Annotated in this window: 128 protein-coding genes (2 of these 128 cut by a window edge); 49 read left to right on the top strand and 79 right to left on the bottom strand. The window is 34.6% G+C overall.

The window, feature by feature from the left end:
* Nucleotides 1–314, bottom strand: the 5' portion of a protein-coding gene (locus PHV22_RS00950) for a molybdopterin oxidoreductase family protein (RefSeq protein WP_295021515.1). 1675 nt of this gene lie to the left of the window's left edge; the window shows 314 of its 1989 coding nt (coding positions 1–314); its start codon is at nt 312–314; its stop codon lies beyond the left edge, outside the window.
* Between the two features lie 172 nt (nt 315–486).
* Between PHV22_RS00950 and PHV22_RS00945 the strand changes: the two genes are divergently transcribed.
* From PHV22_RS00945 to PHV22_RS00925, 5 genes are all read left to right on the top strand, one after another.
* Nucleotides 487–1767, top strand: coding sequence for a nitrate/nitrite transporter (locus PHV22_RS00945; protein ID WP_295021517.1), 1281 nt, complete (start codon nt 487–489; stop codon nt 1765–1767).
* Nucleotides 1767–3386 carry a bifunctional protein-serine/threonine kinase/phosphatase gene (locus tag PHV22_RS00940; protein ID WP_295021518.1) on the top strand — a complete coding sequence of 540 codons (1620 nt, stop codon included), beginning with the start codon at nt 1767–1769 and terminating at the stop codon, nt 3384–3386. The genes PHV22_RS00945 and PHV22_RS00940 overlap by 1 nt, the downstream gene beginning before the upstream one ends.
* A 179-nt stretch (nt 3387–3565) precedes the next feature.
* Nucleotides 3566–4159: a cytochrome C oxidase subunit II gene (locus PHV22_RS00935; protein ID WP_299945164.1), complete on the top strand. Its 594-nt coding sequence runs from the start codon at nt 3566–3568 to the stop codon at nt 4157–4159.
* Entirely contained in the window at nt 4156–5793 is a 1638-nt protein-coding gene (locus PHV22_RS00930) for a cbb3-type cytochrome c oxidase subunit I (protein ID WP_295021522.1), read from the top strand. The genes PHV22_RS00935 and PHV22_RS00930 overlap by 4 nt, the downstream gene beginning before the upstream one ends.
* Nucleotides 5794–5915: 122 nt before the next feature.
* Nucleotides 5916–6512, top strand: coding sequence for a hypothetical protein (locus tag PHV22_RS00925; RefSeq protein ID WP_295021523.1), 597 nt, complete (start codon nt 5916–5918; stop codon nt 6510–6512).
* 42 nt (nt 6513–6554) lie between these two features.
* Here the strand turns inward: PHV22_RS00925 and PHV22_RS00920 are convergent, their stop codons facing one another.
* Genes PHV22_RS00920 through PHV22_RS00900 form a run of 5 tightly spaced genes read right to left on the bottom strand, consistent with a single transcriptional unit; the run spans nt 6555 to nt 13797 of the window.
* Complete coding sequence (locus PHV22_RS00920; protein ID WP_299945160.1) at nt 6555–7874, bottom strand: TolC family protein; 1320 nt, start codon at nt 7872–7874, stop codon at nt 6555–6557.
* Nucleotides 7875–7882: 8 nt separating this feature from the next.
* The gene (locus tag PHV22_RS00915) at nt 7883–8962 is read right to left on the bottom strand and encodes an efflux RND transporter periplasmic adaptor subunit (protein ID WP_295021526.1); all 1080 of its coding nucleotides are present in this window, start codon (nt 8960–8962) and stop codon (nt 7883–7885) included.
* Between the two features lies 1 nt (nt 8963).
* Nucleotides 8964–12074 (bottom strand): efflux RND transporter permease subunit, encoded by a 3111-nt coding sequence (locus PHV22_RS00910; RefSeq protein ID WP_295021528.1) that lies wholly within the window; start codon nt 12072–12074, stop codon nt 8964–8966.
* A 57-nt stretch (nt 12075–12131) separates the two neighbouring features.
* Complete coding sequence (locus tag PHV22_RS00905; RefSeq protein ID WP_295021529.1) at nt 12132–13175, bottom strand: HAMP domain-containing sensor histidine kinase; 1044 nt, start codon at nt 13173–13175, stop codon at nt 12132–12134.
* Nucleotides 13162–13797: a response regulator transcription factor gene (locus tag PHV22_RS00900; protein WP_295021530.1), complete on the bottom strand. Its 636-nt coding sequence runs from the start codon at nt 13795–13797 to the stop codon at nt 13162–13164. Before PHV22_RS00900 ends, PHV22_RS00905 begins: the two co-directional genes overlap by 14 nt.
* A gap of 117 nt (nt 13798–13914) precedes the next feature.
* Here PHV22_RS00900 and PHV22_RS00895 point away from each other — a divergent pair, with 117 nt between their 5' ends.
* Entirely contained in the window at nt 13915–14376 is a 462-nt protein-coding gene (locus PHV22_RS00895) for a hypothetical protein (RefSeq protein ID WP_295021531.1), read from the top strand.
* Between the two features lie 114 nt (nt 14377–14490).
* Here the strand turns inward: PHV22_RS00895 and PHV22_RS00890 are convergent, their stop codons facing one another.
* Nucleotides 14491–15774 (bottom strand): malic enzyme-like NAD(P)-binding protein, encoded by a 1284-nt coding sequence (locus PHV22_RS00890; protein ID WP_295021533.1) that lies wholly within the window; start codon nt 15772–15774, stop codon nt 14491–14493.
* 187 nt (nt 15775–15961) lie between these two features.
* On the opposite strand from PHV22_RS00890, the gene PHV22_RS00885 reads away from it, so the two are divergent.
* Nucleotides 15962–17623 carry a DNA polymerase III subunit gamma/tau gene (locus tag PHV22_RS00885; RefSeq protein ID WP_295021534.1) on the top strand — a complete coding sequence of 554 codons (1662 nt, stop codon included), beginning with the start codon at nt 15962–15964 and terminating at the stop codon, nt 17621–17623.
* On the opposite strand, the gene murI is transcribed toward PHV22_RS00885, so the two are convergent.
* The 15 genes from murI to PHV22_RS00810 form a co-directional block, all read right to left on the bottom strand.
* Nucleotides 17620–18363 carry a glutamate racemase gene (murI, locus tag PHV22_RS00880; RefSeq protein ID WP_295021535.1) on the bottom strand — a complete coding sequence of 248 codons (744 nt, stop codon included), beginning with the start codon at nt 18361–18363 and terminating at the stop codon, nt 17620–17622. The genes PHV22_RS00885 and murI overlap by 4 nt on opposite strands.
* 2 nt (nt 18364–18365) lie before the next feature.
* The gene (gene rho, locus PHV22_RS00875) at nt 18366–19703 is read right to left on the bottom strand and encodes a transcription termination factor Rho (RefSeq protein WP_295021537.1); all 1338 of its coding nucleotides are present in this window, start codon (nt 19701–19703) and stop codon (nt 18366–18368) included.
* Nucleotides 19704–19850: 147 nt separating this feature from the next.
* Nucleotides 19851–20195, bottom strand: a complete 345-nt coding sequence (locus tag PHV22_RS00870) for a translation initiation factor (protein ID WP_299945151.1) — start codon at nt 20193–20195, stop codon at nt 19851–19853.
* Nucleotides 20195–21031, bottom strand: a complete 837-nt coding sequence (locus tag PHV22_RS00865) for a DUF5718 family protein (RefSeq protein ID WP_299945148.1) — start codon at nt 21029–21031, stop codon at nt 20195–20197. The genes PHV22_RS00870 and PHV22_RS00865 overlap by 1 nt, the downstream gene beginning before the upstream one ends.
* Entirely contained in the window at nt 21018–22622 is a 1605-nt protein-coding gene (locus tag PHV22_RS00860) for an ABC-F family ATP-binding cassette domain-containing protein (RefSeq protein WP_295021542.1), read from the bottom strand. Before PHV22_RS00860 ends, PHV22_RS00865 begins: the two co-directional genes overlap by 14 nt.
* 107 nt (nt 22623–22729) lie before the next feature.
* Entirely contained in the window at nt 22730–23359 is a 630-nt protein-coding gene (locus PHV22_RS00855) for a Crp/Fnr family transcriptional regulator (RefSeq protein ID WP_295021544.1), read from the bottom strand.
* 141 nt (nt 23360–23500) lie between these two features.
* Nucleotides 23501–24448 (bottom strand): hypothetical protein, encoded by a 948-nt coding sequence (locus tag PHV22_RS00850; protein ID WP_295021545.1) that lies wholly within the window; start codon nt 24446–24448, stop codon nt 23501–23503.
* The gene (locus PHV22_RS00845) at nt 24448–25116 is read right to left on the bottom strand and encodes an ABC transporter ATP-binding protein (protein ID WP_295021546.1); all 669 of its coding nucleotides are present in this window, start codon (nt 25114–25116) and stop codon (nt 24448–24450) included. The genes PHV22_RS00850 and PHV22_RS00845 overlap by 1 nt, the downstream gene beginning before the upstream one ends.
* Nucleotides 25116–26279 carry an FtsX-like permease family protein gene (locus PHV22_RS00840; RefSeq protein WP_295021547.1) on the bottom strand — a complete coding sequence of 388 codons (1164 nt, stop codon included), beginning with the start codon at nt 26277–26279 and terminating at the stop codon, nt 25116–25118. The genes PHV22_RS00845 and PHV22_RS00840 overlap by 1 nt, the downstream gene beginning before the upstream one ends.
* A 1-nt stretch (nt 26280) precedes the next feature.
* Complete coding sequence (locus tag PHV22_RS00835; protein WP_295021549.1) at nt 26281–26574, bottom strand: hypothetical protein; 294 nt, start codon at nt 26572–26574, stop codon at nt 26281–26283.
* Nucleotides 26564–27661: a nitrous oxide reductase accessory protein NosL gene (locus PHV22_RS00830; protein ID WP_299945137.1), complete on the bottom strand. Its 1098-nt coding sequence runs from the start codon at nt 27659–27661 to the stop codon at nt 26564–26566. The genes PHV22_RS00835 and PHV22_RS00830 overlap by 11 nt, the downstream gene beginning before the upstream one ends.
* Before the next feature lie 21 nt (nt 27662–27682).
* Nucleotides 27683–28162, bottom strand: a complete 480-nt coding sequence (locus tag PHV22_RS00825; RefSeq protein WP_295021551.1) for a DUF4149 domain-containing protein — start codon at nt 28160–28162, stop codon at nt 27683–27685.
* A gap of 2 nt (nt 28163–28164) precedes the next feature.
* Nucleotides 28165–28995, bottom strand: a complete 831-nt coding sequence (gene prmC / locus PHV22_RS00820) for a peptide chain release factor N(5)-glutamine methyltransferase (RefSeq protein ID WP_295021552.1) — start codon at nt 28993–28995, stop codon at nt 28165–28167.
* A complete protein-coding gene (locus tag PHV22_RS00815; protein ID WP_295021553.1) occupies nt 28977–30233 on the bottom strand; it encodes a M48 family metallopeptidase in 1257 nt (418 codons plus the stop codon). The genes prmC and PHV22_RS00815 overlap by 19 nt, the downstream gene beginning before the upstream one ends.
* A gap of 66 nt (nt 30234–30299) precedes the next feature.
* Complete coding sequence (locus PHV22_RS00810) at nt 30300–31418, bottom strand: multiheme c-type cytochrome (RefSeq protein ID WP_295021555.1); 1119 nt, start codon at nt 31416–31418, stop codon at nt 30300–30302.
* Nucleotides 31419–31779: 361 nt separating this feature from the next.
* Here PHV22_RS00810 and PHV22_RS00805 point away from each other — a divergent pair, with 361 nt between their 5' ends.
* On the top strand, nt 31780–32154 hold the full coding sequence (locus PHV22_RS00805; RefSeq protein ID WP_299945132.1) for a cytochrome c: 375 nt from the start codon (nt 31780–31782) through the stop codon (nt 32152–32154).
* Nucleotides 32155–32228: 74 nt separating this feature from the next.
* Here PHV22_RS00805 and gatB read toward each other — a convergent pair whose 3' ends face one another.
* The 18 genes from gatB to PHV22_RS00715 form a co-directional block, all read right to left on the bottom strand.
* A complete protein-coding gene (gene gatB, locus PHV22_RS00800; protein WP_295021559.1) occupies nt 32229–33653 on the bottom strand; it encodes an Asp-tRNA(Asn)/Glu-tRNA(Gln) amidotransferase subunit GatB in 1425 nt (474 codons plus the stop codon).
* Between the two features lie 109 nt (nt 33654–33762).
* A complete protein-coding gene (locus PHV22_RS00795; protein ID WP_299945129.1) occupies nt 33763–35523 on the bottom strand; it encodes a GGDEF domain-containing protein in 1761 nt (586 codons plus the stop codon).
* Between the two features lie 54 nt (nt 35524–35577).
* Complete coding sequence (locus PHV22_RS00790; protein WP_295020920.1) at nt 35578–35970, bottom strand: hypothetical protein; 393 nt, start codon at nt 35968–35970, stop codon at nt 35578–35580.
* A gap of 9 nt (nt 35971–35979) precedes the next feature.
* Nucleotides 35980–36234 carry a hypothetical protein gene (locus tag PHV22_RS00785; protein WP_295020919.1) on the bottom strand — a complete coding sequence of 85 codons (255 nt, stop codon included), beginning with the start codon at nt 36232–36234 and terminating at the stop codon, nt 35980–35982.
* Nucleotides 36235–36246: 12 nt separating this feature from the next.
* Nucleotides 36247–36951, bottom strand: coding sequence for a F0F1 ATP synthase subunit A (locus PHV22_RS00780; protein ID WP_295020918.1), 705 nt, complete (start codon nt 36949–36951; stop codon nt 36247–36249).
* Nucleotides 36952–37032: 81 nt separating this feature from the next.
* Entirely contained in the window at nt 37033–38064 is a 1032-nt protein-coding gene (locus PHV22_RS00775) for a tRNA pseudouridine(13) synthase TruD (protein ID WP_299945124.1), read from the bottom strand.
* Nucleotides 38061–38882, bottom strand: a complete 822-nt coding sequence (locus tag PHV22_RS00770; RefSeq protein WP_295021569.1) for a bifunctional riboflavin kinase/FAD synthetase — start codon at nt 38880–38882, stop codon at nt 38061–38063. The genes PHV22_RS00775 and PHV22_RS00770 overlap by 4 nt, the downstream gene beginning before the upstream one ends.
* Before the next feature lie 33 nt (nt 38883–38915).
* On the bottom strand, nt 38916–39185 hold the full coding sequence (locus PHV22_RS00765; RefSeq protein ID WP_295020914.1) for a Txe/YoeB family addiction module toxin: 270 nt from the start codon (nt 39183–39185) through the stop codon (nt 38916–38918).
* Nucleotides 39179–39424 (bottom strand): type II toxin-antitoxin system Phd/YefM family antitoxin, encoded by a 246-nt coding sequence (locus PHV22_RS00760; protein ID WP_295020912.1) that lies wholly within the window; start codon nt 39422–39424, stop codon nt 39179–39181. The genes PHV22_RS00765 and PHV22_RS00760 overlap by 7 nt, the downstream gene beginning before the upstream one ends.
* An 80-nt stretch (nt 39425–39504) precedes the next feature.
* On the bottom strand, nt 39505–39762 hold the full coding sequence (locus PHV22_RS00755; protein ID WP_295020911.1) for a hypothetical protein: 258 nt from the start codon (nt 39760–39762) through the stop codon (nt 39505–39507).
* A gap of 75 nt (nt 39763–39837) precedes the next feature.
* On the bottom strand, nt 39838–40152 hold the full coding sequence (locus tag PHV22_RS00750) for an HNH endonuclease (protein ID WP_295020909.1): 315 nt from the start codon (nt 40150–40152) through the stop codon (nt 39838–39840).
* Between the two features lie 69 nt (nt 40153–40221).
* Nucleotides 40222–40791: a class I SAM-dependent methyltransferase gene (locus PHV22_RS00745; protein WP_295020908.1), complete on the bottom strand. Its 570-nt coding sequence runs from the start codon at nt 40789–40791 to the stop codon at nt 40222–40224.
* A gap of 23 nt (nt 40792–40814) precedes the next feature.
* On the bottom strand, nt 40815–41525 hold the full coding sequence (locus PHV22_RS00740; protein ID WP_295020906.1) for a TlyA family RNA methyltransferase: 711 nt from the start codon (nt 41523–41525) through the stop codon (nt 40815–40817).
* Nucleotides 41512–43470, bottom strand: coding sequence for an NAD-dependent DNA ligase LigA (ligA, locus tag PHV22_RS00735; protein ID WP_299945117.1), 1959 nt, complete (start codon nt 43468–43470; stop codon nt 41512–41514). Before ligA ends, PHV22_RS00740 begins: the two co-directional genes overlap by 14 nt.
* A gap of 113 nt (nt 43471–43583) precedes the next feature.
* Nucleotides 43584–44861 (bottom strand): MATE family efflux transporter, encoded by a 1278-nt coding sequence (locus PHV22_RS00730; RefSeq protein ID WP_299945882.1) that lies wholly within the window; start codon nt 44859–44861, stop codon nt 43584–43586.
* Nucleotides 44862–44896: 35 nt separating this feature from the next.
* A complete protein-coding gene (locus PHV22_RS00725; protein ID WP_295020903.1) occupies nt 44897–45163 on the bottom strand; it encodes a hypothetical protein in 267 nt (88 codons plus the stop codon).
* The gene (locus tag PHV22_RS00720; RefSeq protein WP_295020902.1) at nt 45153–45407 is read right to left on the bottom strand and encodes a hypothetical protein; all 255 of its coding nucleotides are present in this window, start codon (nt 45405–45407) and stop codon (nt 45153–45155) included. Before PHV22_RS00720 ends, PHV22_RS00725 begins: the two co-directional genes overlap by 11 nt.
* The gene (locus tag PHV22_RS00715; protein WP_295020901.1) at nt 45404–46609 is read right to left on the bottom strand and encodes an MFS transporter; all 1206 of its coding nucleotides are present in this window, start codon (nt 46607–46609) and stop codon (nt 45404–45406) included. Before PHV22_RS00715 ends, PHV22_RS00720 begins: the two co-directional genes overlap by 4 nt.
* Before the next feature lie 117 nt (nt 46610–46726).
* On the opposite strand from PHV22_RS00715, the gene PHV22_RS00710 reads away from it, so the two are divergent.
* The 16 genes from PHV22_RS00710 to PHV22_RS00635 all read left to right on the top strand — a co-directional run bounded on the left by PHV22_RS00710 (nt 46727) and on the right by PHV22_RS00635 (nt 62335).
* Nucleotides 46727–47104: a flagellar protein FlaG gene (locus PHV22_RS00710; protein ID WP_295020900.1), complete on the top strand. Its 378-nt coding sequence runs from the start codon at nt 46727–46729 to the stop codon at nt 47102–47104.
* A gap of 156 nt (nt 47105–47260) precedes the next feature.
* Entirely contained in the window at nt 47261–48481 is a 1221-nt protein-coding gene (locus PHV22_RS00705; RefSeq protein WP_299945112.1) for an argininosuccinate synthase, read from the top strand.
* A gap of 17 nt (nt 48482–48498) precedes the next feature.
* Nucleotides 48499–49236, top strand: a complete 738-nt coding sequence (locus tag PHV22_RS00700; RefSeq protein WP_295020898.1) for a ferredoxin-thioredoxin reductase catalytic domain-containing protein — start codon at nt 48499–48501, stop codon at nt 49234–49236.
* An 8-nt stretch (nt 49237–49244) separates the two neighbouring features.
* Nucleotides 49245–49691 carry a 50S ribosomal protein L9 gene (gene rplI, locus PHV22_RS00695; protein WP_295020897.1) on the top strand — a complete coding sequence of 149 codons (447 nt, stop codon included), beginning with the start codon at nt 49245–49247 and terminating at the stop codon, nt 49689–49691.
* Nucleotides 49692–49693: 2 nt separating this feature from the next.
* Complete coding sequence (gene era / locus PHV22_RS00690; protein WP_295020894.1) at nt 49694–50611, top strand: GTPase Era; 918 nt, start codon at nt 49694–49696, stop codon at nt 50609–50611.
* Nucleotides 50608–51576, top strand: a complete 969-nt coding sequence (locus tag PHV22_RS00685; protein WP_295020893.1) for a L,D-transpeptidase family protein — start codon at nt 50608–50610, stop codon at nt 51574–51576. The genes era and PHV22_RS00685 overlap by 4 nt, the downstream gene beginning before the upstream one ends.
* 6 nt (nt 51577–51582) lie before the next feature.
* Nucleotides 51583–52893 (top strand): M99 family carboxypeptidase catalytic domain-containing protein, encoded by a 1311-nt coding sequence (locus tag PHV22_RS00680; protein ID WP_295020891.1) that lies wholly within the window; start codon nt 51583–51585, stop codon nt 52891–52893.
* Nucleotides 52893–54446 carry a hypothetical protein gene (locus PHV22_RS00675; protein ID WP_295020889.1) on the top strand — a complete coding sequence of 518 codons (1554 nt, stop codon included), beginning with the start codon at nt 52893–52895 and terminating at the stop codon, nt 54444–54446. Before PHV22_RS00680 ends, PHV22_RS00675 begins: the two co-directional genes overlap by 1 nt.
* Nucleotides 54443–55078, top strand: coding sequence for a hypothetical protein (locus PHV22_RS00670; RefSeq protein ID WP_295020887.1), 636 nt, complete (start codon nt 54443–54445; stop codon nt 55076–55078). The genes PHV22_RS00675 and PHV22_RS00670 overlap by 4 nt, the downstream gene beginning before the upstream one ends.
* On the top strand, nt 55078–55548 hold the full coding sequence (locus tag PHV22_RS00665) for a hypothetical protein (RefSeq protein ID WP_295020884.1): 471 nt from the start codon (nt 55078–55080) through the stop codon (nt 55546–55548). The genes PHV22_RS00670 and PHV22_RS00665 overlap by 1 nt, the downstream gene beginning before the upstream one ends.
* 9 nt (nt 55549–55557) lie before the next feature.
* On the top strand, nt 55558–57162 hold the full coding sequence (mshL, locus tag PHV22_RS00660) for a pilus (MSHA type) biogenesis protein MshL (protein WP_299945105.1): 1605 nt from the start codon (nt 55558–55560) through the stop codon (nt 57160–57162).
* Nucleotides 57163–57164: 2 nt separating this feature from the next.
* On the top strand, nt 57165–57980 hold the full coding sequence (locus PHV22_RS00655; RefSeq protein ID WP_299945102.1) for an ATP-binding protein: 816 nt from the start codon (nt 57165–57167) through the stop codon (nt 57978–57980).
* Nucleotides 57973–58809, top strand: coding sequence for a hypothetical protein (locus PHV22_RS00650; RefSeq protein WP_299945099.1), 837 nt, complete (start codon nt 57973–57975; stop codon nt 58807–58809). Before PHV22_RS00655 ends, PHV22_RS00650 begins: the two co-directional genes overlap by 8 nt.
* Entirely contained in the window at nt 58806–59348 is a 543-nt protein-coding gene (locus tag PHV22_RS00645) for a hypothetical protein (RefSeq protein ID WP_299945096.1), read from the top strand. Before PHV22_RS00650 ends, PHV22_RS00645 begins: the two co-directional genes overlap by 4 nt.
* 6 nt (nt 59349–59354) lie before the next feature.
* Nucleotides 59355–61088, top strand: a complete 1734-nt coding sequence (locus PHV22_RS00640; RefSeq protein ID WP_299945093.1) for a GspE/PulE family protein — start codon at nt 59355–59357, stop codon at nt 61086–61088.
* On the top strand, nt 61088–62335 hold the full coding sequence (locus PHV22_RS00635; RefSeq protein WP_299945090.1) for a type II secretion system F family protein: 1248 nt from the start codon (nt 61088–61090) through the stop codon (nt 62333–62335). Before PHV22_RS00640 ends, PHV22_RS00635 begins: the two co-directional genes overlap by 1 nt.
* 52 nt (nt 62336–62387) lie before the next feature.
* Here PHV22_RS00635 and PHV22_RS00630 read toward each other — a convergent pair whose 3' ends face one another.
* The 32 genes from PHV22_RS00630 to PHV22_RS00475 all read right to left on the bottom strand — a co-directional run bounded on the left by PHV22_RS00630 (nt 62388) and on the right by PHV22_RS00475 (nt 89557).
* Complete coding sequence (locus PHV22_RS00630; protein ID WP_295020872.1) at nt 62388–63098, bottom strand: YebC/PmpR family DNA-binding transcriptional regulator; 711 nt, start codon at nt 63096–63098, stop codon at nt 62388–62390.
* Between the two features lie 74 nt (nt 63099–63172).
* Nucleotides 63173–63928 carry an ATP-binding protein gene (locus tag PHV22_RS00625; protein WP_295020871.1) on the bottom strand — a complete coding sequence of 252 codons (756 nt, stop codon included), beginning with the start codon at nt 63926–63928 and terminating at the stop codon, nt 63173–63175.
* Nucleotides 63921–64613: a 5'-methylthioadenosine/adenosylhomocysteine nucleosidase gene (locus PHV22_RS00620; protein ID WP_295020870.1), complete on the bottom strand. Its 693-nt coding sequence runs from the start codon at nt 64611–64613 to the stop codon at nt 63921–63923. Before PHV22_RS00620 ends, PHV22_RS00625 begins: the two co-directional genes overlap by 8 nt.
* Before the next feature lie 9 nt (nt 64614–64622).
* Nucleotides 64623–65342 (bottom strand): nitrilase-related carbon-nitrogen hydrolase, encoded by a 720-nt coding sequence (locus PHV22_RS00615; protein ID WP_295020867.1) that lies wholly within the window; start codon nt 65340–65342, stop codon nt 64623–64625.
* Nucleotides 65343–66281, bottom strand: coding sequence for an ACP S-malonyltransferase (gene fabD / locus PHV22_RS00610; RefSeq protein WP_295020865.1), 939 nt, complete (start codon nt 66279–66281; stop codon nt 65343–65345).
* Nucleotides 66282–66294: 13 nt separating this feature from the next.
* The gene (locus tag PHV22_RS00605; RefSeq protein WP_295020863.1) at nt 66295–67080 is read right to left on the bottom strand and encodes a Fis family transcriptional regulator; all 786 of its coding nucleotides are present in this window, start codon (nt 67078–67080) and stop codon (nt 66295–66297) included.
* A complete protein-coding gene (locus tag PHV22_RS00600) occupies nt 67034–67546 on the bottom strand; it encodes a peptidylprolyl isomerase (protein ID WP_295020861.1) in 513 nt (170 codons plus the stop codon). Before PHV22_RS00600 ends, PHV22_RS00605 begins: the two co-directional genes overlap by 47 nt.
* Nucleotides 67547–67617: 71 nt before the next feature.
* Nucleotides 67618–68559 carry a tetratricopeptide repeat protein gene (locus tag PHV22_RS00595; RefSeq protein ID WP_295020859.1) on the bottom strand — a complete coding sequence of 314 codons (942 nt, stop codon included), beginning with the start codon at nt 68557–68559 and terminating at the stop codon, nt 67618–67620.
* 3 nt (nt 68560–68562) lie between these two features.
* Complete coding sequence (locus tag PHV22_RS00590) at nt 68563–69156, bottom strand: OmpA family protein (RefSeq protein WP_295020858.1); 594 nt, start codon at nt 69154–69156, stop codon at nt 68563–68565.
* Nucleotides 69157–69236: 80 nt separating this feature from the next.
* On the bottom strand, nt 69237–70487 hold the full coding sequence (gene tolB, locus PHV22_RS00585; RefSeq protein ID WP_295020856.1) for a Tol-Pal system protein TolB: 1251 nt from the start codon (nt 70485–70487) through the stop codon (nt 69237–69239).
* Nucleotides 70488–70495: 8 nt separating this feature from the next.
* Nucleotides 70496–71263 (bottom strand): TonB C-terminal domain-containing protein, encoded by a 768-nt coding sequence (locus PHV22_RS00580; protein ID WP_295020854.1) that lies wholly within the window; start codon nt 71261–71263, stop codon nt 70496–70498.
* On the bottom strand, nt 71256–71648 hold the full coding sequence (locus tag PHV22_RS00575; protein ID WP_295020852.1) for a biopolymer transporter ExbD: 393 nt from the start codon (nt 71646–71648) through the stop codon (nt 71256–71258). Before PHV22_RS00575 ends, PHV22_RS00580 begins: the two co-directional genes overlap by 8 nt.
* Nucleotides 71649–71650: 2 nt before the next feature.
* Nucleotides 71651–72217, bottom strand: coding sequence for a MotA/TolQ/ExbB proton channel family protein (locus PHV22_RS00570; protein WP_295020850.1), 567 nt, complete (start codon nt 72215–72217; stop codon nt 71651–71653).
* Between the two features lie 3 nt (nt 72218–72220).
* Entirely contained in the window at nt 72221–72613 is a 393-nt protein-coding gene (gene atpC, locus PHV22_RS00565; protein WP_295020848.1) for an ATP synthase F1 subunit epsilon, read from the bottom strand.
* Nucleotides 72614–72629: 16 nt separating this feature from the next.
* The gene (gene atpD, locus PHV22_RS00560; protein ID WP_295020846.1) at nt 72630–74024 is read right to left on the bottom strand and encodes a F0F1 ATP synthase subunit beta; all 1395 of its coding nucleotides are present in this window, start codon (nt 74022–74024) and stop codon (nt 72630–72632) included.
* A gap of 11 nt (nt 74025–74035) precedes the next feature.
* On the bottom strand, nt 74036–74923 hold the full coding sequence (gene atpG, locus PHV22_RS00555) for an ATP synthase F1 subunit gamma (RefSeq protein WP_295020845.1): 888 nt from the start codon (nt 74921–74923) through the stop codon (nt 74036–74038).
* A gap of 10 nt (nt 74924–74933) precedes the next feature.
* Nucleotides 74934–76451: a F0F1 ATP synthase subunit alpha gene (gene atpA, locus PHV22_RS00550; protein WP_295020843.1), complete on the bottom strand. Its 1518-nt coding sequence runs from the start codon at nt 76449–76451 to the stop codon at nt 74934–74936.
* A gap of 23 nt (nt 76452–76474) precedes the next feature.
* Nucleotides 76475–77008 (bottom strand): F0F1 ATP synthase subunit delta, encoded by a 534-nt coding sequence (locus PHV22_RS00545; RefSeq protein ID WP_295020842.1) that lies wholly within the window; start codon nt 77006–77008, stop codon nt 76475–76477.
* Nucleotides 77009–77527: a F0F1 ATP synthase subunit B gene (locus PHV22_RS00540; protein ID WP_295020840.1), complete on the bottom strand. Its 519-nt coding sequence runs from the start codon at nt 77525–77527 to the stop codon at nt 77009–77011.
* Nucleotides 77528–77536: 9 nt separating this feature from the next.
* Complete coding sequence (locus tag PHV22_RS00535) at nt 77537–77959, bottom strand: FoF1 ATP synthase subunit B' (RefSeq protein WP_295020838.1); 423 nt, start codon at nt 77957–77959, stop codon at nt 77537–77539.
* Between the two features lie 114 nt (nt 77960–78073).
* Entirely contained in the window at nt 78074–78925 is an 852-nt protein-coding gene (locus PHV22_RS00530) for a ParB/RepB/Spo0J family partition protein (RefSeq protein WP_295020836.1), read from the bottom strand.
* Entirely contained in the window at nt 78922–79707 is a 786-nt protein-coding gene (locus PHV22_RS00525; protein WP_299945074.1) for an AAA family ATPase, read from the bottom strand. Before PHV22_RS00525 ends, PHV22_RS00530 begins: the two co-directional genes overlap by 4 nt.
* A complete protein-coding gene (locus PHV22_RS00520; protein WP_295020832.1) occupies nt 79704–80339 on the bottom strand; it encodes a biotin--[acetyl-CoA-carboxylase] ligase in 636 nt (211 codons plus the stop codon). The genes PHV22_RS00525 and PHV22_RS00520 overlap by 4 nt, the downstream gene beginning before the upstream one ends.
* Nucleotides 80320–81228 (bottom strand): methionyl-tRNA formyltransferase, encoded by a 909-nt coding sequence (fmt, locus tag PHV22_RS00515; protein WP_295020829.1) that lies wholly within the window; start codon nt 81226–81228, stop codon nt 80320–80322. Before fmt ends, PHV22_RS00520 begins: the two co-directional genes overlap by 20 nt.
* 3 nt (nt 81229–81231) lie before the next feature.
* The gene (gene proB / locus PHV22_RS00510) at nt 81232–81996 is read right to left on the bottom strand and encodes a glutamate 5-kinase (protein WP_295020827.1); all 765 of its coding nucleotides are present in this window, start codon (nt 81994–81996) and stop codon (nt 81232–81234) included.
* Nucleotides 81997–82011: 15 nt separating this feature from the next.
* Nucleotides 82012–83124 (bottom strand): GTPase ObgE, encoded by a 1113-nt coding sequence (obgE, locus tag PHV22_RS00505; RefSeq protein ID WP_295020825.1) that lies wholly within the window; start codon nt 83122–83124, stop codon nt 82012–82014.
* A 146-nt stretch (nt 83125–83270) separates the two neighbouring features.
* Entirely contained in the window at nt 83271–83528 is a 258-nt protein-coding gene (gene rpmA, locus PHV22_RS00500; RefSeq protein WP_295020823.1) for a 50S ribosomal protein L27, read from the bottom strand.
* 25 nt (nt 83529–83553) lie between these two features.
* Nucleotides 83554–83862, bottom strand: coding sequence for a 50S ribosomal protein L21 (gene rplU, locus PHV22_RS00495; protein WP_295020821.1), 309 nt, complete (start codon nt 83860–83862; stop codon nt 83554–83556).
* A gap of 206 nt (nt 83863–84068) precedes the next feature.
* Complete coding sequence (locus PHV22_RS00490; protein ID WP_295020818.1) at nt 84069–85076, bottom strand: endonuclease/exonuclease/phosphatase family protein; 1008 nt, start codon at nt 85074–85076, stop codon at nt 84069–84071.
* Nucleotides 85073–87025, bottom strand: a complete 1953-nt coding sequence (locus PHV22_RS00485) for a M3 family metallopeptidase (RefSeq protein ID WP_295020816.1) — start codon at nt 87023–87025, stop codon at nt 85073–85075. The genes PHV22_RS00490 and PHV22_RS00485 overlap by 4 nt, the downstream gene beginning before the upstream one ends.
* A gap of 4 nt (nt 87026–87029) precedes the next feature.
* On the bottom strand, nt 87030–88115 hold the full coding sequence (locus tag PHV22_RS00480; protein WP_295020814.1) for a trypsin-like peptidase domain-containing protein: 1086 nt from the start codon (nt 88113–88115) through the stop codon (nt 87030–87032).
* 2 nt (nt 88116–88117) lie between these two features.
* A complete protein-coding gene (locus tag PHV22_RS00475) occupies nt 88118–89557 on the bottom strand; it encodes a hypothetical protein (protein WP_295020812.1) in 1440 nt (479 codons plus the stop codon).
* A gap of 70 nt (nt 89558–89627) precedes the next feature.
* On the opposite strand from PHV22_RS00475, the gene PHV22_RS00470 reads away from it, so the two are divergent.
* From PHV22_RS00470 to PHV22_RS00420, 11 genes are all read left to right on the top strand, one after another.
* On the top strand, nt 89628–90710 hold the full coding sequence (locus tag PHV22_RS00470; RefSeq protein WP_299945065.1) for a peptidase M42: 1083 nt from the start codon (nt 89628–89630) through the stop codon (nt 90708–90710).
* Between the two features lie 6 nt (nt 90711–90716).
* Nucleotides 90717–91286 carry a hypothetical protein gene (locus PHV22_RS00465; RefSeq protein WP_295020808.1) on the top strand — a complete coding sequence of 190 codons (570 nt, stop codon included), beginning with the start codon at nt 90717–90719 and terminating at the stop codon, nt 91284–91286.
* A 344-nt stretch (nt 91287–91630) separates the two neighbouring features.
* Nucleotides 91631–92017, top strand: coding sequence for a response regulator (locus tag PHV22_RS00460; protein WP_295020806.1), 387 nt, complete (start codon nt 91631–91633; stop codon nt 92015–92017).
* 4 nt (nt 92018–92021) lie between these two features.
* Nucleotides 92022–92519 carry a chemotaxis protein CheW gene (locus PHV22_RS00455; RefSeq protein ID WP_299945062.1) on the top strand — a complete coding sequence of 166 codons (498 nt, stop codon included), beginning with the start codon at nt 92022–92024 and terminating at the stop codon, nt 92517–92519.
* 1 nt (nt 92520) lies between these two features.
* Nucleotides 92521–94167, top strand: a complete 1647-nt coding sequence (locus PHV22_RS00450) for a methyl-accepting chemotaxis protein (protein WP_299945059.1) — start codon at nt 92521–92523, stop codon at nt 94165–94167.
* 1 nt (nt 94168) lies between these two features.
* On the top strand, nt 94169–94432 hold the full coding sequence (locus PHV22_RS00445) for a hypothetical protein (RefSeq protein ID WP_299945056.1): 264 nt from the start codon (nt 94169–94171) through the stop codon (nt 94430–94432).
* The gene (locus PHV22_RS00440; protein WP_295020800.1) at nt 94401–96557 is read left to right on the top strand and encodes a chemotaxis protein CheA; all 2157 of its coding nucleotides are present in this window, start codon (nt 94401–94403) and stop codon (nt 96555–96557) included. The genes PHV22_RS00445 and PHV22_RS00440 overlap by 32 nt, the downstream gene beginning before the upstream one ends.
* Nucleotide 96558: 1 nt before the next feature.
* Nucleotides 96559–97383 (top strand): protein-glutamate O-methyltransferase CheR, encoded by an 825-nt coding sequence (locus PHV22_RS00435; protein ID WP_295020798.1) that lies wholly within the window; start codon nt 96559–96561, stop codon nt 97381–97383.
* A 17-nt stretch (nt 97384–97400) separates the two neighbouring features.
* Entirely contained in the window at nt 97401–98243 is an 843-nt protein-coding gene (locus tag PHV22_RS00430) for a HAMP domain-containing sensor histidine kinase (RefSeq protein ID WP_299945051.1), read from the top strand.
* A complete protein-coding gene (locus tag PHV22_RS00425; RefSeq protein ID WP_299945048.1) occupies nt 98243–98716 on the top strand; it encodes a chemotaxis protein CheD in 474 nt (157 codons plus the stop codon). The genes PHV22_RS00430 and PHV22_RS00425 overlap by 1 nt, the downstream gene beginning before the upstream one ends.
* A 10-nt stretch (nt 98717–98726) precedes the next feature.
* Nucleotides 98727–99749 carry a chemotaxis response regulator protein-glutamate methylesterase gene (locus tag PHV22_RS00420; RefSeq protein ID WP_295020793.1) on the top strand — a complete coding sequence of 341 codons (1023 nt, stop codon included), beginning with the start codon at nt 98727–98729 and terminating at the stop codon, nt 99747–99749.
* Between the two features lie 86 nt (nt 99750–99835).
* On the opposite strand, the gene PHV22_RS00415 is transcribed toward PHV22_RS00420, so the two are convergent.
* On the bottom strand, nt 99836–100009 hold the full coding sequence (locus tag PHV22_RS00415) for a hypothetical protein (protein WP_295020791.1): 174 nt from the start codon (nt 100007–100009) through the stop codon (nt 99836–99838).
* Nucleotides 100010–100096: 87 nt separating this feature from the next.
* Between PHV22_RS00415 and pta the strand changes: the two genes are divergently transcribed.
* Nucleotides 100097–102181 carry a phosphate acetyltransferase gene (gene pta / locus PHV22_RS00410; protein ID WP_295020789.1) on the top strand — a complete coding sequence of 695 codons (2085 nt, stop codon included), beginning with the start codon at nt 100097–100099 and terminating at the stop codon, nt 102179–102181.
* The gene (locus PHV22_RS00405) at nt 102178–103344 is read left to right on the top strand and encodes an acetate/propionate family kinase (protein ID WP_295020787.1); all 1167 of its coding nucleotides are present in this window, start codon (nt 102178–102180) and stop codon (nt 103342–103344) included. Before pta ends, PHV22_RS00405 begins: the two co-directional genes overlap by 4 nt.
* 52 nt (nt 103345–103396) lie before the next feature.
* Here the strand turns inward: PHV22_RS00405 and PHV22_RS00400 are convergent, their stop codons facing one another.
* Entirely contained in the window at nt 103397–103615 is a 219-nt protein-coding gene (locus tag PHV22_RS00400) for a cold-shock protein (RefSeq protein WP_295020785.1), read from the bottom strand.
* Between the two features lie 214 nt (nt 103616–103829).
* Between PHV22_RS00400 and PHV22_RS00395 the strand changes: the two genes are divergently transcribed.
* The 3 genes from PHV22_RS00395 (at nt 103830) to PHV22_RS00385 (ending at nt 104933) form a co-directional block, all read left to right on the top strand.
* A complete protein-coding gene (locus tag PHV22_RS00395) occupies nt 103830–104372 on the top strand; it encodes a hypothetical protein (protein ID WP_295020783.1) in 543 nt (180 codons plus the stop codon).
* Entirely contained in the window at nt 104372–104587 is a 216-nt protein-coding gene (locus PHV22_RS00390; protein ID WP_295020781.1) for an RNA-binding S4 domain-containing protein, read from the top strand. Before PHV22_RS00395 ends, PHV22_RS00390 begins: the two co-directional genes overlap by 1 nt.
* 103 nt (nt 104588–104690) lie before the next feature.
* Nucleotides 104691–104933 (top strand): hypothetical protein, encoded by a 243-nt coding sequence (locus PHV22_RS00385; protein ID WP_295020779.1) that lies wholly within the window; start codon nt 104691–104693, stop codon nt 104931–104933.
* Nucleotides 104934–104981: 48 nt separating this feature from the next.
* On the opposite strand, the gene PHV22_RS00380 is transcribed toward PHV22_RS00385, so the two are convergent.
* Nucleotides 104982–105692, bottom strand: coding sequence for a DUF445 domain-containing protein (locus PHV22_RS00380; RefSeq protein ID WP_295020778.1), 711 nt, complete (start codon nt 105690–105692; stop codon nt 104982–104984).
* A gap of 78 nt (nt 105693–105770) precedes the next feature.
* On the opposite strand from PHV22_RS00380, the gene PHV22_RS00375 reads away from it, so the two are divergent.
* Nucleotides 105771–106244: a hypothetical protein gene (locus PHV22_RS00375; protein ID WP_299945039.1), complete on the top strand. Its 474-nt coding sequence runs from the start codon at nt 105771–105773 to the stop codon at nt 106242–106244.
* A 19-nt stretch (nt 106245–106263) separates the two neighbouring features.
* On the opposite strand, the gene PHV22_RS00370 is transcribed toward PHV22_RS00375, so the two are convergent.
* Nucleotides 106264–106659 (bottom strand): rhodanese-like domain-containing protein, encoded by a 396-nt coding sequence (locus tag PHV22_RS00370; RefSeq protein ID WP_295020775.1) that lies wholly within the window; start codon nt 106657–106659, stop codon nt 106264–106266.
* 107 nt (nt 106660–106766) lie between these two features.
* Between PHV22_RS00370 and PHV22_RS00365 the strand changes: the two genes are divergently transcribed.
* On the top strand, nt 106767–107135 hold the full coding sequence (locus PHV22_RS00365) for a hypothetical protein (RefSeq protein WP_295020773.1): 369 nt from the start codon (nt 106767–106769) through the stop codon (nt 107133–107135).
* Nucleotides 107136–107151: 16 nt separating this feature from the next.
* On the opposite strand, the gene PHV22_RS00360 is transcribed toward PHV22_RS00365, so the two are convergent.
* Both PHV22_RS00360 and PHV22_RS00355 read right to left on the bottom strand, forming a co-directional pair.
* On the bottom strand, nt 107152–109053 hold the full coding sequence (locus PHV22_RS00360) for a methyl-accepting chemotaxis protein (protein WP_295020771.1): 1902 nt from the start codon (nt 109051–109053) through the stop codon (nt 107152–107154).
* A 125-nt stretch (nt 109054–109178) separates the two neighbouring features.
* Nucleotides 109179–109508 (bottom strand): hypothetical protein, encoded by a 330-nt coding sequence (locus tag PHV22_RS00355; protein ID WP_295020769.1) that lies wholly within the window; start codon nt 109506–109508, stop codon nt 109179–109181.
* Between the two features lie 226 nt (nt 109509–109734).
* Here PHV22_RS00355 and PHV22_RS00350 point away from each other — a divergent pair, with 226 nt between their 5' ends.
* Genes PHV22_RS00350 through PHV22_RS00335 form a run of 4 tightly spaced genes read left to right on the top strand, consistent with a single transcriptional unit; the run spans nt 109735 to nt 112774 of the window.
* Nucleotides 109735–110352: a molecular chaperone TorD family protein gene (locus PHV22_RS00350; protein WP_295020768.1), complete on the top strand. Its 618-nt coding sequence runs from the start codon at nt 109735–109737 to the stop codon at nt 110350–110352.
* A complete protein-coding gene (locus PHV22_RS00345) occupies nt 110353–111456 on the top strand; it encodes a 4Fe-4S dicluster domain-containing protein (RefSeq protein ID WP_299945033.1) in 1104 nt (367 codons plus the stop codon).
* 4 nt (nt 111457–111460) lie between these two features.
* The gene (locus PHV22_RS00340) at nt 111461–112258 is read left to right on the top strand and encodes a hypothetical protein (RefSeq protein WP_299945029.1); all 798 of its coding nucleotides are present in this window, start codon (nt 111461–111463) and stop codon (nt 112256–112258) included.
* 9 nt (nt 112259–112267) lie between these two features.
* Nucleotides 112268–112774: a hypothetical protein gene (locus PHV22_RS00335; protein ID WP_299945026.1), complete on the top strand. Its 507-nt coding sequence runs from the start codon at nt 112268–112270 to the stop codon at nt 112772–112774.
* Nucleotides 112775–112813: 39 nt separating this feature from the next.
* Here the strand turns inward: PHV22_RS00335 and PHV22_RS00330 are convergent, their stop codons facing one another.
* Nucleotides 112814–113320 carry a phosphatidylglycerophosphatase A gene (locus tag PHV22_RS00330; protein WP_295020763.1) on the bottom strand — a complete coding sequence of 169 codons (507 nt, stop codon included), beginning with the start codon at nt 113318–113320 and terminating at the stop codon, nt 112814–112816.
* 186 nt (nt 113321–113506) lie between these two features.
* On the opposite strand from PHV22_RS00330, the gene dapE reads away from it, so the two are divergent.
* The 3 genes in view from dapE to PHV22_RS00315 are tightly spaced (at most 12 nt apart) and all read left to right on the top strand, a layout consistent with a single transcriptional unit that may run on beyond the window.
* Nucleotides 113507–114604 carry a succinyl-diaminopimelate desuccinylase gene (gene dapE, locus PHV22_RS00325; RefSeq protein WP_295020762.1) on the top strand — a complete coding sequence of 366 codons (1098 nt, stop codon included), beginning with the start codon at nt 113507–113509 and terminating at the stop codon, nt 114602–114604.
* A gap of 4 nt (nt 114605–114608) precedes the next feature.
* On the top strand, nt 114609–114998 hold the full coding sequence (locus PHV22_RS00320) for a thioredoxin family protein (protein ID WP_295020761.1): 390 nt from the start codon (nt 114609–114611) through the stop codon (nt 114996–114998).
* A 12-nt stretch (nt 114999–115010) separates the two neighbouring features.
* Nucleotides 115011–115343 carry the 5' portion of a RidA family protein gene (locus PHV22_RS00315; protein WP_295020760.1) on the top strand. The gene runs 42 nt beyond the window's last position, so the window shows 333 of its 375 coding nt (coding positions 1–333); its start codon is at nt 115011–115013; its stop codon lies off the right edge, out of view.

The following is a 115343-nucleotide window of genomic DNA, read 5'->3' as shown; positions in this document are numbered from 1 at the left end:
GCTATGTAATAATCCTCTGTGAGCAACTGCCCAGAAAGATAGAATGCGACCCTCTCTTTTGGAGTACTTTTAATCTTCGCTGCAATAGTAGATATGCACTCTTCATATGAAGAGACTCTAAACTCATCATCGATACTTTTACGAATCAGTGGGGATGTAAATCTCGAATCAAGTCCCATGCTACTCAGTTGTGATGCACCCTTTAGGCAAAGAGTGCCTTTGTTGATTGGATGAGATGAGTTTCCGCTGAGTTTGTCGCTCTCATATTCGACACCGCAACCGACACCGCAGTAACCACACACAGACTTAATCATAATAGTTCCTCTTATATTTTTATTAAAAAAATTATAGGATAAATCATTTTAAATATATAAAGATTACTGATTAATATTTATGCAATTCATCTGATTAATTTTTAATCAATAATTTTAAATATTGGCACTATTTTGTCACTATAATTTTCTCATCAAAAAACAGGAGGTTACTATGGCAGGGTTTAGCGCATTAAGAGGACAAGGGCATTGGCCCACACTTTTAGCAGCATTTTTATATTTTGATTTTAGTTTTATGGTCTGGACAATGCTTGGACCATTATCTAGTGAGATAGCGGAATCTTTGGCGGTTGGCGGATTTTTAATCAGTGAGACGCAAAAAGCCACACTGCTTTCTATTCCTGTATTAGCAGGGGCTATTCTTCGTATAGTTTTAGGTTTTGGAGTTGATAAATTTGGTGCTAAAAAAACTGCTTTATCTTCTCAGCTTATAGTTATCTTGGTTCTATTTTACGCTTATTTTAAAGGTAGTAACATTACTTATGAGGAGCTTTTAGCGGTTGCTCTTGGTCTTGGTTTTGCAGGTGCATCTTTTGCGGTGGCTCTTCCTCAGGCTGGACAGTGGTATCCCCCAAAACTTCAAGGAGTTGTTTTAGGAATCGCTGGAGCTGGAAACATCGGAGTTGTTATAGACTTTTTGTTTGCACCTAAAATTGCTCAAATTTGGGGATGGGAAAGCGTATTTTTAGTGGGCGCTGTTTTATCTAGTATTATCTTTGTAACATATCTTTTTATAGCAAAAGACGCTCCGGCAGAAGTTTATACACCGCGTCCAAAAAAATTGCGTGATTATGGTAAACTCCTTAAAGATAGAGACACATGGTGGTTCAACCTATTTTATGCAGTAAGTTTTGGCGGTTTTGTGGGATTTGCCGGATATATGAAAGTCTATCTGATGAACACTTATCAAGCCGATATGAGCGCTTTTGGATTAGATATGTTAAATGAGGAAAATGTCAAAGTAACTGCTGGTTATTTTGGAGCTTTATGTATCTTTGCAGGGGCAGTGCTTCGCCCAGTTGGTGGTGCAATTGCAGACAAGTTTGGTGGAGTAAAATCACTATATATATTTTTTGGTTTAGTTCTTGCTTTTGCACTCTTAAATGCTTTTTTGGTTTTACCTTTTGGATTTGCGATCTTGATTTTGTTTCTTATTATGGCAAATCTTGGAATGGCAAACGGTGCTGTTTTTCAGCTTGTACCTCAAAGATTCGGTAAAGACATAGGTATTATGACTGGGCTAGTTGGTGCTGCTGGCGGGTTTGGAGGAACTTTTCTTATAAATGCTTTTGGATGGAGCAAAGAGATTTTTGGCGGATACAAAGAGGGTTTTATGATATTTGCAATCATAGTTTTTATAGCAATTCTTGGTATTAGTTTAGTAAAAACAAGATGGAGAACAACATGGGGCGTAAATGCAGGTGGTAGAATCTAATGCAAGAGATTAAACACTCTGCATTTGGTCTTGCTAAAGGCAGAGATTTAACTAGTGATGATTTTTACGCCATTAACTCAAATGCACAAACAACTATCGCCATCATCTGCGATGGCGTTGGAAGCGCTGAAGCTGGTGGCAGAGCAGCACAAAGAGTATCGAGCTACTTATCCAATAACTTTAAAATACGCCCTAAAACTTGGAGTATAGAAAAATCTGTACGAACTTTCATAGCTTCAATAAATACAATTTTATATCAAGAGAGTATTGAAAATTATGAGAGAAGCGAACTGCTAACCACTCTTGCATTGGTTGTAATAGAGGGAGATAGACTTTATGGTGCAAATGTTGGCGACAGCAGAGTTTATCTTCACAGAGGCGGTGTTTTAAAGCAGTTATCTTATGACCACATAGAGCAAGAAAAAAGCCACATTCTAACTCAAGCCATTGGTGCACAAGATAGTATTGAGCCATTTTACTTTGAAAATATCTTAGAGCAAAACGATAAGATACTTCTTTGCAGTGATGGACTCTACAATACTCTCTCGTATGAGTACATACAGAAAAACTTGCATCTTGGAGCTCACTATTTAGTAAAAGAGGCAAGTTATTTAACAAGCGACAATTTAGCAGATGACACGACAGCCCTTGTTATTGAGATAGTAAAAAAGAGTGAATTTAACACTCTAAAGATGCAAAAAGTTAGTATCGCACAAAATCTTCAAGCTAAAAATATCATAGATGGATACACGCTTGAGGTCTCACTAAATGAGAACACTTGGGAAGCTTACAAAAAAACAAAAAAATATATACTAAAATTTGCGCCTGAAGTTGCACTTGAAGATGAGAAAATACTAGATCTCTTCATAAAAGAGGCTTGGAATGCAAAAAGATTAAAAGCTCCATTTTTCCCAAAAACAGTTATTCCAAAAAAGAGAACTCATAGATACTATGTCATGCAAAAGATTGAGGGGCAAAATCTTCACGAAATACTACATGAGCAACCTCTTAGAATAGATGATGCGCTAAAACTTTGTGATGTATTACTGAAAATGTCCACTTACCTTTTAAAATACGATCTTGTTCACGGCGATATAAAACCTCACAACATCATGCTTGTAGCAAATGGGCAAAATGTGGAATTTAAGATAGTGGATTTTGGTTTAACAACTGAGATTTTTTCTACAAACTCTAAAGCAGGAACACCCAGTTTTTTATCTCCTGAGAGATTTTTAAATGAGGCAATAAGTGAATCAAGCGAGATTTTCTCTATCGGCATTACACTCTACTATGCTCTTACTAAAAAGTATCCTTATGGAGAGATAGAGCCCTTTCAAACACCTTCATTTAAAGAGGCAAAAAAGCCAAGTTTCTACAATCAAAACATACCGCACTGGTTAGATAGCATCATCTTGCGCTCAATCGCACTTGACAAAGAGCAGAGATATGCACACTACTCTGAGATGGCTTATGAATTAAAAAATCCTCAAAAAGTGGTACCCTATTTTTCAAAAAATATCTCTCTTATCAAACAGCATGAAGTTTTCTTCTACAAACTCTCTTTCATAACCATGACAATCATAAATATAGCCCTGCTTATCTGGATAAATTCAAAATAAAATAACTCAGTTTTATATAAATTTATCTATTTTCTTAAAAAAATATTATTATCTGCATTTTATATTCAAATTAATGATTAAATTATATACAACTAGTTGGTACTAAAAATAATATTTTTTGATAAAGTTTTGCTGTTAATTTTTTAATTAAGAAAACTTTAAATACAAAAGGAGAAAAAATGACAGATTCAGTTGATGTGTTAAACATGCTAAAGCTTGTTTATACCCTATATACTTTAGCCGTTATTTCGCTTATTGGTTGGTTTTCACTTGGAGTTGTAAATCCAGAAGGAAAACCCAACATAGTAAAATCATCCATATTTTATGGTTATGTAGGAGCATTAATTACCGTCGGTGTGGCTATTCACATCTTAACATTTAACAAAATTCCATGGGTTGAGATTGACTTTAAAAGAAGCTCAATCACTCCCGCGCAAGTTGTTAATGTAACAATCGAGGATCATAAATTTATATTACCTAGCCCAAAAATAGATATAAAATGTAATGAATTTGTACTTTTTAATGTTGTCTCAAACGACCTAACCTACGGCTTTGGTATCTTTAGACAAAACAGCTCAATGGTAACACAGATGCAAGTTGTTCCAGGAAGCAAAAACGACCTTATGTGGAAATTTGGTAAAAACGGCGTTTATGACCTAAGATCTACTGAATACTCCGGACCAAAAGGTGCACATATGTTTGTCAAAGATGTTTTTGAAGTATCAGGATGCAGCGAAGATGACAAACATTCACAAAAAGGGGAAGTTAAATGAGCTTTTTAAAAACTTTAATACATGGACACGAAGGCGGACTCAAAACTGATGGCTTAACACCGACCCAAAAAGTAACTCTTAGAGCTGTAATTATTGGAGTTTTATACTACGGTTTATCTGCACTGGAGGGGATGATGATGAGAGCTCATGCAATCTCACCTCTTCCTATGCTAGACGATGCGCATTATTTTTCCGTACTAACGGTTCATCCGATTGTTGGAATATTTGGCTCAACATATTTGATTGTTTTTGGAGCATTTACGTTTCTTGTGCCTTATTTAATGAAAAAACCACTCTATAGCATCAAGCTTGCAAATGCTACTTGGATACTAATTGCTGTTGGTACACTTTCATCTTGGCTTGGTGGATTCTTGTTTCACTATGCTCCGCTATATACGCTTTATTGGCCATTGCCTGTGGACTTTAAACAGTTTGATGCAGTTGGCGGACTTGTTTTTATAAGTGGTATTGCACTTATTATGCTTGGAACTTTAGGTTTTATCTACAACATATTTGCAACAGTTTTTTATACTGAAGATGGACATGAAAAAAGAGCAATTAAACCTCTGCTTATTTCGGCACTCGGTATTGACGGTATGCTAAACATTCTTTACAAATTAACAGGCAGAGAGCCATACGCAAAAGAGCCGGCAGTTGCACTTCCTGTTGTTGCTATCTTTCGAGGAACGATTGATACTTTCTTAGATGCGCTTGTTATTTTGACTTGTGGAATTTTGATTTTAGTTTACATCGTTGGTGATTTATCTGGTGTTTCTATGAGCTATTCAGCAGTAAATGCTCTTTTATACAAAAACTTTTTCTGGTGGGGACTTGACCTTATTGCTGATGGTTTAGTGCTTATTTATATAGCAGGTTCTTGGTATCTTTTAGCAATGCTCATCACTGGCAAAAAGCTTTTTATGCAAAATATCGCAAGAGCTGCGCTTTTGCTTGAGCTGATTGTTTCATGGGCTGTTTGGTCACATCACCTATTGGCTGATCAAGGTCAATACAACATGATGAAACTTGTAAGTGGAGAAATGGTAACTGCATTTGAACTTGTAACTCAAGGGATTGCAATTTTTATCACTTTAGTTACTCTTTGGAGCGCTAGACCTCTTAAGATGACAAACGAGTTAAAGTTCCTCTTAGCTGGTATTTTAGGCTTTATGCTGGCTGTTCCTGCTGGAATTATTCAAGCAGATATGGGACTTAACAGAATATTACACAACACTCAATGGGTAGCAGGTCCTCACTTTCATGTGGCGATTTTGGTTGGACTTACTATGACGCTATATAGTGCCATCTATATACTATGGCCAACACTTACAAACGAGGTAAAACTTTATAGTCAAAAACTAGCAAATTACCACTTCTGGGCACATCTAATCGGTGGAATCGGAATGGGTGCATTTATGGGAATGGCTGCAATGGACGGCGCTCTTAGACGAACACTCTATATGAATGGAGAGTTTCAAACTTATATGATATTGGCGGGCATTTGTGGGCTTCTTCTGCTATCTGCTTGGGTTGTATTTCTAGTAAATGTTTTGATGAGCATCGGACTGCAAGGTCTTCTTGGCATATTTAGCAAATCAAAACTACAAACAAAAGATTTGATTCCAGAAGCTTAAAACTGCTTCTGAAATCACATAAAGGAGTCAAAATGACTCCTCTCGCCAAAGGCGAAGCTTTAGTGACTGAATATAATTTGGACGAGTTCAAATTATATGAGATTTATTAGTAGGAGTTTAAAATGGTAAATATTAAAAAAACATCAGAACAGATTTTATATGATGGACTCTACAACACTCTACTTTTTGAGATGAGAGAGAGACTCTCAACTAAAAATATCAGCATTGATATGATTATGGCTCTACTAAAAGAAGATCCATCGTTTATTCAAGAGTACAAAGAGATCAACAGACACAGTGAGCTATCAAGCGTTCAAGTAAAAAAACTAATCATCAAAAACGAAGACAGCAGCGAGACAAAAGAGTTTAAAAAAGATATAAATGAAAAAGTACAGATACTAAGAAATCTTGAAAATTTTGAAGTTGACTCAAAAAACAGTGCCTACTCCATCTGGATCGGAAGTCTTGGAGTAATGGTTCTCTTCACTGCTCACAATCTTATAGCGCTTTTTACGGAACTATACACAACTCACACTTTTTTGGTTTACTCTCTTTATGCTCTTATACTTGCTGTTACATACTATGGATACGCTAAAATGAAAAAGAATCATGACAATCAACATGAGCTGTATAAAAAAGTATATTCATCTGCGAAGGAGATGATTGAGAGAGGATTGCACGACTCATATTTTTCTTATGATGAAATCTATGAGAAATGATTTGCTTTAAATATCTAAAAAATCGCTATTAAATGATAACTTTTATAGCGTCTCCCCTTTTGCAACTCTTAGAGCAAACTGTGCTTTGTTGTAATTATTGATAGTTTTAAAATAATCAATTTTGGCTTGCATATAAATTTGCTGTACCTGAAAAACTTCAAAAGGTTTAACAGTGCCGAGCTTCTGGCGTTCTATACTCTGATTCAGTGCTTCTGCCGTCAATTCAAGTGCCTCTTTGGCAAGAATAATCTGCTCTCTACCGACTAAAAGCTGCTGTTTTGCATCATCAATCTCTTGCTTAATCTCTCGTTTTAGCTGTTTGGATTTGAGCATCTGCGACTTAATCTCAACATCACATAACTGAACCTCTCCGCTGGAAACCAATCTCTCTAAAGGAATTTTCCACATCAATGAAGCACTTAATCCAGTCGTAGGATATAGCTGTTTTGCACCATGATTTGGGCTTGCGTTGACAATATCACCACTCAAACCTCCAAAATATGATGTGTACATATCAACTGAGAGTTCTGGCAACCAAAGCCCATTGGTTATATTTTTTTTCTGCTCTTTAGTAGCACTGATAGTAGACTCAATGGCTTTAATCTCAAATCTATTTTCATAAGCAGACTCTTCGCCAAAAGGTGTTATTGCCTCAAACTCAAGCGGTATAGAAAATTTCTCGCTACTCATTAAAACTATATCTAAATCCAAATCAAGAAGTTTAGCTAGTTCGTTTGATTTTAGCTTGTAAGCATTTTGGCTATTTAGTACCTCTAGTTTAAAGTAAGTGTGATTACTTTTGGCAAGTAGCAGTTCAGATTGATATCGCAAGCCAACCTGTACTTGAATATCAATTTGTTGCATAATTTCTTTAGATTGAGCAACTAAATCAGCATAAGCCTGCATCTTAAGCTGTTCACCCAGCATATCATAGTAGGCATTTATGCACTTAAGTAAAGTTTTGTTTCTCTGTGCTTGTGTGTCATAAGAGCTTGCTTTTGCCCTAAGTTGTGCCGCTTTTGTTTTATACTTTGCATCGGCGAAGTTTAACGCAACATTGGCTCCAACGCCTCCCCAAAGATTTTCATTGGAAACATCAGTAAAAAAAGCTCCATTTGCGCCCATACTTGCACCCCAAACCTGCTGAGTTTTTACCCCTGTATAGAGTTTGGGGTACCACCACTCCCCAGCACGAGTAAAATTAGCATTAGCTGCCTCCTGTTTTTGCTGAAACTCTTTAATAGTTAAATTATTTGCACCTGCTAGTTCTAAAACATTTTGCAAATTAATTGGCATTGCCTCTTGCGCTTGAAGAACTCCCGCCAAAAGTGTTACTATGATGCTATTTTTTATCTTTTTCATATGACTATCTACTTATCTTGAATCAGTTTTGTTTTAACACTCGTGCCATCTGAACACAACTCTTTTCCCTGAACAACAATCTCATCACCAACACTCACTGCTCCATTTAAAATTTCAGTATATTTCTCATCATGAACCCCTGTTTTTACCGGGATCTTATGTACAATGCCTTTGGTTACAACAAAAACATAGGACTCTCCTTTTAAATTCCCGATTGCTTCGTTTACAAGTGAGAGGGTATCTTTAAACCCACCTCGTTCAAAGCTTGCTTTTGCGTACATTCCTGGACGAATTTTACGATTTGGATTAGGAATGTCAAACTGTATCTCCATGGTTCTTGTGGCAGGGTTGAGACTAAAACCTGTTCGCAAAACCAGAGCTTTTAGTTTTTGATCCGGAAGTTCAGGAAACTCAACTGTAGCTCTGCTACCTTTTGTAAGCAAAGCAACATCTGTTTCTGGAACCTCTACACTTAAGCGAACCGGGTTGACATCTTGAATCTCAAATATCGGTGTGGCACTTGCACTGCTTAGACCGCTTTGCAAAATTGCACCTTTATCTACAAAACGGTTAGTTATAACTCCAGAAAATGGGGCTCGTACCGTCAGATAACCAAGTTGTACTTCGACACTTTTAAGCTGTGCCTTTAGGCTCTCGTACTCCACCTCGGCATTTTCTACATCAATTACAGTAGTGAGCTGTGGTGTTTTTGCATAAATACTTTTAAGTCTCTCGTAAAGTGCCTGTTTCCCCTTTAGTTCAGCTTGGAGTTTAGATTTTTGGCTTAAAAGTTCAGGATTATCAAGCAGAGCTACAATTTGACCGTTTGATACTGCGTCCCCTATATCGGCACGAATCTCTTTGAGATAACCGTTACTCATAGCAAATATCTTAACCTGCTGATTTGGTTTTGTGACGCCAGAAATGGCAAGAAGAGTATTAAATTGGTGATTTTGTGGATGAGCTACTAAAACTGTCGCCATTTTTTCTTGGGTGCTTTGTATACTTTTTTGTCTCTCCTCACTTTTGCATCCGCCAAAAATGAGAAGTGCAAGAGATGGAATCAGAAAATATTTAAACGCTGTCATATTAATTTCCTTGGGTATGCGATTTTTTATGAAAAAGATAAAATAAAATTGGAACAACAAAGAGTGAAAGTACGGTAGCTGCACCGACTCCTCCGATAATAGCACGAGCAAGCGGGATATTTGCTTCTGCCCCCGTTTCGTATCCTATCGCCATCGGCAACAGTGCTAAAATAGCAACGATTGCTGTCATTGTGATAGGACGGAAACGGTTGGCTACTCCCTCCAAAATTGCATCTTTGAGCGGTTTGCCATCTTTATAAAGATTGTTTATTTTATCAACTAGCAGATTGCTATATGCGACATTAATTCCCACCATCATAATGATTCCCATCATAGACTGGATATTAAGATAAGTGGAAGTGAAATATAACATCGCAACAACACCGATTAACCCCAAAGGAATAACAGAGATGATAATTAGAGGCAATTTAAATGATCTTAGCAGTGGCACAATTACTAAATAAACCATAATAGTTGCCAACACCAAACCAAGCCCTAGATCTCTAAAACTCTCTTGCATACTCTGGATTTCGCCTTTAAACTCAATCTTGTATCCTTCAGGCAGATCTTTACGAAGCACTTTTAGTTTCTCTTCAATCTCTGCCGTTACAGAGGCAATATCTCTCTTCTCCACATTAGCATACACATCTGTTACTCTTTGGATATTGAGATGACTAATATCGTTTGGTGCCGATGTAATCGATGTTTTAGCAATATTTTTTAACTGTATAGCACTGTTTTTTCCGCTTGCAACAGCAATATTTTCAACCGCTATAGGGTCATTTAACTCCATCTCTGGATATGTAACACCAACAAAATAGTGGTTTCCGTTTTTTTGGTCAATCCAAAAAGATGGTTTAAAATTTACTGATGAGTTTAAAGCCGAGACGGTATTTTTAACAACGCTCTCTGCATCTACTCCAAGCATAGCCGATTTGGTTCTATCTATATCAACTTTTATCTCTGGATGATCATATCGCTGATGAATTCGGACATCTTGTGTTCCTTCTACATTTTGAACGATATTTCGTACCTTTACTGCAAACTCATGAGCTTTATAGAGGTCTTTACCTGAAATCTTAATATCAATTGGTGATGGCAACCCATAATTCAGAGCATTAGTGATAAGTCCTCCTGTATTAAAGATGAACTGCACACCAGGAAACGCCTCTTTTAGTTTTATGCGCAAACTTTTGACATAATCGGCGGTTTTGGTTGTACGGTTCTCATTCAATTGGATTGAGATAGTAGAATCTTGTGTTCCGGAATTAGTAGTATAAGCTGCTGGCCAATCATTTAAGACACCGATATTTGTTATGACAACCTTACTATCTTCCCCTATCTCTTTTTTGAGAAATTGCTCAATCTTTGTGATAGTCTGTTCCGTTTTCTCAATTCGTGTCCCCGTCTCCATTCGTACATCTATGGAGATTTGCCCCACATCCATATGTGGAAACAGCTCTTTGCCTATATTTTGGATACCCATCACAGAGATTAAAAACAGAAGTATGGCTCCGCTTAAAATAATCCAATGATGCCTCAATGCCCTCTCTACACCATGAACATAGCGGTGAGTTAACGAATAAATGGCTCTATCAAATTTTCCTAAAAATCCTCTAGGTCTCTCTTGTCCATTGTGATCGCTAAAGAGTGCCGCCGCCATAATAGGAATAAGTGTCATAGAGAAAAATCTTGAACCAATCATTGCGAGCGAGACGGCAATAGCCAAAGGAGTAAAGAGAAACTTTGATATACCTGTCAAAAATACAATTGGAAAAAAAACGATGATAATGCTCAAAGTAGTAACCAGTACCGGCAAAGATACCTCTTTGGCAGCGTCAAATGCCGCTTGAGCAGAATTTTTACCAAGTCGCAAATGTTTGTCAAAGTTCTCTAAAACAACAATACTATCATCAACAAGCAATCCAATTGCCAAAGCAATTCCGCCTAGCGTCATAGCATTGATAGTGTTGCCTGTAAAATACAATCCAATCAAAGCAACCATAATTGAGAGTGGGATACTAAGTGCCACAATAAAAGTTGAGCGAAAATTTCCAAGAAATAGAAGCAGCGCCACAGAAACTAAAGCCAATCCAATCAATCCCTCTTTCACCAATCCATCAATTGAGTGTCGAACATAGCTTGACTGATCCATCAACACTTCCATTTTTATGGAGTGGTCGAGCTTCTCTTTCATTTCAGGAAGTTTTGCTTTGACTGCTTCAACTGCTGCTATCGTATTGGCTCCAGGGCGTTTAAAAATAGGGAGATAAACTTGTCGTTTTCCATCTATATGTACGATGTTGGTCTGAATGGCTCCACTATCTTTAGCGTAACCGATATCTTTAAGAAAAATTGGAGAGTTGTTTGAACCCATCTTAATAACAATATTGTTAAAATCCTCAACTTTTGGAAGAATTCCATTTGCATTAACGCTGTAGTTCATCCCACCGATATTAATATCTCCAGTGGGAATCATGACATTATTTTTCTGAAGTGCTTCAAGAACATCAGTTTGTGAGAGGTTGTAGGCGCGAAGTTTATCAGGAAGAACATACAAAAAGATACGACGCAACTGTCCGCCATAAACTGCTGGGGCAATAATTCCCTTAACGGAACCAAGCTGTGCACGCAGATCAAAATAAGCAGTGTCGTATAGCTCTTTTTCACTTAGCTTATCACTGCTCACCGCTAAAAATGCCAAAGGAGTAGAAGCAGTTGGATCATAAGGCATAATCATAGAAGGAAGTGTTCCGGGTGGCAAAAAATACAAATCCGACATAGCTAAAGCCGAAATTTGCGCAAGTGCGGCACTAGGATCTGTATCTTCAGTAAAGTGGGTTCGAACAATACTAACACCGCCCATTGTTTTGCTCTCTTGTTTAGCAATACCATTAGCTTGACTTGTCCATCGCTCTAGTCGCATTGTAATATCTTTTTCCATCACCTCAGCTGGCATCCCCGGATAGAGAGTAAGTAGCTGTACAGCAGGTGTTTTGTAGCTCGGCAAGATATCAACAGGTATCCGTCCAATAATAACAGCAGTAACAACTGCAATCAACAGCGACAATACAATAATAAAATGTTTGTTTTTGAAGGCAAAACTTAACACATCGCACTCTTTTTGTAAGATTTTTGGGAACTTTACCTAAAGAGTATTAATGTAGTATTAGCGTGAAAAAAGAAGTTCTACCGTTACACCCGCTTCTGTATTATTGAAAATTTCCACCTCTGCTCCCACCTTATCAGCGAGTGTTTTAACAATATAGAGTCCCATTCCCAATCCTCGTTCACTCTCTTTATAAAAACGCTCAAACACTCTATCTATGTGCTTAATACCAACTCCAGTATCAACAATATATAAAGAATTCTCACTATAACGAATTGTCACTTTTCCGCTTGAAACATTGTATCTGCAGGCATTAGAGAGGAGATTATCAACAATTCGCATTAAAATATCACGATTAATTGTAATAACAACTTTTTTGTTACCTTCTATCTTAAAAGTCAGCAAAGGGAAAAGTGTCTGAAAATATCTCATGCGTTCATACAAAAAAGTGTCCAAACTAACATGCTCCTGCTCAATAGGAAGTTCCCGATATAGCACTTCAAGATTTTTATATAAACCGGTAATTGTTTGAGTACTGATGTAAATACGATTAATCTCTTCATCTGGGTACTTTCGTTTCAGAAGCTGTGCATTGAGCAGAATTGAGGAGACTGGGGTATTGAGATCATGAATAATATCTCTTAGAAAATCTTCCATCAATATCAGAGAGCGGCGCATCGGCAAAAGAGTATAACGGGCAAAAAATACCGACAACAGCGCTGTTATTAATCCTAGTATGGCAAACAACATCCACATCTTATGCGACTCGGCATCCATGTATTTTAGATATTTCTCATACGAATAAGAGATTTTTACCATCTCATAATCGGGATTTTTAACCCATGGAAAAAGAGCATACACCTCATTATCAGTAACAATGAGTTCATGCATCGGCTGCTGTTTATCTATCTTTAAAATCTTGTGAGAAAATTCCTTACTCTGCAACGCATAGCTAAATGCATCCATCTCGGTTAGAAGCTGAAGATGGTAAAATCGCTGTTGCTCCTCATGATAAAGCCAAAGTGCTACACTCCCCATACTAAACAATGCTACAAAAAATATAGTAAACGATTTTAAAAATGACTCTCTTTCACGACGATTCAAGGCGATACCCCACACTTCTAATATTCGTAATCGAAATCCCTAGTTTTTGCTTCAAACGATTCACATGGACACGCAATGCTGCATCAGAGGATTTTTCCATAATTTCATAAAATGAATCTTTGGAAACCGTACGACCCAATTGATGTATCAAGAGTGAAAAAATCATCCTCTCAACCGGCGAGAGATCACACTCTAAACCATTGATAAGGACTTGTTTAGTAGCCGATTCAAACACTATATCCCTATAAACAACAACTTTCTCTTTACGCTTCAATACAGCTCGCACACGAATCAAAAACTCATCCAAATCAAAAGGTTTTTTGATGTAATCATTTGCCCCTGCCTTAAAACCCCGTGCTATTGAATCAATATCATTGAGTGCTGTAATAAAAAATGCAGGTGTAGTATCTCCAGCATTTCTCAGTTCGCGTAACACTTCAAAGCCGTTAAATATCGGGATATTGACATCAAACAGATATAGATCATAATGAGTTGAAAATGTCAGCTCATACGCTTCACGACCATTAATTGCTCTATAAACTTCATGACCTTCCGCCCTCAATATACCAAGGATGGTCTGAGACAGCATCTCATCATCTTCAAGAAGTAAAATTCGTCCCATTTATAACTCACCTATCACAAAATGTTTCTTCAATTGTACCATTTAACGCACTTATACTCCGTTAACGGTCTTAAGATACAGTTTCTTATTTTATTGCCAAATCCCAAAGGAACTCTTATGAAACCATTTATTGCTATCACTTTAATAACACTCATTCTCCATGGAGCAAACGATTTACCTACTCCCTATCCTATAGCTAAAAACACAAATTATGTGCCGGGCTTAGGAGACATAATGGGAACTATTCAAATACGACATGCCAAACTCTGGTTTGCAGGAAAAATGAAAAACTGGGAACTCGCAGCTTATGAACTTGATGAAATTAAAGAAGCTTTGGATGACACAGTCAAGTATCATCCAAATTTTAAAGACAAGCCGATTGCAAAAATGATTGACTCAAACACACTACAGCCGACAAGCCAGATAGAGCAGGCAATTAAAAACAAGAATTACAAGGAGTTTGTAAAATCATTTGATAAACTCTCGGATGCTTGTACATCCTGTCATCAAAGCAGTGGGTATGGGTTTATTTCCATAAAACGCCCAACACACTCCCTAATTAGTAACCAAAAATTCTAATATAAAAATTTAAGCTTACATAGCATTAAAAAATCATAACGATAAAAGTGGATTTGGACTTTAAAAAAAAAGAGGAATATTCAAGAGCGCTAGGCTCTTGAGGGAAAGTGGAGATTACTTTGAGTTGTCTGCCATTCTTTGTAGTTTTGCTTTATAAGCTTCAAGATTGAAATCTTTTACTCCGGCAACACCGTCTTCTACAGCAGCTTGCGCTACCGCTGATGATACAAACACAAGAAGTCTTTTATCAAAAGGTGATGGAATGATATACTCTGGTCCAAAAACCATATTATCTCTTTTGTGAGCTAGTTTAACATTTTCAGGTACCGGCTCTTTTGCAAGTGCAGCAAGTGCTCTTGAAGCAGCCATTTTCATATTTTCAGTGATTTTAGTTGCTCTTACATCTAATGCACCACGGAATATGAAAGGGAAACCAAGAACATTGTTTACTTGATTTGCAAAGTCACTTCTTCCAGTTCCAATGATAAGGTCATCTCTTACTGCTTTAGCAAGGTCTGGCATAATTTCTGGAGTTGGGTTTGCGCAAGCAAAGATGATTGGGTTAGCTGCCATTGAACGAACCATATCTTGTGTGATTTGCTCTGGGCCTGAGAGACCAAGAATCATATCAGCACCTCTTGCTGCATCTTCTGGAGTACGATCTTCAGTATCGATTGCATAAGCTAATTTTTGTTTGTTAAGGTCTGTTCTTCCAGTGTGGATAACACCTTTAGAGTCAAGCATAGTGATGTTTTTTACGCCTAATGCTTTGTACATATTTGCACAAGCGATTCCACTTGCTCCGGCACCGATTACAACTACTTTCAGTTCATCAACTTTTTTACCGCTCATCTCTAAAACATTGATAAGTCCAGCAGTCGTAATAACTGCTGTTCCGTGTTGATCGTCATGAAAAACAGGAACATTACAAATCTCTTTTAGTCTCTCTTCGATCTCAAAACACTTTGGTGCTCCAATATCTTCAAGATTGATTCCGCCAAAAGTGTCCGCAATAGCAGCAACTGTTGCGATTATCGCTTCAGTATCTTTTGTGTTGATTTCAATATCAACAGCATCAACATGAGCAAATGCTTTAAAAAGAACACATTTACCCTCCATAACTGGCTTACCGGCTAAGTGTCCAATATCCCCTAATCCAAGAACAGCAGTACCATCTGAAATAACTGCAACTAAATTGCCTTTATTTGTGTAATCGTAAGCAGTGCTGATATCTTTTTCTATTTCAAGACAAGGGTAAGCAACACCTGGGCTATATGCCATTGCAAGTTCCGCAACAGTATCACACGGTTTTGTGATTAGCGTTCCTATTTTTCCATTACCTTCAAACTCATTACGAGCCTTGTGATAATCTAGTGAATCTTGTTCGAAAGAAGCCATTGTTTCTCCTGGGTTTTTATTTTTGTGTGGCGATTTTATCCATTACTCAATTAGAGTTTGATAAATCCAAATATATAACCAAAGAACCACAGCAAAAAGCTTACAATTTGAAACATATCAATAACTTCTTGTAAAATTTAACACTCAAAATGGTAAAATCATGCCACATAAAAAATGGAGAATTAGTTTGAAAAGAAGCTCAGAAGTATTAGCCAGAAAATATAGACCTATTAATTTTGATGAGCTAATAGGCCAAGAGACAATCTCTCAAACCCTATCTTTAGCACTAGATGCAAACAGACTCTCTCATGCTTATCTATTTTCAGGACTTCGTGGAAGTGGAAAAACCTCAACTGCTCGCATCTTTGCAAAAGCGCTTGTTTGTGAGCAGGGCATCACTCATAAACCTTGTGGAGTTTGTCAAAACTGTATCATGGCACTTGAAAATCGTCATATTGATGTAATTGAGATGGATGCTGCTTCAAATCGAGGAATCGATGACATCAGAGTATTAATAGAGCAGACAAAATATCGTCCTGCAGCTGCTAGATTTAAGATATTTATAATAGATGAAGTCCATATGTTAACTCCACAAGCTTTTAATGCACTCCTAAAAACGCTTGAAGAGCCACCAGAATATGTTAAGTTTATACTAGCAACAACAGACCCGCTTAAACTCCCAGCAACTATTCTTAGTCGAACGCAACACTTTAGATTTAAGTCAATTGCACAAAATAAGGTAATTGATCATCTAGCACATATTTTAAATATTGAAGAGATAAAATACGAAAAAGATGCACTAGAGATTCTAGCTAGAAGTGGCAATGGAAGTTTACGAGATACGCTGACATTACTAGATCAGGCGATAATCTACTCTAAAAATTTTGTAGATGTAGCAACTGTTACGGATATGTTAGGACTTGTTGACCCTAAATTTATATCAGAACTATTCAATGCTGTTTTTACCAAAGATTACACAAAGCTTATTGAACAAACAAAAATTTTACAAGATTATGAACCAGATATGGTTGTAGATGAACTCATTGCTTACCTAAAAGACAGAATGTACGCTTCAGATGCGCTATATTCTACTCTTGTGCTAGATAGATTTTTTAGAATTTTAAGCGACTCAAAATACCTTTTAAGCATAAATGCGGATGGCTCTTTTGTTCTCTCACTTATATTTTTCAAAATGATAGAAGCTCTTCGCATAAAAGAGATTGACCAGATGATAGAGTCTCTGCAAAAAGAGATTTACAGCATACCACTGTCACACTCATCTCCAGAATTTAGTTCATATAAAACAGAATCCAAACAAATAAGTGAACCCAAAAAAGTTACCCAAACTTCAAAAAAAGAGAGTGTTGGCGAAAAAAACTTTAATGAGCTTATAGCAAAAATAGAAGATAGAAATTTTGAGTTAGGCGAGTGTTTTAAAAAGAGTATCTCATTTATCTCATACGAAAACGACACGCTAGTTTGGGAAAGCTGTACTAATGAAGAGTGTAAAAAATCACTGACTCATGGCTACTCTGTCATAAAGCAATTAGTAAGAGAAGTTTTTGGATTTGGTACAAGCATAAAACACCAAGCTTGCACAAAAACAGAAGAAGAACCTACTTTGGAACCAGAAACAGAGCCAACCAACCAACCCACAATGCCGTTTGAGCAGTCAACATCTATGATAGAAGATGCAGAGATTGGCACGAGTGCGAGCTGTGTTGCATCATGTGAACAAAATGATTTCGCAAAAGAGATAAATGGAGCGGATATTTTGGATGAGCCAATGGTTCAAAAAGCAACTGAGCTATTTGAAGCAACAAAAAGAACTGTTCAACTAAAGATTTAAAGCTCTAGCCACTTCTTAGCAATCTTTCTAAGTGCCTCTGGATTTTCTGAAGCGAAAAACTTTAATTCTGGTTTTTCGTACTTCTGTGTAAATACAAACTCTCTCTCAAGTTGTTCAACTATCGCATCGCCCGAATGAATAAGAATTGTATTTTTACCAAAATAGTTTTGGAGCGCATCTGAGATTAATGGGAAGTGAGTGCATCCTAAGATAACAGCATCTGGGGATTTTATATCATGAAAATAGTGTTTAAAAGTTGCTTGAATTATCTCGCCATCATAAATCTCATCCTCAACAAGTGGAACAAAAAGTCCAGTAGCTTTGGCACTAAGATTATTATAGCCAATAGCATTTAGCCCTAACTCATAAGCTTTTGAGTTAATTGTTGCTTTTGTTCCAATTATAAGAATGGTTGAGTTTTTATTCTTAAGTGCATTAGCCGTAGCTAAAACACCAGCCTCCACAACCCCAATAACAGGACAAGTTGAGTTTTCTCTCATCTCAGCAAGAGCATAAGCTGAGACAGTGTTGCAAGCCACTATAATGAGATCTAATTCAAAATTTTTGAAAAATTCAACAGCCTCAATCGCATAACGAATGATTGTGTTTTTATCTTTTATACCATAAGGAACTCTAGCTGTATCTCCAAAATAGACAATTTCTTTAAAAAGCTTGTGAGACAGAAGCGATTTTACAACACTAAGTCCGCCAATTCCGCTATCAAAAACACCTACTCTCATAGCTATTGGTTTGTGTTCATGCTTTCTAAAAATTCTTCATTTGTAGCTTTCTTGCCCATCGTTGTGTAGATGAATTTAAGTGCTTCTGTCTCATTATCCTGCTTATGAATCATTTGGCGAAGAATATAAACTTTTTGAAGAACCTCTGAACCAACAAGAAGTTCATCTTTTCTAGTTCCTGATTTAAGAATATCAATAGCTGGGAATACGCGTCTTTCTGCAATTTTTCTATCCAATATAACCTCAGAGTTTCCAGTACCTTTAAACTCTTCAAAGATTACTTCATCCATTTTGCTTCCAGTATCAATAAGCGCAGTTGCGATGATGGTTAAGCTTCCGCCGTTTTCGATATTTCTAGCAGCTCCAAAGAAGCGTTTTGGCTTGTGAAGAGCATTTGCATCAACTCCACCTGACAAAACTTTACCGCTTGATGGAGTAACTGTGTTATAAGCACGAGCCAGACGAGTGATAGAGTCAAGAAGAATCACAACATTTCGCCCAAGCTCTACGCGTCTTTTTGCTTTTTCTATTACCATCTCGGCAACTTTAACATGGTTTTTCGCAGGCATATCAAAAGTTGAGCTATAAACTTCACCCTTAACACTTCTCTCCATATCTGTTACTTCCTCAGGTCTCTCATCAACAAGTAAAACCATCAAATCTATCTCTGGATGATTGTTCGTTATACCATGAGCAATCTCTTTTAAAAGTTCTGTTTTACCGCTTCTTGGAGGTGCCACAATAAGTCCGCGCTGCCCTTTGCCTATTGGTGCAAAAAGGTCCATCATACGACCCGTTAAGCCCTTTTCTCTATACTCTAGTTTAATCTGTTCTTGTGGGTATAACGGGGTTAGATTTTCAAAAAGAGGTCTTTTTTTACTCTCTTCTGGAGGCAAGCCGTTAACGGCTTCTATTTTTATAAGTGCGTAGTATCTCTCTTGGTCTTTTGGAGGGCGAACTTGACCTGTTACAACATCTCCATTGCGAAGTGCAAAGCGTTTAATTTGAGTATTTGAAACATAAGCATCATTTATGCTCTCATCAAAACTTTTATCGATTGAGCGCATAAAGCCGTAGCCATCTTGCATAATCTCTAAAATACCGTTAAAAAGGATAAATCCACCCTGCTCTGTCTGAGCCTTAAGTATCTCAAAAATCAAATCTTGTCGTTTGAGTTCATACGGTTGTTCAATATTTAACTCAACAGCCATAGCTGTTAAATCTTCTATGCTCTTTAGACGAAGATCTTCTACACCAACACCTTTTACTGGGTTATGTGTTCTTGTTTTTGCGACGGGCTTAGTGGTTTTGCGAGGTTGTTGTGAATTGTTTTCACTCATAAAATGGCTACCTTAATTTTTTTGGATTTGTTACCCTGCTTATATGTCTGTATGAAGGATAATGCGAGAAGCTGTATTGTTGTTTACTAAATCAGTGATGGAATTTTACAACAATCAAAGCGTTGATGTCAAGTTTAGAGACTGTTTTTAGTGACCATTTTTAAATCTAAAGCTTTTTTCTAATAAAACTGCTCTAATTTTATCTTTAAGTTCGCCCTGAAATTCCATCCATCCATCCCTGTAAACTCCGCCACAACCAAGACTCTTTTTTATGCTCTTGAGTAAAATTTCTGCATCATCTTTTGATATAAGAAATTCTCCAACTATTGTGATAGTTTTTCCATTTCTTTTCTCTTTTTTAAAAACTAAAAAGTGTTTAGATGGTTCTATCTTTTGGTTAGAAGTGGTTTGGGTAGTAGTGGTTTCCACTTTAGCCCAACCATCATCTATCTTGGCACCAATAAAAAAATCTAACTTATTGCCTCTGCTCATTATAGAACTTGTTGTTTTAGTACGCTCATATTAGCATTATCATAGCTGCCACTATCAAGTTTTTTTAAAATATCACAAGAATCTATCTTGCTTCTATTATATAAAACTACAAAAACTTCATCATTTGATTTCAGAAATGTTTTCTCGCCATAAGGCGTATATCTTGTTGCACCGATGCTTATAACTGCTTTTTTTGGATAATCACACTCTTTTATGTACTCGCTCAGATGCTCAAGTGGTCCAAAATCTACCTGCGTATTTATCTGATTTACAATCCAATCGGTTAGTTTTTCATAAAAATAGCTATACCCGTTTAGTTCAACATCTTCACCATAAGCATGAAACTCTCCATCACGACGCAAAAAACTGCATATTGAGTAACTATCCATAACTCCGCCATCGCTAAACTTGTCAATAGTTATGAGGTTTTCACTTATCCCTTTTGAGTTTGCACCCCAATTTTTTTTATCACTAATTTTTGAAGCACCTGCCACTCTGATGGAGCAGTCATTATATGCACCAAAGTGAGTTGGAGTTACTTTTATAAGCTGATTATTTGCGTACTCAAGCTCACAAACAACCCCAACTTCTGGCTCTGCTTGAACATTTGTTGTGTTATCTGGAAGCTCTATAGTAGAACTAGAAATTGGATAGGTGTTTAAAATCTCTTTGGCACCTGAGACTATTTTTGGCAGATAAAATGGAAACATCCCTTTTGGGGCTGCTTCATCTTCCGTTATTATGTTTTTAAAATCTTCTAGCTCACCAGCTTGGGCAAGATGCAGAGCAAAATTGCCAGCGATTCCTAACCCTAAAAAATCTCTATATTTGTCCATTTGCTTTCGCCTCAGCAAACTCTTCGTACGAGCCCTTGAAATCAACATAGGTTCCATCCGCTCTTAATTCGATTATACGATTTGCAAACGCATCTAGGAGTTCACGGTCATGAGATACACAGATAACATTGCCTTTAAACTCATAAAGAGCCTCACCAAGGGCTACAATTGCCTCTAAGTCAAGGTGATTTGAAGGCTCATCCAAAACTAAAAAGTTTCCACCCTCCAACATCATTTTACTGAGCATCATTCTATGTTTTTCACCACCAGAGATGCTTACAACAGATTTTTCTTGTTGCTCACCACTAAAAAGCATTCGCCCTAAACAGTTTCTTATTTCAGACATATCTCTTTTTGGGTCAAATCCTCTTAACCAATCATAGAGAGTTCCATCTCCGCTTATAATGTCAGCAGTATCTTGAGGAAAATAACTATTTTCTATAGTAGCGCCCCATTGAATCTCTCCAGAAATCGGCTTTATCTCTTCCATTATTATTTTCAAAAGAGTTGTTTTACCAACACCATTTGGTCCTATAAGTGCGACTTTTTCATCTGGAATAAACTTTAGATTTATATTTTTTAATACTTCATTATCACCATAAGAGTGATTGATATTCACAAGATTTAGTGCCTCATCGCCCATAGTTCTCTTCGCTTTAAATACGATACTCGGGTCTCTGCGAGAAGATGGTTTTATATCCTCAATTACAAGTTTTTCAAGTTGTTTTTGTCTTGAAGTCGCTTGCTTTGCTTTTGAAGCATTTGCTGAAAACCTTCGAACGAAAGCTTCTAGCTGGTCTTTTTCTTTCTCTTTTTTAGCATTGTTTAGCTCATTTTGCTTTGCTATAACATTTGCAGCAATATACCAATCATCAAAATTACCTGTAAATTCACGGATTTTTTGATAGTCAACATCTAGTATATTTGTTACAACTGAATTTAAAAAGTGTCTATCGTGCGAGATTACCACCATAGTTCCCTCATGGCGTTGAAGCTCATTCTCTAACCATGTAATAGTTTGAATATCGAGATTGTTTGTCGGCTCATCTAAAAATAGTATGTCAGGTTTTGGGTATAAAACTTGTGCCAAAAGAACTTTAAACTTATCAGCACTATCTAGCGTACTCATCAAATCGTTATGTTTACTTGCTGGTATGCCAACATTTTCTAAGACTTTAGCGATATTTATATCATACTCGTATGTTGGATCTTCTTCAACACAGATAACTTCTAAATCAGCAAGACGGTTATTTACTGCATCATCCTCGAAATCTCCGGTTGCATAAATTACATCTTTTTCTTTGATGGCATCATAGAGTCTTTTGTTGCCATAAAGAACAGCGTCCATGATTGTGTAATTTTCAAAAGCAAATTGATTTTGTCCTAAAACACCAACTTTTAAACCACTCCCGATTCTGATTTCACCTTCAAACTCATGTATTTGACCACAAAGAATTTTTAAAAATGTTGTTTTTCCAGCACCATTTGCACCAATAAGACCATATCTTTTATGACGGTCAAGTTTTAAGTTTATATCTTGAAATAGAACCCTATTTCCATAACGCATGACTAGATTTTGTACAGTTACCATGATGTTTTCTTTCACTTAGGAAGAGCAAAAATGCCTCCCTGTTATTTTTTCGCGATTATATCTAAGAGTTGTTTAAGAGTGGTTTATATGCTATTTAAAAGTGATTATTAAAAAAATTCTACTAGTGCGTCTCTATCTATAAACTTCTTTTTTGTATCTATAATATCTTCATCTTTAAAAAACTTCAAAATTCTAGAAAGTGTCTCAGGTGATACCCCTAAAATTTCTGCGATCTCAATATTTTTTGTTTCAAAAAAATCTTTTGAGTGATCATATATATATTTTGCCACCCTCTCTCTTGAGTCTAAAACCAAGTTAGTTGATATAATGTTTTCAAGATTTTTAATCTTTTTAATAAGGGAAGTTTGGATATTAAATGCTAAGTTTGGATTTAAAAATATAATCTCTTTCAACTTTTCAAAATCTATTTTCATAATCTCTACATCGCTGTATGCCTTCGCTGTAGCTGGATATGGTATGCCTTCAAAGTTTGCAACTTCACCGATAAGCTCATTCTCATGAAAATATTTAAGCACTACCTCTTTATGGTTGGAAGATGTTTTGTAGAGTTTTATTACCCCACTTACTAAGAGATATAGATATTTTGATTCATCGCCCTCATAAAAAACAATATGATCTTTTGAAATTTTATGCTCTTGTGTAAAACTCTCAATCTTTTTTATGATATCCTCATCTACATTTTGGAAAAGCACTATATTTTTAAGCTGTATTTTCATTTTACACTTCTTATGATTTTGTTATATATTAAAACACGATTGTCATTTTTCATAGACTTTTTAAATTTATATGCACTATACTCAAAAGACCCTAAAATAGAGCAATGCACAATAATTTAATTTTAAACACTCTTTTTCTCTTTATAATAAAACGCCATTTGTAAAATAATAAATGATGGCAAAGAGCGACACCAATATAACATAAAGAGAGTTAAATAGAAGTGACATCTTGTAGTTTTTTGCTAGTTGTTTAGTGAAGCCAACGCTCAAACCGTAAAATGTGCCGACAAATAAAAGTGAGTATATTGGGTAACCAACAAAATAGTAATCACTCTGTAAAAAACAAAATGGACAGTGATGAGATGGGAGTTCGTAGATATATGTACCAAAAAATAGTATCAAAGAGATTAGAGATGTCGCTATAAAAACGAGATTTACAACAGCAAACATATACCTGTTTTTAAAAAAATATAGAATTGGCATCAGTAGATAATTGCCATAAAAAATAGCCAACAGAGCTGATTTATCTAATAAAAAAATAGATGAAATTGCAGAGTTTGCCGTGCTTGAATATATGCTTCCGCAACAGCTCACAATCTTGTCAACTTTTATTCCGCTAAACATAAGTGTTTCCAAAACTATTTCAGCAATTAAAAACAGAAAAAGTATGCAAAAAAGAAGGAACTTCTGTTTCGTGTATGGTTGGTTTTTCTCTCTTAAATCCTCTTTGTTTATTTTCAGCCAAAAAGCAAAAAAGTATAGATTTAAAATCTTTAGTATTATCAGATAAGTTCCATATTTTGTGGCATCCACAACTCCTGCTGCACACATGGCACCCATGATTACATTTGAGATTTTATCAAGCGTAAAGATAAAAAACAGAAAAAGTGGGATTTTTATACTAAAGATAAATTTTATAATTGTGGAGGCTAAAAAACTCTGTTTTTCGAGTTGGTATTGGAGCTGCGTGGTTGCATTTATATTCCAGTTTAGATAAATTCTAAGGCTAAACACAAAGGCGACCAAGCCAAAAAGCGCGAATATAAGATTTAGAATAATCATAGTAAGCACTTCTGGCATCAAAAGCATTAGATTATCTCTCCTTGATGTATCTCAAACACTCTATCTACAAAATCAAGGTTAAAAAATAGCGGGTCATGTGTGGCGATAATTATGGTTTTTCCTTGCAATTTTAGCTCTCTTAACATCTCTATAAAGTGCAGCGATAGCTTCTCGTCCAGATTTGCTGTTGGCTCATCAGCTAATATTATCTTAGGGTTATTTATATTTGCTCTTGCGATTGCCACTCTTTGCTGCTCTCCGCCAGATAAATTTTTTACAAGTTGTTCTTTTTTATGCTCAATATGAAACATTTTCAGAACTCTAAAGAGTCTATCTTCTAGCTCTTTTGCATCTAGATTTATCGGGATAAGTGGCAAGATAATATTCTCTTTTACACTAAGTGTTGGAATAAGATTATATCTTTGAAATACAAATCCTATAGTTTCTCTTCTGTATTCTGACGCGAAATTATCTTGAAGTTTAGAGACTCTCTCACCATCAACAACAACCTCTCCAGTAGTTGGTTTGCTCAAAGCCGCGATAAGTGATAAAATGGTGCTCTTCCCGCTTCCGCTAGCACCCCTTAAAACAACCAACTCACCTTCTTTTACAGATAGGTTTATACCCTTAAGAGCTCTAACTATATGGGCACCATTTGAGCTGTACTCTTTTGTAATATCTTTTAACTCTATCACTATCTCATTACCTCATCTGCTTCTATAGTTGCACTTCTCCATGATGGTATTATGGTTGCAGCTATATAAATTGGCACACTTAGAAAAAATATAAGTGCAAGCGTTTGGATATCAAACACAAAAGGAAGTTCAAATGTAGTTTTTAATTTCGAGTATCCCAAAAAGATACTCTGCATAAGAGGCGCATTAAAGATGTAAACGAACGCGAATGCCAAAATTATGCCCACTATATATGAGAAAAGAGAGATTATCAAGCCCTCATAAAACTTCTCCCTTAGCACATCATCAACCCTCCAGCCAATAGCCTTTAATATCCCTATCTCTCTCTTTTGCTCACTGCTAAGTCCGCTTATCTTGTCATAAATAATGATAAAAAATGTAAAAAGTGAGATAGTAAAAAACGATAGAAAAACGCCGCTTTTATAATCAAAAATATTTTGATAGCTTATCTTTAGATTATCTTTTGTTATCACTCTGCTATCTGGATGAAGTCGTTTTATCTTAGATGCCACAGTTGCTATTTCGTTCACATTTGCAACTCTAACAACAATATCTGTAGCTTTTGACTCATCAATATCAAAAATCTCTCTTGCATCATCTTTACTCATAAGCATCACATCGTTTGATTCCAGCTCCGTATCAGCGCTAAATTCACCGCCAATATTCATTTTTTTCAGTTTTCCATCTGGTTTTATAAAGTTAAAATACTCTTTGTAGTAGTTGTTTCTCATAATCTTTTTAACACCAATACCAACCAGCATGGAAGATGTTTTGAAGTTCAGTTTTTGCACAGCACTTTTAAAACTGTTTTTATATTGCTCCTCATACTCATCAATTCCAACTAAAGTAAAATTTACGCCAGCATTTTCAAAATAGTAATAACCCCAAACTCTAGCGGATACGCTCTCAACCCCTGCGATGTCCAAAATCTCATCAACAGCGCTAACATCAATATCATAATGCCGCCCTGCTTTGGTTTTTTGAACAATTATTTCAGGAAGAGAATTAACAGTTGCGCTTAGTTCATATTTTATAGAGTTTGTTATAAAAAAAAGTGAAGCGAGCAAAAAAACCAAGGTGCTCAAAACTAATACGACAAAAAAAGTTTTATATTTTTGACGAATAAGAGAGTTTATGGCGTACTCTACGATGTAAAAATTCACCCTACTTCTCATTTTTATCCCTAGAAAAAACAAAGGTTGATGCAAAATACTCCCTCAAAGTTCCATCATCTCTATATGCCGAGAAAAAATCACTTAGAGCTCTGTGTCTTATAAAAAAAGCTTCTGTTGATATAGCCAAATCAGGCAGTTGAATGACTCCAACGAACTCTCTTTTAGAGCTTAGTCCTTCTCTGCTCATACTTTTTGTGCCGTAAATATAGGCAACTTCAACAAATAAAAAAACAACTAACCCTAAAAAAGAGTAGATTACAAAACGGCTTTTTTTATTTATCAAGCTTTAAAACCTCAGCGTTTTTTATCTCACTAAAACCTAAAATCTTAAACCCTTTATGATCCACGCTAAAACTCTTTGCGCTATTTCTAGAATCAAAAGGTATCAGCTCATCGCCCATCGGTCCATAAATATCACTACCAACGACAAAATAAGCTTTTCTGACATCTAGAGTTTTTTGAGAGTAGTAGTCCGTTACTAAAATTTTTATTACACCATTCTTGTGCGAAAAATAGTACTTCATCATATCTTTTACGCCATCAAAAGATATGCGTTTATCTTTGTAAAATATCTGCGCTACCCATTTTGGATATTTATATACAAACATCCCACAGATTGGGCATTTCTCATCTTTAGTAACTTTAATCACCCCATCAACACTCTTCAAATTGGCAAATCTTTTTACTTCCCAAAGATATAAAGAGAGTGGTTGAAGTTCACTCTCTTTTAGCTCACCACACAGTTTTTTATCTTTTATGGCTGATTTTAGTTCATTTATTTGAAAATATTTATCTATCTCTATCTCTTTTTTGCAGTTTTTGTTAAATATTTTCTCACCCATCGGATAAATTTGTATGCTTTTTTTGCTCTCCAACATCTCCACATCGGATGTTAATGACTCTTTTGCTATATCAATCGCAGTATTGAAATCAACAATTTTTCCACCGTGCTCCATGTTGAAATCTTCTGCTACTTCTCTACTTGCAAAAGCTAATTTGCTAACTTTTGACATAGTTCCAGCTACATCTGAACCAACAACATAAAAAGCTTTTTTTGCATCTATGAGCTTTTGCGTTGAGGCATCTACAACTTTTATGTCATCTATTTTTATATCTTGTTCTTTCATATCAACAACCAAGCATCTCATTGAGCAGTATTGTCTATTTTTATGATTATGCGTTACTGAAGTGTGAGAAGTTTTATAAAAATCCTCTATTTTCATACCACATACTGGGCACCACTCTTTTTGCGAGCCTTCTTGAAGAAGCGTCGGAGCAACTGTTGCAGTTTTTGTAAAACTACTCCCAAGGAGATTTAAAGACAGTAAAAATAGTGTGACAAACAGGAGGGAGATAGGTTTTATTGGCATTGGTAAAGCCTTGTTTTTGAGCTATTTTATCCTAAGAAGCATTAATCTTTTGATAAAAAGCACAAGAATGGCAATAGCTAAAATCTTAAAATCAAGTTCACTTGCTATGTGAATATTTGCAAAAGTATCACTTTGTGTAGCTTCCACGCCGAGCGCTTGCATAGATAGAATTCTTGGAGCATAAACAGCACTAAACATAAGAGATGAAAAAACTACAGTTACGGAACTTCCAAAAACTATACTATCTCGTTGTCCACTTTTATATGCCATAAGCTCATAAACAACGACATAAGCTGCTAGTAGATAGATCCAGTAACTAAAACGGTGAAAAATCTCCCCCATAATAATTCCTGCATTGTAGTTGTCTATGGTCATTCCAATAACAATTCTGTCAGCATGAAAAATAACAGGAGCCACAAATGCGCCTAAAACTATAACGGCTCCCAACGAAGTCGCCAGAACAATCAAATAACCAAAATCTAAATAAATTCGTCTTTTCAAAATTATAACCTCAGTGTAAAGCCTCTATCAAAACCACTGAAATCTTTATAAAAATCTAAATTTTTCAGTGTCTTATCGCTTAAATAATTCTGTATTTTATCTTTTTGGTCATAACCCATCTCACATGTAAAGAGGTTAATATTTCTGCTTAAGAGTTCATCAAGAAGTTTCTTTATAATTTCATCACCAATCTCCCCACCAAAGAGTGCATTTTGTGGCTCATAAGAGAGATTTGACTCTAGTTTTTCATCATCTGCAATGTAGGGCGGGTTTGAAATCAAATAGTCTATATGCTCATGTATCGGCTCCAAAAGAGAACCTAACCTAAGCTCTATTCTATTCTCAAAACCAAATTTCTCTATGTTTATTTTGGCAATATTTAGTGCATCTTGTGAAATATCAACTGCTATAATTTTGGCTCGTGGAAAAAACTTTGCGAGCATTATGGATATAATTCCACTTCCAACACCAACCTCTACAAATCTTATCTCAGAATCTCTATTTGGTGCATTTTTTAGAACTTCATCTATTAAAAGCTCTGTTTCTGGGCGTGGAATGAGTGCGCCTTTAGCTATATAAAACTCTTCGCTATAAAAACTAACCCTCTTGGTTATATACTCCAAAGGCTCATTTTTAGTGCGTCTTTTAACCCACTCAAAAAGCTTTTCAATATTTTCTACACTACTGTTTTGATTTGTCAAAAGCCAAAGTTCATCTACACTCAAATGATACATAAGAAGCAGTTGAGCCTCCCTGGAAGCTCTCTCTATAAAAGGCTCAAGCGCTGTAGTTATCTCTTTTAAAACATCTTTAACTAAATATCCGCTTGACACTGTTCAGCCATTGCATTTTTATCCATCTCTTTTATATCCATACCAAGCTCTTTTAGTCTCTCTAAAACAGGAGGGTGTGTGTAGTGAAAAAATATATAAAGTGGATGCGAGAGTGGGAAACTTCTGTTTTCATTTACAAGTTTTTTAAGTGCGTTTGCAAGCTCAACTGCTCCGCCAATTCCAGCTAGTTCACTTCCCATTTTATCCGCTGCGTACTCATTGCTTCTACTAACAATTCCCATGATTGGCATCATAAAAAAGCCTAAAACTGGCATAAAAAGCATTAGTAAAATCATCATAACGGCTGGAGATTTTGCAACTCCAAGCTCCAAATAAAGTGAATCTGGAAGATTTCCAAATATACCAAACATAGCAAACAGCATGGCGCCCATCAAAGCGATATTTTTATAGATATCCCCATGAGCAAAGTGACCCAATTCATGTCCTAAGACCGCGAGAAGCTCTTTTGTTGTTAGTTTTTCTATCAGAGTATCAAACAGAACAACTCTTTTAGATTTACCGATTCCGCCAAAATAGGCATTAAGTCTTGCATCTCTCTTGCTTGCATCGCTTATAAAAACGCCAGAACTTACAAATCCAGTTCTATCCATCAAGCTTTTTATCTCTTTATCTAACTCCTCATTTTGAAGCGGAGTCAGTTTGTCAAAAAAAAGAGCTCTAAAGGTTGGATAGAGCATATTTATAAAAACTATCACTACAAAAATAAAAATGAAGCTCCATAACCACCATAGAGCTGAGCTTATTATGATGAGATAAACGCCAAAGACAACCAAAGAGCCAAAAATAAGAGTTGTGATAAAGGAGACAAAAGTATCTCTTATCCATTGAGCAAGAGTTGATTTGTTAAAACCAAATTTTTCATCTAGTACAAATTTTTCATAGTAAGAAAATGGGAGTGAAATGATGGAACCGATGATTAAAAATCCAAGAACCAAAGCGATGTTTAAAACTGCTTCATTCTCGAACAAAATAGTACTTTGTAAAAATTTTATACCAACACCCAACCACAAAACAAATATTATGTAGTCAACAAAAGCAGAGACAACGCTCATCTTCTCTTTTGCTACACTATAATTTCCGGCCTTAAGAAAATCATTTTGAGACAAAAGAACAGCGTTACCTCTTTTTGCTCTGTTTACAAAACCTATCTGCATAACACTTGTGTAAATCGTGATTAGTACAAATAGGGTATAGATACCAACTAGAGTCATTAACATTTAAATTGCCTTATTTTTTGCGCAATTCTAACATCATGGTGCCTCTAGCAATCTTAAGAATGACTCTTAAAAATTAAATTTCTCTGCCTTTAACAATCTAAACTTCGTAAACTCTTTACTATCTTTTAATCCTAATTTGTTTGCACCATCTTTGGAGATTATCTGTACGCCAAGCTCCACTTTTACCTCATCACCTTTTTTGATTGTGTAGTTAAAAGGTACAACTTTTTTAGCATAAACCAGTGTATCTTTAAGTGATTTATCTGCATCCCAAGGCATAGTAACTTTGCCATCCTTACCAACAACTCTCTCGAATATAAATGGCTCTAGCTCAATATTTTTGCCTTCTCTGCTAATGGTTATTTTTAAAACTCCCTGTCTAAGAGCCTGACCAAAAAGAGCATGATTTGACTTGTTTGTAACCATAACACTAAAGCTACCGTTAGTTTTAGTTAGATTAAAATCTATATGCTCTCCCATGCTTGTGCTTTTATGATATATCCCAGCAATTCCATGGTATGCGTGAGTTTTAGTCTCGTTGATAGTCACTTTTGTGCCTAAAACTTGAGGCATATGACAAGTTACACAACTATTTTTATCCTCTTTTCCTATTACTGCATCCAACAGTGATATATCAAAACTATGCTCATTGTTTACATGGGAGTGACAACCCATACATATATTTCCATTATAGAAATTCTCATTCGAGTAATCTATTTTATGATAAGGTGAACTCTCTGGCTCTTTTACTAGGCCAAACCATGATTTTTTGGTCTCATATTTTGCTTTACCATGTTTGCCTTTTTCAGCTGTATAGAACTCTCTTTTTTTATTACTGCTTATATTTGTGTTTGTCTCTTCTTGAACATCTTTAATTGTATGACAATATATACATGAGATTGGCTCTTCCGTTTGAATCTCATTTTTAACTAATTTACCACTTTTTAAAACTTCCAAATCATTAGGAGAATGGCATTTTGCACAAGTGTAGCCCTTCTCATCTTTTGGATGTTTATCCCACATGGCTTTATGAATTGGATTATTCTCTGCTGAAGCTTTTCTATGTGAAGATTCATAATACTCTGAGTATATTATTGGATGACATTTTTGACAAACTTTCCCCTCGTTTGCCTCCAGTGAGTTTACTATTAAAATAGCCGATACAATTAGAAATATTTTACGCATCTTTTTTTCCTATATTTTAAAATTTACGAATTCTAACTCATAAAATAAGAAAAAATATTGATAAATATCAGTTTACATTATTATAATCAACAATTTTTGATTCAATAGTTACAGATTTTATCAATTCAATAACTTTTAAACGCTCTGGGCGTGTTGCGTAGGTATCTAATTTTTTCACTTCTACTCTATTTTCTTCTTTAAACCTAAATACTATGATATAAATTATTACACTAAACTCATATAAAAGATGTTTTATAAACTATAATCCAAAAAGTACAAAATCATCAAATAAAAATAAATTTACATATTCTTATAAATTGGTGTTATAATTATGATTAGATTAAATAATTAAGGAAAAATTATGAAAATATTTTTAGGTTTGCTTGCCATACTATCAGTATCAACAGTGGTACTTGCTTCTGAGAGCGCAGAAGATTTAGCAGTGAGAAAGTGTGGAAATTGCCATCTTATGGGAACTATAACAAAAGAAAAAGTGGATAACATGAAAGCTCCACCATATTGGGCAATAGCTAGAAAACTAAGAGAAGCTGAGCTCACGAGAGAAAACAAGATTAAGTTTATGGTTGAGTTTGCCTTCAATCCAAAAAGAGAGAAGATGATGTTTCCGATAGAGACTTTTAATAGATTTGGACTGATGCCATCGATGAGCGGGAAAGTTACAAAAGAGGAGATTGAGAAAATTTCTACTTATATTTTGGGTGAAACTAGAGAGTAGTCTCTCTAGTTAATGCTACCCAACTAAAGCTATAAAAAAATGATTTTTCGAAGGCTGTACGGCGTTTTTGCAATCTATCCTAATTTTGTTTTTAGCATCTCATTTACCGACTGAGGATTTGCGCTTCCCTTTGATTCTTTCATAACCTGACCAACAAAAAATGCAAAAAGCTTATCTTTTCCGCCTTTATACTCCGAAACTTTATCTGGATTTAAAGCGATAACAGTGTCGCAAATAGCCTCAATTGCACCACTATCACTAACCTGCTTTAATCCAAGAGTATCAATTACACTATCAACATCTGTTTCATTTTCCATCAGATAATCGAGTACATCTTTGGCGGCTTTTCCGCTGATTGTGCCATCCTCAATCCTCCTAACTAGAAGTCCAAGTTTTTTTGCATCAACTGGCGAGTTTGAAATATTTAACTCTCCCTTTAGACGACCTAAAAGTTCCGTAGTTAGCCATGTGAGAGCATTTTTAGCAGTTATGTTCTCGCTCATCATAGCTTCAAAAAAGTGTGCCATCTCAACGCTTGAAGTAAGTACACTAGCGTTGTACTCATTCATGCCATAATCTTTTACAAACCTAGCCATTTTTTCATCTGGCAACTCTGGAATGACGCTATATCTCTCAAGCATCTCGTCAGTTACTACAGCTTTTAGTAGATCTGGTTCTGGAAAATAACGATAATCAGCAGCTTCTTCTTTTCCGCGCATAGAGCGAGTCTCTTGTTTTGTCTGGTCAAAAAGTCTAGTCTCTTGAACTATCTCTTTGTCGTAAACTCCATCTTCCCACGCTTCACTTTGGCGAGAGACTTCAAGCTCAATTGCTTTTTGGATAAATTTAAAAGAGTTTATATTTTTTATCTCAACACGAGTATATAGTTTTTTATCACCCTTAGGTCGGATGGAGACATTTACATCTACACGGAACGAGCCCTCTTGCATATTTGCATCACCAATATCTAGATAACGAATGATTGAGTGGAGCTTCTTAAGATACAAAATCGCTTCATCCGCACTTCTCATATCAGGCTCTGATACTATCTCAAGAAGCGGGGTTCCTGCACGGTTCAAATCAACCTTTGAGATATCACCATCATGAACATTTTTCCCAGCATCCGCTTCAATGTGAGCACGATTTATACGGATAGTTTTATGTGAACCATCTTCAAAATCGATTTGAAGTTTTCCATGCTCAACCACCGGAGTGTATAGTTGAGTGATCTGATACGCTGATGGACTATCTGGATAAAAGTAGCTTTTTCTATCAAAATATGAAGTTTTATTTACTGTCGCATCAATTGCTGTGCCCAGCATTATTGCCTTATGAAGTACCTCTTTGTTTAAAACCGGAAGAGCACCTGGAAGAGCCAGACAGGTAGGACAAGTATTGGTATTTTGTTTGTGATTAAAACTTGTTGGGCAAGAGCAAAAAAGTTTAGTTTTTGTGTTTAGTTGAACATGGACTTCAAGTCCGATAACTGTTTCAAACATAAGATTCCTTGGATAATAATTATGCGGATTTTACCTAACTTATGCTTTTAAGATTCATAAGAACATATTCAATTATATTTTGCATCTATCATGCAAACTCTATAAAGAGCTATTGCCACTTGCTCAAATAGATATGGGAGCTCTCTTGTTTTGCAGCTTTTTTTCCAGAAGAGAGAGCTTGATTTATGCTCTGTTTATCTCTTTTTTTTGAGCTAACATCAACTAGCAGTATTGACGCACTAGCAGTGAGTAGAGTAAACTCTTTTTTGTTGCCCTCTCTGTCAGTCGATACAATATAGCCTGCTATTTTGTCCTCTTTTGAGTATAGCCCTCTTGCATCATCGGCAAATTTTCTTATTATCTCTGAGATATCGCTTATGTATTGCTCTTGAGTATCCTCTTTGCACTCTATAGCAACAAAAAAATCATCTCCCCCAATATGTGCTTTAAAAAACTCTTGAGATAAATTTTTTCTCAAAATATCAGCAAAGAGCTGTATTGCTCTATCACCATTTCTAAATCCATAAACATCATTAAATGCCTTAAAATTGTCCAAGTCAAAGTAGCACAAAATATAGGGGTCACTGCTTGTATTAACTTCGGATATATACTTCTCTATCATGCTGTTTCCAGGAAGTTTAGTGAGTGGATTTTGCTCCACAGCATAAATTAGGTTTTGCTCATTCATAATAGTAATTATTGCCCTAGCAGACAAAAAACCAAAATATTTTGAGTTTTTTGTAAGTACGATTCCAACAGATTCAGGATTATTTGAAAAAAGTTCTATAATAGTTGATATATTGCAGTTTATCTCAGTGATGCCACAAGGCTGGATTATATTTTTTAATTTTGACTTTTTTATACTACTATTTAGCATAAGTGATCTGCCGTATGGCGAGTATACAAGCTCTTTTATCTTACTTTCTTGTAAAATTCCAATAGGTTCATTATTGGAATTTACAACAGGAACAACCACTATCTCTGGATTTTTTTGAAAATACTCCACTATAATATTTAAATCTGTATCAATAAAAAATGGTTCTTTTTTATCCAGATTTGCTTCTATCTTGCAATCGCTATTTGTAGATCTTCGCTCACTTTTCAAAATTTTAGAAATATGTGGATACTCTACAAAAATACTTTCTGCATTAACAGTTGGTTTTTGTACTAGATAACCCTGCACAAAATGGCAACCTATATCTCGGCAGGCTAGAAGTTCCTCTTTTGTCTCTATTCCCTCAGCTATAACTTTTATACCTAACTGAATGGCAAGATGCGTAATACTTCGTGCCATTAATTTTTTCTTAACATCCTTGTTGATATCTGCAAGAAAAAATCTATCTATTTTTATGATATCTGGTTTACTGTCATAAAGAAGCTTATATCCAGAATAACCAACTCCAAAATCATCTATTGCTATGCAGTATTTTTCACTTCTGTAATGAGCCAATATAGCTTCCATATTTGAGCTGTTTGGTATCTCATGTCTCTCTGAAATTTCAAAGCATATACTATGCTTGTCTATGCCATAAAGATTTAACAGCTTACTTGTGTTTCCTTGCCCAAAATTTGGCATCTCAAGAAGTCTGTTATCCAGATTATAAAAAAGTTTTATACCCTCATAATCACTGATTTCTGTAAATTTTCTTAATGCTTTCTTTCTCAGTCTAATATCAAAAGAGTAAAGCATACCATCCTTATATGCTCTATCAAATAGAGAAAATATCGATTTGAATCCAGCCTCTTCATGATTTCTAAGAAGTGCTTCAACTGCAAATAATTTTCCAGTATGTATATTCAGAATAGGTTGAAAAGCAATATCTAAAACCTCTAGATTATTTATCCATTTTTTTGATAGGTCATTTTTCATATTGAAAGTTTAGAGCTAATTTATTTCAAAGAGGTTACAACATAAATAGAAACATCACCTGTCTAAAATCATAACCTTTATACCGTGAGTTTTTGCAACTCTTTTCACTCTCTCAATATATCTCTCATCATCTTTGCCAACTATAAGCGCAACCACTGGCTCTTTGTTTGTTACATCCGCATAGTAAAGTGCTTGACCAATACTCTCTGCCCACTTTTTTGCAAAGTCTACCTCTATGGCATATTTATCGGTTAGGCAATCAACCCTTGTTCTATCAAACAAGACATACTCCATAGTTCCTTTAAGCTCATTACACATTTTGGTTTGATAATATTTTTCATCGTGTGTTTGTGTATTTTGATTTTCAAAATAGGTGCTACAACCACCCAAAATACAGATAATAATTGCAACAATAGCAGAAATAAATGAGAACTGTTTTTTTGTCAAAATTGTTTTTTACTTAGAGCAAATATCTTCAAGTAGTTTTGTCTGCTTTTTTGCCTCTTCTAGTCTTTGTCTATTTATTGAAAAAGCATCAAGCGCTAGAATCAGAAAGAGAGAAATCACAATAAATAAAATAGTTATAAAAAGGGTAATTGGGGTTTCGAGATAAGAGAAAAATTTAAAAGTTATAATGGCACCAAAGAGCAAAACTGCCCATGATGCTCCAAGCAAAAAACCTATAATTCTATCGAATATATCTTTTTGCATTTTTTTGTAGTTTTAGTGGTTATCTTCAACAGTTATTGCACTACCTAAATAAACATAAGTTAGCATCATGAAAATAAATGCTTGAAGAAACGCCATAAAAGTAAGAAGTGCGTATGGAATCATCGGAAGAACCCAAGGGGCAAGCATCAAAATAACCATCAAGAACATATCATCACCCTTAACATTTCCAAATAGACGGAAACTAAGAGAAACTAAACGAGAAAAGTGAGAAACTATCTCAATTGGGAACATTAACCAATACAACCACCAAACTGGACCTAAAAAGTGTTTGAAATATTTCACAACACCTTGATGACGGATACCCTCAAAGTTATAGTAGATAAACACAGAGATAGCAAGAGTTAAAGCAAACTCTAAAAATGCTGTTGGAGCTTCAAAACCAGGAACAACCCCGATAAGATTTGCAATACCAACAAAAAGACCAATTGTAGCAACAAGGGGAAGATAACGACGAGCAGCTTCTGCTCCCATTACATCCGTTCCCATTTTAAGAACACCAGAAATGTATGCTTCCATAACATTTTGAGCTCCTCTTGGAACCATCTGAAGATTTGACATAGCCATTCTAACAATTACTAAGGCAATACCTGCAGAAAGGAACATGTGCGTTAAATAAATAACTGTTTTATATGTTTGTGGATCAATGTGGTGAGATACTCCAAAAATAGTACCTACAAAAGTAAACAACTCAGGCATATAAGCGCTCCCTGTCTTAAATAAATTGCGCAATTATATTGAAAATTGGATTAAACTTTTATAATAGATATAAAAAATTATCTATTTTCTTTTCTTTTCCTTCATCTTAACATCTTTTGCGCTGTAGTTTCTTCCCGCTATGCTCTCTAAAAACACAGTTGCGTATGAACCTTTAGGCAGAGTAAAAGAGAGATTTAACATAGTCTCTTTTCTGATGTATTTACAATCAATATCACTCGGATAGATTAAGGCCTCTCTTCTTTGTCCTTTTTCTTGTAAAAATTCATCATCATACTTTACTTCTATCTCTCTTGCTGCACCTTTTGCACGAATAGTATCTCTTCCACATAAAAGCCCAGTAACAACAGCTCCCTTCATTGGAAAATCTTTGTTTGGAACTAAATTTGGAATTGTTAATTTTTTATCACTTAGCTGATAAACATCCCCACTTAAGAGAATAAACTCAGAACTAGCTTGCTCTTTTGATAAAAGAACTCTCTCTCTTAACCATTCATTAAAATGATAGCTTTGATAAATTGAAATTAGAAAATTTTTAAGCTTTGCATCCTCTACAAAAAGCTCCCCTTTTATCATCTCATTTGCTTGGTTTATACTATCTGCATCTCGTCCAAATCTCTGATAACCAAAGTAGTTTGGAAGCCCTGTTTTAGCTATCTTTCTAGCAATTTTTTCTATTTTTCCAGCATCTATATTATCAACCTCATGAAGATTTATGCTAAATCTATTTCCAGCCAAATCTCCCATTCTAATAGAGTGAGAGTGTCTTATTGTGCTAAGTATTTTTATCTGTTTATGTTGAAATTTTTTAAGTAAATTCTCGTATTTTGTCTCAACTGAAAGATACTGTGAAGTTGTGGCATGTTTATCTTTTAGTCCTGCATAACCTATTTTTTCCGCTGGAATCGCTAAAAATTCTGCGAATATTGCTATCATGTCCCAAGTAGTTAGCTCAACCTTTGATACATGCAAAATCAGATAGTTTCCTCTACCTAAAAACCCAGCAAGCGGTATCTCATCTACTACGAAATCTCTCTCATTTTGATAAAATTTAAAGTTAATATCTTGCGTACTTTGCAAATACTCTCTGTTCATAATTGTAAAAATTTTAGCTCCTTTGAAGCAATCGATATATCTTTTTTAATTGCTACTTTTAACTCATCCATTGAGTTAAATTTTTTATTATCTCTTATAAAAGAGACAAAACTAATCGCCGCTTTATCTTTACATAAAACTTCACCGTCAAGAATATGGCTCTCTATAGCAAAACTCCCATCCGTAGTTACTCTATGTCCGACAAATGAGACAGATGGATGCAAATGCTCTTCATCATCAATACGAGTAAGCGTTGCATAAACGCCTTCTTTTGGCACAAGGTACTCTTTTGCTTCTATATTTATAGTTGCGACTAGCTCTTTTTTGCCTATGCCCTGACCAGAGACAACACCGCCTTTTAGAGTGTAATTATGCCCTAAAAAAGCGTTAGCACCTTTTATGTCGCCAATCTGAAGTTTTGCTCTTATCTTGTGTGAGTGAACAGAGTCTCCATGAAAAGCTACTTCTTTGATAACCTCAACCTCACCATCAAAAATATTTTTTAAATCTTCAGATGAGTATTTTCTATTTTTCCCAAAGTGAAAATCATATCCGACCACTATTTTTTTGAGTCTAGGAAACTTCTCTTTTAAGAAAATCACAAACTCCTCTCCGCCTAAGTGACGAATCTCATCAAGTTCAAGATAGAGTATTGGGTATTGCGAAAAATGCTCTCTTTCTCTCTTTGGAGTAAGATTTGCATAGCCTGTTTCAATAACCACAATTGTACCATCTTTGTCCAGCGCCTTAAAAAGCTGTTGGTGCCCTATGTGCATCCCATCAAACCCGCCAATTGCAATAGAGGTGCTATTTTTTATATCTTTCAAACCAATACTCCTTTATTTGAGCAACTACTCTCCATAATGCGACCACATCCTAAGCACTCTCACGACTTTATCGCTCTCTCTTACTTCATAAACTATTCTATGTTGGATATTTATTCTTCTTGAGTATGTGCCATTTAAATTTCCAGCTAACTTCTCGTAAGACGGCGGATTTTGAAATGGATCTTTTTTAATAATCTCAATTAGTTCTTTTGCTTTTTTATCTAAACTGGCACTAGATAACTTTTTAGCATCTTTTAATGCCAATTTGCTATAAAGTATTTTATTAATTACCACTCTATATCTTCACTAAATTCGCTATCATCCGACTTCATCGAATCTTGTATGGAAGATGCTAAATTTGGTATAGAATTTAAATATAGCGTCTCTTCTATCGCATTCCAATCCTCAAGGGAGAGCATCACGACATTATTTCTTTTTCCTGTTATAAGCACAGGCTCATGACTTTGCGCAGTTTCATCCATAACATTGTAAATATTTGCTCTAACTTCGCTTGCCGACATTACTCTTATCATAGAGGTGCCTTTTCGATTAATTTTGTAAATTGTACTTAATATCGTACGCTATGTCAAGTTGCTAGTGCCATGGCGCAACTTCATGCGTTTTGATTTTTGTTTCTATACCATCTACGAAGCCCATACAAGCTTATCAAAATCCAGATAAATTCTATGATAAAATAGGCGAGATTCCAGTTATACAAAAGTGAATACAAAATAAGCAGTGAACCCACAGCATTAAAAAACGAATACAAAAACCCTTTTGGGTCTATTTTTTCGCTTTGGAGTAAAAAATATACTACCACGACTATAGCTACTCCTAAGATACCGATGATATCTATTGTTAAAGTATCCATTTTTTTATCTCCGTTTTCTAGATATTAAATCAATCAGCAGGCTTTTGATTGGCCTGCTTTTGGTTGTTACGTGGTTTACAACCCATTTTGTATTGCCTGCTTAATTATCGGTGCCACTGTGTTAGGGGTAATATTTCGTTCTTGGCAATACTTCGTTTGAAGCCAAATCGAAAGTTGTTTTCGCCCTTTACTTGCGTTGCAGCCGCAACAGCACAGAGCAATATTTTCTCTTGTAATGATCTTGACATTGTTGATAATATGTTCCCAGCTTGCAGCTGTTTTTTTGGAGATTTTTGAAAGTGTAAACTCAACACCACAATAAACGCATTTTTTGTCTCGCTCTCTTACCTCTTGCTCCAACCATAATGGAATATTCCAGTTATTTGCCATAAGTTCATTCTCTTTCTATACACATAACTATCTACTAAACAGCTATTATATACAAAATAAGTTGATTTGCTAGAGAGAAGCACTCACGGTATACCGCCATCCGTGTTTCTTTATACTTACGCTAAAGCCGTAACTCTCTAGCACCTCTTTTAATACGGCAGGTTCATAAAAATTGGCAGGTTCCCCAAATACTCTTTCCATAAAGCAAACGCTCTTGCCCAAAAAAGTGCCTCTGTCAAAATCATAGATGAAAAGCCTTCCGCCATCTTTTAGTACTCGCACTACTTCGCTAAGCGCGGCATCTATGTCATTGAAATGATGCAGCGACTCCCCCATAAAAACGGCATCAAAACTGCTATCTTTAAACGGTAGTGCTTCTGCTGTGCCTATGTGAGTCTCCAGATATTCAGGGGCGTACTTTAGCATACCCTCTGCTGGGTCAACGGCGACATATTTGAGGGTGTTGTTGCATCTGTAAGCGAACTCGCTCATCACTCCCGTGCCTGCGCCTATGTCTAAGACACTCTCTTTATCGGTAAAGCCATGCAAAAATATACACAAATCCTCTAAGATTGGTTTAGAATATATAATAGAGCCGAAATGTTTAAAGACGAATCCAAGGTTATTAAAAGGCATCATAAAGTATTGCGATTTATCATATTTTACTTCTCAAAAAAGTAACAATACTCCAGATTTCCCTCTTTTCCTGTTAGTTTTGAAGGAGATTTTTTAACAAGTTTCCATCCTTTTAGTTTACACGCATCTTCAAACTTAATCATCGCTTGAAGTATCGCTTTTTCATCTGTCACGACACCGTTTTTGTCTCTTTTTGCTTCTCGTCCCACTTCAAATTGTGGTTTAAAAAGCAAGATAATTTTATCGTTTGAGAGTCTGTCAACATCATCTAAAATGTGAAGCAGGGAAATAAAAGCGACATCGCTGACTACCATATCAAATAGTTTATCGCTCTTGAACTCTCTTATGTCGCACTCTTCGTATGAGAGGACTCTTTTATCGCTTTTTAGAGTTGCATGTAGTTGCTCTCGCCCAACATCAACTGCCGTCACTTCAGCAACTCCCTCCTCCAATAAGACCTGTGTAAAACCGCCTGTTGAAGAACCAATATCAAGTGCTGTTTTGTCTTTTAAATTAATATTGAGTTCATCCAAAAAAGTGCTTAGCTTAAAAGCTGCACGAGACACATACTCTTTATGCTCTTTTACAACAACCTTGTCGCTCCCCTTTAACTTAAGTGAACTCTTAATAATCTGCTCGCCATTTACGCTCACAAGTCCATCTTTTATGATGCTCTGAGCTCTGTTTCTGCTTTCACACAAACCGTTTTCTACTAAAAAATTATCAAGCCTGCTCAATCTTACTCCTCATCTGCTGTTCACTTAAACACTCTACGCCTAAACTAACTGCTTTGTCATACTTGCTTCCAGCATCTTCACCGTAGATAACAAAATCTGTTTTCTTTGAAACTGAGCCAGAAACCTTTGCCCCAAGATTCTCTAAAATCTCTTTAATTGCATCTCTTGACTCACTCATACTTCCAGTTAAAACAACTGTTTTATCTTTAAATGGATTTTCTGATGCCTCGACTCTTTGTTGAGGCTCTATTGGTTTTAAAATCTCTTGAAGTAGTGCTATCGTATCTTTGTTTACTCTTACAAACTCCAAAACAGACTCTGCCATCTCTTCGCCGATGCCATCACATAAGACTATCTCATCTTTTGTTGCATCTACAAACCCGCTTCCAAAATTACTGCTTAATGTTTTTGAGGCAACCTCTCCGATATGCTCAATTCCCAAAGAGTTTACAAATCGCCAAAATTCACACCCTTTTGCGCTCTCTATGGAGCTGAGTAAATTTTGAGATTTTTTCTCTTTAAATCCCTCTAACACTAAAAGATTATCAAGCGTCAACGAAAATAGATCTACAACGCTTTTAACCAAACCTGAGCTAAAAAGTGCTTCGACTATTTTATTTCCTAGTCCATCAATATTTAAGCAAGATTTTGAAGCAAAATAGATGATTGAGTTTATAACTCTAGCTTCGCATCTAAGGTTTTGGCACTTCAAAAGCACACCTTCGTCTAGCAGTTCACTTTTACAAACTGGGCAGAAAGTTGGTCTGATGTATTTAGCCTCGCTCCCATTTCTCTCATGAGTTAAAACTTTTATAATTTTAGGAATCACATCACCGCTTCTGAGGATAATTACTTTGTCGTTTAGGCGAATATCTTTTCTGTCGATCTCATCAAAGTTATGCAAAGTTGCCCTCTCAACAACCACACCATCAATATTTGTTGGCTCCACGAGTGCAACTGGGGTAACAACACCAGTTCGTCCTACTTGAAGAGTTATATCTTTTAGAGTTGTTATCTTCTCAATTGCTGGAAATTTATATGCGACAGAAAAACGAGGATTTTTAACAGTGTAGCCCATATCTATTTGAGCAGATATCTCATCCACTTTTACAACCATTCCATCTAGCATCATCTCATAACCGTCTCTGTTTGCACACATCTCATCATAAATAACTTGAATCTCTTTGGCATCACTGCAAGTTGCACTTAGTGGCGGTTTTTTAAATCCAAGAGAGTAGATATAAGCCATCTTTTGACTAAGCAGTTTATGCTCTAGTGAATTTTCCCCAACTCCATAAGGCAAAAAAACTAAATTTCTTGAGGCTGTTATGCGTGAATCAAGCTGCCTTAAACTACCAGCCGCAGCGTTTCTTGGATTTGCAAAAACAGCTTCGCCATTTTTTGCTCTATCTTGATTTATTTTTTCAAACTCATCTTTAAAAATAACAACTTCACCACGAATCTCTATTTTTTCTTTATGTTCTATTGTCAGCGGAACCGAGCGAATAGTCTTTACATTTTGCGTGATAAGTTCACCAACTTCTCCATCACCTCTAGTTATCCCCTGAGTTAAAATCCCATCTTCATAGATAAGGTTTAGTGATGCACCATCATATTTTGGCTCACAATAAAATGAGATATTTTTATCTAGTTTGTAGGTTTTGGTGAGCCATTTCTCCAGATCTTCAGAATTAAAAACATCTTCTAAACTCCACATACGACTAAGATGGGGCGCTTTAGTAAATCCATCAGAGATGCTGTCTCCAACTCTTTGCGTAGGAGAAGAGTCCAAAATATGCTCTTTGTGGGTACTCTCATATGCTAAGACTTCATGGTAGAGCTTGTCATAAATCTCATCAGTAGTTATTGGATCATCTAAAACATAGTAGTGATACGAGTAGAGATTTAACTGCTTTACTGCTTTTTCATACTCTTGATTATTCATTTTTTATGCCATTTTTTGTGTATTTTGAAGAGTTAATATTGCTAGGCCAAAAAGGTAATATTTTCTCTAATAATTTAAATTTTTAAGGTTGATTATATCAAAAATGTCTATTTTTAAACCTTAGTGTCCAACCAAACTCTCTTTTTGTATATGTAAATATAGACGATTCCTTTTATGAGCGTTTCAATGTTCATAATCATAAAAATCACAACAATTTCATATCCCATTTCATAGGCAATATATGATGGAATTACTCTAAAAAACCAGAGTGAAAAAAGGTTTACAAATAGCGTTGTTTTAGTAGCTCCAGCACCTCTAAGTGCCCCAGAATAGACAAACATTATGGCAAGTGGAATCTGTGCTAAACCAACCAATATCAGGTACTCAGATGCGACCGCAATTGTTGCGCCATCTTTTGTAAAAAACCCAACCAAAAACTCTGGAAATATTATAAGCAAAGCACCGACACTTCCCATAAAAACATAAGCAACTCTTCCACTTATGATGCCCATGTTGTAGGCTTTTTCTTTATCTTTTGCCCCTAAATTTTGTCCAACTAGCGCCATTGCAGCTATAGCGAAACCAAATCCAGGCATAAAAGCTATACCCTCCACACGAAGACCAACTTGATAGCCTGCAAACTCTGCGGTCCCATACGCAGCGATAATTGCCACAAAAAACAAAAATGAGATACTGGATATTCCCCTATCAAGCGCGGCGCTCCACCCAACGCTAAAGACTCTTTTTATATCTTTAAATCTAATTATTGGAATCACATTTAGCTTAGAGTGCGGTTTTTTGATAAGCACAATATATGCAATAACACTAAAAATATAAGCTACAACTGTAGCATAAGCAGAGCCCTCAATTCCCATGGCACTAAATCCATAGTGACCAAAAATAAAAACATAGTTTAAAAAAGCATTAATTGCCGCGGAGACCAGTTTTATGTAAAGAGAGTGGGTCGTGTCTCCGGCCGCCGAGAGAGCGTTGTACAAAAGCGTATCAATAAATATAAAGACAATGCCAAGAGAGAGTATCTTAAAATATAGTGTGCCCTGATGAACAACATCAGCCTCTGCTCCCATAATTGAGTAGAGATATTCACTTCCAAAATATCCGCCAATAGTTACAAATACGGACAAAATAATAGCAAGAATAGCAAGCGAGTACAAAAGTGCTGACGCTCTCCTTTTTCTCCTTTGTCCAATAAATCTCGATATTAAAGTATTTCCACCAACAACATAAAGAGTCATCAAAACATTTATAATCATCATAAATTGCATACTCATACCAACTGCAGCTATAGCTGAGACGCTAATCATACCAACCATTAACATATCTATGAGAATTTGCGAGATATCCACTAGATGCTTGAGGGCCGCTGGGATTGCTATCGAAAATACTTTTTTAGTGTCATTTGAGATTAAAAAAATTGTGAAACCTCTTGAATGGCTAGTATAAGCTCATCTTTTGTTTGAAAATGCAGCTCTTTTTTGTCTCTTACTTTCTCTTTTGGTAGAGTAAAATCAAAAACTAAAACAAACGAAGTTATATTTACCTTATCCTCATTCATATCGGCCCACTCTAGGCTCATCTCGGCAATCTCACCATCAACATTTACAACTGCAGCAGGATAGAGTCTAGTTAATTTACTTAGATCTATATCACCTATTTTTGACTTATAAATCATCTTTTTCCCCATTTAAATTTTTACTCATCTCTCCATTTTTCATTTTCCAAAATGCTAAAAATCCAAATATAACACCAGCAACTGTAAATAGTGTTCCTAAAAAATCACCTCTCTCATAAGCCACTGCAATCCAACAAACATCAGCAAAAAGATAAACAATAACAGCTTCATATATCTTCCCCTTTAGGGTCAAATATGCTCCAACATTTAAAAGCAATCCACCAATAACAGCAAATGTAATCAATATATATCCTTAATCTTTTGAGTTTTCATTACCCATGAAAAGTAAATTCCGCCAACTAAAAATCCTACCCCAATAAGTACAGTGATAAATTCCAAAGAGTGATCACGCGTTGCCAAAAATCCTATCATAAATGATGTTGTAGAAGCTGAACCTAAAAAAAGCATATCATTATAGGCAACGATTCTGCCATAATATTTTTGTTCTATATTTTTTTGAAGAATCGTGTATGTATATGACCAAAGAGTAGTAGTAAAAAGACCAACAACAACACTAGCAAGAAGTGACATATAAAAATCTTTCATTAAAAAAGCCCATAACCAAACAGCTAGTGCTTGAAATATAAATATATAAGCCACTCTTTTATTATTAACCCATCTACTTAACAAAATAGGTCCTATGACTAGCCCCAAAGCTCTAGAAGCGTGCAAAAGCCCTAGGGCCAATGATGTTGCAATCACTGAAGCATAATATTTATCAACCATCAACACAACTAGGGCATCAAAAGCCGTTAAACCAACAAAAGCATGAACAAGCATGAGGTGAATTGCATAGGGAGATTTTTTAAGATATTTAAATGTATCTCCCATCATTTTTATTAAATTTTCACTGCTTCTAAACATTTCTATTTTTATCTTTGTATTGTAAAGCAAAGCAAATCCTACCATAAAGATAAAAGCATCCAAAATAAAAGCTGTCTTAATTCCAAAAAAGTAAACAAAAAATCCACTTAACGCCATTCCAAGAGTATAAGAAAATGACCAAATTATAGAGTGAAGCTCATTTGCTCTTTGTAGTTTTTCACCACTAAGAAATTTTGGAAGTAGTGACATCTCTGTTGTAAAGTAAAAACTAGCGGCCGCCATCTTCACGAATATCAATACATAAAGCAACCATAAATCAGACATATTATCTATAAAAACCAGAGATATAGTTGCAATAATTTCAAAAGATACCAGAATCAACATAAGCTTTTTTGGTTCCATCCTATCTATTATCGAACCTGAAATAGGAGCTTGGACAACACCCGATAAAAAGTGGAGCATTGCCACAAATGCCACAACTTCTGCGGATACTCTCATCTGTAATAGTAAAGTATAGATGGCAACATTGCTAAACCATGCACCAAAATATGATATTAACTGAATAGTCGATAATCGTCTAAGAATAGACTCTGATTTTAATAATTTTATATATTCGTTCATAAATGCAAGATTATCATAAATAGTGCAAAATTTTTATTGCTTAAAAAAATTAAAGTATTTATTTTTTATGCCGATGTGGTTACTGTATAATTTTCTCTAGTAAAAAAAGGGGTAGTCATGGATGGCATAGCAAATGTTGCAAAACAGCAACAAACACAGTTAAGTTCACCTCAAACTCAAAACAAATCTCAAGTTGAACAAGTTAATCAGGTTCAAAAAAGTGATAACCATGTTAAGGAGCAACAAAAAGGTGGTTCTGGTTTAAAAATAGATTCCAAAGAAGATGTTCAAGACTTAGTAGCTAAATTAAATAAAGCCCTAGCTCCAATGAGTACAAATATTAAGTTTGGTGTTGATTCACAAGATGTATTTTATGTATCAGTTGTAGAATCTGAAACAAGTAAACTACTAAGAAGATTTCCAGCGGAACAAGCAGCTGATTTTCTTCCAAAAATGCAAGAAGTTACTGGGATACTATTTGATACAAAAGGGTAATAAAAGCTCTTTTGTATCCGCATTTATTCTTTTAAGATTTATCTAGCAAAACTCTGCACTAAATTATATCAGAGACTTACCCTCGCACAACTAACTCTCTTTTAAACTCTTTTGTTGTAAAATCCCAACAATTATTTATTTTACAAGGGCTGTTATATGAAAAAAAATGTTAAAAAAGTAGTTCTGGCTTACTCTGGTGGATTAGACACAAGCGTAATCTTAAAATGGCTTCAAGACGAGTATAAATGCGAAGTTGTAACTTTTACTGCGGATATTGGTCAAGGAGAAGAAGTTGAACCAGCTCGAATTAAAGCGCTATCTTTAGGCATTAAACCTGAAAATATTTTTATTGACGACTTAAGAGAAGAGTTTGTAAAAGACTATGTATTCCCAATGTTTAGAGCTAATGCCATCTATGAGGGAGAGTACCTTTTAGGAACCTCAATTGCAAGACCCCTAATTGCAAAAAGACAAGTTGAAATCGCTCATATCACTGGCGCCGATGGCGTAAGTCATGGTGCAACTGGGAAAGGAAATGATCAGGTTCGTTTTGAGATGGGTTATTTAGGCAAAGATTCAACGCTGACAATTATCGCTCCATGGAGGGAGTGGGATCTAAACTCAAGAGAAAAACTTTTAGCATATGCGGCAGAACATGGAATTCAGATAGAGAAGAAAGGCAAGAAATCTCCATACTCTATGGATGCAAACCTGCTTCACATCTCATACGAAGGTGGAATTTTAGAGGATCCAAACGCAGAGCCAGAAGATAGCATGTGGCTTTGGACTACAAAACCAGAAGATGCTCCAGATACTCCAGAGTATATCACTATCGGCTATAAAAATGGTGATCCAGTCTCGTTAAATGGAGAAGAGCTCTCACCTGCAACAATGCTTGCTACACTAAATCAAATTGGCGGAAAACATGGAATTGGTCGCGCAGATATAGTAGAAAACAGATTTGTAGGAATGAAAAGCCGTGGATGTTATGAGACTCCAGGTGGAACTATTATGATTAAAGCTCATCGTGCAATTGAGTCAATTACGCTCGATAGAGAAGAGGCACATCTAAAAGATGAGTTGATGCCTAGATATGCAAAACTTATCTATAACGGCTTTTGGTTCTCTCCAGAGAGAGAAATGCTTCAAGCGGCAATTGACAAATCACAAACAAATGTATTTGGAACTGTAAGATTAAAACTCTACAAAGGGAATGTAACTGTTGTTGGTCGTGCATCTGAGTATTCACTTTTCAACCCAGAGTATTGTACTTTTGAAGAAGATTCTGTATATAATCAAAAAGATGCCGCAGGGTTCATTAAGCTCAATGCACTGCGTTTTATAATAGCTGGTAAAGCTAGAAAAAATAGAAAATAAAGAACCAGGAAAAAAATATGAGTATCATTAAAATAGATATGAATTCACCAGAATTTCAAGCCGAACTAGAGAAAACAATTAAATTTACAGATAAAGTCATAAAACAGTTCAACTGGCAATATAATCCTATGGCAGAGATAAATGAAGGTGTACAACTTGGACTTGCTAGAAATAAAGTAATGTACAACAAGAGATTTTGTCCATGCTATATGGTTGAAGAGGTCGATGGAAAATTCCAAAGTACAGATAACAGAACATGTCCTTGCACTATAGCGATTGAAAAAGAGATTCCAGAAGATGGTGTGTGTCACTGTCAGATATATTGTACTCCAGAGTACGCGGAAGCAAAAAAATTAGAGCTTGGAATGGAGAGCGCAGTACACCAACACTCTCGTGGTCTAACAAAAGAAGAGTGCCAAGTATTAGTAAACAAAAAAGAGCTGGATAGCGATGAGCTTGAGTCACTGCTTGAAGCTCGTGCTATTGGCATGGTTGATTTTAAACTAGTAGATGTTCGCGAGCATATGGAGTGGCAAATGGGCCATATCGAAGGTGCAGACAAACTTATACCAACAAGCAGTTTTTTTCCAACGCTCGATGAAGCAAAACTAAGTAAAGATGAAAACATAATTGTTTATTGTCATGTTGGCAGCAGAAGCGCTCACTGTGCAAGAATTTTAAGAGATATGGGTCACACGAAAATAGGGAATTTATCTTATGGTATTGTCTCTTATGGCGGAAAAATAGAGAGATAAGGAAAAAGATGAAAGTATTACTGATTAAAGATGTAAAAAATTTAGGCAAAGCTGGTGAAGTTAAAGAGGTTAAAGATGGATATGGTAAAAACTTTTTAATCGGAACAGGTCTTGCAAAACATGCTACAACTGAGATATTAGCTGGGCATGTTGCGCAAAAAATTCAAGAAGCTAAAGATTTAGAAGAAGAGATTGCTTCACTAAAAGAGATAGCAAAAAAACTAGATAAAGCTAAAATAGTTATCAAAAAGAAACTTGGTCAAAATGGTCATCTATTTGGTTCAATTACAAAAGATGATATTGCCCATGCTTTAAACGAGCAACACAACATAGAGATTGACAAAAAACACATAACAGATAAAGCCGCAATTAAGACGATTGGAGAGCATAGCCTAGATTTTAAACTTGGACATTCGATACACGCAACAATTCATGTTGATGTTGTAGGCGAATAGAAATGATTGAAACAAACTCTTTAGGTTTCAATAAAGAAACTGGCTCAAAAGCTGGCTTCGTCTCTCTTATCGGTCGTCCAAATGCTGGAAAAAGCACACTTATGAACTCTCTTCTTGGAGAAAATATTGCGATGGTTAGCCAAAAGGCAAATGCAACAAGAAAAAGATCAAATGCAATTGTAATGCACGAAAACACGCAAATAATATTTGTTGACACACCAGGACTTCACGAGAGAGAAAAAGTGTTAAATCAGTTCATGCTTGATGAAGCACTAAAAGCCATGGGTGATTGTGATCTAATTGTCTACCTTGCTCCAGTTACCGACAATATTGAGAATTATGAGAAATTTTTAAAACTTAACAACTCCAAGATAAAACATATTATTGTACTTAGTAAAATAGATCAAGTATCACAAGATAAACTTTTCAAAAAAATTGCCCAATATAATAAATTTTCAGACCTTTTTGAAGCACTGATTCCAATGGCCGTTCCTAAAAAAGTTGGTCATAAAGATCTACTAAACACAATATCGAAATTATTGCCTCTCTCTCCATTTCTATATGACCCAGATGATTTAACGAGCGAACTTGTTCGTGATATCTATGCTGGCTTTATCAGGGAAGGTATTTTTGCAAATGTAAGTGACGAAATCCCATACGAGTCTGATGTTTTAATCGAAAAAATTGAAGAAGACAAGAGGCTGGATAAAATATTTGCAACCATTATTATCGAAAAAGATTCTCAAAAGGGAATCATGATTGGTAAAGGTGGTGAAACCATAAAAAGAATTGGCAAATATGCCAGAGAGAAGATAGAAGCACTTAGCGGGAAAAAAGCCTTTCTTGAGTTAGAAGTTAGTGTCAAAAAAGGGTGGAGTAAAGACAAATCATTTTTAGAAGAGATAGGATACAAGTCATGAGAATAGTTTTTTTAATTTTAGTCAGTTTATCACTTTATGCTGGTGATATTTTAACAAATTATAGGCTAAACGGAATAACCGACATAGAAAAACAGATGGATATGGAACTTACAAGTGTTAAGTATTGGAGCGACATCGTTAGAAGCAAAGATACATCTTTTGGGTATCTTGAGTCATACTCAAACCTTCTTATATGCGACAAATCCGAGCAAACACTGGAGTTTTATGCTCAAGAGCAAAATGGTAATTTTAAATTTAAAAAGAGATACAACGCTTTTACTGGCAAATTAAAAGGCGACAAAGTAAAAGAAGGTGATCACAAGACTCCCATAGGAATCTATACGATAGTCAATAAACTCTCAAAAGATACACAGTTAGATCCATTTTATGGACCATTGGCATTCGTGACTTCTTATCCAAATGTATATGACACATACAAGGGGAAAAATGGCTCAGGTATATGGATACATGGTCTTCCAGAACAAGAAAATAGAAACGAATTCACAAGAGGTTGTATAGTAATAAATAATCAAAGTATTGAGTGCTTAAATAGAAATATTGATATGGCAAAAACTCTAATTATTATTGACGATGTTAAGACAAAACAAAATGCACAAAAGGAAGTTTTTGCATCAATACTATCTCAACTTTATGCGTGGAGATATAGTTGGATTTATGATGAGTTGGACAATTATCTTAATTTTTACTCTCAAGACTTTGTGAGAGAAGATGGGGTTGCATTTCAGCAGTTTAAAGATTATAAAAATAGAATTTTTAAAAAGAATGAGAGAAAAAGCATAGTATTTAATGATATCAATGTTATTCCATATCCGAACTCTTCAAATATCTATCAAATAAATTTTAAAGAGTTATACAAATCTGATTCATTCAAATTTAACGGTGAAAAAACTTTAATTATAGAGCTTGATAAGAATAAAAAAATAAAAATACTCACAGAAAAATAAGATATCATGAAATCTATCTTATTAAAAATGCTTTTAGTATCTATTTTTTTTCACTCAAGTGCTTACGCTCAAATTCAGCTAATAAAAAAAAACAACAATGATTCAAACACGACACTACTTGTTATAGGTGGTATCCATGGCGATGAGCCAGGTGGTTATTTTGCTGCATCAATTCTAGCATCACACTACAGAATTAACTCGAAAAATCTCTGGATTGTTCCAAACTTAAATCAAGAAAGTATTCAAAATAACCAAAGAGGCATTAATGGAGATATGAACAGAAAATTCTCTTTAATTGATGATAAAGATAAAGATAAGCAAATTATTCAAGAGATTAAAAATATTATATTAGATAAAAATGTATCTTTAATTTTAAATCTTCATGATGGGCATGGGTTTTATAGAAAAACAGGCAAAGGGAGCATATTTAACCCTAATGCATGGGGACAAACCTGCGTTATTGATCAATGTATCTTGAATAAAGATCAGCCATTTGGTGATTTAAATAAAATAGCACTTGATATTAAAAACAGAATCAACAACAAGCTAATAGAGGACCATCACAGCTTTGATGTTAAAAATACGAATACAAAATTTGAAGATGAAGCCATGCAGTTGTCTTTAACATACTTCTCAGTTAACAACAACAAACCAGCCTTTGCTCTAGAGAGCAGTAAAAATCTCTCAACTCTGTCTCAAAAAGTTTTCTATCATCTCGCCGCAATAGAAGAGTTTATGCACATAATGGGGATAGCATTTAGTAGAGAATTTGATTTAAATGAAAAAACACTTGACAATATAATAAAAAATTATGGGATTTTAACAATAAATGATAATTTTAATATAGATTTATCCAATATAAAAAAATCTTTAAGCTTCATTCCGCTAAAATCAAAAGATAATGTATTTAAGTTTTCTAGCCTATTAGGGAGTGTTATGCAAATTGATGATAGTTTTGTTGTCTCGATTGGCAATCAAAAAATAACGACACTACAAGCGCAATATTTTAAGATGAATGAAAGTTGTATGCCAAAATTCAGTGCTATCGTGGATGACAAACTTATTTCATTAAATAAAGCTTCAGATATTTTTGCAAAAGACGATTTAAGTATTATTAAACGAGATGGTTATCGCGTAAATATTATTGGATTTACCTCAAAAGGTTCTGTTGATGAAAGCGGTATAAAAGTAGGACTTCAAGATATGGATAAGAGATTTTCCGTAGACGAAGATGGCTTAGTTTATAGAGTTGAATTTTATAAAAATAATGAATTTTGTGCGATGTCTAAAATTCATTTTAAAGGGGATCTTAAATAATGAGTAAAAAAGAACATCACTCTTTCTCCAATGTACTTTCTGTTAATCCGTATAAAAATTCATATGTATCAGCGGTAGCCAGTTTTTTAAATGAAATCAATCTACCACAATATAGTAATGAGCAATATGTAATATCTTATCTGAACACAAGTGGATTTATCAATAGTCATATATCGATTAGTAAGAACATTCCAACCGAAGACTTGTATGATGCTATAAACAATAAAGCATATGACGAACTAGGTCTAGATCAAGCAATAACTTATCAAATTCAATACATTGAAACATTTAATAATCTAGATGAAGACAATAGGGTTTATCAAATATTCATAGCAGATCCATTAAGTATTGAAGATACTTTTAGAGGCACTATTGAAAAAGTTAAATATATTGATTATATTATTCCATCTCCACTGCTGTTTAAATCACTTTATGCAAAGGAGATTATTGAAGATATTGGGACACACTGTTTTGTATACTTTCAAGAAAATGACACTTCTATTACAATCTACAGAGAAAAAGAATTTTTATACACAAAATCCATAAACTTCTCTTTCAGGCAGATGCATGAGAGATTTTGTGAACTATATGGCGAATTTGTAGAGTATGATGAATTTATTAGATTTTTAACATTTGAAGATTTAAAAACTACAAATAGTCCTTACAAATTAGACACACTTAGATTATATAAAGAGATATTTGCAAATATAAGCGATATTTTAACTTATGTTAAGAGAGCTCTAGATATTGATAAAATTGATATTATTTATATAGATTCTCAACTAGATAGTGAATCAAAACTAGATGAGATAACCGAAGTAGAACTCGGGATAAAAAGTAAATATTTTAATTTTGACTATGGTTTTCAAAATTCCAATAAACATGTAGAGCATATACACTATTTAATGCATCTTTATACAACTCTTGGGAAAGAAGATAGATATGAGTGTAATTTTACAACATATCACAGACCTCCAAAGTTTGCAAAGAGAGAGAGTGGAAAAGCCATACTTCTTGGTGCCGCTGCACTGTTTGTATCATTTTTATACCCTATTTCATACTGGACATTAACATATGCCCAGACTATGCAAGAAAAATTGTTGGAAAATAAGTACAACGAGACACATAGAATTAAAACAACAACAGAAGCTATTATTAAAAGTATTGAGGCAGATAAAGAGAAAGTATTAACTATCTTAAAAAAAGAGCAAGAAGAGTATACTGAGAAAAAGAATACTTTAATTAAAATACATGATGTTAAAGTAAACTATCCGTCAAAAGCAGAACTAATATATATCCTATCAAAAGATTTAGATAAATATAATGTTAAGCTCGAAACGCTAACATACGCAGAAGCCACAGTAGAAGGCAAAATAGCTTCAACAAAAGTATTAAGACTTGGTCTTGTATCATCGAGCGACAAAAAAATAACAAGTCTGATAGAGTATTTAACTAAAACATATGATGGAAGATTTCATTTTTCTATTGAGAAAATATCATACGAAAATGAATCAAAATTATATTTTGGTGAGTTGAAAGTGAGCTTATTATGAATTTCAAATTAATTACGGAAGAGTTTTTACAATCCATAGATACTTTTTTTAGATTAAAATCTCAAAAAGATGTAAAGATGATTTATATAATGATTGTCTTTATCTCAGCTGCTATTTCATATCCATTTTATGATTTGTCTCTTGATAAATTTAAAATAATTAAAGAGAGAGTGGATACTCTAAGTGCAAAAATAGAAGTTGACAAAAATTATCTTCTTGTAAATACAGAAGCAAAAATAGCCATGTTAAAACAAGAAATAATAAAAGCAAAAGATGAGATTTTAATTACTAAAAACAACAATCAATATATTAAAGGCAAAATAGAAACTATTTCATCTTTAATATATGATGAGCGAACATGGGGTGAGTATCTCCACTCAATTTCAATCAATGCAGTAAAACATAATGTCAAAATTGTTGCGATAAAAAATAAATATGTTGATAGCAATACATCTTTTGGTCATATACTGGATATAACAATAGATGCGACAGGAAAGCATTCAGATACACTAAACTTTATCAACTCACTAGAACAGAGTGAATTAGTTGTTGATTTACATGATTTTAATATCTCCGCGGAAGATAAACTAAAATCAAGATTAGATATCTCAGTATGGGGGATTACATACTAATGAAAACAAAAACAATAACTTTTCTTCTACTATTTTTTATGAGCACTATTTTAGTAGCTACAGAGCTAGAGTGGGTTGATGAGCAAATTGAGGCAATAAAACCACCACGAAATGGCATTAAAATAACAACCATGACTGACACTTTTGTATTTTTAGAAAAAAATAAAAAAGAAAAAAAAGAGGCTAGAAAAGGTCTTGCTTCATCTACCGTGGTTACAGTTATTCAAAAACCTGGACTACCATCAATATTAACAATAAAAGAGAGTGTTAAGAAGAGAGATTATCAACTTATTGCTGTTATGAACAAATCAGCTTTGATTGATGAGAGATGGTATAAAAAGGGCGAGAAAATTGATGGCTATATGGTAGTGGATATTGATAAAAATTCAGTGACACTAAAAGATGGAGGCAAAGAGATTATTTTATCTACAAGCAGCCAAAAACAAACTCTAAAATTTAAAAATAAGTAGGATACATTCATGAAACTTATAAAAATATCACTATGTACAGCTCTTTTGGCTTCACTACTCTCCAGTAGTATTATGGCCGATTGTTCATATGAACTATTCAGCATTAGCTCCACAAAAAATACGAAGATTATAGATTTTGTAGAGCAATTAAGCGATGAGTGTGGATTTAGCATTATTGTAACTGATCCAAAAGCCCAAGAGTTTTTAGAGACAAAACTAAATAAAACAAATTTAAACAATCTTACAATAGATGAAGTCCTAAATATTGTCTTAAAAGAGAATAATTTGTCGTATACGATTGAAAACAATATATTGAAAATCTCTTATCTAACGACAAAGCTGTTTAGTATTGATTATATCTTATCACAAAGAAAAAGCACTGGAGCCACAGATGTAACTCTTTCTTCTGAGGGCGCTGGTGGCACTACTGGCACTACTGGGGCTGGTGGCACTACTGGCGCTACTGCCGGTGGCAACACTGGCACTGGTATCAATCGAGCAAAAAGTGGAAAGTCGGGCATAAAAATAGAGTCTGTAGATGAAGTTCATTTTTGGAAAGAGTTAGACTTAGAGTTTCAAAAAATCTTAAATAGACCTCAAGATATGTATCTAGCTGAAGCCCCAGTTATCAACAAAAACGCTGGAATCATAACAGTAACTGCAACATCTAAGCAGATAGAGAGATTTGAGAAATACTTAAAAGCTCTTCAGGATAAAGTAAAGCTAGAAGTACTTATAGATGTTCAGCTACTCTCTGTTACGCTAAGCGATGGTAAAACAACAGGGGTTGACTGGAGCCAACTTTTTGCGCTCGAAAATATAAATGTTAGTGTTGATAAAATATTTGCTAAAAATGTAAGTGAATTTAAAGATGGAAGAATCACAACTGGAACATATGGTGGTAGTAGTGATAATGCGCATCTTATCAACATTAACGCAAAAGGCACTTTGAATGAAGTTATTAAATTTTTAAAGACACAGGGTGAAGTAAACTCTATCTCAAATCCAAAAGTCTTAACACTTAACAACCAACCAGCTATAATATCAGCAGGAACCGAGTTCTTTTATAAAATACAAAGCTCAAGCACACTTGCTGGTGGAACGACAGGAACCACGAGTCAAGAAGATCAAGTTTTATCTGTTTTTGCTGGTGTTCTTCTAGATATAACACCAGAGATATCTGATGATAAAACAATAACACTAAAAATAAATCCATCATTATCAGAAACAGCTTCAGACATGACTCTTGTTGCTGGTGCAGAAAGAACTATGCCGCCTGACTTAAGACGAAGACAACTCTCATCTGTTGTTACAGTAAAAGATGGAAATAGAATTATTCTTGGTGGACTAATCAATACAAGCTACACAAATAATGTTATCAAGGTACCAATACTTGGCGATATTCCAATAATCAACTCTCTTTTTAAATATGAGAATAAACAAAAAGTTGTTCAAGAACTTATAATAGTAATAGAGCCTCATATCGTAAACAGAGATAAATCAAATCTTTCACTAGAGAGCTTAGGATATCAAAACTTCTCAGAAAAGATATTAAAAAGCGCGAAAGAAGCGACTGTTGGTCTAACGAGTGACTCAAATGACTCAAAAGAGTAAATTTGAGAACTGATATCTTTGAAAACTCTAAAAATGTTTTTTTGGATGCCGTAAACAGTAAAGATTTTATAAAGCTTGAAAGAGTCTCTATTATCTATCAATCTTTTAAAGAATCTTTAAAAAAACCAATAAAAATGATACTGCTTTATGGAAAGCCTGGAGCAGGCAAGAGCATGTTACTATCAAAACTCTACGATGACATCAAAGAATCTCAAAAAATATATCTCTACAAAACTCCAATATTAGACGAGAGTGAGTTTTTTAAAACAATAGCTCAAGACCTATATAATATGAAATATAATGATGAGCTAAATTTTACTCAATTTATGAAGGTGGTAGAAAATAGTGAACAAAAAGAGGTCACTATCCCCATCATAATGCTAGATGAAGCACAGCTATACTCTACGGCACTTATGGAAAAAATAAGGCTCCTATCGGATACAAGAAAAGTAAAATTTGTAATTGCTCTTCATAAAACAGAAAAAGAAGACCTGATAGCTAAAGAGCATTTTCAAACCAGAATATGGGAAAATATAAGACTGGATAATGCGTCCGCAAGTGAACTACAGCTATATATTCAAAAAAAACTTATGTTGGCAAACAATTTAGATATAGCGACAATGTTTACACAAAAAGCAGTAAATTTAATATATAAATTTACCAATGGTAATTACAGAGAGACAAATAAATTAATTTTTACAATATTTGAAATATACGCTTATTATGCGAGTAACGATCCATCAAGAATTGATTCAAAAGAGATATCTAAAAAAATTATTGAGATGTCAGCCATTCACATTGGATTATTAAATGCTTAATATAAATGATTTAGAAAACAGACATAAAAAATATAAACTAAAATTATATACACCTTACATAGTTATTTTCATTTTAGTTATCTTTATTTTACTGCTTGCATATTTTGTAATGATCAATATATACAGCAGTACACAAGCAGAGAAAATGTATGCCGAGCAGAACAAAACGGTAAGTAAAAATAGGCAAGAATATGGTGCTAATGTCTCAACTGTTATTCCAGCAACCGCTACAGAAGATAATGCAAGTGATAAAAACAGAAGCAACAAAGAAGGGCAAATTAACGAAATCTCTTCGAACAATAAAATAATTTTTACTCCTTCTTTTGAGTTTATAAAAAATATACAACTAAGTTCATCTAAAAGTAGCATTATAGACCCTCAAATTACGCGTGATAAAATATCATTGGTCGTTCCCGTGATTGCTCCAGTAAAAAAAGAAGAAATTACAGTAGATATCACTCCAGTTCAAAAAAAACAAACTACAAAAATTGAAAATAAAGCTTCCGAAAAAATAACAATCAACAAAGAAAACAGTGATATACAAGATGTAATAAAAAGATTCAATATAAATAAAAATCCAGCCTTGAGTCTATTTATTGCAAAAAAATATTATCAACTTGCTGATTATGAGCATTCATACAACTATGCACTCACCACAAATGGAATTGATAGCAATATTGATGAGAGTTGGATTATCTTTGCTAAATCACTAGTTAAATTAAATCAAAGAGAAAAAGCAATCCAAACACTAGAGCAGTATGTATCATCCACAAAATCGCAAAATGCAAAAATATTCCTAGATGATCTTAAATCAGGAAAATTCAAATGAAAATATTTATAATTTTATTAATTATAATTAACTCTTATGCATATGATATTAAAAAAAATATGTTGAATCTTTATGAAAATAGAAAATTTAAAGAAGTTTGTAATATTGGATTTAATAATTTTAATTCAAATGCAAACGATGAAGAGTATATATCCTTGTTTGCATTTGCATGTTTAAATGTTGACTACATTGATAGACTTCCAGTAGCTATTACAGCTCTTAGATCCTCCAAAGAGTCTCGCTCAAATGCCTCATATTTCTCTATTATATATATGCAAAAAAAACTTTTATATCATGCATTGCTTGATAACTATAATTTGAAGTCACTAAATCTGCCAACTACAGACCATGTGTTGTCTAAAGTTTTTGATCTATATGTTAAACTAGACAATAACAAGCAACAATACTATCTTCTAAAAGATGATAAAGATAATAGAGTTAGCTACAAGCTATACACCATAAAAGATAAATATATTGATAAAATAGTTATTGAAGAGTTATATGATTCTATAACAATAGCTCAACATATATACTGGTAGGAAAATATGGATAGAATTATTTCAGACTTACTAGCGAATGGCTCGATAATGAAGAGTCAGGTTGATAGATTAATTGCCAAAGGATTAGATAACAACTTAATCTTAAGAGACATTACAATTTCTGGTTTTATGACGATGGACAGACTTATTAGGTTCATTGTTGAGAAAATTTTAAGTGGTGAATACAACCTATCTATAATTGACAATTACGATTATATACATGAAAAAGATGTGTTGATTAAACTAGCTCACGAACAAAATCGCCCATTTTTAGACCTAGACTCTATAGACATGGACTACAGATTAACAGCAAATATATCATTAGCTCAACTCAAAAAATATAATGTCTTTCCAATATCTGAAAATGATTTAAACATAGTTATTGCTTTTAGTGACCCACTAGATTTAGAGGCACAAGATGCCATACAAAGACTTTTTCCAAGAAAACCTATAAAGATAGCAGTTGCAACAAAAAAACAGATAGCAGCTTATCTATTTAAGTTAGAACTAAAAGATAGTGTAAAGGGCTTAGTTAAAAAGATAAGGGATGAACTAAACTCTATAAGCTCGATTGAACAGCAGCAAGAAGCATCTTCTATACTTCTTCTTATTGATGTTATATTAAATGCCTGCATAAAAGGTCGAGCTAGTGATATTCATATTGAGCCAACTGAAAAAAACTGTGTAGTTAGAGCAAGAATAGATGGAAGGCTGGCTGAAATTTTTATATTTGAAAAAGATATTTATCCACCACTAGCCTCAAGATTAAAGTTGTTAGCAAACCTCGATATAGCAGAAAAAAGAAAACCTCAAGATGGAAGATTTTCAACGATGGTTGGAAACAGAGAGTATGATTTTCGTATCTCTACGCTTCCAACAATATATGGGGAGTCTATAGTCAACAGGGTCCTTGATAAAGAAAAGGCTCTAGTGCAACTAGAAGATGCAGGGATGGATGCTGTTAGCTATCAAAAGTTACTAAGAGCCCTCCATGTTCCTTATGGAATCATATTAGTTACTGGTCCAACAGGAAGTGGTAAAACAACAACTCTATACGGTGCCTTAAATGAGCTTAGAAATGTTGAGGATAAAGTAATTACAGTCGAAGATCCAGTCGAGTACAGAATGAATCTAATTCAACAAGTTCAGGTTAATCCTAAAGTGGGTCTAAGTTTTGCTGATGCACTAAGATCTATTCTAAGACAAGATCCAGATAAAATTATGATTGGAGAGATTCGAGATAAAGAGACACTAGAAATCGCAGTAAAAGCTGCACTTACTGGACATATGGTAATCTCAACTCTCCACACAAATGACTCAATCAGCGCTATTACTCGTATGGTTGATATGGGTATACCACACTATCTAATAAGTGGAGCACTTGTTGCAATTCAAGCACAAAGACTTGTAAGAAAAATATGCAAAAATTGTAAAACCGAAGAGAGAATATCAGCTACAACACTTGAAGAGCTACACCATATATTGCCAGAAAATAGCAGATTTTATGTTGGAAAGGGATGCAGAGAGTGTAACGAAACTGGGTACATGGGAAGAGAAATGATTTGTGAAGTTCTCGTAATTACTGATGATTTAAGATCACTAATTGCAAAAGGCGCGTCAATGGAAGCTTTGCGTACACAAGCAATTAAGGATGGCTTTGTTTGTTTGCTTGATAATGGTATAGATAAGGCTCTTGCTGGAATAACTAGCTTAGAGGAAATTTTAAAGGTGGCAAAATAATGAATTATTATATAGCAACTATACTCACAAAGGGTAAAAAAGAGGAATTTGGCATATATGCTGAAGATAGAAAACAGGCAAATGATAGTGCTAAACTAAAATATTCTGGAATTATAATAAAAGTAACAGAAGCAGAAGAACCCCTCGAAGTTAGATTTAAAAGATTTAAAACAAATCTGATGAGTAATGTAAAAAAGAAAAAAATAAAGCCAGATGCTTTAATTGCATCTATAAGACAACTTGCTGTTATGACTAATGCTGGAATTTCAATATATGAATCACTCAATGAAATTTCAAAATCAACAAACGATGAAAACTTAAAATTTATCTTCAATAAGCTAGCCGAGGATATAAATTCAGGTCAGTCACTCTCTAAATCAATGAGTAACTTTAGTTTTGAATTAGGAAATCTTACTATTGCCATGACTCAATTAGGTGAAAAGACAGGTAATCTAGATGATGCACTTTATTCACTAGCGAATATGCTAGAAGAGATTAGAGCCAACTTTATCAAATTTAAAAAAGCTATGGCATATCCTAGAAATGTAATGATAGCAATGGCGATTGCTTTTGTTATTTTGATCTCATATGTTGTTCCTAATTTTAAAACTATGTTTGAAAAACTTCATGCCGAGCTACCTCTACCAACAAAAATACTACTCTACCTTGAGCATCTTTTTAATAACTATGGACTTTATGTCTTGGCAATACTTTTTATATCATTTATGATATTTAGATATCTTATAAATAACTATACCAACATAAGATATGGATGGCACAAGCTGTTACTTAAGACATATTTAGTTAAAAATCTTATTATGTTCTCAACGCTCAGTCGTTTTACACTTGTATTTTCTGAGTTAATTAGAGCAGGTATTCCAATAGCTGAAGCTCTTGACACCTCTATATCGATGATTGACAATCTTCCACTAAAAACAAAATTACTATCCGTTAGAATGGCTGTCGAGAAAGGCTCGGCGCTAAACAAAGGACTTGAGGACACAAAACTTTTTGAAAATATGATAATCCAAATGGTTAGAGCTGGTGAAGATAGCGGTACGCTTGATGCAATGATAACCAAAGTAGCCGAGTATTTTAAAATGAGATTTGATGCCATAATAGATGGTTTATCTGAAGCGGTGGAGCCTATTATGCTTTTTATTATTGCTGGAATGGTTATTTTATTGGCACTTGGTATATTTTTACCTATGTGGGACATGGGCAAAGCCGTAAGTGGTGGGCATTAGAAAAACTCTACAAGAATCACAATAAAAGATTCTTGAGAGAGATTGCAGTCAATTATTCTATATTTGTATAAACTTTCTGAACATCATCATCGTCATCCAGCTTATCCATTATCTTGTCTATATCTGCTTGTTGTTGCTCGGTGATAGAAATTGGAGAATTTGGCATTCTCTCTAAGGTAGCCTTTAAAATCTCTATGCCCAAACTTTCAATTGCCGAGTTTAAAGCACCAAAACTAGTATAATCACCAGTTACAACAACTGTACCACTATCTTCTTCTATCTCTTCCAATCCAGCATCAATAAGCTCAAGCTCAAGCTCTTCTAGGTTCATCCCATCTTCAAGAGCAAACTCTATTAATGTTTTTCTGTCAAACATAAACTCTAAAGAGCCTTTTGTCAGCATCTCTCCACCATGTTTTGTAAGTATATTTTTAACATTTGCTACAGTTCTTGTGTTATTATCCGTCATACATTCTATAAAAAACTGCACTCCATGTGGAGCTTTTCCCTCAAAATTTACCTCTAACATGCTAGCTGTATCTTTTGCTAATGCCCTTTTTATAGCTGCGTCAATATTATCTTTTGGCATATTTTCAGCTTTTGCATTTAGTACAGCAGTGCGAAGTCTAGAGTTTGTGTCAGGATCTGTGCCACCATCTTTGGCTGCCATAGTGATTATTTTTCCCAATTTTGGAAACAACTTTGACATTGCTCCCCATCTTTTTAGTTTTGATGCTTTTCTGTATTCAAAGGCTCTGCCCATTATCTTTCCTTGTTGGTTAAATATGCTTGATAAAAATTTGAAATGTATAATATCATAAGTAATTTACGATGGATTTAAACATTGAATTTCTCTGCGTCAAAAAAACTCTCGTATGATATATTTTTGAATGCAGAATTTAGACTAGTAAATAGAGCTGGGAACTCTCTCTCCATCTTTGCTAACATAACTTTTGTGTTTGCTCTGGCGTGAGGCATTTTAACATCAAACCTCATCGAAGGACAAGCTTCATCGCCAATTGTAGAGATCTCATTATCAAGCACAAATGCAGATAGCTGTCGCTCTCTCATCTGAATCAACGGACGAATCACAATTAAGCCATTTTCTGCTCTATATTTTGGTGCTAATGAGCGCATTTGACCATTATATATAAAATTCATAAAAAAACTCTCTGCCGCATCATCCATATGGTGGCCAAGAGCTACTTTATTGCAACCATATTTTTGGGCAACGCTGTACAAAGAGCCTCTTCTCATGCGAGAGAAAAAACTACAAAATGATGAATTTTTTCTAATTTTTTCTTCTGCAAGGCTATAAATATCAGTATCATGGATTATATGCTCAATGTCATATTCTCTGCAATGAGCGGCGAGTTTATCAAAGTTTTCATCCATACCATAACCCACAGTTACAGCAATAAACTCAAATTTAAAAGGTGCTCTTTTTTGTTGCTCTTTCATAGCGTGAATCATAGTTAGTGAATCTTTTCCACCACTAAGCCCAACTAAAATTTTATCACCCTCTTCTATTAGATTAAACTCGGCATTAGTTTTGCCAAGCTTACTCATGATTTTTTTAGATATTTTAATCAATAAGTTTATCTACCATTTTCATTATAAATTCAGCACTCTCATTAGCGCTTGTCTCTAAAAACTCATCAAAACTAAAACTCGCATCCATATCAGCAGCATCACTAATAGCGCGAAGTATAAAAAATGGCACATTTAGCGCATCGCAAACCACAGCAACACTGGCACCCTCCATCTCAAGAGCATCAGCATTAAATGTTTTTCCTATCCAGTTTTTTCTCTCTTCATTTGCAACAAACTGATCGCCTGTTGCAATAATGCCCTCTTTAACTGTCTTTCCAATTTCAGAAGCTACAGCTTTACTTATCTCAATCATTTTTCTATCTGCCTCAACATAAACCGAACCCTCAGGAACATATCCATAAGGATGGCCAAATGCCGTTATGTCTAGGTCATGTTGAGAGAGTTTTGATGCAACAATAAGATCTCCAACTTTTAACTCAGAAGATATAGCTCCAGCAACACCAGAAAAAAGCATTACACTTATACCAAAATGCTCAATCATCGTTGTGGCAGTAAGAGTCGAGAAAACTTTTCCGATTTTTGAATACGCTACAACCAAATCAACACCTTTGTATGATGCTTCATAATATTTGTTACCAGCATACTCTATTGTTTTGTATGTTTCTAGTCTCTTGAGTATTGGAGCTATCTCTTCTGGCATTGCGCCCATTATTGCTATTTTCATTTTTTATTCCTATATATTAAATGTTTTTGTACTTTTTTCATAGCGAGGCAACTTATACATAATATTTGAGTTTTCATCAATCACACAACTTCCGCCCCAAAAACCAAGTCCATCTTCAAACCCAACTCTGTTGACAAATATAAGTTTTGCACTACATTTTTTTGCAACTTTTTTTATAATATCATACCATTTGTCTTCTATCTCAAGTCTACTATCACTAAAACCTCTCGCAGGCGAAGCAGCAAGAACAATAATGTAGTCTGGGTTTTGTTTAACCAAATCCTCATGAACAGCCTCATGCCATAAATCTTCACAAACGAGCATAGATATCTTTCCAAACCTACTTATGAGACTATCAAAATACTCACCAGCTTTAAAATATCTAGCTTCTTCGAACATCCCATAATTAGGCAGATGTACTTTATTGTGTTTTGCTAAAAGTTCTCCATTTGAAAAATAAAGAGCGCTATTAGAGATAGTTTCATCGCGATTTTTTATTGCAGCGCCAACAACTATATCTATTGTCAAACTAGCTTTTTTAAATGCATCAAACTCGTCTAAGCGCCACGCTTCATCATGTAATCCATCCTGCAACATATATCCATTTAATGATAATTCTGGAAACACAATAAGATCACTTTTATCTTTATATTGCTCGATCAGCGCAACACTCTCTTCGTAATTAATACGACTAAGTTTCGGCATAGTTTGAGCGATTGTAACTCTCATTTAGCTATTTATTATCTTAATTACCTCAGACATAGAAGAGGTATCAAATACATTCAGTGTCTCTAAATCTTTGGCAATTTTTTTATTTAATCCCTTAAGGGTTGTGCCATTTCCAAACTCTATAGCAATGTCTATCTTGTCTGAAATAGCTTGGATTGACTGTTTGTATTTAACTGGTTTTACCAACTGCTCAGTTAAAAGCTCAACTGCTTCATCTTTAGTACTGTATGGTTTTGTAGTAACATTTGAGATAATAGGAGCTTCAAAACTATCCTCAATCATACTTTCCATCAAACTATTTAAAGGAATTTTAGCGGCTGCGAGCAAGTTGCAGTGACTAGCAACAGACATATTTAAAAGCATTGCTCTTTTTGCTCCTGCATCTTTAAATGTTTGTTCTAATGATATCAAATCAGCCTTCATGCCAGCCACAACCAACTGCCCATCTTGATTATAATTTGCTGGCCAAACTTTTTTATCATCAGCTTGAGCATCTAAACATATCTTTTCAACTATCTCATCATCAAGTCCTAAAAGCACCATCATTCCAGCTTCAATATCACTACATGCATCCTGCATCAGCTGTCCGCGTCTATGAACCAACTCTATCGCATCAACATAATCAATAGCGCCACTAGCACAAAGAGCCGAAAATTCGCCCAATGAATGACCTAAGAAAAATTCCACCTTAATATCTGGACAGAGATCCCTAAATAGTCTATAAGCAACCATTTGAGTCAAAAGAATTGCTGGCTGAGTATATTGTGTTTGGTTTATAAGTTCATTTTCGTTAAATATTAACTCTTCAAAATTTATGCCAACTCTTTTTCCAGCTTTCTCAAACATCTCTTTAGCTATGGCCGAGTTATCGTAAAAATCTTTCCCCATCCCAATCGCTTGACTACCTTGTCCTGCAAATATTGCTGTTATCTTTTTCATTTGTCTCCTTTTTTTATAGATACTTACCATTTTCAATAATTTTTTTTCTAAGCGTATTTCTATTTAACCCAAGTTTGCTTGAGAGCTGAAGTTGGGATTTAAATCTCTCTAACCCAGCTTTTATCAAAGGAACTTCATAAATATGCAAAAATTTTTCATAATCGTTATTTGAGCCAAGTTTATCAGCTAAATAATTTTGCATAATATTGATAATCTCACTCTCTTTTATGTTTTGCAGTAAGCAACTAATCATAACTTGTCGTCTCAATGAATCTGCATTTTTACTCAAATCAGGTTTAAAATTTTTCCTATCAAAATCCTCATTTAAAGAAAAAAGCTCCTCTGCTTCTTTTGCAAATTTATTTATCAACGGTTCAACATCCTCTTCTCTTTGCATGAGAGGCGGAATATTGAATTTAACACTAAAAATATCATCTATATACTCATGATAAAATGAGCTTTTTGCAGTAGCAACAACTTTAATATTTTTGCCAATAATCATCTCTAGGATTTTTTTTATATTTGGTGAATTCTCTAAATTGGTAATGATAATTCTTTCAACACTCTCAAGTTCTATTAAAAGTTCATCATGCTTAGATGCGTCAAAGGTATGTGCATCTGGAAAAATATAGCATGCTAAACTTTTTTTTCCAACACCAGACTCTCCAGTTATGAGGGAACTAATATTTAACGGCTTTAAAAGAGTAGCTGTTTTAAATACCTCTTTAGAGGTATCTGACAAAGCTATAAAATTAGTTACATCCACAGCCACCGCCGCCAGTACCACAATGACCTTCATGTTCATTTTCGGCAGGAATACCAGTCATTAGCTCTTGTGTAGATGCCTCTCTTATATTATTTATAGAGACAACAAAAACTAAATTTTTACCAGCCAATGGATGATTAAAGTCAATTATTACATTCTCTTCACCTATCTCCTTAACAATAACTTGAACAGTTTCACCCTCTTCACCTTGGCCATAAAGGGTCATTCCTATCTCAAGATCAATTCCTGCAAATTGATCTTTTGGAACCTCTTGAATTGCGTCATCATTATATTCACCATAAGCATCAGCTGCATTAACCTTAATTTCAGCCTTGTCACCTATTAACATATTTTTTATGCCCTCTTCTAGTCCTGGTATTATTTGACCTTTACCAAACATAAACACTAAAGGCTCATCACCAACATTGCTATCAACAACACTTTTTCCATCACTAACTTCATACTCTATTGATACAATTTGATTTGTTTTAATTGCCATCTTAACACCTTGTTTAATTTTTTATGGATTTTATCGAAATAACATTAATTACCAATGAATCAATATTATTTCTACTTAAGAGAACTCAACTTTTTTTGTGCTATTTTAGCTGAATCACTATTTGGGTATTTGGAAACTATGGCATTATAAAAAATTTTTGCATTTTTTTTATCACCTAGCTCCCACATAGATATAGCTGTATGCAACATCAACACAGGCATATACTGAGCATTGTCATCAAGTGTAGCGCTTTTTTTATAGTAAGATAGAGCTTCAGTATAATTCTTACTACTATAGTTTACTTCACCAGCCATATAATGAACTGTAGCAGGTTTATAATTTTTAGAAATTAGATATTCATATTGCTCAAGTGATTGTGAATAAAGTTTTTTATCATACAACTCTTTTGCTTTTTTATAAATATCTGGGTTTGATAAACTTTCCAGCCTACTCTTTTTCGGCTTTTCTTCGCCTCTAAACTCTTTTGCTACTAAATCTTTAAATTCGTTTATATCTTTAATTAAAACATTAAACTCATCTTTACTAACGAAGGTAGCATTTATTTTGTCAACTATTTTTGAGACTTCAACTATAAGTAAATTTAATTTTTCTATATTTTCTGTATTTGTTGCAATTAGCTTACTATTGGACTGGTTTACATTTATTAATCTTTGACTAAATTCAATATTGCTATTATGCTCAAAAAGCAACTTATCATCCATTGTTTTTAGTTTAAGCTTGTCATCTCTGAGTGTAAGATTTATATTTTCAATAATTGACTGCAATCCATCAATCCTATCTCTAATTGATTCAACTTCATTTGCTTGATTATTGCTTTTTACGACTACTGTTTGGAGTTTTTTATTATTTTCTAAAATTATTTTCTCGCCTGAAGTTAGACCATAAGGGGTTGGATTACTTAAATCTCCGGCTCCGAACGCGGAAGGTTCAGAGCTTAAAAGATAAGATGGAGCAGATATTAAAAAAAATATTGCTAATATATTTAATTTCATAGATTACGGAAGAAGTTTAAAGTCAACTTTACGATTTTTAGCCCAACACTCTTTTGTTTTTTCTGTACACACAGGATTGCTCTCTCCGTAACTAATCATAGATATTCTCTTCTCGTCAACCCCTTCTGCAACTAATCCTTTTTTTACTGCATCTGCTCTTTTTAATCCTAATGCAATATTATATTCATCACTACCAAACTCATCACAATTACCTTCTAATTTTAATGAGAATTTACTAGCTGTACCATTAAGAATAGAAGCACTTGCATTGATTTTAGTCTTGCCTTCTGCATCGATGTTAAATTTGTCAAAAGCAAAATATACTATTGCTAAATCTTTCTCTAAAGCAGATATGCCATTTGAATCTGATTTTAATTCTCCAGCAGAGTTAGATGCTGAATCTTTCATGTCAGATGCTGATGGTTGATTCGAAGAAACTGATTCACTATTTGAAACAATATTTTCTGTTGGTTTTTTAGCGACATCCTCTTTTACTACAGCAGCGCTACTATCTTCTTTTGGTGATGGACTTTTATCTGCACATCCAGTCAGTAATGATAGTGCAACTAATGCACCAAAAATTTTATACTTTCTCATCTTCTATCCTTAGTTTTAATTTGCGTGATTATACTCTTAAAATAATTAACAATCAACAACTAGCAATCAGAAATTTAACACTACCAATCCATTGATTGAATTTTTCCATCTTTAAGTGGAAAAAGAAAGTTTGTGTCATGATTTATTCTGATTACACCAATAGAACTCTGACCTTGAAAATTTCTTATAAAAATAATAGCGTCGCCATCAACTGAAAATCTAGGGAACTCATTAACGCCGACACTAGTCAATCTTTTAGCAAGATCTGAATCTGTTGATGCAAGATATAGATTAAATGTATTGTCTAAAAATTCTGATGAGCTCTCTCTTGCTTTATATACTATGTATTTATTAAAAACGCTACATGCAGAATTGCTTTTTCCTTTAAATATCACTTGTTCTGCACCATTTAAATTATTTTTTTTATAAAAAATATTAGGATAGCCCAATCTATCAGAAACAAAAACAATACCATCTGCTCCAACAAACTGCCCGCCAACATCAATTCCTTTATATTTTGTCAATCTATCTAATTTTTTACTTTCAACTCCATATAAATAAATATCAGGTTGACCATCTTGTGCCATAGTAAGCAGTAGTTTTTTTCCATCTTCACTAACATCAGAACAAACCATCATTCCATCTGATGAAATAACTGCCCTGCTCTTTCCGGTGGTCATCTCAACATATTTTAGCGTTGGCTTGTTCTCATTTAATGAACTAAAATAAAATGATGTCTGCTCTTTGTTCGCCCACTTTGGAAAAAGATTTAATCCACCACTTACAACAACTTGCCGATATGTAAGAGTATAATCTGCTATAAAAATTTCACTTTTTTTAGGAGCAGTCATTTTGGCAAAAATAACTTTTCTTTTAATCCACTCAACGGATGGTTGATTTAAGAATTTATTTATATCGTACGCCATGGAGTGTATAACAAAAATGTATGTTTTTATATTTTTTGCACTGTAATTTTTAATAAAAACTGCACCATTTTTACTAAGTAACTTCATCTCTACATTGAGCGTGCCATTACTGCTTATACTTGTTTTATATCTTACAACATAGTTTACATTTTTATTTTCTACTAAAACAGAACTTGCATCATAACTATTCTTGTGATGGCTGTTGTCTACATTAAAAATAGATAAAACATTCATATCTGCTACAATAGATTTAAAATACATTGTTTTAAACATTTCGTCGCTACCTTCAGATGAATCCTCAATTGCTAAAGAAGGCAATAAATCCGTTTTTTTAATTACCTCAATTGTTGCATCAGTAGAATAAAGCAGTGAAATCAGAACGAAAAGTATCAGTATAACTCTCAAAAGAACCTCTATTCAGATATTAAAATTATTGTATATATACCAGATTTATTGTCTGGATTTTCTGGAAACACAACATTAGCTAATCTATTTTTTATTTTATCACACTCACTGTTTAGCTCAGCATTTGAAGAGTAAGAAATAATTCTAAAATCTAAAACTTTACCAATTTGATTTAATTCAACAATAGCTTTTACTCTCTTACCTTGAGAATTTTTAGGTGGATTAAAATGTTGATAAACAATAGCTTGAATTTTAGCTAGATATTCATTTACTTCTGGGGCAGAACTAGTTGATTTTTGATTTTTATTTTCAGCTTTTATTGTTTTTATTTTTTCTGATATTGAGTCGGTTTTATTTTCAATTGATGGGTTGATTTTTTTTTCAATTTCTAAATTTTTCTTTTGTATTGGCTCTTTTTTCTCTTCATATTTTTGAATTTTTTTTGTTTTAACATCACTAAACAGATCATTCACATCAAACTTCTCTTTTTTAACTTCATTATTATTTTTTTCTTCAATACTATTTTTTGCAACTTCTTCTTTTGGCTTTATTTCACTCTTTTCTACAATTTCTTCTTTTTCTGCGACTTCTTCTTTTTTTACATTATTATCTGTTGATGTCTCCATCGATATAGATATATACTCATTTTTAGTTAGAGCAAAAATTTCTACTTTACTAGATTGATTAACGGCTACAAGAAAAAATAAAATGGAAATAAAAAAAAGCAGTAGTGACAAAACACCACTTGCGTAAAAATAAAAGCTCTCTCTATCCATTGGTGGCAAGTGAAACTTCGTGAAAACCTGCCTGTTTTACAGCAGATAGTATCAGCATTACAGTGCCGTAGTCTAGATTTTTATCTGCACTTATCAAAACAGCTGCTTTTTTATCAAATTTTGATGCATATAGTGAAAAATTATCTATAAATGAATTTAGTAAAAAAATATCTTTATTAATTGTTAACTTCTTATTTTTATCAATAACTAAATGGATTGGTGGGATATTGGATAATTTTGTTGTTTTGGAACTTTGTGGAAGGTTTATCTTTTCCTCATAAACTAAAGTTGGTGCAACAACCATCATTATTGCAAGTAGCACCAACATAACATCAACTAGAGGGGTAATATTTAAATCAGGTTTACTATCCCAATTATATTTCACAATTAAATCTTTCTAGCTAATATAACATCACTTTGCATCTGCAAAACATTAATAATATCAAATGATTTTCTACTTAGAATTTGATGATATGTATATGCAAAAATTGCTACAAATATTCCAGATGCCGTTGCTACAAGAGCATCAGAAACTCCAGCCGCAACAACGGACATTCCTCCACTTGCATCACCTATATGGCTAAATGTTCCAAGGATAGAAACAACTGTACCAAATAGACCAATAAAAGGTGTTGTAGAAGAGAAAATTGATAAAATTGATAATCCCTTGGTGGCTTGGCTTGTCGCGGCTGATATACCTAAATCAAGTATTTCTCTACCTATTTGTGAGTTATTTTTAATAAAATTATTTAAAAATGATTGTGAGCCAACAGTGGATGATCCCAACAGAAGATTCTCAAGGGAGCTATTTTCAATTTCAATCCAATTGCTCAGGGATAAATATCTATAAAAAAAAATCCAGTTTAGCACTATAAAGTACAGTGCTAAAAGAATCATAACACCTATTGTTACTGAATTACTTTTTATATAAAAATCAATTATTGTGTTATACATAAATTACATTAAACTTTTTGCTGCTGATTCTAATTTAGCGGAAACAGTTGCTATTGCAGGATTGTTATCTTTGATAGAATCAATAAGTGCTTTTGCGTCATCAAGTGCTTTTGCAATATCGCTCTCATTTTCACCACGAATTGCGACCGCACCCTCAACTAAAACAACAACTTTAGTTTCATCAACTTGAACAAGACCCCAATTAATCAAAACAGATTCTGTTTTTTTATCTTCTTTTTCTATATCAATAACTCCAGCTTCTAGTAGTGTAGTCAATGAAGCATGGTGTGCAAGGACACCAAACTCCCCCTCTTTACCGGGAAGAGTTACGCTAATCACTTCACCACTAAAAACTATACCATTAGGAGTTAGAATTTCAAGTTTTAACTTATCCATTTTAGTCCTTTATGAATTACTTCATTTTTTGAGCTTTTTCAATTGCCTCATCAATATTTCCAACCATATAGAACGCACCTTCTGGCATATGGTCATAATCACCATGAATAATACCCTTGAAACCTTTGATTGTATCAGCTAAAGATACATATTTTCCTGGTGAACCAGTAAATACTTCTGCAACAAAGAATGGTTGAGACAAGAACTTCTCAATCTTACGAGCTCGCTCAACAACATTTTTGTCCTCTTCTGAAAGTTCATCCATACCAAGAATTGCAATAATATCTTGTAAGTCTTTATACTTTTGAAGTGTTTGTTGAACACCACGAGCAACATTATAATGCTCTTCTCCCAAAATCTGTGGATCAAGTAGTCTTGAAGATGAATCAAGTGGATCAACAGCAGGGTAAATACCCTTCTCGGCAATTTTACGGTTAAGTACCGTAGTCGCATCTAAGTGAGCAAAAACTGAAGCAGGAGCCGGGTCAGTCAAGTCATCCGCAGGAACATATACAGCTTGAACAGATGTAATTGAACCGTTTTTAGTAGATGTAATACGATCTTGTAATGCACCCATTTCACGAGCCAGTGTAGGTTGGTAACCAACAGCTGATGGGATACGACCAAGAAGTGCCGACATCTCTGAACCTGATTGAGCAAAACGGAAGATATTATCAACGAACATCAATACATCAAGACCTTTTTCATCTCTAAAGTATTCAGCCATTGTAAGACCAGTTAATGCAATACGGTTACGAGCTCCTGGAGGCTCGCTCATCTGACCATAGCACAGTGCAACTTTATCAAGTACATTGGAATCTTTCATTTCATGATAAAGGTCGTTACCTTCACGTGTTCTCTCACCAACACCAGCAAACACAGAGAGACCATCATGACCCATTGCAACGTTGTGAATAAGCTCCATGATAATAACTGTTTTACCAACACCAGCACCACCAAATAATCCAACTTTACCACCTTTAGAATACGGCGCAAGCAAGTCAACAACTTTGATACCTGTTTCAAACATTTCAGTAGCAGTAGATTGATCTATTAATGCTGGTGGAGCACGGTGAATTGACCATGTTGGAACATCAGTAACCTGCTCACCACCATCAATAGTCTCTCCAATTACATTAAAAATACGACCTAGTACTTTTTCTCCAACAGGAACCTTTATAGGGGAACCAGTAGCAACTGCATCCATTCCACGAACTAAGCCTTCACTCATATCCATAGCAATTGTTCTTACACGGCCATCACCTAGATGAGCCGCAACTTCTAGTACCAATCTATTGATTGTACCTTCTAAATTTACTTTAACTTCAATTGCTTCATTGATTATCGGCAGATAACCATCAAAATCAACATCAACAACTGGACCCATAACCTGGCTAATTTTACCAATCATATTCTTCTCCATTATTTCATAGACTCCACACCGCTTATAATCTCTATAAGCTCTGTGGTAATAGCTGCTTGTCTAGCCTTATTAAATTTTACATTTAATGACTTAACCATATCTTTTGCATTATTAGTAGCTGTATCCATAGCTTGCATTCTGGCACTATGCTCAGCCGCAACTGAGTCTATAAGCGCATAATACATAGCATATTGTGCATATTTATCAACTACTGAATCTAACATCTTTTCTTCGTCTTCGTCTTCAATCTCTAGCATAGATGTTTGCGTATCACTACACTCAACCTGACTTAAATCTACTGGTAATATCTTATTTATATGTAACTCTTGTGTTATCATGTTTTTATAACCATTATAAACAAGATATAGAGCATCTGTATTTCCATCTTTGAAATCTTCAATAGAAGTCAAGATAAAGTCATCAGCTTTATCTTTTTCAGGTTTTGAGCTTAGATTTATAGCTATATCAAAAAGCTCAACACCATTGTATTTGAAAAATTCAATCCCTTTTTTGCCAATACCACGCAAACGAACTTTTACATTTTTTGCTTTATAATCAGACAAAAGTTTTTTAACAGCCTTTATTGTCTGAATATTAAACCCGCCACACAAACCTTTATCTGCAGTTACAAATATAATGTCTACTATTTTTGGATTTTCAATTTCATTAAAACAACGATTGTTTATTCCTCCAACCTTACTGCATTTTATGCGTCCAGCTATCTCAGAAATAACCTGATTCATTTTTGCTGCATAAAGACGAGAGCGTTTTGCTAACTCTTCAGCACGACGAAGTTTTGCAGTTGAAACAAGCTTCATTGCACGAGTCGTTTTTTGAGTATTGGAAACACTTTTAATTTGTCTTTGAATATCCTTCAAGTTTGCCATTATACTTTCCTTACGCTACCACAAAAGAAGTTTTAAATTCTTCAAGAGCTTTTTTCATCATAGCTGAAGTATCATCATCTACTTTAGAAGTAGTTTTGATGCTTTCAAAAATTTGAGGATAAGATGCTTCAACAAATGGATATAACTCAGCCTCAAAACGAACTACATTTGATGGGTTCATATCGTCCAAGAAACCTTCATTTCCAGCAAAAATAATTAGAACTTGCTTTTCAACAGAAAGAGGAGAGAAAGGTCCTTGTTTTAGAACTTCAACCATTCTTTGTCCTCTCTCTAATTGCTTACGAGAAGTCTCATCGAGATCTGAAGCAAATTGAGCAAATGCTTGAAGTTCACGATACTGAGCAAGATCCAATCTTAAAGTTCCAGCAACTTGTTTAGTAGCTTTAATTTGAGCAGCTCCACCAACACGAGAAACAGATAATCCAACATTAATAGCTGGACGAACGCCCGAGTTAAATAGTTCTGTTTCTAAGAAAATTTGACCATCTGTAATTGAGATAACATTTGTAGGAATATATGCAGCAACATCCCCCGCTTGAGTTTCAATAATCGGAAGAGCAGTTAACGAACCAGCTCCTCTTTCATCAGAAACTTTCGCAGCTCTCTCAAGTAAACGAGAGTGAATATAAAAAACATCTCCTGGATATGCTTCGCGGCCTGGAGGGCGACGAAGAATCAGTGACATCTCTCTGTATGCAACAGCATGTTTAGATAAGTCATCATATACAATCAAACCGTGTCTTGAGCTATCACGGAAATACTCACCCATAGCAACACCAGTATATGGAGCAAGGAACTGAAGTGCCGCCGCTTCAGCTGCAGTAGCTGAAACTATAATCGTGTATTCAAGAGCGCCATGATCTTCTAAGCGACGGATAATTTGTGCTACAGTTGACTCTTTTTGACCGATTGCAACATAAACACAAACAACACCATTACCTTTTTGGTTGATAATAGTATCAAGAGCAACTGTTGTTTTCCCAGTTTGTCTATCACCAATAATTAGTTCTCTTTGTCCGCGACCAATTGGAACTAACGCATCAATCGCTTTAATACCAGTAGCCATTGGCTCATGTACAGATTTTCTGTCCATGATACCAGGTGCTTTTTCCTCAACAAAACGAGTCTCTGTTGTCTCAATTGGACCTTTACCATCGATTGGTTCACCAAGAGCATTTACAACGCGACCTAGCAGTGCTTCACCAACTGGAACACGAAGAAGACGACCAAGTCTCTTTACAGACATTCCCTCTTTTAGTAGAGTTCCTCCACCAAGGATAACAGCACCTACGGCGCTCTCTCCAAGATTCATAACTAAACCTCTAGTTCCCTCTTCAAACTCTACCATCTCTCCAGCCATTACATTGCTTAGTCCGTAAACCTGAGCAACACCATCAGCATAAGAAACAATTTTGCCTGTCTCATTAATATCAACACTTAATTCAAAGTTGTCAATACGCTCTTTAATTATTGAGCTGATTTCGTCAGCTTTAATTTTTGTTATCACTATATATATCTCCTCTCGTGAAGTTAAATTGCTTTTATAATATGTTCTACAATCTGATAATTGATTCTTGATTTAGAAAAACCTATCTCTATCCCAAGATCCTGAACATCTACTTTTATACCATTAAAGCTATTTTTTACAAACTCTAATGATATGGTAGAATCAAATTTTTTGCCCAATCCACTACTTAGGTCTTTTATAACCTTTTCATCGATATCGCTATCACTGTAAACAACACCATTATAATTTTTAGTTTTTGTTGCTACATTTTTTCTCAATACTTCTGCAATTGCAGGAATTATATTAATTCTATTATTTTCCGCAAGTAGCTTGATTAAATTCTCAACACTTTTAGAGTCAGCTGATTTAACTGCTTTCAATAAAATTTCTGATTTATGATTTTTATCAATATTTGGGTTGTTAATAATTTGAACAAACTTCTTATTGCTGAAAGATTCTGCTAATACTGAAAAAACAGAAGCCATCATTTTCATAGACTCAACAGTAGAGTTTTTCTCAATTGCCTTAATATATCTTTTTGCTATTAACTCTTCCATTTATGCCACCTTCTTCAAGATAACATTAGCCATAGCTTCTTTATCGAAACCATCGCTGCTTTGAGCCAATACTTCATTAAGAATTTCTTCAACAACTGTGCGAACCATTCTTTTTTCTTCAAACTTCATTAATGACTCTTGATGTTTAGCTATTATCTCAAGATCAGAATCACAATGAGCCATAATGTTAGCATTTAACATTTTGTTCTCTTTTTTTGAATGGAGACTTAACTCTTCTGCAAATTTTTCAGCATCTGAAATTTTTATCAATGCCTCTTTTTTTTGAGCAGCAGACTCTTTTAATTTATCTTGAACTTTTTTCATCTCATCAGCTATAATCTGACTTCTTGATGCAAAATAATTTTTTGCCGGTTCAGCGATAAGATACCAAATTAGTCCAAAAAATAGTAAAAAGTTTACTGTTCTCTGGACTATGTCAGTATCTGCATGTTCCGCACTACCACTAGATGCTAATGCATAGGTTGACATCATTAGCATAAATACTAAAATTCTACTCACATCAGATCCTTATATTTGACTAAATTTAGCTTTTACAGCTTCTGTGAACAGTGGAATTTGTAATTTCAATTCACTCTTCAACTGTTCTCTAGATTGAGCAAGGGATTGCTCAAATTCTAGATACTGATTAGCTAACTCAGCACGCTTTGCTTCTAACTTACTCTCTGCTAACTCTTTAGCGTCCGTAATAACTTTTTCTCTTATGGCTGCAGCATCTAGTTTAGCTTTTATAATTATTGATTCTGCTTTTGAATGTAATCCATGAATCTCATCATCATTTGAACCTATTCTTTGTAGGTCTTTTTTGATATCTTCATCTCTTTTATTCATATAAGAAAACAATGGATTATAAAGCCAACTGTTTAGAACTGCAATAAGCGTAAGAAATACGATTAATGTAGCTACAAGTAGTATCGGATTTATATCTAACATAGCACCTCCTAAAAGTTGCGGAATTATACTGTTTTAAAATTAAAAGAATTGTTAAAGTAGTTTAAAAAAATTTAAAAAGATAAATTTTTTTAAATAAAAATTTTAAAATTTAATTTAAAGGTTATTTTTTGGTAGGTAATTTAGCAGTTTTAAGACTTGGGCTTCTGTTTCAAATTCTATTGTTAAGCTTCTGTTTGTTGTTTTAATTTTCATCCCTAAAATATCAAAAATATCTTTAAATTTTGTTAAATCAAATGAGGTTGTTTCTGTAGATTTTAAAGAATCAGTCTTACTTGATTTCATACTCTTTATCATAGCCTCTACTTCTCTTACACTTAATTTTTGACCAACTATAGAGTCAACTACTAATTGTTGCTCTTTTTCATCAAGTCCAACTAATACTTTTGCATGTCCAGTAGAAATCTTTCTCTCAATTAATGTTTTTTGAGTTTTTGAAGATAGCTGAAGAAGTCTTATTGTGTTTGTAATATGTGTTCTGCTCTTGTTTATTTTAACAGAAAGCTCCTCATGAGTATAACCATAAAGCTTCATTAATTCGCCATACGCATAGGCTAACTCTATAGAATTTAGCTCATCTCTTTGAATGTTTTCTATAAGAGCAAGTTGTCTCATTTTTTGGTTATCACTACTTAGCACAATAGAGCGGATTGATTTTAATTTTGCTAACTTTGATGCGCGCAATCTTCGCTCTCCAGCTATAAGAACATAACCATCCAGGTCCTCTGTTACCAATATTGGCTGAATCAAACCATCACTCTTTATTGACTCGCTTAACTCATAAAGAGAGCTCTCTTCAAAATGTTTTCTTGGTTGAAAAGGGTTTGGTCTTATGTCTTTAAGTGGAATTTCAATTATTGAGTCTTTTTGACCAAGTTCATTTTCATAAGCCTCATCTATTTCGCCTATAAGCGCACCTAACCCTCTGCCTAACTTTTGTGTCTTCATATTTCTATTATCGCTTGTGCTAAATTTTGATAAGACTCTGTACCACTTGATTTCACATCATACAAAATAACAGGTTTTCCAAAAGATGGGGCTTCTGCTAGTTTTACATTTCTAGGCACAACAATAATCTCACCATTTTTATCTTTAAATAATTTACTACTAAAATGTTGTTTTAAGTCTGCAAAAACTTGTTTTGAAAGGTTATTTTGTGCGCTGTACATTGTTGGAAGAAATCCTCTTATCACTAATTTAGGATTTATTGATTTCCTGACTAACTTTATCGTGTTTAAAAGTTGCGCAAGCCCCTCAAGTGCAAAAAACTCACACTGTATTGGAATTAAAACAGAGTTTGATGCCGAAAGTGCGTTAATTGTCATTGGTCCAAGGGCAGGCGGAGAATCTATGATTATATAGTCATAATCTTTTATTACATTGGCAATTGCTTTTTTCAAAACTAGTTCGCGACCTTTTGAATTTTCAGCATCATAATACTCTTTTTCAATTCCGACAAGACCTATGTTTGATGGAGCCAAATGAAGAGTTGGGAGCTCAGACTTCAAGATAATATCTTTTAATTTTTTTGTACCAATAAGAACATGATAAATATTAAACTCATAATCATTTCTATGAAAACCAAGCGAAGTAGTGGCGTTTGCCTGAGGATCAGAATCAATCAGAAGCACTTTTTTTTCTGCCACTGCAAGAGAAGCAGCCAAGTTTACAGCAGTAGTTGTTTTACCAACTCCTCCCTTTTGATTTGCAATTACAATTACTTCGCTCATCTTAAACTATATATCCTCTCGCCATCAACTATTATAGAGCCATCATCTTGAAGTATAGCTCGCTCTAAAGAAAATCTTAAACTATTTCTATGTGTAAAAAAATTTTGATTTCTATAAAATTCTAACTTATATTTACTAAAAACCTGCTTCCATGAAATATACTTTTCCACATTATGTAAATAGATTTCAATAAAACTTTTTTTATCTATCTCTATGTCGAGTTTACCAAAATCTTCTGGTGATTTATTTGTATTTATTCCAATTCCGCAAACAAACTTATCGTCTAGTATATTTGTAATTATTCCACCTACTTTTTTATCATCAATATAGAAATCATTTGGCCACTTAATCCAGACTTTAGAGCCTAAATCGTTTAGCGTTTCTTTTAAAATATGTGAAAAATATATAGAAGCCGATTCTAATTTTAAATCTTTTGGCAAAGCTACTATAGGTAGTGCAAAAGATAAAAAAAGATTCTCATCAAGACTCTCCCAACTATTACCTCTGCTTCCATATCCAGCCGTTTGAGACTGTGAAACGACAGCAATTGGCGATGAAACCTTGCCACTTTCAATTAACTCTTTTAACTGTTTTTGGGTAGAATCAATACTTTTAAGATAGAGTATCTGCAAGGCTTAATCTCTTTCCATTAATGTAAGAAATTACACTCATTCTATTTTTTGATTCTGGCTGAACCTCTATTATTTTCAAAGTGCCTATACTACAACCAACAATAATGAAGTCTTTCTCTATTTTTAAAATTTTTCCACTCTCATTTTTACTGCTATCTTCTATTAATTCAATTTTTATCAACTTAAGCCCGCTACTTAAATTTACCGATGGCCAAACAGAAAATGCTCTGTATTTATTGTATAAAACAACAGCATTATCAAACTCTACTATAGCATCTTTTTTTTCTATTTTACTGCAGATACTAGAGATGCTATTGTCTTGCTTTACAGAAGTATATGATTCAAAATTATTTAATACATCAACAGTTAAATCACTTGCCGCATCCGCCAATCTATCAAATAATGATTCAGACAATTCAGTTTGATTTATCTCTATTTCATCGATTTTAATTATATCCCCAGTATCCAATCCAATATCCATAAGCATTGCTGTAATACCAGTTCTAACATCTCCATTTAAAAGGGCTTGCTGGATTGGACTTGCACCGCGATATTTCGGCAAAATAGATGCGTGAAGATTTATACAAGTAGCGTGTTGTAGTATCTCTAATGGCAATATTTGACCATAAGCCGCCACGATGATAAAATCGCACTCTATTTTTAAAAGTTCCTGCACAACTTCACTGTCTCTAAGTCTTTTTGGCTGATACACTGGTATTGAATTCTCAAGAGCCAATGTTTTTACAACTGGAGGAGTTACTGTTTTTTTTCTACCCACTTCTTTATCTGGTTGAGTATAAACCGCAACCACCGTCATATTTTTCTCTGCTAATAATCTTTGGAGTATTTTTTCTGCGTAGCTTGGTGTACCCATAAAGATAATCTTCATAAATTAGTTACCTTTTGTAAAACGAGTGCCGCCAATATGCTTGTTTTCAAACATCAGACTTTTTATATCCTTTAAATCATAACCGCTAGTTAAAACCATATCAATTCCACACTCTAAAAGATAGTTAGCTGCTTTTAATTTTGTAAGGATTCCTCCGGTTGCAAACGCACCATGTGGAGTTGCCTCTTTTTCTAGCTCACCTGCATTGATACTATTTACAATTTTTTGTATCTTTGCATCTAGATATATTCTTGGATCTTTATCATAGTAAGCATCTATGTCAGAGAGTATAATCAGCAAATGAGAGTTAGTATGCTTTGTGATATAAGCTGAAAGCTGGTCATTATCTCCTACAACAAGCTCTTTTGTGGATGTTGCATCATTTTCATTTATGATTGGAATAACTCCGTTTGATAAAAGAGTATTTACTGTATCTTTAATTTTGTTTATCTCATCATCTATTTTGAAATTTGCAGCTGTTACTAAAACTTGAGCGGTTAAAATATCATGTGTTGCAAATTTCTTGCTATATTTTTTCATCAGTATCGGCTGACCAATAGAAGCGAGTGCTTGTTTGTTTTGAAGTATTGCTCTATCAAGCTTAAGTGCTGTATATCCAGCAGCAACTGCACCTGATGAGACCAGTATAACCTCGTTTGTTTTTCTGAGCTCTACTAAAAATTCTACTAAATTTCTCATACGGTCTAATGCGATTGCATCATTTTGCGTTAAAACAGCGCTTCCAACTTTTACAACAACTCTTTTCATTTTGGCTCTCACAAATTAGATATTTTTAACAGTTCTTTGTGTTCGAACCAGATTAAACAAGGAGTTTTTTAACGGTTCTATATTTTTATGAATTGCAGAAGATATTGGAACTATAAAATATGGTAAATTTTTATCATATCCGAGTGTATCATCTGGAGTGTTTTGAATAAAATAAGGAATTGATTCATCAAACTCAATATCACTATTTTCATTTGCTTTTACACCAATAAGTTCTAAGAAACTCTCAACCAACTCATTAAGTTCACTTGGCTCAACAACATCAAGTCTAGTTAACGCTATGGCATATTTACTATTTCCAAGTGTCTCTGAAAATGCAGAAATCTCACTCTTTAGTGTCTCTATCTGCTCTTTTAAATCTCTATATGAGTTTAAGTCTATCATGTAAAGAAGTATTTTTGTTCTCTCGATATGTCTTAAAAATTGAATTCCTAAGCCTTTACCTTCATGTGCGCCGCCAATAATACCTGGTATATCAGCCATAACAAACGATTCAAAATCTCCAATGTTAACTTGACCTAGCTTTGGAGTAAGTGTTGTGAACTCATAGTTTGCTATCTCTGGTTTAGCGTTTGAGACTGTTGAAATCAGAGTTGACTTTCCAACATTTGGAAAACCAACCAACCCAACATCAGCAATAAGCTTAAGCTCCAGCTTTACAGTTCTAATATCGCCTTTTTCACCAGGCTGAGCATAAGTTGGTCTTTGGTTTGTGGATGACTTAAAGTGAGTATTTCCAAGTCCACCTTTTCCGCCCTCTATAAACAGCTCTTCTTGTCCATTTTCTAACATATCAAAAATAATTTTATCTGTCTCAATGTCAATAATCTGTGTACCAGGTGGAACTATAATAACTTTTTTGGCTCCAGACTTCCCAGTCATGTTGGAGCCTTCGCCACTTGCACCATTATCTGCTTTAATATGCATCTTCTTCTGAAAATGAGAAAGCGTATGCGTGTTGTTGTCACATTTAAATAAAATATCACCACCTTTTCCACCGTCACCACCGTTTGGCCCGCCATTCAAAACAAATTTCTCACGACGAAATGCAACACATCCTTGTCCACCTTTTCCGGAAGAGACTGTTAGTTCCACACTATCTGTAAACATTTTAAATCCTTGATTGTTTGCTTGAATACTTAAAAATTCACTTATAAATTATAGATAGTAAATTGTTAAATATTTAATTTTTAGGTGTTAAACCAATTTTGTTGAAGTAAAAAATATTTGAGCAAAAAGCTCAAATATTTGTAGAATTATGCAGCAGGTATTATTGAAACTTGTTGACGCTTTTTGTCTTTTCTTTCGAATTTAACAACACCTTCAATTAATGCAAAAATAGTATGATCTTTACCCATACCAACATTTTTACCTGGATGTATCTTAGTTCCTCTTTGACGAATAATAATGTTACCAGGAATTACAGCTTCTCCACCATACTTCTTAACACCAAGTCTTCTACCAGCTGAGTCACGATTATTCTGTGTACTACCTTGACCTTTTTTGTGTGCCATCTTGAATCTCCTTAGCTAATTTAGCTTATGCAGCTATTTTCGTGATAATAACACGAGTGAAGTCTCTTCTGAAACCTCTTTTAACTTTACTGTCTTTACGACGACGCTTTTTAAAAGTTATAACTTTTCTATCACGACCTTCATTAATAACTTCAGCAGTTACAACAACACCATCTAAAAATGGTGCTCCAACTCTAAGTTCACCCGTATTAACAGCTAGAACTTCTTTAATTTCGATGATAGCTTTTGGTGCAAGAGACATATTATCTAATAATAAAATATCACCCTCTTTAACCTTATATTGCTTACCGCCGTTTTTGATAATTGCGTACATGTACAATTCCTTAAATCTCTATAAATCTACAAAAAGTTCGGAATTGTATCTAAACAAGCTTTAAGTTTTATTTAACTTAAACATAAACTTCTTAACTTGGTGTGCCTAAATTGCTAAACTTAAATAATTTTATAAAGAGCATCTCTTGCACAATATATTAAAAAACAAAAAAATTATCTTATGAGTAATTTAATCTTTCTTGTGTATTAATTTTTTACCACAAAATCAGCCGTTACAGCTAAATGATCTGAGTATCCGATGCCTCTATGCTTTTTTACCTTCCCCCTTGAGATTTCCCATCTTTGAACGACTTTTTTCTTAAAAAGATAATCTCTATAAAAATTAGTAATTGTGTCATTTTTATAATAGATATCTTTTTTCTTCAGCAGAGATTGTGACACTAGTATATTATCTGGAGTTTCTCGTTTGCCTTTAAACAGATATGAGTATCTACTCTCATCATCTGTATCATACCAAAGGTTGTAAAAACTTCCCTCTTCGTATGTTGTCTCAGCGGCTCTTTTCGTCTGCTTTATAGTGCCCAATATATGGTTGATGCCAGTTATACCATCTGTATCGTTAAGCTCTCGTTTTCTTACGAATTTTATATACTCTTCGTAATCTGAATTAAAATCTCCCAGCACTATGATATTTTTGTCGTATCCAATCTGTTTGATTCTCTCCATTAGCGTTTTGGCATAGATAATCCTCATGCTCTCAGGACCACTTTTTGATTTCCAATGGTTTACATATATATACAGCTCTTTTTGACCTATTTTAAATTTTGTCTCTAGAATATTTCTATGGTCATTTGATGAAGTTACGCTTATCTCTTTGGAGTATAAAAATGGGATTTTGCTAAGAATTGCTACTTTTACTGATGAGTTTTTACTATCCGCTATTTTATAATATTGATAGTAAAGACCCCTTTGTTTAAGAGCAAATCTTAAATCCTTTAGAGCTTCAAGCGAGCCTATTTCTTGCAATCCAATGATGTCTGCATCCATATCTTTAATGACTTGAGAGATATTTTTTAGCTTTATTTTGTAGTTTTTATCATTCCACTCTGATGGACCGTTTGGTATATATTCTGGGTATCTACTTGTGTCATTTCCCAAATCAAAGAGGTTTTCTACATTGTAAGTTGCTATTTTCAAAGTTGTATCTCCCATAATAAGTACGGCAAACATAAGTAAAAAAATAACTATTTTCACAGGTTTATACCGTTTAATCTAAGCAGACTATCGGGATTTGGTTTTCGTCCCATCATATCTACAAATAGCTCACCCATGCTTTTTGCCCCGCCACAATTTAAAATAAATTCTAAATATTTTTTTGCTGTTGTTGAGTTAAATATACCCTCGTCGACAACACTAAAAAACGCATCAGCACTCAAAACCTCTGCCCATTTATAACTATAATATCCAGCAGCATATCCGCCAGCAAAGATGTGTGAGAATCCATTTTGGAACTTGTTATAGCTAGGTGCTTTTATTATGGAAGTCTCTTCTCTGATGCTGTTTAGCAACTCTTGAATCTCGTCGCCTTGGTAAAGTTTTGAGTGAAGCTTAAAATCAAAGATAGAGAACTCAAGCTGTCTTAACATTGAAGATGCTGAGAGAAAATTTTTACTACGAACCAATTTTTCAATCATTTCATCTGGGATAATCTCTTTGCTTTCATAGTGCATAGCAAAAAGCTTTAACACGCTTGGTTCGTAAGCAAAGTTTTCTAAAAATTGCGATGGAAACTCAACTGCATCCCACTCAACGCCATTTACTCCACTTACACCACTCTCGTTTACTCTACTTAGAAGATGATGGATTGTATGTCCCATCTCATGAAAAAGTGTTACAACATCATCATGTCTTAATAGTGATGGATTTTCTTTGCTTGAGGGTGGAAAATTGCAAACTATATATGCTGATGCTAGCTGTTCTTCGCCACTCTCGTTTGTGCAGTGAGTTTGAATGTTGTGCATCCAAGCGCCACCTTTTTTTCCTTTTCGTGACTCTAAATCCAGATAGAGTTTTGCTCTTAATTCATTTTTTAAATATAGATTATAGGCGGTTGCTTTTTCATCCCAAAGCAGTTCATTAACCTTTTCAAACTTAATTCCAAAAAGCTTATCCAAAAAGTTAAACATACCAACCACAACGCTTTTTTGCTCAAAATATGGACGAAACAGCTCTTCATCAAACTCATATTTCTCTTTTTTTAAAATCTCGCTATAAAACGCGCTATCAAAACTCTCCAGCGGTCTGTCTGAGAGTTTTGCAACCTCGTCTAGCTCTTTTACGGCTTGAGCTTTTGATTTTGTTACAAGTGTTTCTAGAAAGTCAATTACATCCTCTTTCGTTTTAGCCATTTTGCTCTTTAGTGAATATTCAGCATAATCCCCAAAGCCCAAAAGATTGCTCATCTCATTTTTAAGTAGAAGAATCTCATCTATTATTTTGGCATTTTGAGGCGCTCTTGTGGTATATGCTTTGTAGAGCGCTTCTCTGATTTCTCTGTTTTTGCCATAAGTCATATAAGCTATGTAGGACGGCATCTGCAGGGTGAATTTATATTTTATAACCCCATCATCCTCAAATTTTGCACTCTCCAGATCACTCTTTGGTATGCCATCTATGTCTTTCTCGTCCGTAATGATATACTCGTAGGCGTTTGTTGCATCTAGTACATTTTGAGAAAAGTCGTTTGAGAGTTCGCTCTCTCTTAGGTTTATCTCTTGAAGTCTCTCTTTTGTGGCATCATCTAGATGCGCTCCGCTTAACTCAAAGTTTAAAATATTTAACTCTAAAACCCTTTTTTGCTCATAGTTTAGGCTTTTGTTTTGTCTCTCTTGGATGGTTTTGTACGCTTTGTATATCTCTATATTTTGTGAAATTTTTGTGGAATACTCAGTTATGATTGGTAGAGAGTTCGAGTAAACTTCTTGTGTCTCTTTAGTGTTGCAAACGGAATTTATATGTGACAATGGTGTAAAAAAATGTCCCAAATACTCATCCATCATCTCTAGCGGTTTTACGAAATTGGCGTAAGTTTTGTCATCTAGTCCTAAAAGCTCTTCTATCTTTTCGTTGTTCTGTTTCGTTATACCCTCTAGCTTTGTTATGAAATTTGCCAAGTCTAGGTTCAACTCTATAAATTTACTCATTTTTTTAATCCTCTTCTTTTTTATGTTTTATGGCGTTAAATCTGTTTATCAAAATATCACTATATTTAATCGAGTTATCAAATAGTTTTGCGAACGCTGTTTTCCCCTCTTCTAGCGTCAGTGACGAGTCAACGATGATGTAAGATAAGTAAACAAAGTTTTCGTTTATCGAAAATCTTAGGTATGAAAACTCTCCATTTATATCAAGTAGATAATCATATATATCTGAAATTTTATCCTTTGGTATGGTGCAGAGCTTAGAATCGCCAATGATAACGCCGTTGTCGTAGTAGTTTATATCACATCTTGTGTCATCATACTCAACTCTCCATGATGCTTGGGACCTTCTCGCTAAAGTTACATTTACTTCAAGCATGGCTAAAATATCTTCAATTAGTTTTGTTGTTCTTGGAGGGTTATAACCTTTTCGCCTCTGCTTTGCAACCTCTAGTTTTGTCCCGCATTTTGGGCAATAATCCTCTTTTATCTCCAACTCATCAATCAAGTTTTTACAAGATATACATCTGATAATGTTCTCTTTTTTTAGCGCTTTGTAACTCTTTAGAGCTTCATCGATATAGTAATATGGAAGAGCAAAACCTAAATTGTTGGAGTTTTGTATAATAAAAGTATTTACTCCAATCACCTCTGCATCAATATTTAAGAGAGGTCCACCGCTATTTCCAGGATTTATGGCAGCATCTATCTGGATGTACTCCAGCTCTCCCTGAACTCTCATTGCTTTTGAGACAATCCCCTCTGTGGCTGTGTAGTTTAGCCCATAAGGATGTCCGATTGCTATTGTTGTGTCACCATCTTCAACACTTTTACTAGAGAGTTTTAGCGGATTTTTGGTCGCTTCAAGCTTGATGCTAAGAAATGCCAAATCAAAATATGGGTCATCGTAAACCACTTTTGCAATAGCTCTTTTTATAGTTTTTGAGCTTATCACAACCTCTTTTAGTCCAGATGCAACATGTGAGTTTGTGATAATTAAATCATCAATTATAAAGCCACTTCCAGTGCCATAAGGGGTCATAACTTGGATGATGTTGTCTATGTAAGTTTCTAAAATAGTTTGAGTGTTCATGGCTATATCTCTTGAAAATTAAGATTTTTTAGTTGAAGATAAAAGCTGTTGCTAAACTCATTTAGTGAAGTGTAGTTGAGTTTATCACCAAATGGTTTTAGTAATTTAAAGTTTTCCTGATATGGCGAAATAGCATCTTCTATCCTTGAAGTGATGGCTCTTTTTGAAAAAGCAGAGCCATTTTCATCGTAAAGCGTAGCGTATCCTATCTCCTTAAAATAGGATGGATTTTGTATCTCAACTAAGATATGGAGCAACTTTCTTGTAACTGGATGCAGGTTGTAGATATAGAGAATATAAAGAGCAATATACTCATAAATGATTGGAATCACAAGATTGTATCTGTTGGTTTTGTACCATCTTATTTTTACAAGTGATTCATTTATAAAAGATTCTATCTCCTCTTGTGATGCTCTGTCTGATTGGTTAAACGAGTATTGTGCATAATAAAAATTTGATCCAAACTCCTCAAAATCCATCTCTTTTAGTTTTTCTATATACTCCCTTAACTCCTCGTTTTTTGCCTCAACCAAGATATTTTCATCACTAAAATACTCCTCTATTTTTTCACTTATTTTTTGATATATATCATATTTTGGAGTTATGAGATAGTCTATTTTAAAAAGTAGATATAGCAGGGTAAAAGATTGCATTGCAGAGTTATCATTTGATGGATATGTCAATATTTTATCCTCAATTTGAGTAATCCATTTGTGCATAAAATCATATTTTATCTTTAGTTCACTGCTCTCTAACGGTTTTAGATGCGAGGTATCTTCTACTTTTGTATCTTTAAATATAGAGTTTATATAACCTTTGTCAAAATCGGCATTTACGGCAAGTTCTCTTAGAGAGTAAAAAACTTTTTGCGGAGTCATTTTTGTGTTATCATGAGATATCTTTAGCTTGATATACTCCTCATCACTAAAATAATAAGCATAAGTCATTTGATAGTTTTTTTCTAAAACATATCTCTTTAGTGCAACACTCGCAGATAATTTTTTTGTGATAATAGACTCCGCATAAAGTTGCTCATTTGTGATTTTACCGCTAACTTTAGCACTTCCTTGAAATATCTCAAAATTTAGTTCATCCTCACTTTGAGAGACGGTTATATTATGGTTTGAGAGACCATTGTGAAAATTCTCAATGGTTTTGAGGTAGAGATTATAAGCCTTTAATATCTCTTTTTGCTCAAACGCTTCGCTAGATTGGTTAAACAGTTCCTCTTCATTTTCCGCAAGACTCGAATCAAGCGCTCTTCCAAATTTATGTTTTTGTTCTACTTTTGTATCAAAAAAATTTAACCAGCTCATATGTCTACTTTTTATGAATTGTTGCTCACAAAAAATAGTGAGGTTTGTGGCTATCATTATACCAAACTTATAATGCCAAACTCTATGATTTAAAAACGCTTTAAAGTTAATTACATAGTTAATCATATATAATTTTTACAACTTTACAAGTAGGAAATCCAGCTAATTTTCGCACAATCAAAGAAGTTTTAGCATAATGGATAAGAAAGATTATATGCAAAAAAATTATCAAGATTTTATAGACATCCTTAAACATCTTATTCGTAAACCATCGGTTGTTGGGGCAGAGCATCCATTTTTTCTCTCTATAAAACGGGAACTTGATGAACTGGGGATAAAAACAACACTTTACGAGGGGCTTTTGGTGGCCGAGGGAAGTGAGCCTGAGCGAGGAATGATTTCTGCGCACATAGATAGACACGGACTTATCTGCACAGGTCCAAATGAGTTTCAGTATGCTGCTTTTTTGGCACAAAACCGTGGAGATTTGACGGGCGATTCATTTTCTGAGCAGACATTTATGAACATTGCAGAGAGATTTAAAAATCAAGTTGTTCAAGCTTATGAGCCATGGTCTGGGAGTTATCTTGGTTTGGGAATAATTGATAACGCTTATATTTGTGAGCGAAGAAAAAATCTTGTTTTTGAAGTTAAAGGACTAGAGCATCTCATAGCTGGAACTCCGGTTGCCTTTGTTGACACTTTAAAACATGAAGATGGACTCTTTAGTGCACAGCTTGATAATGTCGTAAGTGCCGCAATAATTCTCTATATGTACCAAAAAGGGTACAAAGGATTGGCATTTTTTACGGCGCAAGAGGAGTCTGGGAAGAGTTGGCGTTTTCTGCTAGAACATTTTCGTCGTTGGGGCATAACCAGTGATAGATTGTTGGTTTTAGACACAAGTCCATATCCAGATCGCCAAAAGGCCCAAATGCAAGATGTAGTGCTTCGCCATGGAGATGCAAGCGCTGAGTTTAACTCACCATTAACAGGTGAGATAGAAAGACTTTGCAAAAAATATAAAATTATGTATAGTTTTAAAGACTCCTATATTAGAGAGAAAAATAAAAAACTTCAAGAACAGGGGTTAAACCCAGTTTCACTAGGAAGAACGGAGCTAGGAAGACTGATAGTTGCGAGTGGCGCAGAAATACAAGGCACAACACTACAAATCCCAACAACTGGCTATCATACAACTTCTGAAACAGTTTTAGACAAATCACTCTTTAGTATTCTTAATCTGTTGCTGGAGATGTATATTGGCAAAAAAAGGTAGATTATTGTGAAAAAAAAGATGAAACAACTTACAGTTCTCTTGCTTCTTGCATCCATCTTTGTGGGGTGCGCTCCAAAAATGGGGAAAGATATTTTTATAGAACAAGCTGGCGATGTACGACTTGAGAGCTCTGGAAATGATATTTTACTAGGGTTCCTAGCTCTCATTGGTCCTACAGGAAAAAAAGATGGTATCAAGATTGCAACTGATGTAAAAATTACAAACAGATGGCATAGTGATATAATCCTTCACTCTTTAAAGTATAGCCTTGGGGACAACAACAGCTCTGTTGCTCAGGGTGAAATAAAAGCTGATGCAACAAAAAAAGTTATTTTTATCTCTGGCAAAGAGAAGATTATTCCATTGGAGTTTCGTATTGAGCTAAGCAAAGAGAGCCTTACTTATCTATATGGAGCCGTGCAATCAAAGCGAAAAATTTTCCTTAAGGGGGAGGTTGCCGTTGAGGTCTGGGGTGTACAGAAGCATTATAACTTCAAAGAAGATGTGACAGCTCGCCTCTCAAAAGAGATAAATAAAAAATTTGAACTCTTTAGTGGTCTAAGGGTTACTAAGTAGTGGCAAAAAAATGCTAGATAGAAAGATAAAAGCTATTTTAGCAATGTAGTCTTTACTAAAAACAGCTTAGCTATTAATTTTGACATACTCAACTATTTATCTCCTTAACTATTTCCAATACCTTATTAATATTCTTAGACTTATTAGTTCTTATAATAATTTGCTTTATCCAGCCAACTAATTAAAAAACATCTACTTTATAAAACATATTTTGTATTATTCTAATTCTATTATAATTATTTTTTATCAATATCTAGTAATTATTTTTTAAGAAACAAGTAGCTAAACTCTAGCTCGTGTTTAAAAAATATTATATTTTGTAAAGTTAAAAGGAAGAAACATAAATGAAAAAACGAGTTATTATCGTAGATGACTCCAAGGCTGTTATTGCTACAGCAGAGTTGGCGCTAGAGGAGATGATCAGCAGCAGGGCTATAGAATTCATTTCATACTTGAATCCAGCTCAACTACTAGAGGCACTTCAAAATGGAAGTGAAAATTTTGATTTACTGATCAGTGATGTAAACATGCCACAAATGAATGGTTTAGATTTATCCAGAGCAATTAAAGCAGATGAACGATACAAAACCAAGCCTATAATTATCTTAACAACAGAAAGTTCTAATGAGATAAAGATGATGGGAAAAGAGATTGGTGTGACTGGATGGATGGTTAAACCATTTAGTGATGAAAAACTTGTAAAATCACTTAAAATGATATTGGGGATATAATTTAATGGAATTAAACACAATGCTATCAAAAAAAGAGCGCTATCTTACCTTTTTTTTAGGGGATGAACAATACGGAATTGGTATTGATCGAATTAAAGAGATTATCGCCATGATGAAAGTTACTTTTGTTCCAAAGACTCCACCATTTATGCGTGGAGTAATCAACTTGCGTGGATCTATTATACCGATTGTTGACACTAGACTTCGATTTGCAATGGAGCCTAGAGAAGCGGATATGCACACAACAATCATTATTGTTGAAGTTGAAAAAGTAAATATTGGATTTATTGTTGATCGCGTAGAAGAAGTCGCTTCAATTGACTCGTCACATCTAAGTGAACCACCAAAATTTGGTAGTAACATCGATATGGATTTCATCTGCTCCATGGCACAAATTGGCGAGAGCGTCGTGATGATTTTAAATGTGCTCAAGCTTTTTGAAGCAGATGAATTGGTAAGTTTAGAACAGATACAAAAAACACAAACAATCGAAGGAGAATAAGATGAATTGGTTAGAAAATATGATATTAAGAAGCAAATTAATTTTGTTAACAACAGTTATGATGTCCGCAATTATTGTTCTGGGTTACCTAGGATACAACAGCACACTGCAGTGGCAGGCTTCAATGAATGATATAGGCGCCATCAGAATGCCATCCATTGTTGGTGTTATGGATATGCGCTCTGGAATCAACCAAGTTGTTATTCAACAAAATCGTATTATTTCTCTTGAAGGTGATTCAAAACAAAAAGAACAACTTCAAGACGCTTTAGACAAAATTATTAAAGGATTTGAGCGCTACGATAAAGGAGCTGCATTATACGCTCCTCTTCCACAGACTCCAGAAGAAGCAACTGAGTGGAAAAAGTATGAAGAAAACTACACAAAATGGAAAGATTTAAGTGTAAACTTTCGTACCAATATATTTATACCTCTTATCAACAACACTGATCCAGCATTAGAACATGGCTACTTTGTTCAAATGAGAGAGTTTATCGCAAAAAGCCGTGAATCGAGACAAGCCGCATTTAATTCCATGGATGTGATTGCTAAAATTAATATCGATGGTGGAAATCAAGCAGTTAAAGATGCTACAATCAAATCAGCCAATGCTGCCCAGTTATCAATTGTAATCGTTTTAGTTGCTTTAATTCTAAGTTTAATTCTATCGATGTTGATTATACGCTCTATAACTCGTGCAATCACTTCAAGTGTTGGCTCAATTCGCGATGGTGCGATGCAGATTACTTCTGCGAGTGATCAAGTAGCTTCATCTTCTTCATCTCTAGCTCAAGGTGCAAGTCAACAAGCTTCTAGCGTTGAAGAGGTAAGTGCTACTTTAGAGCAGAGTACTGCTATCAACTCTCAAAATACAGACAATGCTAGACAAGCTGATATTTTAGCAAAAAATGCAAATGATTCAGCTCGTGCAGGTTATGAAAAAGGAGAGCAGCTCTCTCATTCAATGCATGCTATTACTCAATCAGCAGCTAAAATCTCAGGAATTATTAAAACAATTGATCAGATCGCCTTCCAAACTAATCTTCTTGCTCTTAATGCGGCCGTTGAAGCAGCTCGTGCAGGTGAACATGGTCTAGGATTTGCAGTAGTTGCAGACGAGGTAAGAAATCTTGCTCAGCGTGCAGCATCTGCAGCAAAAGAGACTTCTGACATCATCGAAGAGGTTGTAGGCCAAATAAAAGAGGGTAATCAAATTGCCCTTGCAACACATACCTCTTTCCAGGAGATTGTAGAACAGTCTAAAAAAGTATCAGATCTTATAGGTGAGATATCAATTTCAGGTAAAGAGCAATCAGAGGGTATGGCACAAATAAATCAGGCTATGGGACAGGTTGACCAAGTTACACAACAGGTTGCTGCAAACTCAGAAGAAGCAGCCGCTGCAGCAGAAGAGCTTAATGCGCAAGCTACAGCAATGATGGAGACCGTAGGTGTTTTAGCTAAGATGATAGGAATGGAGACAGGTGCCGCAGCATCAGCACCAAAGAAAAAGCAGCTTCACAGTTTAGAGATTAAAACGCTTCCTCCTATGCGCAAACCAGTAAAAATGGCTCAAAGCGGAGGAGTTTCATCTAGCAGATCCGAAGATGTATTTCCTCTGCATGAGGACGATTTAAAAGAGTTCTGATATGGAATTTAACGGTGATGAGCTCACTATTGAGCTGGATATGTCGATGGAGGAGATTCGAGAATTTGAACATTTTGTTCGTTCTCGATTAGAATACATCGAATTGATTGCAGTAGAAGAGGGAACCACTCTCAAAAGTAGTGCCCTCTTAGCTCTTTTAGTAAGCCTTAAGCGAACTAAGCCAGAGCTAAAAATCCCCTTTCTTGAACAAGGGATGAGCAACTCGAGCGCTTATGGCTCGATACATTGGATGTGCCATGACTAAAAAAGAACAAGTCAAAGCTATTTTTATAGAAGAAGCTGGTGAAATTATTGAAAAACTAGATGTAGATATACTCCGCTTTGAGGAAGATTCTAGTGATTTTAATCTGCTAAATGAAATTTTTCGTGGTGTTCATACCCTCAAAGGGAACTCCAATGCTTTTGGATTTACACGACTTGGTGAATTTGTACACCATTTTGAGGATTTGCTGGATTACTATCGTACAACTAGGGACGAGATTGAAGAACACTATCTTGATCTTTTTGTAGGTAGTGTTGATGTGGTTAAAGAAGTCATGATATGTGAACTGGATGAAGTTGAGACATTACCTGGTGGCTATGGTGAATATTTGGGGAAAATCAAAGATCTTATTGCAATTAAAACCAATAAAACAGTAGTTACAGTGCCACAAATGAGCGGTGTTGAACCAACAATTGATGCCATATCGATGAGTGATTTAGCGGCAGAGTTTGGATTGGGCTGCCAAGAAGAAGTTAGTAAGACTGTAACAAACTGTATTAAAACAAAACAGATTTCCCAAGAAGATGGACTAAATTTATACCTTATAAACTTAACGCTAGATAGTGATTCATATAAGCGAGGTTTTGATCATCTTATATTTTTACATCTGCTAAAAGAAAAAGCGGCTTCTCTTGATAGCTTTTTTAACATGGAATCTATTGGAACTTTAGATAATTTTTTAAGTGAAGAGAATAAGATTTTAAATGTCAGTATTGTTGTATTAACTTCTCAATCGCTTGAAGAAGTCACTGAATATTTTGAGTTTTTATTTGAGAATGAGTATTTGATTACTTTAGTTGAACCTAGTATTACTGGAGTCATTAAAGAGAGAGATATTGCTCCAGAAAAACCAAATATTGTTGATGCAAGAAAAGGAAGCGATAGAAGGAAAGATGATAGAAGAGAGCCAACAGAAACCTCATCATCAAGTGCACTAACTACGAAATCAACTATCCGTATTGATACCATTAAGCTTGATGAACTATTTGATTCAGTAGGCGAACTAGTTATTGCTCAGAACTTCGTTGCTCAAAACGAAAAAATTCGCGCTATTGAAGATGAGTCTATTAGCAGAGCGATCGAGACTCTCTCAAAAATCACAAAAAAGATACAAGACAGAGTTATGAGTCTTCGAATGGTTGCTATCCGCGACACATTTGACAAGATGAAGCGGGTCGTCAGAGATACATCTAAAAAAACTGGCAAAGAGCTTCGTCTAATTGTCGTAGGAGAAGAGACAGAAATTGACAAAACTATGATTGATAGCCTCTCGGATCCACTTATACACATTATCCGTAATGCCATAGACCATGGACTAGAAGCTGATGCAGCTGAGAGATTGAGTGTAGGGAAAAAGACCGAGGGAACCATTACCCTACGCGCTTTTCATAAAAGTGGCAGTATCGTAATTAGCGTTAGCGATGATGGAAGAGGAATCAATAAAGAAAAAGTACTACAAAAAGCGATTGAACGCGGAGTTGTAACAGGAGATGAAAATCTTACGGATAGTCAGATTTTTGCACTTTTAATGCAGCCAGGGTTTTCAACAGCAGATACAATCAGTGATCTCTCTGGACGAGGAGTTGGCTTGGATGTCGTTAAAACCTCGATTGAAAAACTGCGCGGAAAAATTGAAGTTGATTCCAAAGAGGGTGAGGGAACAGTTTTTTCTATGGTTCTTCCACTAACATTAGCAATTATCGATGGCATGCTTGTACGAACTGCTGGGGAAATTTACATTATTCCAACTCTTAGCGTAGTAGAATCCTTTAGACCAGATAAAGAGATTGTTCACTCTCTTAAAGGAAAAGGTGAATTTGTAAGTATGCGTGCTCAGCATATACCAGTCATTCGCTTAAGTGATGTTTTTGCTCTTGATGTAAAGCGAATAGAGCCTTGGGAAGGGATTTTAGTGTGTGTGGAGACGGGAGCTGGAAGAGTAGCAATTATGGTTGATGAGTTGCTAGGTAGACAGCAGGTAGTTATCAAAACGCTTGGGCAATCTTTATCTAAACTTAAAGAAATTACTGGTGGAGCAATCTTGGGAAATGGAGATATTGCTCTGATTTTAAATGTAGACGAGTTGTGTCCAGTATTTGAATCATAATATGAACGATATTGATCTTAGCCCTAAAGAGTTTAATCTATTTCGTGACTATATCTACGAAAAAGTGGGCATTGCCTTATCGGATCAAAAAAGTACACTTGTTAAGGGACGACTGAACAAGCGTCTTCGTCAACTAGGTTTTGATAATTTTAGAGCCTATTATGACTATTTAGTACACGATCAATCTGGGGATGAGCTTGCCTTATTTGTAAGCGCAATCTCTACAAATGTAACTTCATTTTTTCGTGAAACTGCTCAATGGAAATGGCTTGAGACATATCTACCTCAAATGATAAGTGCAAAGCGTGAAAAAAAGATTCGTATCTGGTCAGCTGGGTGCTCTAGCGGAGAAGAGCCATATACTATTTTAATGTTTCTGCAGCAGCATTTAAAAGATTTTGAGAGTTGGGATATTAAGATTATTGCAACTGATATCTCTGAAAAGGTACTAAAAAAGGCTATTTCTGGAATATATGACGCCACTCAAGTTGAAGCACTCCCCAAAAATACTGTTATTCATGCATTTGAAAAAATACGCATAAACAATATCGCCCATTATCAAATAGTTCCTTCTCTTAGAGAAAAAGTTATGTTTCGCACCTACAATCTTGTAACAGATAGGTTTATTTTTAAAAATCATTTTGATATGATTTTTTGTAGAAATGTCATGATTTATTTTGACGATATAACCCGTCTTGAAGTCATTAGACGCTTTACGACGGTTCTGCCTAAGGGTGCACCACTCTTTTTTGGTAGCTCTGAGTCATTAACAACACATAGAGAATCACTCAAACTAATTGGTTCTTCCATTTATCAACGATTATAAAATTAAAAAGGAAAAAGATGGCTCAGATTATTGAAAATAGAGCAGAAATTTGCAATGACATATGTGGTGAAGTAGCCTTTTTAAGCCGTAAGGTGTTAGATTTAAATAAGCAGATAATTGATAGCGAAAAGGCAAAAACACGCTTTTTATCTTTGATTGCAAATGAGCTAAATAATCCAATGACCGCCCTGCTTGGTCTTATTCCACATTTAGCAAAACAGTCTACTCAACCGCGTCAAGATCTTATTGATACAATTGAAGATGAGGCACTCCATCTTGACTTTCATATTCAAAATCTTGTTGCTGCAACTGAGATAGAGAGTGGTGAACTCGAAATATCGTACTCGCTCGTTAATCTAGAAGATTTAATTAAAGAGGTGTCAAAATCACTTAAATTTCGTATGATAGAGAAAAATATTAAGTTAAAAGTAGATAATCATCTCAAACAGAGAGTCGTTGCTGATGCTCAAAAATTACATTTAATCTTAAAAAATTTGATAGCAAACGCATGTGTTTATGGTGATGCAGACACAACAATAGAAGTTACTATAGAACAAAAAGATGAAAATAAGCTAAATATTTCTGTTAAAAACTATGGTAAAGAGCCAAATGTTAAACATAAAGCACAGGTTTTTACTCGTTTTGCTCATGATCTTAAAGGCATACATGGATTGGGAGTTGGCTTAAGTGTCGTCCGCGAACTATGCGAACGATTTGATGGAAAAATTGATTATGTAGTAGGCGACAATACAGTTACTTTCGTAGTGGTGCTTCCATTAGAGACAAAATCAGCAGACTTTGAAGCCTATGGCTCAAATGAGTTTCTTTTTGAATCTTTTGATAACGCACTTGAACTCTGATGATTCAAGGAAATTCAACTTTCATTCATGTCGGCCAAATACATACAGATTATGGACCAGTAGCAATCTCGACTGTACTTGGCTCATGCGTAGCTGTCTGTTTGCATGATACTAAATTAGGTATAGGAGGAATGAATCACTATCTGCTCCCTTTTTGGAATAACAATGGCTTACAATCTCCTAGATTTGGCAATATCTCGATTCCAAAGCTAATTGAAGCAATGCTGGAGCATGGTTCAGACATTAAAAACATGGAGGCTAAAATTTTTGGAGGAGCATCCATGAATATTTACACTTCCGATACGATGATGATTGGAGAAAAAAATATTTTAGTGGCAAGAGAAATACTAAAAGAGTACAAAATTAGAATTGTTGCTGAAGATGTTGGTGGATTAAATGGTAGAAAAATTCAGATGAATTGTGAGCATGGCAAAGTGTTGTTGAAATATGCTTCTCGCATTATGAATAGTTGAGATTATAAATATGGCTATAAAAGTATTAATTGTCGACGATAGTGCTACAGCAAGAGCTGTTTTGCGTGATATTTTGGAATCAGATCCAGCTATTGAGGTAGTTGGGGTTGCCTATGACGCATATATTGCTCGTGATAAAATATTGGAGCTTCGTCCAGATGTTGTCTGCTTAGATGTCGAGATGCCTCGTATGGATGGAATCACATTCCTAAAACGCTTGATGCACTATATGCCGGTTCCAGTAATTATGGTATCTTCTTTAACTCAAAATGGTGCCAAAACAACGCTAGAAGCACTTGAGTCTGGTGCAGTAGATTTTGTTCCTAAACCTCATTCTAATATTTATGATGGTAAGAGCGAAATGCGTGATGAGTTGCTTGCAAAAGTTAAAATTGCAGCAAAGATAAAAGTACACAAGCGTGAACTAGAGAACACTAGACAGGCAAACACAACATCACTGGCTGAAACCACCAATAAAATTCTAGCTATCGGGGCATCAACGGGTGGAACAGAAGCACTTAAGGATTTATTGATGGGGTTACCAAGAAATGCTCCCGGTATAGTTATAGTTCAGCATATGCCTGCTAATTTTACTGGTCCTTTTGCAGAGAGACTAAATAGCGTATGCGCCATGGAAATTCGTGAAGCACGCAATGGTGATTCCATTACTCCAGGAGTAGCCCTTATTGCTCCAGGAGATTATCACATGGTAGTTCGTCGTTCAGGATCTCGTTATTATGTTGAAATTGGGACTGGGGATAAAGTTTCCGGTCATCGACCTTCAGTTGATGTTCTCTTTGGTTCGGTGTCAAAAATTGTTGGTGCAAATGCTATTGGTGTTATTTTAACAGGGATGGGCGGAGATGGCGCTCGAGGATTGTTAGCCATGCGAAATGCTGGGGCAAGAACAATTGGACAAGACGAGGCAAGCTGTGTTGTGTACGGAATGCCAAAAGTAGCATATGATCTTGGCGCAGTAGAAAAACAACTATCACTAAAAGAGATTGCCAATGGAATTCTTAAGTTACTCTAAATAGCAAATCCACAAACCATAAAACACACCAAAATCAGTCATAATTTCTGTTTTTGGTTAGCTATCATGGAGATTACAGCAAACTACTATTTACTTAAATTGTTATCTTTTTGACTGGTACTTTTTGAACCATCATCCTTTGCATTATTAAATGCGGTTGAGATGTCATTTGTAACACTATCAACCCCTGCATTAAACTCTTTTGCAGAGCATCCGTTAAGCATAAACAACAAAGAGAGCACAAATATCAAATTTTTCATAAACATCCTTTTTTGAAATTATAGCATGACACTCTTTTTTAACAATTGGATTGGTATTATTAAAAACTTTAAAAATATGGATGAAATATGAAAATAAAATCTCTTTATATATCTGCTCAAGAAAAAAATGCTGGTTCTTTGTTTATATGTATGGGAATGATGGAGATTCTAAAACGAAATCTTTATAGAGTTGCTTTTTTCAGACCCATTATATTAAAAAAAGATGTTATTGATGGGGATATTAGTTTTATTTTAGAGAAATATAATCTTAATATAGAGTATGAAGATTGTTATGGTTGTGACATAGAGTATGCGGAGACAATGATAGCAACAAACAGAGTTAATGAGCTAATGAATGAACTTATAGAGAAGTTTAAAAGAGTTGAGAGCAGATATGATTTTGTACTCTGTGAGGGAATCAGGCGTTCATTTTTAAGTACAAATATAAACTATGACTTAAATCTTAAAATTGCGCAAAATTTTGGAGCCTCTTATATAAATATTATAAACGCAAAAGGGAGTAGTGCCCATGATATTTATGAGAGCATTATGATAGAAAATAAAAATATAAACTGCGATGGATGCGAACATTTTGCTACTTTTATAAATAGAGTTGATGATAAAAAATACAATGAACTAAAAGAAAAATTAGCACAAAAATACCCAAATATTTATCTTTTGAGGGAGATAGAAGAGCTAGATATGCTAACTATTCAAGATATCATGGATGGACTAAATGCAAAGAGTGTCATAATGAGAGAAAATGATAATTTAAGGGTTGTTGGGGCATTTAAAGTGGCAGCTCTTGGCTTGGATAATTTTTTAGGGCAGATACAAGAGAATGATTTAGTTATAGTTCCAGCTGATCGCTCAGAGATAATTCTAGCTCTTTTGGGCGCGCTCTACTCAAAAACATATCCGAATATAAGTGGAATAATTTTCCCTTTTAATATTCAAACTCATCCAAATATAAAAAAACTCATAGATGGGTTAGATGATTTTAATCTACCAATATTATCAGTCTCAACTGATATTTATGAGACAGCAAAAAAAATATCTACAATAAACTCAAGGCTCAAAGTAAACAATCACAGAAAAATATCGCTTAGTTTAGGTCTGTTTAACTCCAGCGTTGACATAAAAGCGATTGAGCAAAAAATAGCAACTACTTCAAATGATATTGTAACACCTATGATGTTTGAGTATAAACTCTTTGAGATGGCAAGACTAAATAAAAAAAGAGTTGTTCTTCCTGAGAGTTCAGATGAGCGAATTTTAAGAGCTGCAGAGATAATCTTACGCCGTGGTGTTGCAGAGGTTATCTTTTTAGCAAACCCAGCGGAACTTAAAGAGCGATATATGAAACTCGGACTTGATTTAAGTAGTGCAAGCGTAATAGACCATCTAGAATCACCTCTTATGAAGGAGTTTGTAGATATCTTTTATGAGATGAGAAAAGAGAAAGGCTTAACCATTCAAGCTTCGCAAGATGCGATGATACATGTTAACTATTTTGCAACTATGATGGTCCATCTAGGTTATGCAGACGGAATGGTCAGTGGAGCAGTACACTCAACAGCTGATACTATAAGACCAGCTTTGCAGATTATAAAAACAACCAAGGATGTAAAAATAGTCTCAAGTCTTTTTTTTATGTGTCTAAAAACAAAAGTTTTAGTATATGGAGATTGCGCCATAAACCAAAACCCAAATGCGCAAGAGTTAGCTCAGATTGCCATCTCGTGCGCAAAAACAGCTTCATACTTTGGCATAACGCCAAGAGTTGCAATGCTCTCCTACTCAACTGGAGAAAGTGGAGTGGGCGCCGATGTTGATAAAGTTAGAGTTGCTACAAACATAGTTAAATCATTAAATCCAAACCTCCTTATTGAGGGACCAATTCAGTACGATGCAGCGATAGATAAAACGGTCGCAGAGGTTAAGCTACCAAACTCAAAAGTTGCAGGCGATGCAAATGTATTTATATTTCCAGATTTAAATACCGGAAATAACACATATAAAGCAGTTCAGAGGTCGAGCGATGTCATAGCCATAGGTCCAATCATACAAGGGCTTCGTAAACCAATCAATGATTTAAGTAGAGGCTGTTTGGTCTCAGATATAGTAAACACAGTTGCAATTACAGCAATCCAAGCTGGAGAAAAAAATTGAAAATAGCTGTTATAAATGCAGGCAGCTCCTCGGTAAAATTTAAACTCTTTGAAGCCAAAAGCAGAAGTGTTCTAGCTAAAGTAACCGTTGAGAACATTGGTGCACTTGGATCTGATATAACTATGAGCTTTGAGGGCAAAAAAACCAAGGATTATGCTGTTATAAAAAACCATCATGAAGCTCTTAAGCAGATATTAGAGCTTTTAAAAACCTATGAGTTGCTACTTGATTTTTCATCTCTGTATGCCATTGGACATAGAGTTGTTCATGGAGGAGAGGATTTTTGTAGCGCGACGCTCATTGATGAGCAAGTTATAGAAAAGCTAAAAACACTTATTCACTTAGCACCGCTTCACAACAGGGCAAATTTAGAAGGTATTTTAGTTACAAGAAAAAAAGCTCCACTAGTTAAGCAGATAGCTGTTTTTGATACAGCCTTTCACTCTAAAATGCCAGAGGAAGCCTATCTTTACGCTCTAGATTATGAGCTGTACGAAAAACATAAAATAAGGAAATATGGTTTTCATGGAACATCTCACTCATACATAAGTAGATTGTGTGCACTAGAGATGAAAAGAGATATAAAAGAGCTAAATATCATAACTCTTCATCTAGGAAATGGCTCAAGCGCCTGCGCGATAAAAGGAGGAGTGAGCATAGATACTTCTATGGGATTCACACCACTGGAGGGGCTTGTGATGGGAAGCAGAAGTGGGGATATTGACCCAGCAGTAGTTTTTTATATGCAAAGAGAGCTAGGGCTCAGTGTTGACGAGGTGGAGAATATTTTAAACAAGAAGTCTGGTGTTTTAGGAATTTGTGGAACCAATGATTTTAAAGCTATAGTATCAAGCAAAGATGAAAAATCAAAATTAGCTCTGAACATAATGAGCAGGCGAGTAAAAAAATATATAGGTGCCTACATGGCACTTTTGGGAAGCGTAGATGCCATCGTATTTAGTGGTGGAGTTGGCGAGAACTCCGCCATCGTAAGAAAAAAAATTTTAGAGAATATTGGTTTTGGGATTGAACTAAACGGATACGCAAACAGCTCAAACGGAAAAATTATCTCAACTAAAAACAGTAAAGTCCAAATTATGGTTATAAAAACAGATGAGGAGCTAGAGATAGTAAACGAGTGCTTGAGTTTTTTAAAGAGTTAATTTTTAGAGATTAATGGTTTAAAATTGCAGGTAAAAACCTGCAAAGTAGAGATTATAGAGGTGTTACATTCTCAGCTTGAGGACCTTTTTGTCCCTCGCCAAGTTCATAAGTAACTTTTTGTCCTTCTGCTAGAGAAACACGACCAGCACCTGATCTGTTTACTTGACGAAAATGCACAAATAAGTCTTTCCCGCCATTATCTTGTTGGATAAATCCATAACCTTTTTCTTCATTGAACCATTTAACAGTTCCATCTAGCAATGCTGCCATTGTCGTACCTCGGTGGTAAAAATTCACTTTTATTAAAGTGGAATCAAAATATAGGGAGTCGTTTGTCTGGCAGAATATACTACAGATGAGCTCACACACAAATCTTTCATCGCATAAATTATAGCAAAAAAATTTAAATTTTTAAAAGAAAATAGAGCTTTACTAACTGCGAAAAAATGACGATATTGTTTTACATGCAACAAAAGGATTTAAGATGCAAATATCACCAAATGTAAGTAGCTCTGTCGGTGCAAATACCCAAACACAGGTTAAGAGTGTCTTTACCGAAAAGCTCTCAAAAAGTGAATTGAGTGACATAAAAGAGCAAATTGCCAAAAATGCAAATGAAATCGTGCTAAATTCTATCTCGCTTCAAGGTTCTTTTTCAAACAAAACAGCTAACGCTGATGGCGAGTATGATAAATTTCAAAGTTTTCTAGGCGATATAGGTTACAGCGGAAAACCAATAGCTAAACTATCCAAAGAAGAGGCAACAGAGCTTGTGAGTAAAGATGGTTTTTTTGGAGTAGATAAAACCTCACAAAGAATTGCAGATTTTGTGATTATGGGTGCTGGTGGAGATGAGAGTAAGATGCGTGCTGGCAGAGAAGGCATGATAAAAGGCTTTAAAGACGCGGAAGCTATGTGGGGTGGCAAACTACCTGAAATCTCTCAAGAGACTATGAAAAAATCGATTGAGATGGTTGATAAAGCTATGCACGACTTAGGATTTTCAATAATAGACAAAGAGGTTTAATGGAAAAGTTGATTAAACATAAGCTTAGCGATGAGTATATAGAGCTATTTAAACTCATCAAAGTTTTGGATTTAGTTGATAGTGGAGCGGAAGCAAAGATGATTGTATCTGATGGTCATGTAGTGAAAAATGGGGAAGCAGAGCTTAGAAAACGAGCTAAAATTCGCAGTGGAGATGTAATAAACATTTCGGATATCACAATAGAAGTGGTATAAATTTTATTTTTATCTTAATTTTTTTTAACTCTATATAAAACTAAGAACAGAAGAAGTACTTTGAGATATTATTCAATAATAAATATCAATTAAGGAAACAAATATGTTTAAAGTTATTGTAGAAAAAGAGTGTGGTTGTTTTGTTAAAAGCGATCTAAAAAATGGAATAGAGCTGGATTCAAAAGATGATGCACTTATGAAATCAATCGAGATGAGAGATTTTATGAATGATGAATTTTGTGGCAAACACAGCTTTAAAGTTCAAGAAGTTGGAAATAGCTTTGTAATAGCAATGAGTGATTCAGCAAGCAATGGTTGTTGTGGCGGTGGATGCTCAAGTCACTAACTTAATCTGTAAGTTTTATCTATTTCTTTAGATAAAACTATATTTTTTTTAAAGAAGAAAAGCGCTAACAAGTCCAATAGCCCCTCCAAAAACACCACCCCAAACAACAAGCCAAGATAGGTGCTCTTTAATTAATTCTTGAACCATATCTTTAACCATAAGTGGAGTTAGCTCATTCAGTCTTGCATCTATTACTATTTCGATAGATTTGATAATATCCATACTAAGAGATGATTTTTGCATATGATTTTGCAGTGTTTCATTAAAACTATCACTATTAACTATTGCAACAACAGCACTTTTCATTCTTGCAGTAAAAGGTGTACGAAGAGTCTCCAACACAGCCCCTCCACCAAACATTCCAATCATTCCGCCAAAAGAAGAGCTCATAACAGTGGCACTAAGCGCATCAAAAGCTACTGAAAAGTCCGTCTCTTCTATGATAGGAGTTAAATCTATTTTTTTCTCCTCTGCTTTAAAAAAATTATCCAGCTGTTCTATTGTAAAAAATTGATTCATCATAAGATTTTTTATACTATCTTTAAATGCTTCAAATCTATCAAGAATAACACCAGAACCATAAAGGAATGGAACTTTTTCAAACAGCATATGAATTGCCAGCTGATTAGTTAGAGAACCTGAGAGCGCAAATAAGCCGGTATAAAGTAAAATAGAGGCGAGCAATCCATCGAATTCATACGATACAATTACTAAAAACATGGCAGTTGAGTTGGTTATAAAAGTTTTATCTAGTTTCAAACTAATCCTTCTTGTCAAAGGAAAATTGTATCAAAAAGATTCTATAATCATGCAAATATAGAGATAAAGAGATAAGTTATGAAGCAAGAGAGTTATAAACTTTTTAAAGATGAAAACATAGAGACAATACTGAATTTTCTCAAAAGTGAGCTGGCAAATAGAAACGAATCACCTTTTTGGAGTGATAAAGTTATACCATTTAGTGAAGCGATACTGACTGTTTTGATTCCATTAAGAGATGCGGATATGCTTTTTAATCCAGAAGGTGCGGTGGTTGATAGCCTAACCCCAGAGCTTTTTTTTATGTGGAGCGATTTTGTTAGTCTAAAATCTTTAGCCTTTACAATTCAGAAATCAAATTTAGCAAAAGAGCTGCTCAGAACCAAGCTTGATAGCTTAGTTTGTAAAAAATACAGAGGAATTGATCTTAAAATACTGGGTGATTATTTGGCAAAAAACAGAGTAAATCTAGAAGATGAAAATATAGATTTTCCTATAGCGACCTACAACTTACATCAGGGTGTAAGTAATGTGATAAAATCACTTCTGTAGGCTCCTCCTCTGCTCTCCCCTACTGTTGTCTATATGGCAAAATTGGGAGATGCGCTCGTTTTGCATAAACAATACCATTGGTAAAATTAATAACATTGTAGTTTAACTTTTGTGATAAAAATTGAGCCAATATCTTGGTTCTGCTTCCAGTTCTACATATTATAGCAAACGGCTTTTTGGTATCAACTGCCTTGTTTAGCTTACTGATAAAATCATTTAAGTCATAATTTCCTTTTTCATCAAAAAGCATAATAGGGATAGATTTCTTAAGTAGGCCAGTTTCTCTCCACTCCCCTGGTGTTCTAATGTCAACAATGGGGATATCAGAATCTATGATTTTTTGCGATGCCTCCTCGTTAGTAACGCTAGCTAAAAGTGAAACACATAGGGTAAAAAATAGTATTAGTTTCTTCAAATACAAATCTCCGTAGATTAAAATTAATTGTATAATTATATCAACAAATAAATAATATTAAATTTTACTATTCAAACAATAGTGTAGTTTAATAAAATAGGTTAAAAATGGCATCTCAAAAAGTTATAGATAATTCAAATAGGCTTCGCTATGTAAGGGCTCTTGAGCGATTTCATAAAAGTATAATCTCTTATTTACAGAACACTGCGGAGCTATCTGAAAGCGGTTATGCAAAAAAAATAGAGAGTAGCTTAAAAGTTTTACAAAAAGTAGAAGAAACCTCGCTCTACAAAGGCGATTTGCAAGATTTACAAAAGCTGATTTTCAAGATGATAAATTTTGTGGATTCAGATAAAGATATTTCAGAGATAAAAGAAGAGTTAATCTACACCTCAAATCAACTAGAGAAAACAAAAAATGCAAGACGATATAAAAAAGATAAACACTCCCAATCAAAATTTGATGATTGGGAGTAATTTTAAAGAGTTTAAGTTAGTGTGCTTGCTCTTTTAGCACAGCATCAAGCAAGTTAAACAGCTCATCAGATGCTGTCTCCATACTTTCAAAATTATCTATAATCTCACATGCGTGAGCGAGGGTGTTGCCCTCAGGATTACCCTCTAGGAATTTGATATTTTTATTTGCTAATATATGAAGAGCTGCATGCGGAGCTTCCATCTTAGCGTATGAATGTGCTTTATAAAATCTTGCCTTGCCCTCATTTTGGTACCAATGACCAAGTGCACATTCGGTATGGGTAGCATCTGGAAGAACTTTTTTTAGAGATAGTATAGAGTTATAAGCGCGAGCTTTGTATAAAATATGATAAAGTTTAGCAAGAACTACAAACACGCTATTTTCAATATTGTAAGATGAATCAACAATTTTTGTTGATGTTTCACTTAGCGTTATAAGTGTTTCTTGGAATCCATTTATTTTTTCTGTTGAACCCTCAACTGTGGATTTCATCATATCTGAACTTGTTTGAATCTCATTCATATCCTGCTGAAGTGATTTAATAGATACTGAAATCTCTCCAGTTGCCTTGTGTGTTCTCTCTGCAAGCTTACGAACTTCATCAGCAACAACAGCGAAACCTCTACCGTGCTCACCTGCACGAGCTGCCTCAATAGCTGCATTTAGAGCTAGTAGGTTTGTTTGATCTGCAATATCTGTAATAAGCTCAATAACTGATGTAATCTCATTTGCTTGATTTGTTATCTCAGCAATACTGCTATTGTTTATACTTACCTGCTCACTTAGTGCGTTTAGTTCTTGTGTGATATCAGAAATATCGTTACGAGAGTTTATTGCCAATTCTGAAGCCTCTTTGGTTGCAGAAGTAATTGCTTTTAGATAGTCAATATTTGTACTTAAATCTGTAGTTATAAGTGAGAGTGATTCAGAGACATTGGCACTTTTTACACTAATTTTAGCATTAAAAGTATCTCTTTGTGTCATGGAATTTTGAGACTTCATAAACTCTATGCTTGTTTTTACGCTATCTATTGCTTTTACAAACTCTCCATCTAATCCAGATGAAGAGATTTGATGCGTGAAGATACCTTTTGACGCATCTGTTATGGTTACATTTATTTCATTTATAAGATTTTCTGTATTTTCTATAAGATTAGTCAATCTAATTCCCATGGTTCCAAGCTCTGTATCACTTTGTAGTGAGTTTGATTTATGAGAAAAATCACCTTTTGCAACATAACCAATTAGCGAAGTAAACTCATTTATGCTAGAAGTTATAGATTTTCTAATCATTGTTGCAAAAACGAAAACAACCATTCCAACTAAAATACCGGCTATTAGTGCTAAGTATTTGAAGAAACTAATCTTTTGTCCAAGCTCAGCAGAGTCATTATCCAACTCTTTTGTTTTAAGATCAACTAGTTTCTTAAATGATTCTCTTGAAGCCTCAGCAAACGGCGTCAAATCATTACTATACCTTTCATATAACTTCTCTTTGTTATTTTTTATATCATCCTTATTTAATGATTTCATCATTTTAAATGTATTATTCACAAATAACATTGTAGAAACTTGCGCGTTATCTAGCGTCTTAACAGATTCCGTATCTGTTGTTAACTCTTGAAGTATTTTAAAATCATCTTCAATTTGTTTAATTGTTACACCAAACTTATGAATATTCTTTTCGTAGTTGCCACCAAGTAAAATATCTCTTGATAACCTGCTTACAAAGTTTAGATTTTTTTCTATATCAAGAGTGCTAAAACCACTCTTCATTGAATTTAGATGCAGATGATCATATTTCGTATTTATCATGCTCATTGCAAAGAAGATAGATATTGCAGCAGTAAAAACAGAAATTGTTACCATCGCGATGAAGTAGTTCATCTTTTTTTGAATACTTAAATTTTTAAACACAGCGCATCCTTGATTATGTGATATTTTTTTGATGATAGCATATTTTATACCATTTTTCTTGTGATTAACATTATAAATTGTTAATTTTATTAAACCAAAGACACTTTTAGTAGTGTGCTTATACTTTAGAAGACATACATAAACTGAGATAGTAGAATAATAACAACAACTAAACTAAATGGGAATAGATGGCTTTTAAATACCCAAGGATCTATCTTAAATAGCTTTTGATTGATTCCACGCAAGCCAAGCCATGAGCCTAAAAAAGCTTTTATGCTTAGTAAGATTTGAAAATTAGAGAGCGCACCGTTTTCAATCTTTCCAAAAATTTGAACAATAAGAAAAAGTCCGCTTGCAACTGCAACCATCAAAGCGTAAGGGACAACTTTTCTTACATATATCATAATTGCTTCTCTTGCTTTTTTTTGCTCTTCAATACTTAGCGATCTGTTCATTTTTGATAGAAAAAGAACATCTACAAATAAAAAACCACCATAGATAAAAACCGAAAATATATGAATCGTGTGAATGAGTGTATAAATAATAGGAACTCCTTTTTTAAGGCAATTTTAGCATAAGTTGCAATTTCTTCTCTTTATTTTGTATCAATATTTCATAATTGTATATTCAGTCTTTTTGGATAGAATTTTGCACTAAAAATCAATATAAAGAATTTAAATTATGGAAAATACAAAAGCTAGAGCAAATATTTATGCGTTATTGTCGAGAGTTTTGCTTCAAGAGTTAGATTTAGAGATGTTAGAAATTATTAAAAAAGATGAAAATATTTTAGATTTTTTTCCAACACTAAAAGAGTGGAAACAGCTCTGGGAGGTAGAGGGATCCGTACTTTTAGAGGAGTATTTGAATCCAGATTTTGTGAATTTATCTATACTACACATTATCCCATATGAAACTTTTTACACAAGAGAAGACCAAAAGATAGAGACCGGCGGAGCTAATCCTGTAACTGATATTTACAGTGCATCAAATTTTATAGTTGATTATGAACTTTCAAGGACTGTTGCGGCTGACCATATTGGAATTGAGCTTGAGTTTATGTACCATTTAGTTTCCGCTGAGGAAAAGGCGATGCAGGAAAATGATGCGGATGCGGTAAAATCTATCAGAGAAGTTCAGATGGAATTTTTAAACAAGCATCTACTAAGATGGGCTCCAATGTATCTTTTGAATGTTAAGTTTGAAGCAAGAACACCACTTTACTATGACGCCGCTGATATGGCTTTAGAGTTTATCTTGAGCGATAATGAGTATTTGGTTAAAGAGTTAAGCATCTAAATGATACAACTAAGTGCTAGTCGTTGTGTCCGGTTGCTTTCAAAAGAGAGCGAGTGTAATAGGTGTGAGCTTATCTGTCCAACAGAAGCAATAGTTGTTGGAACAAATCCACTCCCAAGCATAAATTTTTACTCTTGCGTAGAGTGTGGCGCATGTGACGCGGTTTGTCCAAGTGAGGCGCTCTCTTTGGATAACTTTAGTCAAACAGAGTTTTTCTTTTCCTATATAGAAGATGAGCAAAATATTATATCGTGTAGAAAAAATGTACCCTGCATAGCGGCATTAAATATAGAAAACATTATCTCAATGGCTGTTTTAAAAAAAGAGATGATTTTTGACATGGGATATTGTGATGAGTGTGATATAGCTCATAAGTGTAAGCCACAGATTTTAAAAAACTATGAAGAGGCATCTTATATCTTAGAAGCCATGGAAAGCGACGCTGTTATAAAACTTGAAGATGTTAAACATAAAAATAGCGTCGAGACAAAAGAGAGCCCAACTAGAAGAGATTTTTTTAGCAAAGCAACTCTTAAAGGTGCTATAAAAACTAAAATAGAGTTTGAAAAAGAGATACAAAAAGCAACTGATGAGCTGGTTGAGCATACACTACAAAAAAGTGATATTAAACTTTTAAAACAAAAGAGAATTCCAGACAAGCGGAAGCTATTTTTTACAGCCATAAAGAGAGTTAAAAAACCCTCACAATTCCATGTTATAGAGGCAGACGAGCTTACATTTACCTCGATGAAGCTTCTAGATAGTGAGAGTTGTACTGCTTGTCAGATGTGTTATAGAGTTTGCCCGACTGGAGCGCTTACATCTGACCTTAAAAATTCTAAAATAGATTTTGACCCATTTTTGTGTATAAAGTGTCATATTTGTCATGATGTATGTGAGCCAAACGCAATAACTCTTGCCCCATCATATAGAGTTAAGGAATTTTTTGAGCCAGAGGTTGTAAATCTTATAAAATTTAGAGTTAGAAGGTGTGATGAGTGCGGTGTCTCATTTAGCACAAATAGTGTTGAAGCACTCTGTTATAGATGCAAAGCAGAAGAGGAAGAAGCACGAGAACTTTGGGGAATAAAGGGAGATATATAGAAATATGATGAATGACGCAAACGAGATATCTCACCAAACAAAACTTTATGGTTTTATAGGTGAGTTTGCTGGACAGAGTAGTATAAGCGCAGTTTTAAATAAAAAATTCAAAGCATCAAACAAAGATGCCATGATAATTCCTATGAATATTCGTGAAGATGATTTTTACTTTACGGTTGTAAATATGAAAAAATCACATGTAAATGGTGCGTTTATTTCAAGTGAATACAGTTCAAAAGTGGTTGATATCCTAGACGAAGCAAGTGAGCTTGTCCTTAAATTTGGAATCTGCGATGTTTTGATAAGGGATGAGCAGAGGCTAATTGGAGATGTTTTAGGTACAAATGTTTTAATAGACTTTTTAAGAATAAAAGATGTAAAAAAAGTTGCTCTTATTGGGATTTCACCAAGCGCTAAGGCATTCGCCTATTTGGCAGAAGAGTTCACTGTTGACTATTATTACCGCGATTTAGAGATGTTGATGGATTTTACTTCGCAGATACAGCTAGTTGATGCGGATATAAATAGAATCGCAGATTCTATGAGTATTGATTTCTCATCGTACGATGCAGTTGTTGATTTCTCTGATTTTGAGAACTTTGAGATGGTTGAAAAGCTTAGCGCTATCAATGTTGATATGAAGCCAAAAAAAGAGTTTTCTGCCTTAAAGAAGAGAAGTAAAGAGCTAGAGCAGAGTTATTTTGGTTTTGATGAGTTGTTGGTAGAGTTTGGTGATGCTATTTTTAAATATCTAGAAAAGAACAAGCATCTTGAGTATGACAAAAGCAATATGAGATTTTAAGGAGAAAAAATGAGTGTAAATAATTTAGATAGTCTAAGAGCGGAATTTGATAATTTTATAAAGGAAGATTGCTCTATTGGCACAGATGGAAATGTGGCGGACAACAGAGATGCCGGAGACAAAGATGACAACGAGCCTTTTCCACAGTTTGTGGACATCCTTACAGAAAAACTTTTAGCACCTTCAATTAGTGGAGTTTATCTCTCAAGATTAGACATAAAAAGAATCGCAGAAGCAATCGGGGAGTCTATCCCAATCAAAGAGAGAGTCAAAATGGTTCGAGCTCTTTTTAGACACACAACCACAAGAAAATATCTTGAAGATGCTTTTTATGAGATTAACAAACACATAAATGGTCGCATACTTATCTACACAGAACTAAGTGAGGCTTTTCCTTCATCTAAAACTATTTTTGACGAGTATATAGTTAAGGCCAATAAAATTATGAAGACACTTAAGCAGATTGCAGAAGACTTTGAAGAGATAGAAGTAACTGATGATCCAATATCTATTTAGAGTATCTTTACTCTCACAACATTGAAGTTGTGAGAGTTTTTAAAGCATAGTTTGAATCTGAAGAATACCTTGCCAAATGGCAGCGCTTAGTATTCCAGCAACAAATCCAGCAACAATGTCATCACCCATTACTCCAATTCCACCTCTTGCTTCTCTGTCTAATCTTCCGATTATTGAGGGTTTTGTTATATCGAAATATCTAAATAGAACAAAAGAGAGCAGGCTTTGAACTAAAAATCCATTTTGAAAATTTCCTATCTGATCTGCACTTATCGAGATAGCTGGAGCAACGCTAAGCGCAAACCACATGCCGGCAAGTTCATCAATGACTATTCTCTTGTCATCATGAGTGCCACTAACGCTTTCGTATCTATTAATCTCACGAATAGCAATTATAGTAATAAGAAGAGCTGCTAAAAAAAGTGTTTGAGCACTAAAATATATAAGTATTGCCATTCCAACAGGAAGAGAAACGATAGTTCCAACCGTTCCTGGAGCTTTTGGAAAAAGCCCGCTGTATCCTAAAGTTATAAAAAACCAGTTCATTATCTTCCTTTTTTGCGAATTGTATCATTTTCTATAATAAACACTGATGCTACCCACTAAAACGAATAAGTCCGTTTTAGTGAAAGGGACTTATCATCTCTTCCAGCCCTCTAAAGCTACAAAAAAACTCGTTTTTCGAGAACTATAATGATACAATTGTGCCAAAAAAACAAAAAAAGCTGAAAAATGACAACAATAGAACTATTAAAGTATATGATAGAAGCAAAAAGTGAAACACCAGATGATGGTAGACTTTTGGAGTTTATAGAGGGGTATTTACCGGAGTTTACACCGATAAGAGTAGATGTAGAAGATGTTAAAAACTTGTTTATTTATAAAAAGTTTGGTGATGGAGAACATCTCTGTTTTGCTGGACATGTAGATGTTGTTCCAGCAGGTAAAGGGTGGGATAGTGACCCATACAAGGCGACTGAAATAGATGGTTTTATCTATGGCCGTGGAGCGCAGGATATGAAAAGTGGCGTTTGTGCTTTTACTCAGGCCGTTAAAGAAGCCAAGAACTTTAAAGGAACCATCTCTCTTTTGCTTACATCAGACGAAGAGGGTGATGCAGTAAATGGCACCGTAAAAGTGCTTGAGTATCTAAAAGAAAATAGTCTGCTTCCAGATGCAGTTGTTGTTGCTGAGCCGACTTGCGAGGCACTATTTGGTGATGCTATAAAAGTTGGACGCCGTGGCTCAATAAATGGATATATAACTATAAAAGGGAAGCAAGGCCATGCCGCATATCCTGAAAAAGCGATCAATCCTATCCATAACATAGCTGGTGTTTTGCATAAAATGGCTGGTGTAGATCTTGATAATGGAGATGAATTTTTCTCTCCTAGCAAGTTTGTGATAACGGACATTCGCGCAGGAATGCAAGTGACAAATGTAACTCCAAACGAACTCACAATGATGTTTAATGTTAGAAATACAACCATTACAACAAAAGAGGACATAAGAAACTTTGTGGCTAAAAATCTATCTGGGCTTGATTATGAGTTGCGTCTAGTACAAGGTTCTCACCCTTTTAAAACAGATACGAACACAAAATTGGTAAAGAAGATAGATGAAGCAATTATGGATATTGTGGGATTTAAGCCAAAACACTCCACGGCAGGAGGAACATCTGATGCTAGATTTATAGCGCCTCTTGGCATCGAGGTGATTGAATTTGGCGTTAAAAATGATACAATTCACTCCGTAAATGAGAGAACAGGCATAAAAGAAGTTGAAGATTTGTATGCTATTTTTAAAAAATTAATAGAGATTTGGGAGTAAGTTTATGAGATATTTTCTTTTACTAATAGTAATGATAAGTTCACTCAGCGCCGGACTAAACTGGTCAAGTGATTATGACGCGGCACTAAAACAAGCAGCAAAAGAGAAAAAAGATGTTTATGTTTTTTTAGGTTCTGAGTATTGCCCATTTTGTGAAAAATTTAAAAAAGAAGTTTTATCACAAGATGAAGTTATAAAAAGATTAAAAAAAGATTTTGTGCTTGTTTATCTTTCAAGAGACATAGATGATATTCCACCTCACTTAGAGGTAAAACCTGTTCCAAGACACTATTTTTTAACAAAAAAAGGTGAAATAATCTACACAACAATAGGAAGTAGAAGCAAAGAGGGCTTTTATGAACTATTAGATGAAGTAAAAGAAGCTAAAAAATAAAAAAGGAAAAGAATGAAATTCATACAAACAAACAGGGCTCCAGCCGCAATTGGTCCATACTCTCAAGCAGCTATAGTGGACAAGATGGTATTTACATCTGGGCAAATCGCGCTTACACCAGAGGGTGAAATGCTTGGGAATGATGTGGCATTGCAGACAAAACAGGTTCTTAAGAATCTAAGTGCTGTCCTGCAAGAGGCTGGAAGCTCACTACAAAATGTGGTAAAAACAACTATTTTTTTAAGCAGTATGGATGATTTTGCAACCGTAAACGAGATATATGCGGAAGCTTTCGGTTCTCATAAGCCGGTTCGCTCAACCGTTGCAGTTAAAACGCTACCAAGA

Origin of the sequence: Sulfurimonas sp., from assembly GCF_028713515.1 — a bacterium.
Classification (GTDB): Bacteria; Campylobacterota; Campylobacteria; order Campylobacterales; family Sulfurimonadaceae; genus Sulfurimonas.
Note: the sequence above shows the minus strand (reverse complement) of the source record. Positions and strands in the feature narration are given on the sequence as shown.

Coding starts and splice junctions, on each gene's coding strand:
- PHV22_RS00945 (WP_295021517.1), top strand. CDS start 487: ATGGCAGGGTTTAGCGCATTAAGAGGACAAGGGCATTGGCCCACACTT.
- PHV22_RS00940 (WP_295021518.1), top strand. CDS start 1,767: ATGCAAGAGATTAAACACTCTGCATTTGGTCTTGCTAAAGGCAGAGAT.
- PHV22_RS00935 (WP_299945164.1), top strand. CDS start 3,566: ATGACAGATTCAGTTGATGTGTTAAACATGCTAAAGCTTGTTTATACC.
- PHV22_RS00930 (WP_295021522.1), top strand. CDS start 4,156: ATGAGCTTTTTAAAAACTTTAATACATGGACACGAAGGCGGACTCAAA.
- PHV22_RS00925 (WP_295021523.1), top strand. CDS start 5,916: ATGGTAAATATTAAAAAAACATCAGAACAGATTTTATATGATGGACTC.
- PHV22_RS00920 (WP_299945160.1), bottom strand. CDS start 7,874: ATGAAAAAGATAAAAAATAGCATCATAGTAACACTTTTGGCGGGAGTT.
- PHV22_RS00915 (WP_295021526.1), bottom strand. CDS start 8,962: ATGACAGCGTTTAAATATTTTCTGATTCCATCTCTTGCACTTCTCATT.
- PHV22_RS00900 (WP_295021530.1), bottom strand. CDS start 13,797: ATGGGACGAATTTTACTTCTTGAAGATGATGAGATGCTGTCTCAGACC.
- PHV22_RS00895 (WP_295021531.1), top strand. CDS start 13,915: ATGAAACCATTTATTGCTATCACTTTAATAACACTCATTCTCCATGGA.
- PHV22_RS00890 (WP_295021533.1), bottom strand. CDS start 15,774: ATGGCTTCTTTCGAACAAGATTCACTAGATTATCACAAGGCTCGTAAT.
- murI (WP_295021535.1), bottom strand. CDS start 18,363: ATGAGAGTAGGTGTTTTTGATAGCGGAATTGGCGGACTTAGTGTTGTA.
- rho (WP_295021537.1), bottom strand. CDS start 19,703: ATGAGTGAAAACAATTCACAACAACCTCGCAAAACCACTAAGCCCGTC.
- PHV22_RS00870 (WP_299945151.1), bottom strand. CDS start 20,195: ATGAGCAGAGGCAATAAGTTAGATTTTTTTATTGGTGCCAAGATAGAT.
- PHV22_RS00865 (WP_299945148.1), bottom strand. CDS start 21,031: ATGGACAAATATAGAGATTTTTTAGGGTTAGGAATCGCTGGCAATTTT.
- PHV22_RS00860 (WP_295021542.1), bottom strand. CDS start 22,622: ATGGTAACTGTACAAAATCTAGTCATGCGTTATGGAAATAGGGTTCTA.
- PHV22_RS00855 (WP_295021544.1), bottom strand. CDS start 23,359: ATGAAAATACAGCTTAAAAATATAGTGCTTTTCCAAAATGTAGATGAG.
- PHV22_RS00850 (WP_295021545.1), bottom strand. CDS start 24,448: ATGCTTTTGATGCCAGAAGTGCTTACTATGATTATTCTAAATCTTATA.
- PHV22_RS00830 (WP_299945137.1), bottom strand. CDS start 27,661: ATGCCAATAAAACCTATCTCCCTCCTGTTTGTCACACTATTTTTACTG.
- PHV22_RS00815 (WP_295021553.1), bottom strand. CDS start 30,233: ATGTTAATGACTCTAGTTGGTATCTATACCCTATTTGTACTAATCACG.
- PHV22_RS00810 (WP_295021555.1), bottom strand. CDS start 31,418: ATGCGTAAAATATTTCTAATTGTATCGGCTATTTTAATAGTAAACTCA.
- PHV22_RS00805 (WP_299945132.1), top strand. CDS start 31,780: ATGAAAATATTTTTAGGTTTGCTTGCCATACTATCAGTATCAACAGTG.
- gatB (WP_295021559.1), bottom strand. CDS start 33,653: ATGTTTGAAACAGTTATCGGACTTGAAGTCCATGTTCAACTAAACACA.
- PHV22_RS00795 (WP_299945129.1), bottom strand. CDS start 35,523: ATGAAAAATGACCTATCAAAAAAATGGATAAATAATCTAGAGGTTTTA.
- PHV22_RS00785 (WP_295020919.1), bottom strand. CDS start 36,234: ATGCAAAAAGATATATTCGATAGAATTATAGGTTTTTTGCTTGGAGCA.
- PHV22_RS00780 (WP_295020918.1), bottom strand. CDS start 36,951: ATGCCTGAGTTGTTTACTTTTGTAGGTACTATTTTTGGAGTATCTCAC.
- PHV22_RS00775 (WP_299945124.1), bottom strand. CDS start 38,064: ATGAACAGAGAGTATTTGCAAAGTACGCAAGATATTAACTTTAAATTT.
- PHV22_RS00760 (WP_295020912.1), bottom strand. CDS start 39,424: ATGATAAGAGTAATGTCGGCAAGCGAAGTTAGAGCAAATATTTACAAT.
- PHV22_RS00755 (WP_295020911.1), bottom strand. CDS start 39,762: ATGGATACTTTAACAATAGATATCATCGGTATCTTAGGAGTAGCTATA.
- PHV22_RS00750 (WP_295020909.1), bottom strand. CDS start 40,152: ATGGCAAATAACTGGAATATTCCATTATGGTTGGAGCAAGAGGTAAGA.
- PHV22_RS00745 (WP_295020908.1), bottom strand. CDS start 40,791: ATGATGCCTTTTAATAACCTTGGATTCGTCTTTAAACATTTCGGCTCT.
- ligA (WP_299945117.1), bottom strand. CDS start 43,470: ATGAATAATCAAGAGTATGAAAAAGCAGTAAAGCAGTTAAATCTCTAC.
- PHV22_RS00725 (WP_295020903.1), bottom strand. CDS start 45,163: ATGATTTATAAGTCAAAAATAGGTGATATAGATCTAAGTAAATTAACT.
- PHV22_RS00715 (WP_295020901.1), bottom strand. CDS start 46,609: ATGAACGAATATATAAAATTATTAAAATCAGAGTCTATTCTTAGACGA.
- PHV22_RS00710 (WP_295020900.1), top strand. CDS start 46,727: ATGGATGGCATAGCAAATGTTGCAAAACAGCAACAAACACAGTTAAGT.
- PHV22_RS00705 (WP_299945112.1), top strand. CDS start 47,261: ATGAAAAAAAATGTTAAAAAAGTAGTTCTGGCTTACTCTGGTGGATTA.
- PHV22_RS00700 (WP_295020898.1), top strand. CDS start 48,499: ATGAGTATCATTAAAATAGATATGAATTCACCAGAATTTCAAGCCGAA.
- rplI (WP_295020897.1), top strand. CDS start 49,245: ATGAAAGTATTACTGATTAAAGATGTAAAAAATTTAGGCAAAGCTGGT.
- era (WP_295020894.1), top strand. CDS start 49,694: ATGATTGAAACAAACTCTTTAGGTTTCAATAAAGAAACTGGCTCAAAA.
- PHV22_RS00685 (WP_295020893.1), top strand. CDS start 50,608: ATGAGAATAGTTTTTTTAATTTTAGTCAGTTTATCACTTTATGCTGGT.
- PHV22_RS00680 (WP_295020891.1), top strand. CDS start 51,583: ATGAAATCTATCTTATTAAAAATGCTTTTAGTATCTATTTTTTTTCAC.
- PHV22_RS00675 (WP_295020889.1), top strand. CDS start 52,893: ATGAGTAAAAAAGAACATCACTCTTTCTCCAATGTACTTTCTGTTAAT.
- PHV22_RS00670 (WP_295020887.1), top strand. CDS start 54,443: ATGAATTTCAAATTAATTACGGAAGAGTTTTTACAATCCATAGATACT.
- PHV22_RS00665 (WP_295020884.1), top strand. CDS start 55,078: ATGAAAACAAAAACAATAACTTTTCTTCTACTATTTTTTATGAGCACT.
- mshL (WP_299945105.1), top strand. CDS start 55,558: ATGAAACTTATAAAAATATCACTATGTACAGCTCTTTTGGCTTCACTA.
- PHV22_RS00650 (WP_299945099.1), top strand. CDS start 57,973: ATGCTTAATATAAATGATTTAGAAAACAGACATAAAAAATATAAACTA.
- PHV22_RS00645 (WP_299945096.1), top strand. CDS start 58,806: ATGAAAATATTTATAATTTTATTAATTATAATTAACTCTTATGCATAT.
- PHV22_RS00640 (WP_299945093.1), top strand. CDS start 59,355: ATGGATAGAATTATTTCAGACTTACTAGCGAATGGCTCGATAATGAAG.
- PHV22_RS00635 (WP_299945090.1), top strand. CDS start 61,088: ATGAATTATTATATAGCAACTATACTCACAAAGGGTAAAAAAGAGGAA.
- PHV22_RS00630 (WP_295020872.1), bottom strand. CDS start 63,098: ATGGGCAGAGCCTTTGAATACAGAAAAGCATCAAAACTAAAAAGATGG.
- PHV22_RS00620 (WP_295020870.1), bottom strand. CDS start 64,613: ATGAAAATAGCAATAATGGGCGCAATGCCAGAAGAGATAGCTCCAATA.
- PHV22_RS00615 (WP_295020867.1), bottom strand. CDS start 65,342: ATGAGAGTTACAATCGCTCAAACTATGCCGAAACTTAGTCGTATTAAT.
- fabD (WP_295020865.1), bottom strand. CDS start 66,281: ATGAAAAAGATAACAGCAATATTTGCAGGACAAGGTAGTCAAGCGATT.
- PHV22_RS00605 (WP_295020863.1), bottom strand. CDS start 67,080: ATGAAGGTCATTGTGGTACTGGCGGCGGTGGCTGTGGATGTAACTAAT.
- PHV22_RS00600 (WP_295020861.1), bottom strand. CDS start 67,546: ATGGCAATTAAAACAAATCAAATTGTATCAATAGAGTATGAAGTTAGT.
- PHV22_RS00595 (WP_295020859.1), bottom strand. CDS start 68,559: ATGAAATTAAATATATTAGCAATATTTTTTTTAATATCTGCTCCATCT.
- PHV22_RS00590 (WP_295020858.1), bottom strand. CDS start 69,156: ATGAGAAAGTATAAAATTTTTGGTGCATTAGTTGCACTATCATTACTG.
- PHV22_RS00580 (WP_295020854.1), bottom strand. CDS start 71,263: ATGGATAGAGAGAGCTTTTATTTTTACGCAAGTGGTGTTTTGTCACTA.
- PHV22_RS00570 (WP_295020850.1), bottom strand. CDS start 72,217: ATGTATAACACAATAATTGATTTTTATATAAAAAGTAATTCAGTAACA.
- atpC (WP_295020848.1), bottom strand. CDS start 72,613: ATGGATAAGTTAAAACTTGAAATTCTAACTCCTAATGGTATAGTTTTT.
- atpD (WP_295020846.1), bottom strand. CDS start 74,024: ATGATTGGTAAAATTAGCCAGGTTATGGGTCCAGTTGTTGATGTTGAT.
- atpG (WP_295020845.1), bottom strand. CDS start 74,923: ATGGCAAACTTGAAGGATATTCAAAGACAAATTAAAAGTGTTTCCAAT.
- PHV22_RS00545 (WP_295020842.1), bottom strand. CDS start 77,008: ATGGAAGAGTTAATAGCAAAAAGATATATTAAGGCAATTGAGAAAAAC.
- PHV22_RS00535 (WP_295020838.1), bottom strand. CDS start 77,959: ATGTTAGATATAAATCCGATACTACTTGTAGCTACATTAATCGTATTT.
- PHV22_RS00530 (WP_295020836.1), bottom strand. CDS start 78,925: ATGAAGACACAAAAGTTAGGCAGAGGGTTAGGTGCGCTTATAGGCGAA.
- PHV22_RS00525 (WP_299945074.1), bottom strand. CDS start 79,707: ATGAGCGAAGTAATTGTAATTGCAAATCAAAAGGGAGGAGTTGGTAAA.
- fmt (WP_295020829.1), bottom strand. CDS start 81,228: ATGAAGATTATCTTTATGGGTACACCAAGCTACGCAGAAAAAATACTC.
- proB (WP_295020827.1), bottom strand. CDS start 81,996: ATGAAAAGAGTTGTTGTAAAAGTTGGAAGCGCTGTTTTAACGCAAAAT.
- obgE (WP_295020825.1), bottom strand. CDS start 83,124: ATGTTTACAGATAGTGTGGAACTAACAGTCTCTTCCGGAAAAGGTGGA.
- rpmA (WP_295020823.1), bottom strand. CDS start 83,528: ATGGCACACAAAAAAGGTCAAGGTAGTACACAGAATAATCGTGACTCA.
- rplU (WP_295020821.1), bottom strand. CDS start 83,862: ATGTACGCAATTATCAAAAACGGCGGTAAGCAATATAAGGTTAAAGAG.
- PHV22_RS00485 (WP_295020816.1), bottom strand. CDS start 87,025: ATGAGTAAATTTATAGAGTTGAACCTAGACTTGGCAAATTTCATAACA.
- PHV22_RS00480 (WP_295020814.1), bottom strand. CDS start 88,115: ATGAACACTCAAACTATTTTAGAAACTTACATAGACAACATCATCCAA.
- PHV22_RS00475 (WP_295020812.1), bottom strand. CDS start 89,557: ATGATTAACTATGTAATTAACTTTAAAGCGTTTTTAAATCATAGAGTT.
- PHV22_RS00470 (WP_299945065.1), top strand. CDS start 89,628: ATGGATAAGAAAGATTATATGCAAAAAAATTATCAAGATTTTATAGAC.
- PHV22_RS00460 (WP_295020806.1), top strand. CDS start 91,631: ATGAAAAAACGAGTTATTATCGTAGATGACTCCAAGGCTGTTATTGCT.
- PHV22_RS00455 (WP_299945062.1), top strand. CDS start 92,022: ATGGAATTAAACACAATGCTATCAAAAAAAGAGCGCTATCTTACCTTT.
- PHV22_RS00450 (WP_299945059.1), top strand. CDS start 92,521: ATGAATTGGTTAGAAAATATGATATTAAGAAGCAAATTAATTTTGTTA.
- PHV22_RS00445 (WP_299945056.1), top strand. CDS start 94,169: ATGGAATTTAACGGTGATGAGCTCACTATTGAGCTGGATATGTCGATG.
- PHV22_RS00440 (WP_295020800.1), top strand. CDS start 94,401: ATGGCTCGATACATTGGATGTGCCATGACTAAAAAAGAACAAGTCAAA.
- PHV22_RS00435 (WP_295020798.1), top strand. CDS start 96,559: ATGAACGATATTGATCTTAGCCCTAAAGAGTTTAATCTATTTCGTGAC.
- PHV22_RS00430 (WP_299945051.1), top strand. CDS start 97,401: ATGGCTCAGATTATTGAAAATAGAGCAGAAATTTGCAATGACATATGT.
- PHV22_RS00425 (WP_299945048.1), top strand. CDS start 98,243: ATGATTCAAGGAAATTCAACTTTCATTCATGTCGGCCAAATACATACA.
- PHV22_RS00420 (WP_295020793.1), top strand. CDS start 98,727: ATGGCTATAAAAGTATTAATTGTCGACGATAGTGCTACAGCAAGAGCT.
- PHV22_RS00415 (WP_295020791.1), bottom strand. CDS start 100,009: ATGAAAAATTTGATATTTGTGCTCTCTTTGTTGTTTATGCTTAACGGA.
- pta (WP_295020789.1), top strand. CDS start 100,097: ATGAAAATAAAATCTCTTTATATATCTGCTCAAGAAAAAAATGCTGGT.
- PHV22_RS00400 (WP_295020785.1), bottom strand. CDS start 103,615: ATGGCAGCATTGCTAGATGGAACTGTTAAATGGTTCAATGAAGAAAAA.
- PHV22_RS00395 (WP_295020783.1), top strand. CDS start 103,830: ATGCAAATATCACCAAATGTAAGTAGCTCTGTCGGTGCAAATACCCAA.
- PHV22_RS00390 (WP_295020781.1), top strand. CDS start 104,372: ATGGAAAAGTTGATTAAACATAAGCTTAGCGATGAGTATATAGAGCTA.
- PHV22_RS00385 (WP_295020779.1), top strand. CDS start 104,691: ATGTTTAAAGTTATTGTAGAAAAAGAGTGTGGTTGTTTTGTTAAAAGC.
- PHV22_RS00375 (WP_299945039.1), top strand. CDS start 105,771: ATGAAGCAAGAGAGTTATAAACTTTTTAAAGATGAAAACATAGAGACA.
- PHV22_RS00365 (WP_295020773.1), top strand. CDS start 106,767: ATGGCATCTCAAAAAGTTATAGATAATTCAAATAGGCTTCGCTATGTA.
- PHV22_RS00355 (WP_295020769.1), bottom strand. CDS start 109,508: ATGAACAGATCGCTAAGTATTGAAGAGCAAAAAAAAGCAAGAGAAGCA.
- PHV22_RS00350 (WP_295020768.1), top strand. CDS start 109,735: ATGGAAAATACAAAAGCTAGAGCAAATATTTATGCGTTATTGTCGAGA.
- PHV22_RS00345 (WP_299945033.1), top strand. CDS start 110,353: ATGATACAACTAAGTGCTAGTCGTTGTGTCCGGTTGCTTTCAAAAGAG.
- PHV22_RS00340 (WP_299945029.1), top strand. CDS start 111,461: ATGATGAATGACGCAAACGAGATATCTCACCAAACAAAACTTTATGGT.
- PHV22_RS00335 (WP_299945026.1), top strand. CDS start 112,268: ATGAGTGTAAATAATTTAGATAGTCTAAGAGCGGAATTTGATAATTTT.
- PHV22_RS00330 (WP_295020763.1), bottom strand. CDS start 113,320: ATGAACTGGTTTTTTATAACTTTAGGATACAGCGGGCTTTTTCCAAAA.
- dapE (WP_295020762.1), top strand. CDS start 113,507: ATGACAACAATAGAACTATTAAAGTATATGATAGAAGCAAAAAGTGAA.
- PHV22_RS00320 (WP_295020761.1), top strand. CDS start 114,609: ATGAGATATTTTCTTTTACTAATAGTAATGATAAGTTCACTCAGCGCC.